The sequence below is a fragment of the Amylibacter sp. SFDW26 genome, from assembly GCF_009184395.1.
Taxonomy (GTDB): Bacteria; Pseudomonadota; Alphaproteobacteria; order Rhodobacterales; family Rhodobacteraceae; genus Amylibacter.
On sequence record NZ_WEIC01000001.1, the window covers coordinates 328,047 to 441,874 of the forward strand.

118 protein-coding genes, 4 tRNA genes and 1 riboswitch (1 of these 123 only partly in view) are annotated in these 113,828 nt (G+C 44.9%); of the genes, 63 read left to right on the forward strand and 59 right to left on the reverse strand.

From position 1 onward, the window contains the following. The 4 genes from ftsY to F9L33_RS01730 all read left to right on the forward strand — a co-directional run. The coding region (ftsY, locus tag F9L33_RS01715; RefSeq protein ID WP_193221936.1) for a signal recognition particle-docking protein FtsY at nt 1-1,221 on the forward strand (1,221 nt) is incomplete at its 5' end. After that, a complete protein-coding gene (locus tag F9L33_RS01720) occupies nt 1,221-1,766 on the forward strand; it encodes a DUF1697 domain-containing protein (RefSeq protein ID WP_152141006.1) in 546 nt (181 codons plus the stop codon). The genes ftsY and F9L33_RS01720, both read left to right, overlap by 1 nt. After that, the gene (locus tag F9L33_RS01725; protein ID WP_152141007.1) at nt 1,763-2,665 is read left to right on the forward strand and encodes an EamA family transporter; all 903 of its coding nucleotides are present in this window, start codon (nt 1,763-1,765) and stop codon (nt 2,663-2,665) included. Before F9L33_RS01720 ends, F9L33_RS01725 begins: the two co-directional genes overlap by 4 nt. A 20-nt stretch (nt 2,666-2,685) precedes the next feature. Next, nucleotides 2,686-3,288 (forward strand): inner membrane-spanning protein YciB, encoded by a 603-nt coding sequence (locus tag F9L33_RS01730; RefSeq protein WP_152141008.1) that lies wholly within the window; start codon nt 2,686-2,688, stop codon nt 3,286-3,288. A 9-nt stretch (nt 3,289-3,297) separates the two neighbouring features. Here F9L33_RS01730 and F9L33_RS01735 read toward each other — a convergent pair whose 3' ends face one another. Then, nucleotides 3,298-3,996, reverse strand: a complete 699-nt coding sequence (locus F9L33_RS01735; protein WP_152141009.1) for a glutathione S-transferase N-terminal domain-containing protein — start codon at nt 3,994-3,996, stop codon at nt 3,298-3,300. A 66-nt stretch (nt 3,997-4,062) separates the two neighbouring features. Next, a complete protein-coding gene (locus F9L33_RS01740) occupies nt 4,063-4,797 on the reverse strand; it encodes a hypothetical protein (RefSeq protein ID WP_152141010.1) in 735 nt (244 codons plus the stop codon). A gap of 101 nt (nt 4,798-4,898) precedes the next feature. After that, nucleotides 4,899-4,976: riboswitch (SAM riboswitch) on the forward strand. 58 nt (nt 4,977-5,034) lie between these two features. On the opposite strand from F9L33_RS01740, the gene metZ reads away from it, so the two are divergent. The 4 genes from metZ to F9L33_RS01760 all read left to right on the forward strand — a co-directional run bounded on the left by metZ (nt 5,035) and on the right by F9L33_RS01760 (nt 10,013). Then, the gene (metZ, locus tag F9L33_RS01745; RefSeq protein ID WP_152141011.1) at nt 5,035-6,213 is read left to right on the forward strand and encodes an O-succinylhomoserine sulfhydrylase; all 1,179 of its coding nucleotides are present in this window, start codon (nt 5,035-5,037) and stop codon (nt 6,211-6,213) included. 130 nt (nt 6,214-6,343) lie between these two features. Next, nucleotides 6,344-6,967, forward strand: a complete 624-nt coding sequence (gene folE, locus F9L33_RS01750; RefSeq protein WP_152141012.1) for a GTP cyclohydrolase I FolE — start codon at nt 6,344-6,346, stop codon at nt 6,965-6,967. Nucleotides 6,968-7,026: 59 nt separating this feature from the next. Next, on the forward strand, nt 7,027-8,475 hold the full coding sequence (locus F9L33_RS01755; RefSeq protein ID WP_152141013.1) for a TrkH family potassium uptake protein: 1,449 nt from the start codon (nt 7,027-7,029) through the stop codon (nt 8,473-8,475). Between the two features lie 128 nt (nt 8,476-8,603). Further along, complete coding sequence (locus F9L33_RS01760; RefSeq protein WP_152141014.1) at nt 8,604-10,013, forward strand: pyridoxal-dependent decarboxylase; 1,410 nt, start codon at nt 8,604-8,606, stop codon at nt 10,011-10,013. A 68-nt stretch (nt 10,014-10,081) separates the two neighbouring features. Here the strand turns inward: F9L33_RS01760 and F9L33_RS01765 are convergent, their stop codons facing one another. Further along, complete coding sequence (locus F9L33_RS01765) at nt 10,082-10,663, reverse strand: TetR/AcrR family transcriptional regulator (protein WP_193221938.1); 582 nt, start codon at nt 10,661-10,663, stop codon at nt 10,082-10,084. Between the two features lie 137 nt (nt 10,664-10,800). Between F9L33_RS01765 and F9L33_RS01770 the strand changes: the two genes are divergently transcribed. After that, a complete protein-coding gene (locus tag F9L33_RS01770; RefSeq protein ID WP_152141016.1) occupies nt 10,801-11,658 on the forward strand; it encodes an SDR family oxidoreductase in 858 nt (285 codons plus the stop codon). A 382-nt stretch (nt 11,659-12,040) separates the two neighbouring features. Here F9L33_RS01770 and F9L33_RS01775 read toward each other — a convergent pair whose 3' ends face one another. Together F9L33_RS01775 and F9L33_RS01780 are read right to left on the reverse strand one after the other, a co-directional pair. Then, a complete protein-coding gene (locus F9L33_RS01775; protein ID WP_152141017.1) occupies nt 12,041-13,075 on the reverse strand; it encodes a Hint domain-containing protein in 1,035 nt (344 codons plus the stop codon). A gap of 234 nt (nt 13,076-13,309) precedes the next feature. Then, the gene (locus F9L33_RS01780) at nt 13,310-14,398 is read right to left on the reverse strand and encodes a calcium-binding protein (protein WP_152141018.1); all 1,089 of its coding nucleotides are present in this window, start codon (nt 14,396-14,398) and stop codon (nt 13,310-13,312) included. A gap of 177 nt (nt 14,399-14,575) precedes the next feature. Here F9L33_RS01780 and F9L33_RS01785 point away from each other — a divergent pair, with 177 nt between their 5' ends. The 9 genes from F9L33_RS01785 (at nt 14,576) to glmM (ending at nt 26,023) form a co-directional block, all read left to right on the forward strand. Continuing rightward, on the forward strand, nt 14,576-15,499 hold the full coding sequence (locus F9L33_RS01785) for a glycine--tRNA ligase subunit alpha (protein WP_152141019.1): 924 nt from the start codon (nt 14,576-14,578) through the stop codon (nt 15,497-15,499). After that, nucleotides 15,496-16,401: a DUF6446 family protein gene (locus F9L33_RS01790; RefSeq protein ID WP_152141020.1), complete on the forward strand. Its 906-nt coding sequence runs from the start codon at nt 15,496-15,498 to the stop codon at nt 16,399-16,401. The genes F9L33_RS01785 and F9L33_RS01790 overlap by 4 nt, the downstream gene beginning before the upstream one ends. Before the next feature lie 2 nt (nt 16,402-16,403). Beyond that, entirely contained in the window at nt 16,404-18,647 is a 2,244-nt protein-coding gene (gene glyS / locus F9L33_RS01795; protein ID WP_152141021.1) for a glycine--tRNA ligase subunit beta, read from the forward strand. Between the two features lie 99 nt (nt 18,648-18,746). Then, complete coding sequence (locus F9L33_RS01800; protein WP_152141022.1) at nt 18,747-21,311, forward strand: putative PEP-binding protein; 2,565 nt, start codon at nt 18,747-18,749, stop codon at nt 21,309-21,311. Nucleotides 21,312-21,476: 165 nt separating this feature from the next. Continuing rightward, nucleotides 21,477-22,151 carry a cell wall hydrolase gene (locus tag F9L33_RS01805; RefSeq protein WP_226803893.1) on the forward strand — a complete coding sequence of 225 codons (675 nt, stop codon included), beginning with the start codon at nt 21,477-21,479 and terminating at the stop codon, nt 22,149-22,151. A gap of 135 nt (nt 22,152-22,286) precedes the next feature. Further along, on the forward strand, nt 22,287-23,207 hold the full coding sequence (locus F9L33_RS01810) for a dihydroneopterin aldolase (protein ID WP_152141023.1): 921 nt from the start codon (nt 22,287-22,289) through the stop codon (nt 23,205-23,207). Nucleotides 23,208-23,236: 29 nt separating this feature from the next. After that, nucleotides 23,237-23,680 (forward strand): GNAT family N-acetyltransferase, encoded by a 444-nt coding sequence (locus F9L33_RS01815; RefSeq protein ID WP_152141024.1) that lies wholly within the window; start codon nt 23,237-23,239, stop codon nt 23,678-23,680. Then, complete coding sequence (gene folP / locus F9L33_RS01820; RefSeq protein ID WP_152141025.1) at nt 23,681-24,679, forward strand: dihydropteroate synthase; 999 nt, start codon at nt 23,681-23,683, stop codon at nt 24,677-24,679. It abuts the gene before it with no gap. A gap of 6 nt (nt 24,680-24,685) precedes the next feature. Further along, the gene (gene glmM / locus F9L33_RS01825) at nt 24,686-26,023 is read left to right on the forward strand and encodes a phosphoglucosamine mutase (RefSeq protein WP_152141026.1); all 1,338 of its coding nucleotides are present in this window, start codon (nt 24,686-24,688) and stop codon (nt 26,021-26,023) included. Here the strand turns inward: glmM and F9L33_RS01830 are convergent. The 3 genes from F9L33_RS01830 to ilvC all read right to left on the reverse strand — a co-directional run bounded on the left by F9L33_RS01830 (nt 26,020) and on the right by ilvC (nt 28,813). Next, the gene (locus tag F9L33_RS01830) at nt 26,020-26,757 is read right to left on the reverse strand and encodes a class I SAM-dependent methyltransferase (RefSeq protein ID WP_152141027.1); all 738 of its coding nucleotides are present in this window, start codon (nt 26,755-26,757) and stop codon (nt 26,020-26,022) included. The genes glmM and F9L33_RS01830 overlap by 4 nt on opposite strands. After that, nucleotides 26,754-27,665: a DMT family transporter gene (locus tag F9L33_RS01835; RefSeq protein WP_152141028.1), complete on the reverse strand. Its 912-nt coding sequence runs from the start codon at nt 27,663-27,665 to the stop codon at nt 26,754-26,756. The genes F9L33_RS01830 and F9L33_RS01835 overlap by 4 nt, the downstream gene beginning before the upstream one ends. 125 nt (nt 27,666-27,790) lie before the next feature. After that, the gene (gene ilvC / locus F9L33_RS01840; RefSeq protein WP_152141029.1) at nt 27,791-28,813 is read right to left on the reverse strand and encodes a ketol-acid reductoisomerase; all 1,023 of its coding nucleotides are present in this window, start codon (nt 28,811-28,813) and stop codon (nt 27,791-27,793) included. A 133-nt stretch (nt 28,814-28,946) separates the two neighbouring features. Here ilvC and F9L33_RS01845 point away from each other — a divergent pair, with 133 nt between their 5' ends. The 4 genes from F9L33_RS01845 to F9L33_RS01855 all read left to right on the forward strand — a co-directional run bounded on the left by F9L33_RS01845 (nt 28,947) and on the right by F9L33_RS01855 (nt 31,452). After that, nucleotides 28,947-29,408, forward strand: coding sequence for an Lrp/AsnC family transcriptional regulator (locus F9L33_RS01845; RefSeq protein ID WP_152141030.1), 462 nt, complete (start codon nt 28,947-28,949; stop codon nt 29,406-29,408). Next, nucleotides 29,405-29,863, forward strand: a complete 459-nt coding sequence (locus F9L33_RS01850; protein ID WP_152141031.1) for an Lrp/AsnC family transcriptional regulator — start codon at nt 29,405-29,407, stop codon at nt 29,861-29,863. The genes F9L33_RS01845 and F9L33_RS01850 overlap by 4 nt, the downstream gene beginning before the upstream one ends. A 138-nt stretch (nt 29,864-30,001) precedes the next feature. After that, nucleotides 30,002-30,154 carry a hypothetical protein gene (locus F9L33_RS15680; protein ID WP_193221939.1) on the forward strand — a complete coding sequence of 51 codons (153 nt, stop codon included), beginning with the start codon at nt 30,002-30,004 and terminating at the stop codon, nt 30,152-30,154. Nucleotides 30,155-30,321: 167 nt separating this feature from the next. Continuing rightward, complete coding sequence (locus F9L33_RS01855) at nt 30,322-31,452, forward strand: aminotransferase class V-fold PLP-dependent enzyme (RefSeq protein ID WP_152141032.1); 1,131 nt, start codon at nt 30,322-30,324, stop codon at nt 31,450-31,452. Here the strand turns inward: F9L33_RS01855 and F9L33_RS01860 are convergent. Both F9L33_RS01860 and F9L33_RS01865 read right to left on the reverse strand, forming a co-directional pair. Beyond that, entirely contained in the window at nt 31,449-32,648 is a 1,200-nt protein-coding gene (locus F9L33_RS01860) for a UbiH/UbiF family hydroxylase (protein WP_152141033.1), read from the reverse strand. The two genes, F9L33_RS01855 and F9L33_RS01860, sit on opposite strands and share 4 nt — an antisense overlap. A gap of 38 nt (nt 32,649-32,686) precedes the next feature. Continuing rightward, complete coding sequence (locus F9L33_RS01865) at nt 32,687-33,328, reverse strand: pyrimidine 5'-nucleotidase (RefSeq protein WP_152141034.1); 642 nt, start codon at nt 33,326-33,328, stop codon at nt 32,687-32,689. 44 nt (nt 33,329-33,372) lie between these two features. On the opposite strand from F9L33_RS01865, the gene F9L33_RS01870 reads away from it, so the two are divergent. Genes F9L33_RS01870 through F9L33_RS01880 form a run of 3 tightly spaced genes read left to right on the forward strand, consistent with a single transcriptional unit; the run spans nt 33,373 to nt 35,618 of the window. Further along, complete coding sequence (locus tag F9L33_RS01870) at nt 33,373-34,191, forward strand: class I SAM-dependent methyltransferase (protein WP_152141035.1); 819 nt, start codon at nt 33,373-33,375, stop codon at nt 34,189-34,191. Nucleotides 34,192-34,199: 8 nt separating this feature from the next. Next, entirely contained in the window at nt 34,200-34,967 is a 768-nt protein-coding gene (locus tag F9L33_RS01875; RefSeq protein ID WP_152141036.1) for an FkbM family methyltransferase, read from the forward strand. Between the two features lie 21 nt (nt 34,968-34,988). After that, a complete protein-coding gene (locus tag F9L33_RS01880) occupies nt 34,989-35,618 on the forward strand; it encodes a GntR family transcriptional regulator (protein WP_226803895.1) in 630 nt (209 codons plus the stop codon). Here F9L33_RS01880 and F9L33_RS01885 read toward each other — a convergent pair. Beyond that, complete coding sequence (locus F9L33_RS01885) at nt 35,615-37,546, reverse strand: glycosyltransferase family 2 protein (protein ID WP_152141038.1); 1,932 nt, start codon at nt 37,544-37,546, stop codon at nt 35,615-35,617. The genes F9L33_RS01880 and F9L33_RS01885 overlap by 4 nt on opposite strands. A gap of 59 nt (nt 37,547-37,605) precedes the next feature. Beyond that, a complete protein-coding gene (gene carA, locus F9L33_RS01890; protein ID WP_152141039.1) occupies nt 37,606-38,769 on the reverse strand; it encodes a glutamine-hydrolyzing carbamoyl-phosphate synthase small subunit in 1,164 nt (387 codons plus the stop codon). 187 nt (nt 38,770-38,956) lie between these two features. On the opposite strand from carA, the gene F9L33_RS01895 reads away from it, so the two are divergent. The 3 genes from F9L33_RS01895 to F9L33_RS01905 all read left to right on the forward strand — a co-directional run bounded on the left by F9L33_RS01895 (nt 38,957) and on the right by F9L33_RS01905 (nt 41,719). Further along, on the forward strand, nt 38,957-39,409 hold the full coding sequence (locus tag F9L33_RS01895) for a GatB/YqeY domain-containing protein (RefSeq protein WP_152141040.1): 453 nt from the start codon (nt 38,957-38,959) through the stop codon (nt 39,407-39,409). A gap of 151 nt (nt 39,410-39,560) precedes the next feature. Continuing rightward, nucleotides 39,561-41,153, forward strand: a complete 1,593-nt coding sequence (locus F9L33_RS01900) for an FMN-binding glutamate synthase family protein (protein WP_152141041.1) — start codon at nt 39,561-39,563, stop codon at nt 41,151-41,153. Nucleotides 41,154-41,326: 173 nt separating this feature from the next. Next, entirely contained in the window at nt 41,327-41,719 is a 393-nt protein-coding gene (locus F9L33_RS01905) for an SMI1/KNR4 family protein (RefSeq protein ID WP_152141042.1), read from the forward strand. A 104-nt stretch (nt 41,720-41,823) separates the two neighbouring features. Here the strand turns inward: F9L33_RS01905 and F9L33_RS01910 are convergent, their stop codons facing one another. From F9L33_RS01910 to F9L33_RS01920, 3 genes are all read right to left on the reverse strand, one after another. After that, nucleotides 41,824-42,351, reverse strand: coding sequence for a DUF2244 domain-containing protein (locus F9L33_RS01910; RefSeq protein WP_193221940.1), 528 nt, complete (start codon nt 42,349-42,351; stop codon nt 41,824-41,826). A gap of 8 nt (nt 42,352-42,359) precedes the next feature. Then, on the reverse strand, nt 42,360-44,024 hold the full coding sequence (locus F9L33_RS01915) for a cytochrome c oxidase subunit 1 (protein ID WP_152141044.1): 1,665 nt from the start codon (nt 44,022-44,024) through the stop codon (nt 42,360-42,362). A 187-nt stretch (nt 44,025-44,211) separates the two neighbouring features. Then, nucleotides 44,212-44,736, reverse strand: a complete 525-nt coding sequence (locus F9L33_RS01920; RefSeq protein ID WP_152141045.1) for a hypothetical protein — start codon at nt 44,734-44,736, stop codon at nt 44,212-44,214. A 118-nt stretch (nt 44,737-44,854) separates the two neighbouring features. On the opposite strand from F9L33_RS01920, the gene F9L33_RS01925 reads away from it, so the two are divergent. From F9L33_RS01925 to F9L33_RS01935, 3 genes are all read left to right on the forward strand, one after another. Beyond that, complete coding sequence (locus tag F9L33_RS01925; RefSeq protein WP_152141046.1) at nt 44,855-45,229, forward strand: hypothetical protein; 375 nt, start codon at nt 44,855-44,857, stop codon at nt 45,227-45,229. A gap of 115 nt (nt 45,230-45,344) precedes the next feature. Then, complete coding sequence (locus F9L33_RS01930; RefSeq protein WP_152141047.1) at nt 45,345-46,061, forward strand: ankyrin repeat domain-containing protein; 717 nt, start codon at nt 45,345-45,347, stop codon at nt 46,059-46,061. A gap of 101 nt (nt 46,062-46,162) precedes the next feature. Continuing rightward, nucleotides 46,163-46,570, forward strand: a complete 408-nt coding sequence (locus tag F9L33_RS01935) for a WYL domain-containing protein (RefSeq protein WP_152141048.1) — start codon at nt 46,163-46,165, stop codon at nt 46,568-46,570. 158 nt (nt 46,571-46,728) lie between these two features. Here F9L33_RS01935 and F9L33_RS01940 read toward each other — a convergent pair whose 3' ends face one another. Together F9L33_RS01940 and lipB are read right to left on the reverse strand one after the other, a co-directional pair. After that, complete coding sequence (locus tag F9L33_RS01940) at nt 46,729-48,357, reverse strand: sulfatase-like hydrolase/transferase (RefSeq protein ID WP_152141049.1); 1,629 nt, start codon at nt 48,355-48,357, stop codon at nt 46,729-46,731. Nucleotides 48,358-48,436: 79 nt separating this feature from the next. After that, nucleotides 48,437-49,090, reverse strand: a complete 654-nt coding sequence (lipB, locus tag F9L33_RS01945; protein WP_152141050.1) for a lipoyl(octanoyl) transferase LipB — start codon at nt 49,088-49,090, stop codon at nt 48,437-48,439. Nucleotides 49,091-49,267: 177 nt separating this feature from the next. Here lipB and F9L33_RS01950 point away from each other — a divergent pair, with 177 nt between their 5' ends. The 3 genes from F9L33_RS01950 (at nt 49,268) to F9L33_RS01955 (ending at nt 50,783) form a co-directional block, all read left to right on the forward strand. After that, nucleotides 49,268-50,575 (forward strand): peptidoglycan-binding domain-containing protein, encoded by a 1,308-nt coding sequence (locus F9L33_RS01950; protein WP_193221941.1) that lies wholly within the window; start codon nt 49,268-49,270, stop codon nt 50,573-50,575. A gap of 10 nt (nt 50,576-50,585) precedes the next feature. After that, entirely contained in the window at nt 50,586-50,732 is a 147-nt protein-coding gene (locus tag F9L33_RS15685) for a hypothetical protein (protein WP_193221942.1), read from the forward strand. After that, nucleotides 50,697-50,783: transfer RNA gene (locus F9L33_RS01955), tRNA-Leu, on the forward strand. Before F9L33_RS15685 ends, F9L33_RS01955 begins: the two co-directional genes overlap by 36 nt. A 7-nt stretch (nt 50,784-50,790) precedes the next feature. Here the strand turns inward: F9L33_RS01955 and F9L33_RS01960 are convergent. Continuing rightward, nucleotides 50,791-51,750 carry a catalase gene (locus F9L33_RS01960; protein ID WP_152141052.1) on the reverse strand — a complete coding sequence of 320 codons (960 nt, stop codon included), beginning with the start codon at nt 51,748-51,750 and terminating at the stop codon, nt 50,791-50,793. A 121-nt stretch (nt 51,751-51,871) separates the two neighbouring features. Here F9L33_RS01960 and F9L33_RS01965 point away from each other — a divergent pair, with 121 nt between their 5' ends. Together F9L33_RS01965 and F9L33_RS01970 are read left to right on the forward strand one after the other, a co-directional pair. Continuing rightward, the gene (locus F9L33_RS01965; protein ID WP_226803897.1) at nt 51,872-52,315 is read left to right on the forward strand and encodes a MarR family winged helix-turn-helix transcriptional regulator; all 444 of its coding nucleotides are present in this window, start codon (nt 51,872-51,874) and stop codon (nt 52,313-52,315) included. 106 nt (nt 52,316-52,421) lie between these two features. Beyond that, entirely contained in the window at nt 52,422-53,366 is a 945-nt protein-coding gene (locus tag F9L33_RS01970) for a pyridoxamine 5'-phosphate oxidase family protein (RefSeq protein ID WP_152141053.1), read from the forward strand. A 456-nt stretch (nt 53,367-53,822) separates the two neighbouring features. Here the strand turns inward: F9L33_RS01970 and F9L33_RS01975 are convergent, their stop codons facing one another. After that, on the reverse strand, nt 53,823-54,485 hold the full coding sequence (locus F9L33_RS01975) for a Hint domain-containing protein (protein WP_152141054.1): 663 nt from the start codon (nt 54,483-54,485) through the stop codon (nt 53,823-53,825). A gap of 459 nt (nt 54,486-54,944) precedes the next feature. Here F9L33_RS01975 and F9L33_RS01980 point away from each other — a divergent pair, with 459 nt between their 5' ends. Continuing rightward, nucleotides 54,945-55,538, forward strand: a complete 594-nt coding sequence (locus F9L33_RS01980) for a hypothetical protein (protein WP_152141055.1) — start codon at nt 54,945-54,947, stop codon at nt 55,536-55,538. Here the strand turns inward: F9L33_RS01980 and F9L33_RS01985 are convergent. The 7 genes from F9L33_RS01985 to F9L33_RS02015 are packed head-to-tail and all read right to left on the reverse strand — an operon-like array spanning nt 55,535 to nt 62,025. Continuing rightward, entirely contained in the window at nt 55,535-56,470 is a 936-nt protein-coding gene (locus tag F9L33_RS01985; RefSeq protein ID WP_152141056.1) for an AEC family transporter, read from the reverse strand. The two genes, F9L33_RS01980 and F9L33_RS01985, sit on opposite strands and share 4 nt — an antisense overlap. After that, the gene (locus F9L33_RS01990) at nt 56,470-57,267 is read right to left on the reverse strand and encodes an MBL fold metallo-hydrolase (RefSeq protein ID WP_152141057.1); all 798 of its coding nucleotides are present in this window, start codon (nt 57,265-57,267) and stop codon (nt 56,470-56,472) included. The genes F9L33_RS01985 and F9L33_RS01990 overlap by 1 nt, the downstream gene beginning before the upstream one ends. Next, nucleotides 57,264-58,067 (reverse strand): TatD family hydrolase, encoded by an 804-nt coding sequence (locus F9L33_RS01995; protein WP_152141058.1) that lies wholly within the window; start codon nt 58,065-58,067, stop codon nt 57,264-57,266. Before F9L33_RS01995 ends, F9L33_RS01990 begins: the two co-directional genes overlap by 4 nt. 21 nt (nt 58,068-58,088) lie before the next feature. Then, the gene (locus F9L33_RS02000) at nt 58,089-59,210 is read right to left on the reverse strand and encodes a DNA polymerase III subunit delta' (RefSeq protein ID WP_152141059.1); all 1,122 of its coding nucleotides are present in this window, start codon (nt 59,208-59,210) and stop codon (nt 58,089-58,091) included. After that, nucleotides 59,207-59,818 (reverse strand): dTMP kinase, encoded by a 612-nt coding sequence (gene tmk / locus F9L33_RS02005; RefSeq protein WP_255478293.1) that lies wholly within the window; start codon nt 59,816-59,818, stop codon nt 59,207-59,209. The genes F9L33_RS02000 and tmk overlap by 4 nt, the downstream gene beginning before the upstream one ends. Before the next feature lie 14 nt (nt 59,819-59,832). Continuing rightward, on the reverse strand, nt 59,833-60,981 hold the full coding sequence (locus F9L33_RS02010; RefSeq protein ID WP_152141061.1) for a D-alanyl-D-alanine carboxypeptidase family protein: 1,149 nt from the start codon (nt 60,979-60,981) through the stop codon (nt 59,833-59,835). A gap of 9 nt (nt 60,982-60,990) precedes the next feature. Beyond that, entirely contained in the window at nt 60,991-62,025 is a 1,035-nt protein-coding gene (locus tag F9L33_RS02015) for an SPOR domain-containing protein (protein WP_152141062.1), read from the reverse strand. A 220-nt stretch (nt 62,026-62,245) separates the two neighbouring features. Here F9L33_RS02015 and F9L33_RS02020 point away from each other — a divergent pair. After that, nucleotides 62,246-62,333: transfer RNA gene (locus F9L33_RS02020), tRNA-Ser, on the forward strand. A gap of 42 nt (nt 62,334-62,375) precedes the next feature. Here the strand turns inward: F9L33_RS02020 and F9L33_RS02025 are convergent. After that, nucleotides 62,376-62,594, reverse strand: coding sequence for a tautomerase family protein (locus tag F9L33_RS02025; RefSeq protein WP_152141063.1), 219 nt, complete (start codon nt 62,592-62,594; stop codon nt 62,376-62,378). Between the two features lie 187 nt (nt 62,595-62,781). Between F9L33_RS02025 and F9L33_RS02030 the strand changes: the two genes are divergently transcribed. After that, on the forward strand, nt 62,782-64,131 hold the full coding sequence (locus tag F9L33_RS02030) for an alpha/beta hydrolase (RefSeq protein ID WP_152141064.1): 1,350 nt from the start codon (nt 62,782-62,784) through the stop codon (nt 64,129-64,131). Nucleotides 64,132-64,186: 55 nt separating this feature from the next. On the opposite strand, the gene hemC is transcribed toward F9L33_RS02030, so the two are convergent. Beyond that, on the reverse strand, nt 64,187-65,104 hold the full coding sequence (gene hemC, locus F9L33_RS02035; protein WP_152141065.1) for a hydroxymethylbilane synthase: 918 nt from the start codon (nt 65,102-65,104) through the stop codon (nt 64,187-64,189). 83 nt (nt 65,105-65,187) lie between these two features. Here hemC and hemE point away from each other — a divergent pair, with 83 nt between their 5' ends. Continuing rightward, a complete protein-coding gene (gene hemE / locus F9L33_RS02040) occupies nt 65,188-66,228 on the forward strand; it encodes a uroporphyrinogen decarboxylase (RefSeq protein WP_152141066.1) in 1,041 nt (346 codons plus the stop codon). Here the strand turns inward: hemE and F9L33_RS02045 are convergent. From F9L33_RS02045 to F9L33_RS02080, 8 genes are all read right to left on the reverse strand, one after another. Further along, the gene (locus tag F9L33_RS02045) at nt 66,225-66,854 is read right to left on the reverse strand and encodes a glutathione S-transferase family protein (RefSeq protein WP_152141067.1); all 630 of its coding nucleotides are present in this window, start codon (nt 66,852-66,854) and stop codon (nt 66,225-66,227) included. The two genes, hemE and F9L33_RS02045, sit on opposite strands and share 4 nt — an antisense overlap. A 90-nt stretch (nt 66,855-66,944) precedes the next feature. After that, complete coding sequence (locus F9L33_RS02050; RefSeq protein WP_152141068.1) at nt 66,945-67,343, reverse strand: carboxymuconolactone decarboxylase family protein; 399 nt, start codon at nt 67,341-67,343, stop codon at nt 66,945-66,947. Continuing rightward, nucleotides 67,318-67,707, reverse strand: coding sequence for a MerR family transcriptional regulator (locus F9L33_RS02055; protein ID WP_152141069.1), 390 nt, complete (start codon nt 67,705-67,707; stop codon nt 67,318-67,320). Before F9L33_RS02055 ends, F9L33_RS02050 begins: the two co-directional genes overlap by 26 nt. Nucleotides 67,708-67,842: 135 nt before the next feature. Then, nucleotides 67,843-68,403, reverse strand: coding sequence for an acetolactate synthase small subunit (gene ilvN, locus F9L33_RS02060; protein ID WP_152141070.1), 561 nt, complete (start codon nt 68,401-68,403; stop codon nt 67,843-67,845). A 32-nt stretch (nt 68,404-68,435) separates the two neighbouring features. Next, entirely contained in the window at nt 68,436-69,266 is an 831-nt protein-coding gene (locus tag F9L33_RS02065) for a hypothetical protein (protein ID WP_152141071.1), read from the reverse strand. Between the two features lie 97 nt (nt 69,267-69,363). Beyond that, nucleotides 69,364-71,118, reverse strand: coding sequence for an acetolactate synthase 3 large subunit (locus tag F9L33_RS02070; RefSeq protein ID WP_152141072.1), 1,755 nt, complete (start codon nt 71,116-71,118; stop codon nt 69,364-69,366). 278 nt (nt 71,119-71,396) lie between these two features. Continuing rightward, nucleotides 71,397-72,236, reverse strand: a complete 840-nt coding sequence (locus tag F9L33_RS02075) for an arginyltransferase (RefSeq protein WP_152141073.1) — start codon at nt 72,234-72,236, stop codon at nt 71,397-71,399. A 67-nt stretch (nt 72,237-72,303) separates the two neighbouring features. Next, nucleotides 72,304-72,762, reverse strand: a complete 459-nt coding sequence (locus F9L33_RS02080) for an RDD family protein (protein WP_152141074.1) — start codon at nt 72,760-72,762, stop codon at nt 72,304-72,306. A gap of 61 nt (nt 72,763-72,823) precedes the next feature. Here F9L33_RS02080 and F9L33_RS15870 point away from each other — a divergent pair, with 61 nt between their 5' ends. Next, the gene (locus F9L33_RS15870) at nt 72,824-73,132 is read left to right on the forward strand and encodes a Flp family type IVb pilin (protein WP_226803901.1); all 309 of its coding nucleotides are present in this window, start codon (nt 72,824-72,826) and stop codon (nt 73,130-73,132) included. 25 nt (nt 73,133-73,157) lie between these two features. On the opposite strand, the gene ppk2 is transcribed toward F9L33_RS15870, so the two are convergent. From ppk2 to F9L33_RS02115, 6 genes are all read right to left on the reverse strand, one after another. Beyond that, on the reverse strand, nt 73,158-74,042 hold the full coding sequence (gene ppk2 / locus F9L33_RS02090; protein WP_152141075.1) for a polyphosphate kinase 2: 885 nt from the start codon (nt 74,040-74,042) through the stop codon (nt 73,158-73,160). A 57-nt stretch (nt 74,043-74,099) separates the two neighbouring features. After that, on the reverse strand, nt 74,100-75,035 hold the full coding sequence (locus F9L33_RS02095) for an alpha/beta fold hydrolase (protein ID WP_152141076.1): 936 nt from the start codon (nt 75,033-75,035) through the stop codon (nt 74,100-74,102). Between the two features lie 18 nt (nt 75,036-75,053). Next, nucleotides 75,054-75,974, reverse strand: coding sequence for a homoserine O-succinyltransferase (gene metA, locus F9L33_RS02100; RefSeq protein ID WP_152141077.1), 921 nt, complete (start codon nt 75,972-75,974; stop codon nt 75,054-75,056). Nucleotides 75,975-76,018: 44 nt separating this feature from the next. Then, nucleotides 76,019-76,876 (reverse strand): ATPase, encoded by an 858-nt coding sequence (locus F9L33_RS02105; RefSeq protein WP_152141078.1) that lies wholly within the window; start codon nt 76,874-76,876, stop codon nt 76,019-76,021. Between the two features lie 61 nt (nt 76,877-76,937). Further along, nucleotides 76,938-77,834, reverse strand: coding sequence for a DMT family transporter (locus F9L33_RS02110; RefSeq protein WP_152141079.1), 897 nt, complete (start codon nt 77,832-77,834; stop codon nt 76,938-76,940). Nucleotides 77,835-77,920: 86 nt separating this feature from the next. Further along, nucleotides 77,921-78,799 (reverse strand): DMT family transporter, encoded by an 879-nt coding sequence (locus F9L33_RS02115; protein ID WP_226803903.1) that lies wholly within the window; start codon nt 78,797-78,799, stop codon nt 77,921-77,923. 75 nt (nt 78,800-78,874) lie between these two features. Between F9L33_RS02115 and F9L33_RS02120 the strand changes: the two genes are divergently transcribed. Further along, nucleotides 78,875-79,486, forward strand: coding sequence for a hypothetical protein (locus tag F9L33_RS02120; RefSeq protein ID WP_152141080.1), 612 nt, complete (start codon nt 78,875-78,877; stop codon nt 79,484-79,486). A gap of 1 nt (nt 79,487) precedes the next feature. Here the strand turns inward: F9L33_RS02120 and F9L33_RS02125 are convergent, their stop codons facing one another. From F9L33_RS02125 to guaA, 5 genes are all read right to left on the reverse strand, one after another. After that, nucleotides 79,488-79,775, reverse strand: coding sequence for a putative quinol monooxygenase (locus F9L33_RS02125; protein WP_152141081.1), 288 nt, complete (start codon nt 79,773-79,775; stop codon nt 79,488-79,490). Beyond that, complete coding sequence (locus tag F9L33_RS02130) at nt 79,768-80,124, reverse strand: GFA family protein (RefSeq protein WP_152141082.1); 357 nt, start codon at nt 80,122-80,124, stop codon at nt 79,768-79,770. The genes F9L33_RS02125 and F9L33_RS02130 overlap by 8 nt, the downstream gene beginning before the upstream one ends. A 21-nt stretch (nt 80,125-80,145) precedes the next feature. Continuing rightward, on the reverse strand, nt 80,146-80,598 hold the full coding sequence (locus tag F9L33_RS02135) for an isoprenylcysteine carboxylmethyltransferase family protein (protein WP_152141083.1): 453 nt from the start codon (nt 80,596-80,598) through the stop codon (nt 80,146-80,148). Between the two features lie 91 nt (nt 80,599-80,689). Further along, entirely contained in the window at nt 80,690-81,373 is a 684-nt protein-coding gene (locus F9L33_RS02140) for a class I SAM-dependent methyltransferase (protein WP_152141084.1), read from the reverse strand. Between the two features lie 34 nt (nt 81,374-81,407). After that, the gene (gene guaA, locus F9L33_RS02145) at nt 81,408-82,970 is read right to left on the reverse strand and encodes a glutamine-hydrolyzing GMP synthase (RefSeq protein ID WP_152141085.1); all 1,563 of its coding nucleotides are present in this window, start codon (nt 82,968-82,970) and stop codon (nt 81,408-81,410) included. A gap of 169 nt (nt 82,971-83,139) precedes the next feature. Here guaA and F9L33_RS02150 point away from each other — a divergent pair, with 169 nt between their 5' ends. Beyond that, nucleotides 83,140-84,696, forward strand: a complete 1,557-nt coding sequence (locus F9L33_RS02150; RefSeq protein WP_152141086.1) for a trimethylamine methyltransferase family protein — start codon at nt 83,140-83,142, stop codon at nt 84,694-84,696. Here F9L33_RS02150 and F9L33_RS02155 read toward each other — a convergent pair. Continuing rightward, a complete protein-coding gene (locus tag F9L33_RS02155) occupies nt 84,693-84,980 on the reverse strand; it encodes a DUF6477 family protein (RefSeq protein WP_152141087.1) in 288 nt (95 codons plus the stop codon). The two genes, F9L33_RS02150 and F9L33_RS02155, sit on opposite strands and share 4 nt — an antisense overlap. A 186-nt stretch (nt 84,981-85,166) precedes the next feature. Between F9L33_RS02155 and F9L33_RS02160 the strand changes: the two genes are divergently transcribed. Next, nucleotides 85,167-86,231, forward strand: a complete 1,065-nt coding sequence (locus tag F9L33_RS02160) for a DUF6456 domain-containing protein (protein ID WP_152141088.1) — start codon at nt 85,167-85,169, stop codon at nt 86,229-86,231. On the opposite strand, the gene tpiA is transcribed toward F9L33_RS02160, so the two are convergent. Both tpiA and F9L33_RS02170 read right to left on the reverse strand, forming a co-directional pair. Beyond that, nucleotides 86,228-86,965: a triose-phosphate isomerase gene (gene tpiA, locus F9L33_RS02165; protein WP_152141089.1), complete on the reverse strand. Its 738-nt coding sequence runs from the start codon at nt 86,963-86,965 to the stop codon at nt 86,228-86,230. The two genes, F9L33_RS02160 and tpiA, sit on opposite strands and share 4 nt — an antisense overlap. A 5-nt stretch (nt 86,966-86,970) precedes the next feature. Next, nucleotides 86,971-87,321, reverse strand: a complete 351-nt coding sequence (locus F9L33_RS02170; RefSeq protein WP_152141090.1) for an iron-sulfur cluster assembly accessory protein — start codon at nt 87,319-87,321, stop codon at nt 86,971-86,973. Nucleotides 87,322-87,398: 77 nt separating this feature from the next. On the opposite strand from F9L33_RS02170, the gene F9L33_RS02175 reads away from it, so the two are divergent. After that, nucleotides 87,399-88,424, forward strand: a complete 1,026-nt coding sequence (locus F9L33_RS02175) for a DUF418 domain-containing protein (RefSeq protein WP_152141091.1) — start codon at nt 87,399-87,401, stop codon at nt 88,422-88,424. Nucleotides 88,425-88,461: 37 nt separating this feature from the next. Here the strand turns inward: F9L33_RS02175 and F9L33_RS02180 are convergent, their stop codons facing one another. Further along, the gene (locus tag F9L33_RS02180) at nt 88,462-89,670 is read right to left on the reverse strand and encodes a glycerophosphodiester phosphodiesterase family protein (RefSeq protein ID WP_152141092.1); all 1,209 of its coding nucleotides are present in this window, start codon (nt 89,668-89,670) and stop codon (nt 88,462-88,464) included. 89 nt (nt 89,671-89,759) lie between these two features. Beyond that, nucleotides 89,760-90,122: a DUF59 domain-containing protein gene (locus F9L33_RS02185; RefSeq protein WP_152141093.1), complete on the reverse strand. Its 363-nt coding sequence runs from the start codon at nt 90,120-90,122 to the stop codon at nt 89,760-89,762. 73 nt (nt 90,123-90,195) lie between these two features. Here F9L33_RS02185 and tgt point away from each other — a divergent pair, with 73 nt between their 5' ends. The 5 genes from tgt (at nt 90,196) to F9L33_RS02210 (ending at nt 95,183) form a co-directional block, all read left to right on the forward strand. Continuing rightward, nucleotides 90,196-91,326, forward strand: a complete 1,131-nt coding sequence (tgt, locus tag F9L33_RS02190) for a tRNA guanosine(34) transglycosylase Tgt (RefSeq protein WP_152141094.1) — start codon at nt 90,196-90,198, stop codon at nt 91,324-91,326. Between the two features lie 201 nt (nt 91,327-91,527). Then, complete coding sequence (gene lon / locus F9L33_RS02195) at nt 91,528-93,939, forward strand: endopeptidase La (protein WP_152141095.1); 2,412 nt, start codon at nt 91,528-91,530, stop codon at nt 93,937-93,939. A 108-nt stretch (nt 93,940-94,047) separates the two neighbouring features. Further along, the gene (locus F9L33_RS02200; protein ID WP_152141096.1) at nt 94,048-94,428 is read left to right on the forward strand and encodes an HU family DNA-binding protein; all 381 of its coding nucleotides are present in this window, start codon (nt 94,048-94,050) and stop codon (nt 94,426-94,428) included. A 52-nt stretch (nt 94,429-94,480) separates the two neighbouring features. Beyond that, nucleotides 94,481-94,556: transfer RNA gene (locus tag F9L33_RS02205), tRNA-Val, on the forward strand. A 120-nt stretch (nt 94,557-94,676) separates the two neighbouring features. After that, a complete protein-coding gene (locus tag F9L33_RS02210) occupies nt 94,677-95,183 on the forward strand; it encodes a DUF882 domain-containing protein (protein WP_152141097.1) in 507 nt (168 codons plus the stop codon). Nucleotides 95,184-95,225: 42 nt separating this feature from the next. On the opposite strand, the gene F9L33_RS02215 is transcribed toward F9L33_RS02210, so the two are convergent. Both F9L33_RS02215 and upp read right to left on the reverse strand, forming a co-directional pair. Continuing rightward, a complete protein-coding gene (locus F9L33_RS02215; RefSeq protein WP_152141098.1) occupies nt 95,226-96,485 on the reverse strand; it encodes a uracil-xanthine permease family protein in 1,260 nt (419 codons plus the stop codon). Between the two features lie 174 nt (nt 96,486-96,659). Continuing rightward, nucleotides 96,660-97,292, reverse strand: coding sequence for a uracil phosphoribosyltransferase (upp, locus tag F9L33_RS02220; protein ID WP_152141099.1), 633 nt, complete (start codon nt 97,290-97,292; stop codon nt 96,660-96,662). Nucleotides 97,293-97,510: 218 nt separating this feature from the next. Here upp and F9L33_RS02225 point away from each other — a divergent pair. Beyond that, nucleotides 97,511-97,587, forward strand: a tRNA-Asp gene (locus F9L33_RS02225). A gap of 51 nt (nt 97,588-97,638) precedes the next feature. Here the strand turns inward: F9L33_RS02225 and F9L33_RS02230 are convergent. Further along, complete coding sequence (locus F9L33_RS02230) at nt 97,639-98,163, reverse strand: MaoC family dehydratase (RefSeq protein WP_226803905.1); 525 nt, start codon at nt 98,161-98,163, stop codon at nt 97,639-97,641. Nucleotides 98,164-98,378: 215 nt separating this feature from the next. Between F9L33_RS02230 and rplU the strand changes: the two genes are divergently transcribed. The 6 genes from rplU (at nt 98,379) to F9L33_RS02260 (ending at nt 103,696) form a co-directional block, all read left to right on the forward strand. Beyond that, nucleotides 98,379-98,906 (forward strand): 50S ribosomal protein L21, encoded by a 528-nt coding sequence (rplU, locus tag F9L33_RS02235; RefSeq protein ID WP_152141100.1) that lies wholly within the window; start codon nt 98,379-98,381, stop codon nt 98,904-98,906. An 11-nt stretch (nt 98,907-98,917) separates the two neighbouring features. Next, the gene (gene rpmA, locus F9L33_RS02240; protein WP_152141101.1) at nt 98,918-99,187 is read left to right on the forward strand and encodes a 50S ribosomal protein L27; all 270 of its coding nucleotides are present in this window, start codon (nt 98,918-98,920) and stop codon (nt 99,185-99,187) included. 77 nt (nt 99,188-99,264) lie between these two features. Continuing rightward, entirely contained in the window at nt 99,265-100,290 is a 1,026-nt protein-coding gene (locus tag F9L33_RS02245; RefSeq protein WP_152141102.1) for a GNAT family N-acetyltransferase, read from the forward strand. After that, nucleotides 100,287-101,342, forward strand: a complete 1,056-nt coding sequence (gene obgE, locus F9L33_RS02250; RefSeq protein ID WP_152141103.1) for a GTPase ObgE — start codon at nt 100,287-100,289, stop codon at nt 101,340-101,342. The genes F9L33_RS02245 and obgE overlap by 4 nt, the downstream gene beginning before the upstream one ends. Beyond that, nucleotides 101,330-102,436 (forward strand): glutamate 5-kinase, encoded by a 1,107-nt coding sequence (proB, locus tag F9L33_RS02255; protein ID WP_152141104.1) that lies wholly within the window; start codon nt 101,330-101,332, stop codon nt 102,434-102,436. Before obgE ends, proB begins: the two co-directional genes overlap by 13 nt. A gap of 6 nt (nt 102,437-102,442) precedes the next feature. Next, nucleotides 102,443-103,696, forward strand: a complete 1,254-nt coding sequence (locus tag F9L33_RS02260) for a glutamate-5-semialdehyde dehydrogenase (protein ID WP_226803907.1) — start codon at nt 102,443-102,445, stop codon at nt 103,694-103,696. Between the two features lie 73 nt (nt 103,697-103,769). Here the strand turns inward: F9L33_RS02260 and F9L33_RS02265 are convergent, their stop codons facing one another. Further along, a complete protein-coding gene (locus F9L33_RS02265; protein WP_152141105.1) occupies nt 103,770-104,342 on the reverse strand; it encodes a DUF882 domain-containing protein in 573 nt (190 codons plus the stop codon). Between the two features lie 327 nt (nt 104,343-104,669). On the opposite strand from F9L33_RS02265, the gene F9L33_RS16020 reads away from it, so the two are divergent. The 4 genes from F9L33_RS16020 to F9L33_RS02285 all read left to right on the forward strand — a co-directional run bounded on the left by F9L33_RS16020 (nt 104,670) and on the right by F9L33_RS02285 (nt 108,960). Next, nucleotides 104,670-106,280: a murein L,D-transpeptidase gene (locus F9L33_RS16020; protein ID WP_152141106.1), complete on the forward strand. Its 1,611-nt coding sequence runs from the start codon at nt 104,670-104,672 to the stop codon at nt 106,278-106,280. Nucleotides 106,281-106,352: 72 nt separating this feature from the next. Further along, nucleotides 106,353-107,438, forward strand: coding sequence for a UDP-3-O-(3-hydroxymyristoyl)glucosamine N-acyltransferase (gene lpxD / locus F9L33_RS02275; RefSeq protein ID WP_152141107.1), 1,086 nt, complete (start codon nt 106,353-106,355; stop codon nt 107,436-107,438). Nucleotides 107,439-107,483: 45 nt separating this feature from the next. Next, nucleotides 107,484-107,744, forward strand: a complete 261-nt coding sequence (locus F9L33_RS02280) for an acyl carrier protein (RefSeq protein WP_152141108.1) — start codon at nt 107,484-107,486, stop codon at nt 107,742-107,744. Between the two features lie 7 nt (nt 107,745-107,751). Beyond that, nucleotides 107,752-108,960: a beta-ketoacyl synthase gene (locus F9L33_RS02285; protein WP_152141109.1), complete on the forward strand. Its 1,209-nt coding sequence runs from the start codon at nt 107,752-107,754 to the stop codon at nt 108,958-108,960. Nucleotides 108,961-109,007: 47 nt separating this feature from the next. On the opposite strand, the gene F9L33_RS02290 is transcribed toward F9L33_RS02285, so the two are convergent. Further along, entirely contained in the window at nt 109,008-109,682 is a 675-nt protein-coding gene (locus F9L33_RS02290; protein WP_152141110.1) for an invasion associated locus B family protein, read from the reverse strand. Nucleotides 109,683-110,055: 373 nt separating this feature from the next. Here F9L33_RS02290 and F9L33_RS02295 point away from each other — a divergent pair, with 373 nt between their 5' ends. Continuing rightward, nucleotides 110,056-111,603, forward strand: a complete 1,548-nt coding sequence (locus F9L33_RS02295) for a helicase HerA-like domain-containing protein (protein ID WP_152141111.1) — start codon at nt 110,056-110,058, stop codon at nt 111,601-111,603. Here the strand turns inward: F9L33_RS02295 and F9L33_RS02300 are convergent. Beyond that, nucleotides 111,600-112,904: an HlyC/CorC family transporter gene (locus F9L33_RS02300; protein ID WP_370452070.1), complete on the reverse strand. Its 1,305-nt coding sequence runs from the start codon at nt 112,902-112,904 to the stop codon at nt 111,600-111,602. The two genes, F9L33_RS02295 and F9L33_RS02300, sit on opposite strands and share 4 nt — an antisense overlap. Nucleotides 112,905-112,995: 91 nt before the next feature. Between F9L33_RS02300 and F9L33_RS02305 the strand changes: the two genes are divergently transcribed. After that, complete coding sequence (locus F9L33_RS02305) at nt 112,996-113,796, forward strand: metallophosphoesterase (RefSeq protein WP_152141113.1); 801 nt, start codon at nt 112,996-112,998, stop codon at nt 113,794-113,796. Here the strand turns inward: F9L33_RS02305 and F9L33_RS02310 are convergent. Then, nucleotides 113,793-113,828, reverse strand: partial view of a site-specific tyrosine recombinase XerD gene (locus F9L33_RS02310; RefSeq protein ID WP_152141114.1) — the end only. The gene runs 888 nt beyond the window's last position; only the last 36 of its 924 coding nucleotides appear in the window; its start codon lies off the right edge, out of view; its stop codon occupies nt 113,793-113,795. The genes F9L33_RS02305 and F9L33_RS02310 overlap by 4 nt on opposite strands.

The following is a 113,828-nucleotide window of genomic DNA, read 5'->3' on the forward strand; positions in this document are numbered from 1 at the left end:
CCAGAGCCAGAGCCAGAGCCAGAGCCAGAGCCAGAGCCAGAGCCAGAGCCAGAGCCAGAGCCAGAGCCAGAGCCAGAGCCAGAGCCAGAGCCAGAGCCAGAGCCAGAGCCAGAGCCAGAGCCAGAGCCAGAAATTATTGCTGAACCTGAAGTGGTCGAACCAAAACCTTTTGTGGAACCTGAAAAGGTTGTGCCAAAACCTGCGCCGAAAAAGCCTGGGCTTATTGGGCGTATGTTGGGTCGCAAAGCAGAGCCAGAGGTGCCAGCGGCACCTGCGGTTGATGATGCCCCACAAAGTGGGGTTGAAGAAGCCGCTGCCCCTGAACCTGAAAAGGAAACGGGTCTAGTTGGTCGTGTTCTTGGACGCAGCCCAAAGAAAAAAGTTGTTAAACGTGTGCTTGATGATGCCATGCTCGAAAGCTTAGAAGAGCTTCTGATCACGGCTGACATGGGCGTTGAAACCTCATTACGAGTATCTGCCGCAATGGCAGAAGGACGTTTTGGTAAAAAACTCGGCACGGATGAAATCAAAGGTCTTTTAGCCGCCGAAGTGACGCGGATTATGGAACCTGTTGCCAAACCAATGCCGCTTTATCCCAAAAAACCACAGGTTGTTCTTGTTGTGGGCGTGAATGGATCCGGTAAAACGACTACAATCGGGAAACTTGCCAGCCAATTCAAAGCTGCGGGGAAATCTGTGGTGATTGCCGCTGGTGATACATTCCGTGCTGCGGCCGTGGAACAGCTTCAAGTTTGGGGGGATCGCGCTGGTGTACCCGTATTAACAGCACCAGAAGGATCAGACCCAGCATCGCTTGCCTATGAAGCCATGGAAAAAGCGGAAACTGATGGTGCTGATCTATTGATGATCGATACCGCAGGACGTTTGCAAAATCGCCAAGATTTGATGGAAGAGCTTGCCAAAATTGTGCGTGTTATTCGCAAGAAAGACCCCGAAGCGCCGCATAATACGCTGCTGGTCTTAGATGCAACAACAGGGCAGAATGCTGTCAGCCAAGTTGAGGTATTCCAAAAAATTTCAGATGTGAGCGGTTTAGTGATGACCAAATTAGACGGTACAGCCAAAGGCGGCGTATTGGTTTCATTAGCGGATAAATTCGGTCTTCCAATCCATGCAATTGGTGTGGGTGAACAAATTGATGATCTGGCCCCGTTCGATCCTGAAGAATTCGCACAAGCTTTAACTGGACATACTTTGTAATGAGTATCCAACATCATAACACATGGGCGTTTTTATTGCGTGGTGTGAATGTTGGTGGACACAATATATTGAAAATGGCGGAATTACGTACAGCACTGTTTGATGCGGGTTTTTTGAGTGCGCAAACCTATATTCAAAGCGGTAATATTGTTGTGCAATCTGATATGGATTTCAACGCAGCTTATGATTTGTTTAAAAGGGTTTTAAACACCAAATTTGATATCGATGTGCCTATGATTGCCCTATCGCATTCTGATATCGAAGAGGTGCTAGCGCAAATCCCATTCCAAGGGGACCCCTCGCGTATTCTAATCTATTTCTTTATTTCAAAGCCTGAGGAAAAGCTTGATATGCAGCCGCTTATGGCATTTGCAACTGAAACAGAACAGCTGTTTCAAAATAATAATGGGATCATTTTATCTGCCCCCGATGGCATCGGCCGCTCAAAACTTGCGGCTAAACTGGAAAGCTTATTACCAGTCGCGGTCACGGCCAGAAACTTGCGCAGTGTTTCAAAAATAGCGGCTTTGATGGTTGCAGAATGAGCGATTGGTTAGTGTCCATTGCAGGCACTCCCGCAGGCAGTCAATTAGCGTTAGGATTGGCGCTTTTCGCCGCCTTAATGCATGCGATTTTTGGTGCTTTGCAAAAGGGTCGCCATGATCCGTGGCTTACACGGGGCGCTATTGATTTTTCATATGGTTTGATGGCGATGCCAATTGCATTGTTTGTTGTTCCATGGCCTGAACCGCATATGTGGTTGATCTTTGCAGGCATGTTTGTAATCCACGTGATTTATAAAATCACCCAAGGTATGGCCTATTCGCATGGTGCTTATACTGTGGTTTATCCTGTCGTGCGTGGACTTGGCCCGCTTGTTACTGTTATCGCTGCTGGTGCGATCTTTGGTGAACATTTTGAAGTGTTGCAATGGAGTGGCTTAGGGCTGTTGACTTTAGCTATTTTTGCATTGGCGGCTGTAAATCTAAGGCGTGAAACCGTTGATCGTGGTGAATTAAAACTTGCGCTTATATGGGCAGTCGCTGGTGGTTTTATGGTGGCGGCATACACTACATATGATGCCTACGGTATCCGTGCCACACTTGACCCATTCACATTCCTTGCATGGTTTTTCTTTATCGATGGATTGCTTTTCCCATTTGTCGCTTTTGTGATGTGGTGCCGTATGGACACCCCACCAGAAGTGCGTCCATTAATGGTGCGTGGGTTTATTGGAGGCATCGTCGCTTATTTGAGTTTTGGTTCCATTATGATGGCAACACGGTTGGATAAAGTCGGTGAAGCAGCGGTTTTACGCGAAACATCCCCTGTCTTCGCAGCATTGATCGGGTGGTTTTTTCTGAAAGAGAAAGTAGGCCCATTGCAGGCATTCCTAATGTGTGCGATTGCTGGTGGCGCAGTATTGGTGGAATTCGGCGGATAAGCCGTACATAAGAGGCAAGAATGGAAGAAAAGAAGATAAGTTCAGGCTTAAAGATGGTCTTGGAGCTAGGACCAGTTGTCCTATTTTTTATCGCTTATACAAAGATGAAAGACAATGTTTATACAGTCTTTGGTCAAGAGTATGAAGGTTTCATTATTGCGACTGCAGGGTTCATTCCAGTTTTATTGGTTTGTACTGGTATCGTTTGGGCTTTGACAGGCAAGCTTTCTAAAATGCAGCTCATGACGGCCGTTTTGGTTGTTGTGTTTGGCGGCATGTCTGTTTGGTTCAATGACGAACGTTTTTTCAAAATGAAACCAACGATCATTTACATTTTATTCGGCGGCATTCTGGCTTTTGGCTTAATGCGTGGGCAATCTTATTTAAAAGCCGTGATGGAAGAAGCAATGCCATTGCAGGATGAGGGTTGGATGATCCTAACCAAACGCATCTGCATGTTTTTCTTTGTTCTTGCAGTGATGAATGAATTTGTGTGGCGTACGATGTCTACAGACGCATGGGTGAATTTCAAAACATTTGGCCTGACTGCCGCGATTTTCTTATTCTTCATGACCCAGGGCGGCGTTTTGGCAAAATATGGGTTAGATAAAGATAAGAATTAACCGCGTTTTTTACTTTGTTTTAAACAAATTACTTTGCGCATCTTTACCACGTAAATTATTACGCTTTTCTGCAGCAACAGCACGCCCAGCCATAAGTTTTGGGCGCTTTTCACAGCGCTCTAACCATTTTCCCATATTCGGAAAATTTGATAAATCCTGCTCTTGTTTTTCCCAAAGACTGGCCCAACCCCAACAGGCCATATCGGCAATGGAATAATCGCCGCAGATATAGTCTTTACCTTCAAGTTGGCGATCTAAAACACCATAAAGCCGCTTGGTTTCCGCTCTGTACCGATCTTTTGCATATGGAATATCATTTGGCGGTTCCATGTTCGGTGCATAAGCAAGGAAATGATGCGCTTGTCCTGCCATTGGACCAAGGCCGCCCATTTGCCACATCACCCATTGATCAATCTCAATACGATCACGTTCAGTTTCCCCATAAAACTGCCCTGTTTTGCGCCCAAGGTATTGTAAAATTGCGCCAGATTCGAAAATCGAAATGGGTTCACCATCTGGCCCTTCAGGATCAATAATAGCTGGCATACGGTTATTAGGGGCAATCTTTAAGAAATCAGGTTTGAATTGATCTCCTGCGCCTATATCAATCAGATTCAGATTATAGGGCATCCCCATTTCTTCTAATGCAATTGAAACTTTCCATCCGTTTGGTGTTGGCCAAAAAAACAGTTCAATTGGGTCTGCCATATGATTGCTCCTGAATATCTTTTGGCTACCATGGCACAAATATAGAAGTGGTCAATTCATGGCGTGTTATTTTGTTGCCAACAAGTTTGTGAAAAGGGCTATACGTCTTTGCCGGGATGCAATGATATTTGCACCCATTCTTAACATCAAATCCTCAGCCATTTCAGAAGCCTCAGGCACTTCAACCCAATTTGAATGCGGAAATTTGTAACCAAAGCAAATAGCTTGATCCGCAGGTCCAGGTTTTGGTCCCAACTTATCAAACAGATATGGCAGCATACGGCGTTTTTGCGCGATAAGATTGTGTATTCTTAAATGTGCACCCATAGGGCAATCTAATGCATATAATGCTTGCGCTGAAAATTCAAAAGCATTGGATAACAGCAAATTACGCCACATCTTCGATTTAGTTTTACGTATAGCAGCAAGTGCTACACGTGCACCAAAGCGGTGTGCCACTACATCGACAGCACAATCAGGTGCATATTCGCGCAAGCTGTTAATTAAAAAAGATAAACCATCCGCTTCTTGTCCTGCTTTATGATATGGAACTGATAAATCAGGCAGTGCTTTCAATCCAGCAGCATAGCCTAGCCACCTGAAATCAATCACCAACGTATTATGATCAGGGGGGTGTAACGCAAAAGGAGAAGATTGGTGATGGGCTGGCAACTGTATTGAAACCCTTGGAGGTGAAGAAAATTGCTCAATCTTCTTTGCCAATAAACCCATCACATCACGTCGTGGATAACGGGGATTATAAATCTCCCCCGCCTGCGACTGCACTCGAAACACTGTCATTCAATACTCTTTTTACTGCTCTTATGATTGTGTTGTATCGTGATTGGATTTCTAAACAGTAAAGTGGTTAGGGGCATTGACGACATAATATAGATTAAGTAATTACAATTTGAGGCGATTTGTAACCGGATTGTGGGCCTCGTTAAATATGCCGCTAAAGAGGTCAGGGCGATTTGCGACCCCGACTGTTAAATCGGTTGGGGTTTTTTATTGGGCGGAGCCCGGAAAGTTATGACTATGGATAATTGGAACGCAAAGACAAAACTTGTGCATTCAGGTACAAAACGCAGCCAGTTTGGCGAATTGTCAGAAGCGATGTTTTTAACACAAGGATTTGCTTATGATACCGCTGAACAGGCCGAAGCACGGTTTATCGAATCTGGCGAGGATGAGTATATCTATGCACGTTACGGTAATCCAACAGTGCGCATGTTCGAGGAACGTATAGCTGCACTAGAAGGTGCCGAAGATGCGTTCGCGACTGCAAGTGGTATGGCTGCTGTGTCTGGCACATTGTTTTCGATGCTACGTGCTGGCGATCATATCGTGTCAGCCAAAGCCCTGTTTGGGTCTTGTTTGTTCGTTGTCGAAGACATTTTGCAGCGTTGGGGCATTGAGGTAACATTCGTTGATGGCACAAACCTTGATGAATGGCGTGCTGCCTTTAAGCCGAATACAAAAGTTGCCTTCCTAGAGGCATTATCTAATCCGACGCTTGAAGTGATTGATATTGCAGGCGTATCTGAGATTGCGCATGCCGCAGGTGCAACAGTGGTAGTAGATAACGTGTTTGCCACACCAGTGTTTCAACGTTCATTGGAATTGGGTGCAGACGTTGTGATTTATTCTGCCACAAAACACATCGACGGGCAGGGGCGCTGTTTGGGTGGTGTTGTTTTAGGCACGAAAGAGTTTATCCGCAAAACGTTTGAACCCTTCAACAAACACACAGGTCCTGCGTTGAGTCCATTTAATGCTTGGGTGATGTTGAAAGGCTTAGAAACGCTAGCTTTGCGGTGCGAAGCTCAGGCTGCAACATGCAACCTGTTGGTGGATGGTTTGGCTGGTCATAATAAACTGAAACGTTTGATCTACCCATTCGCGGACGGTCATCCTCAGCAAGCTTTAGCCAAACAACAAATGACAGCAGGTGGTACAGTGCTATCGTTGGATTTGCATGGCGGTAAAGATGCTGCATTTAAATTCATCAATGCACTGAATATCATCACAATCTCGAATAACCTTGGTGATGCTAAGTCATTGATTACACATCCGACAACGACAACTCATCAACGTTTAAGTGATGAGCAGCGTGCCGATTTGGGGATTACAGACGGTTTTGTGCGTATTTCCATAGGTCTGGAAGATGGCCAAGATTTGCTGGACGATTTGAAGCAGGCTTTGGAAAAAGCCTAAAAAACTGATGTTTATATGGTAAATCGTCGTGTTTTCTGTGAACGAGGGCGGAAATCCATAAGGTTTCTATGGAAACTTGTGATTTAAAACGCCATATTCGCCTGAAATTGGTATGACTAAGGACTATGTTATGACTGACCATAAAACAGCAAAAGATAAACTTGCTGAGACACGTCCATCTCGGGAAGAAGCAGAAGATGCTGTGCGTACATTATTGCGTTGGGCCGGAGATGACCCTGATCGTGAAGGTCTTTTAGATACACCAGCACGCGTGACCAAAGCTTATGGCGAATGGTTTCGTGGCTATGACCAAAATCCAATGGACATCTTGAAACGCACATTTGAAGAGGTCGAAGGCTATGACGAAATGGTTGTGCTTAAAGACATCCGTTTTGAAAGTTATTGCGAACACCATATGGCGCCAATTATTGGTAAAGCCCATGTTGGTTATCTGCCAACAGACCGCGTAGTTGGTATTTCTAAACTGGCCCGTTTGGTGGAAGCTTATGGTAAACGGTTGCAAGTGCAGGAAAAAATGACGGCACAAATTGCAAATGCATTGCAAGAGGGTTTAAAACCGCGCGGTGTAGCTGTTGTATTGGAAGGTGAACATCACTGTATGTCGACGCGGGGCATTCATAAGCATGGTGTCACAATGGTCACATCCCGTATGATGGGTACATTTCGCACCAACGATATTACACGCCAAGAATTCTTAAAACTCGTTGGTAACCCAGTGAGCCGCAGTTCTTAAACTGTTCTATTCATTGAAAATGCTTGACGGATGCGTGGCAAAACGCCAAGCCTAAACTCATGTTTGACTTTCGACCCGCAGGATACGTGATTGGTCTATTGGTTGTTGTACTTGGATGTACGATGTTTCTGCCAATGTTGATGGACCTTTACGACAATGACCCTCATTGGAAAATATGGGCTTTGTGTGCTTTTATGACTGCGGTTTTTGGCGGTACAGTATCGCTTGCATGTGCTACAGAAGGGCAAGACAGTTTAAATATTCAACAGACGTTTTTTTTGACTACAGGTGTGTGGTTGGTTCTGCCAATCTTTGCCGCAATACCGTTTTGGTTGGGTGCTACACAAGCCAGCTATACAGATGCGTTTTTTGAAGCAACGTCCGGGCTAACCACAACTGGATCAACCGTATTTTCAGGGCTAAGCGATCTTCCCCGTGGCTTATTGCTTTGGCGCGGTTTGATGCAATGGTTTGGCGGTATTGGTATCATTGTTGTTGCTATGGTTTTTTTACCATTGTTACGCGTTGGTGGTATGCAGATTTTCCGCACCGAAGGTTTTGATACATTTGGTAAAGTTCTGCCGCGTGCCGCTGAAATTGCACGTACAATATCCTCAATTTATATAGGTCTGACAATCATGTGCGCTATGGCATACCGCATTGCAGGGCAAGGTGTGTTTGACAGTATTGTTCATGCCATGACCACGATTGCGACAGGTGGTTTTGCCAATTATGATAGCAGCTTCAGCGGTCTTGGTATTGGCTCTGAATATGTCGCTGTTGTCTTCATGATTTTGGCTTGTTTACCCTTTGTGCGTTATGTGCAGATGGTTGGCGGTTCTATACAGCCAATTCTGAGGGATACTCAGATAAGAACGTTCTTAATCACAGCAATAACGGTTGTTATATTGCTGACACTCTGGCGGTTTGCCTTTGTAACAAATTCATCTGAATTTGCCTTACGCAAAGCGGCTTTCAATGGTTTGTCTATTCTAACAGGCACAGGATACGCCAGCGATGACTATATGCGCTGGGGCAGTTTTCCGATTACTTTGCTCTTCATGGTGGGTTTAGTCGGGGGGTGCGCTGGTAGCACGACATGCTCGATCAAGATATTCAGGTTTCAATTGCTTTACGCTTCAATCCGCGCCCAACTTCAACGTATTCACAGCCCCAATGGTGTTTTTATGCCAAAATACGAAGGGCGAACGGTTGCAGAGGATGTAATCTCATCTGTTATGGGCTTTTTTATGCTGTTCATCCTTTCCTTGGCAGTTCTAGCGGTTGGGTTAGGTATGACTGGTTTAGACATGATTACGTCAATTTCGGGGGCTGCCTCGGCTTTAGCTAACATTGGGCCAGGTTTAGGCCCGGAAATTGGCCCATCAGGTAACTTTGCGAATGTTAATGATACAGCCAAATGGCTGCTTGTTGCCGGCATGCTAGTCGGGCGCCTAGAATTGATGGCCGTTTATGTTTTGTTTACTGGGGCTTTTTGGCGAGGTTAGTGCCGTTGTGCATATAACCGAAATCTGGTTTTTAAATATCCGAAATACCCAAAATGAACGGTGCATTTCCAATATGCTCCGTATATGAGTGTATTGAAATATAAGACTTTTGATAGAGAGTAACTGCTATGACATTAGACCCGAAGGATTGGGACGCATTTCGCGCCTCTGCACATGCAATGTTGGATGCTTCTATTGATAAATTAACCAATGCCCGCGAAGGTCGTGTTTGGACGCCTTTGCCCGATGAACAGCGCTCTGCAATTGAAACAGATTTGCCAATGAATGGGTCTACAACCGCAGATGTCCAACAGGATTTAGAAAGCTTCTTACAGTATGGCGTTGGAAACACTCATCCACGTTTCTTTGGATGGGTTCATGGGGCAGGGGCACCCTCAGGTTTGATGGCTGAAATTGCTGCGGGAGCAATGAATGTGAATGCAGGCGGCCGTGATCATGTTGCCCCGATCGTTGAACGTCAGGTTTTGTCTTGGGCAGCAGAAATGGTTGGTATGCCAAAAGAAACATCAGGTTTGATCGTTTCAGGTACATCAATGGCTACGGTTATTGCATTGAAAACTGCGCGTGATCAACGGATTGATACTGCAAAAACAAGTGGCGCGCCACAAGGTCAACTCGTTGGTTACACCAGCACGCAAACGCACAGCTGTGTTGCACAGGCCTTTGATATCTTGGGGCTCGGCAAAGACGCATTGCGTAAAGTGTCTTGTAACGATGCTTTCGAAATGGATGCAAACGCACTTATAGACATGATTGCAAAGGACAAGGCTGCGGGCCTGACGCCATTTTTGATTGTTGGTACAGCAGGTGCTGTGAATATGGGCGCAATCGATGACTTAGAACAATTCGCTGATATTGCTGCGCAAAATGATATGTGGTTCCATGTTGATGGCGCTTTTGGGGCGACGGCGAATATTGGGCAATATGCGAAATCACGGTTAACAGGATTATCACGTGCGGATAGTTTAGCCTTTGATTTTCATAAGTGGTTGCAGGTCAATTACGATGCGGGGTGTGTGCTGATCCGTAATGAAGCGGCACACCGCGCTTCGTTTTCGGATCGCCCTGAGTATCTGCGTGGATCAGAACGTGGTCTTGCGGGTGGGGCGTTTTGGGCTGTGGATTACGGGCCCGAATTATCACGTGGTTTTCGTGCGTTGAAAGTTTGGGCGCATTTGAAAGAGCATGGTATAAAAGCTTTGGCAGATGTGATTGATCGCAACATTGAACAGGCACAGTATCTGGAAGGTCTTGTAAACGCTTCAAATAAATTGGAAATGCTTGCACCTGTGCCGCTGAATATCTGCGCATTCCGGTATGTGTTTGAGGACAATAATGATGCCTTGAACGAAGAGATTGTTGTGCGTCTTCAAGAAAGCGGTATCGCTGTGCCATCAACGACTGTGATCAATGGGCAGATGGCTATACGGGTGAATTTGACCAACCATCGTACACAAAATTCGGATCTAAATATGTTGGTAGAAGCCATTACAAAAATTGGAGGCGAGTTGTCTTAATTTCCTCAAGAGGGAGGTATGATCCGCGTGCACAGAACGTGCATTGAGCGTATGACAATTATATGATGTTAATGATCTTGTGCTATACCACGCCAGATTAAGTTATATATTCTGTCGAGCTCTTCTTTTTCTATTTGTATACCACTTAGGGATGCACGACGTGCAAGTGTGATTGCTGGAGATGCCAGAATGGTTTCAATCGTTGCTGTTGGGACGTTAACCAATACCCTTTGATCAATCCCAGCCTGAATTTCGCCAAGAACTTCATTCTGGATTGCTTGTAATTCGCTGTTCTCAAGAAATGATGGACGTGTTTCTGCGCTCATCATTTCTACGAGTAAAAAATCCTGCGGTGCATTGAAGCCATATTCAATTAGTGCGAACCACATTGCACGCAAACGCAGCGATGCGCCTTGTAAATCACCAGCTGCATCCATCATGGTTTTGTGAATGTCTCGTTTGAGTTGAAGAAATACCCAGAATAGTAAATCGTCTTTGGTCTTGTGATAGCGATATATTGTTCCAACGGACAGGCCTGCGCGCTTAGCAATTTTGTTGACGGATACAGCTGTAGAACCAATAGCCGCGACTTCTCTAACAGTGGCGTTGCGTATGTCGTTTGGTTTATCGCCAGTTTTGGGGCGTGCCATAAATGTACTCCTGTCTGTACTAAGTCTTATCAATTCAAATCTATAGGTGCCAACAAAATTCTCTTGTAAAGTATTTGATATGAGCATATGCTCATTAATTGTGGGTGTTAATTTATTTTCAGACCAAGGAAGCGCACATGTCTAAAACTATACTTATTACTGGTACGTCATCTGGGCTTGGAATTAGTATTGCTGTTCAAGCAGCCAAAGCAGGTCATAACGTTTATGCAACCATGCGTAATTTATCAAAACGCGGTGCGCTTGATACTGCTGCCGCAGAAGCAGAGATAAAGCTGAATGTTTTAGAGTTAGATGTTCAAGATACTGCATCTGTGAACGCTGCGGTAAATACTATTCTTGAAAAAGAGGGTAAGATCGACACCTTAATCAACAATGCTGGTGCAGGGTTTGTCCGCACGACTGAACAGGCTACAGAAGATGAAATAAATTGGGTTATGGATGTGAATTTCATGGGAGTGGTGCGTTGTACAAAGGCGGTCATTCCACATATGCGCAAAGCCAGATCGGGGCACGTATTAACTGTATCATCTGTAGGTGGTTTAGTTGGCCAACCTTTTAACGAAATTTACTGTGCTGCCAAATTTGCAGTTGAAGGGTTTACCGAAGCTTTAGCATGCTACGTGACGCCGAACTTTGGCATAAATTTTACGACGGTTGAACCAGGTGGGATCGAGTCAGAATTCGCAGCTAACATTATGAAACAAATGGAAACAACTGGCGGCATGTTGGATGATGAATACCTACCGATCTTGCAGAGGTATGTTGGTGGTTCCCAAAATCGTCAAAGCGGATCAGATATTTATCAGACTGCAGATGAAGTGGCTGCCGTTGTTATGGAGTGTGTAGATTCGCCTGAACCACCAATACGGAAACGAACCTCAAAATGGGGTGAAAATTTTACGCACTTCAAGACGGAGTTAGATCCAACTGGTGCTAAACAACAGGCATACGTATTTGACGCACTCTTGAAATAAAGGGGGGTTGTGTCTCGAATATATGGGGCATCGATCATATCTGTGAAAAGAGTGCCAGATATTGGAAAGGTATATTTATTTTGGCAGTACTGGTTGCGGGTATAGTAAATGACCCTTTTGGAAAGCATTTATATTCAGCTGCCGATCCATAGTAGTCTTGAACCACGAATTCAGATACATTTAAAAACGATCACTCATAGATTATGAATTATGACGTTCGCAAAATTGCAAGCGACTGCTTGTATCATGAACGCTTGCATGCCCTTTGCTTGTAATTCTGCGCTAATATCACGTCTTACCTTAAGGCACTGACTATAGTGTATGTGAAATATACACATGACTTATATCATTTAGGCATAATAAAACTCTAGCGCGCTATGAATTATATTCTGGGCGCAACAAAACGTGTTTCACTGACCTTCAATGATCTACGTGCGCTTGGGCCAAAACACTCTGGATTGTGTTGTAGCTCAGGGAAGATTTGGAACAGTTCAGCACGCGCACCATCTTCAACTGTCTCCAAGCCAACGGCACCTGGATGGAAGCTTTCTGTACGCAATCCATTTGAATAGACAACTTCATGGCGATCAAACAAGATGTGGATATATTCCGTAGACTTGACGTTATAATCCGTAAAGACGCTGTGATCATTACACAGCCCTTTTACTGGTGCTAATACTTGTTGAGTGCCATAATTTAGCGATAGATTATAGCCACTTACTAAAACGCGGTGATGTGGTGATAACCACATATCCGCAGATGGGAGACCTTTGCCAAAGGCATCTTTTTTAACTTTAACAGGGCGTAAGTTATTATGGGCATATAAGCGTGCCCCGGTAATTCTCTTACGACCAACCCAGCGAATTGCTTGAACACCGTTGTCTTCTGTAATCACCAAGTCACCAACACTAAGGTCTTCGATAAACCTGTCCCCTGAAGGGGTCGTAATTTTTGTTCCAGGCGTGAAGCAAACAGCGCCAACGATATCATCAAATTCAAGATCATTGTTAGGAACCGTATTTGAAGTTGTGAATGTATAAGTCACACCTGGTTCTAAAGGTGCGGTTGGTAAAAGGCCTACGAAAATACCGTTGCCAAAATTACTGTTTGGGTTGCTGTCAACTTCCACGCGAAATAACGTTATTGTGGACCCATCTGGTGCAACCAAATTGAATTGTGATTCAGCATAAATAGTTGTGGTTGGTCCACCTGCTATAAAGTTGCCATTTAGGTCTGTAACAGTCCCAAACTGATTTGAATCATTCCCGTCTTCATTATTGTTTAGATCGCCTTCAAAAACACCATCATCGTCATCGATATCAAGCAATACATCTGTATTCTCGTCGTAGTCAGCAGGAAGGGATACGGTGTTACCCGAAAAGTTCAATGCAGTGGTGCTGTACGCTTCTAAGATCATTAGGTTGCTTCTTAAGACTGTTCATTGTCAATTTTTGTAACTTTTTAATTAAGCGGAATTATGTCAAAAAGAAGCAATGTGACGTCACGTAAACCTAAAGCGTTGTAAACAAAATGTTACTTTGAAGCGTTTTAAGTAATGAAGAATAGATATTTTGTGTCGTGAATTTGCACGTATGCAGATGCCTAAGTGTTTATGGGGATAATGCTTCGGAAATAAGGTATTAATAATGCCCTATACTATTAATTCTGCACCGATAAAAATTATGTCGTCAGTCCCATATATGACTTCGTAGCCATCAGCAGTCACGTTGACCGTGATTTCTGTACCGTCTGACAAGGTTTCATTGTCGATAACACCGTTGGTAAATGCCTCGATACCATTAATAATGAGTGTCTCTGTTCCGATCTCAAAATCGGTGATTGTGTCACTCCCGTCACCCGAGATAAATTCAAACGTATCTCTACCTTTGCCGCCTGTTAAAATATCGTTGCCTGTGCCGCCATTTAAAATATCGCGGCCGCCACCGCCATTTAAATTATCGTCGTCTGCATTGCCGTATAGAACATCGCGGCCACCGTTTCCAAAAATACGGTCATTGCCGTCGTCACCCTGCAATGTGTCATTGCCTCGTTGGCCACGCAAAACATCATTGTCTGCTCCCCCGTTTAGAAGGTCATCACCTATGCCGCCTTTTAGATTGTCATCACCTGTTCCGCCATATAGTGCGTCATTGCCCTCGTCACCGCGAAGCCTGTCTCTGTCGGCTCCTCCGATGAGTGTGTCGTTACCTTCGCCGCCAAAAATTCTGTCGCTGCCCGAACCTAGATTTATAAAGTCATCTCCATCACCCAGAAAGGCGCGATCGTTACCAGTGAAACCAAAAGCTTGCCCATCTTCACTGTCTTGGTCGGCACTAAAAATATTATCAATGCCATCAGCACCGTTTATGATCCAATTTTGATTGAAAAATAAGTTTTCTAAGGCAAATACATCTATGCCAGTTGCTTCTGCAATCAAAGCGTCTGTTACGTCTTGTGCGGGTAGATTTAGGTTCGATAGGGAACCTATAAGATTACCATCGGCATCTTCTAAGCGGGTTTCTTGGATTGTACCGCCTGTGATAAAAGTGTTGCCATTAATCACGGTGTACACAAGATCTGTACCGATGAATTTGTTCACAAAGCCATTTTTTTCGATGGTGTATACTGTAGAAGAGGGCGGTTCTATATCTGAAACTTGGGACCCTGTGATCATATCTTCGAATGTGAACATGACTTCTTGGAAGGATAAAGTTGTTCCAGATGTATATGTTACAGACATAATCAAAAATCCTTTTTTTATAATTGTTCTTATTTTGGGATGTTTTATGTAAGCAAGTCAACAGTTTTGGTGAAAACAATGACTTATGGAGTTGTAAATAGTGATGCGCAATTGACCCTTTGGCTTGGTTTGCCTAAGTAAGAACTGACTTTAGCATATCTAAACAAAGTGTAGACAATGGCGACTGATAAACCCCGTTCCTTTCAAGAAATTATCTTGCGGCTTCAAACTTATTGGACATCCCATGGATGTGCGATGATGCAGCCTTATGATATGGAAGTTGGGGCAGGGACATTTCACCCTGCAACGACGTTGCGTGCACTGGGTTCAAACACTTGGGCGGCTTGTTATGTGCAACCGTCACGTCGCCCGACAGATGGGCGTTACGGTGAAAACCCAAACCGTATGCAGCATTACTATCAATATCAGGTTTTGATTAAGCCAAGCCCGCCTGATTTGCAGGATTTATATCTGGGATCGTTAGAGGCGATCGGCATTGAAATGGATATGCATGATATTCGTTTTGTCGAAGATGACTGGGAAAGCCCAACCTTGGGTGCTTGGGGTCTTGGTTGGGAAGTTTGGTGTGATGGGATGGAAGTGTCTCAGTTTACCTATTTCCAACAGGTGGGCGGCCATGATTGTAAGCCTGTATCGGGTGAATTGACTTATGGTTTGGAACGTCTAGCGATGTATGTTTTGGGTGTGGATCATGTGATGGACATGCCATTCAACGATCCTGATGCGCCTATTCATTTGAAATACGGGGATGTGTTCAAACAGACCGAGCAGGAATATTCGCGTTGGAATTTCGATGTGGCGGATACGGATATACTGTTACAGCATTTCAAAGATGCCGAAGCGGAATGTAAGCGTATTTTGGATCAGGAGCATGTTGACCCAAAGACAGGTGCCAAGATCATCATGGCACATCCTGCCTATGACCAATGTATTAAGGCGTCGCATTTGTTTAACCTGTTGGATGCACGCGGTGTGATTTCTGTGACAGAACGCCAAGCTTATATCGGCCGTGTCCGTGCATTGGCGAAAGCCTGTGCTGATGCGTTCGTTCAAACCGAAGCTGGTGGTGCTGCGGCATGAACGGCAAGTCGATTGTCATAAGTTTATTGTTATGCGCTGCCATTGCGGGTGGCGGGCTGTGGTATTCTATTGAGCGGGCGTATTACGAACGGATCACGGATGTGACCGAAGTGGTTGCCTATGGCGATATGTTCCCTGTAAGCAATTACGATGGCATTGATGCGGATACATCGCCCCTGAAAATGCGCGCTTGTTTTAACGTTGATTGGGATTACTTTCCGACGGATGAATATAAAGATGTGGCGACACCTTTGAATGCACCGCAGTTTTTCAAATGTTTTGATGCGGGGCAAATGACGGATGATTTGCAGTCGGGTGATGCGACGGCGATTTTGGCGAATGAAAACGAACCCTATGGGTTTGATACGTTTATTGTTCAATATCCTGATGGGCGTGCGTTTATGTGGCGTCAGATCAATATTTGTGGCGAAAGCCAGTTTAGCGGTAATGATTTACCAGAAGGCTGTCCTGATCCTGATGGAGAGCAGCAATCACGTGTGGTTGAACCTGCGGCTGATGTTAAGGTTGCTAAGGCTGAATACCAAACTGTTTCACCGCAAATCCGCTTGTTGCCTTATATCGGCAGTACGTCTGAGGTGATTAACGCGAATAATTTGGATGCTGTTGCGAATGCGGCTGATCCATTAAGTTTTCATGGCTGTTTTAAAACACCGCTTACCTACGGTCTGTTAACGGAAACATACCAAACACATGACACACCAACACCGAAGTCTGAAAAACTAAACTGCTTTGATGCGGCACAGGTTCAGGCTGATTTAAACACTGGCACTGCTTTGGCATTTGTCGGGGAAAAGAATATCCACCCAGGTATTGATCGTGTGGTTGCCGTTTATGAAGACGGCCGCGCGTTTGCTTGGCATCAAAAAGCGCAAAGTGAATAATTATGGCTGACTTGCTATTAGAACTGTTTTCCGAAGAAATCCCTGCTCGTATGCAAGTGCGTGCGGCTGAGGATTTGAAAAAGCTTGTAACAGATGCGTTGGTGGCTGCGGGTTTGACTTATGCGTCTGCTGCTGGATTTTCGACACCACGCCGTTTGTGTTTAACGGTAGAAGGTTTGTTGGCTGAAAGCCCAAACCTGCGTGAAGAACGCAAAGGCCCACGTGTAGATGCACCTGAAAAAGCGTTAGAAGGCTTCTTGCGCGGCGTTGGTTTGACCAAAGACCAGCTGGAAGTGCGCGACGATAAAAAAGGTCAGGCTTATTACGCGATTATCGAAAAAGCAGGGCGCCCTGCGGCAGATATTATTGCGGAAGTTGTTCCAAACGTTGTGCGGAATTTTCCATGGCCGAAATCCATGCGCTGGGGTGCTGGAACTTTGCGCTGGGTGCGCCCGTTGCATTCTATTTTGTGTATTCTGTCTGCCGAGGACGGCGCCGAAGTGGTTAATTTCGATGTGGATGGCATTGAAGCGGCAAACCTGACAGCAGGGCACCGTTTTCATGCGCCTGAATCGTTCAATGTAAATTCATTCGATCAGTACCGTGCAGAATTGAAGAAATCCTATGTGATGTTGGACGCGTCGGAGCGTGCGGATCACATATGGGAAGATGCAAAGAACATGGCGTTTGCCCAAGGGCTTGAGGTGGTCGAAGATCGCGGGTTGTTGGCAGAGGTCAGCGGTTTGGTTGAATGGCCTGTGGTTTTGATGGGTGATATTGCAGAGGATTTTGTGGGTTTGCCTGTGGAAGTTTTGCAGACGTCTATGAAAGAACATCAGAAGTTCTTCTCTGTGCGTAATCCTAAAACTGGTCGTATTGAGAAGTTTATCACGGTTGCGAACCGTGAAACCAAGGATGATGGCGCCACTATTCTGGCAGGGAACCAAAAGGTTCTGTTTGCGCGTTTGTCTGATGCGAAATTCTTCTGGGAAAACGATTTACGCGTATCTTTGGATGACATGGCGGCGAAGTTGTCGAATGTGACGTTCCATAATAAACTGGGCACACAGGCAGAGCGGATTGAACGGATTGCTGAATTAAGCGGTACGATTGCGCCGGTTGTCGGTGCTGACGTTGAATTGGCTGTGAAAGCTGCGCAGGTTGCAAAGGGTGATCTCTCATCTGAAATGGTTTATGAATTTCCTGAGTTGCAGGGGATTATGGGCAAGTATTATGCAGAAAAAGCGGAGCTGGATCAAAGCATAGCAAACGCGTGTGAAATGCATTATTCCCCGCTTGGGCCGTCTGATGATGTGCCAAGTGAAGCGGTTTCTGTGTCTGTGGCTTTGGCTGATAAGATTGATACGCTGGCTGGTTTCTGGGCGATTGATGAAAAGCCAACGGGATCTAAGGATCCATTCGCATTGCGCCGGGCTGCATTGGGTGTGATCCGATTGATTTTGGAAAACTCTGTGCGTGTGAACGTGTCTAAGTGGATTGATGCAGAGTTGGTGCGCCAAAAAGTTTTCAGTGATTTGAATACGGATGCTGAGAAGCATAATTTCCTAGAAACTGAATTGCTGGGTGAAATTGCGAAACGCGGCATTTTCGGAGCTGCATTACATGCATTGCTGGATGCTGTGCGCAATAAAGGCCAAGAAAAATTCTCTGGTGAACAAGCATGGTTGGATCATTTGGTTGAAGAGTTGCCTGCGAATTGTAAGAACTTGTTAGGTTTCTTCCATGACCGTTTGAAAGTGTATTTGCGCGATAAGGGCATTAGCCATGACATTATAGATGCGTGTTTGGCGATGCCGAACAATGATGATTTCGTGTTGTTGGTGAAGCGTGCAGAGGCATTGCAAGCTTTTGTGAAAACAGATGACGGTACGAACCTTTTGCAGGGCTTTAAGCGTGCGAATAACATTCTGACGGCAGAAGAGAAAAAAGACGGTGTGTCTTATGAACTCGACCCTGAGGTTAAGTTTGCTGAAGATGACGCGGAAAAAGCGTTGTTTGCTGCTTTGGATGTTGCGCAAGGTGCAACCGCTTCTGCGGTCAAAACAGAAGATTTTGCGGCCGCGATGGCCGCGATGGCGTCTTTACGGGCACCAATTGACGCTTTCTTTGAGGCAGTCCAAGTCAACAGTGATAATCAAATGGTACGTCGCAATCGTTTATGCCTGTTAAACCGCATTCGTGTGGTGATGGGACAGGTTGCAGATTTTGGTAGCATTGAAGGCTAAGTTTACGTGAATGCAACAGTTGAAAGCTGCGTCAGATCAACGGCTTGTCAGATGTTTCTATATAACGCTAGACTTCTTTCCTAATGGATAGGATTTAGAATGACAGATTTCCCACGCATTATGGCCCTAACGGCTGGTACCACTGCACCCAAAGATGTGTATGGTGCGCGTGCTGCTGCCCAAGTGACGCTGATGGATGCGGGCTTGCCTGTGCCAAAAGCTTGGGGCTTGTCGCTGGATGCTGTCAAAGCTATCTCGAATGAAGATTTTCCCGCAGAGTGGCCTTTCCTAGAAGAACTTTCAACAGGATGTTTGGTTTCTGTACGTGCAAGCCCTGTGGCGCGTGAATGGGGTGGCCCTGATGCATTGCTGAATTTGGGGATGAACCAAGCGACTTGTGATATTTTGAAAGCACCTTTGGGTGAAGAGGCCGCTGTTGCGTTGTATGCACGATTTGTTCAAGATTATTCTGTTAAAGTGGCTAGATTGGACCCAGAATGGTTCGATGAGTTATATATTTTGCACACAAAAAATGACAAAGTTGACTATGAAGCAGTGCTTGGATCGTCTTTAGCGCTTTATGATCAAAACGTTGGCGAGTTATTTCCACAAGAACCTGTGCGCCAATTGCGCAAAGCATTACGGTCCTTTGTAAAAGCATGGGATGGGACAACAGCGCGTATTTTGCGTATGGCGCAAGGTGCGCCTGAGGATGCAGGGCTGGGTTTAATCATTCAAGAGATGGCTTTGGGATTGGGGCGTGGTGAAAGTGGTGCTGGGATTGCACAGTTCGTATCGTCGCGTACTGGCGAGAAAAAAGCACATGGGCGTTACTTGTCTCAATCGCAAGGGCGTGAAGCAACAGATGATCAGGCCAAGGCACATTTCCTAAGTAAGGATAAGCGTGGACCTTCACTGGAAGATGTATGTCCAGAAGCGTTTGAAACTTTGAGAAGCTATTCTGCGGAGGCGCGCAAAGCTTGTGGTGATGCAATGCAGTTGGAATTTACTGTGCATGATGGTGCCGTTGCGATTTTGGATGCTGTTCCTGCGGAACGTTCAGGACGTGCTGCGATGGCGATATCTGTGCGTTTGGTAGAGGATGGTATCAAATCCAAAGAAGATGTGCTGATGGGGATTGATCCTCGCAGCATGAATGAGGTTTTGCATCCACTTGTTGACCCACGCGCGGATCGTCAGGTGATTACGACTGGTATTTCATCCAGCCCAGGGGCTGCGACAGGTAAAATTGTGTTTACGGCAAATGCTGCCCAAGCCAGTGCTGCGCGTGAAGAACCGTGTATTTTGGTGCGTATTGAAACAACGCCAGAAGATGTGCGTGGGATGCATTCAGCCCAAGCTGTTTTAACAGCCAAAGGTGGGCGCGACAGTCATGCGGCTGTTGTGGCGCGGACAATAGGTGTGCCTTGCATCGTTGGTGTCAGCGATATGAAGGTTGATGTGCGCGGCAAGGTTTTGACTTTGCCTAATGGTGTGGTTTTGCGTGCAGGCGATGTAATCACTGTGGATGCGAGTGAAGGCGAAGTTCTGTTGGGTGCACCTAAATTGGTACAACCGAATTTAGGCGGTGCATTTAATACATTTATGACTTGGGCGGATGAGACGCGCAAATTAGGTGTGCGTGCGAATGCAGATACGCCCCAAGATGCACGTATGGCGCGGGATTTCAATGTGGATGGCATTGGTTTGGTACGTACGGAGCATATGTTCTTTGAAGCGGGTCGTTTGAATGTGATGCGCGAGTTGATTTTTGCGGATACGGACGAAGATCGCCAAGCAGCGTTGAACTTGCTGTTGCCTATGCAACGGTCAGATTTCATTGAGCTGTTCGAGATTATGCAGGGGTTGCCCGTTTGTATCCGCCTGCTTGATCCCCCGTTACACGAGTTTTTGCCGCATTCACGTGATGAAATGCAGTCTTTGGCAGATGCTATGGGATTACCATTGTCGAAAATCACTGCGCGCGTGGAAGATCTACGCGAGTTTAACCCGATGCTGGGAACACGTGGTGTGCGTTTGGGTATTATGGTGCCTGAAATTTACAACATGCAGGCGCGTGCGATTTTTGAAGCAGCTGTTCATGTGCATAAGAATGGTTCGGATCTCATTTCCCCAGAGATCATGGTGCCACTTGTATCGGCAAATCGTGAAGTGGAACTTGTTCGTGCCAGTGTGGATTCTGTATTTTCTGCTGTAAAGAATGAAACGGGTGTGCAGCTTTCCTATACATTAGGCTCTATGGTGGAAACGCCCCGGGCAGCTTTACGGGCAGGGGAGATTGCACGCAGTTCCGAGTTCTTTAGTTTTGGCACAAACGATTTAACACAGATGACTTATGGTTTAAGTCGCGATGACTCGGGTCGTTTCATGCGTGATTATGTCAGTCATGGTGTTTTCGAAGAAGACCCATTCCATTCATTGGATGTTGATGGCGTTGGCGAGTTGCTTTTGATGGCTTGCGAGCGTGGGCGCGCGGAGAGAAAAGACTTGTTATTGGGCTTGTGTGGAGAACACGGTGGCGACCCGCAATCTGTATGGTTTTGCCATAAAGTGGGTCTAAATTACGTGTCTTGCTCTCCATTTCGAACACCCATTGCAAAATTGGCTGCAGCACAAGCAGCAATTTTGGACGTAAAAAAGTAATAAAATTACAAAAAACGCAACTAAACGAAATAAAGTTTGTTTTTTAACATAAATGTTACAGTCACAGGGGTGTGACATCTGAAATTCTGGACATACTGCCTGTGGTATCTGTAAAAGTCGCCAACTTTGCAGGGATTCTTTCCCCGCGTAAAAAGGGCTGCTGTAATGAATATTTCGATTAAACGTATCACTGAAGGTTTTGCTACTTTATTGGTTAGCACTGTTATGGGAACTTCTGCAATTGCACAAGGACCGTCAGAATTATTGTCACAAATGTCATTGATTCTTGCGGATGAACACGCAACACTTTCCACAGTCGGAACTGAACGATTGGCACTTTTGAGCCGCGCATCTACGAAATTACCAGATGCAGCGCGTGGTGAGCGTTCAATTGGTTCTAACATTACCACAAAAGCACAATTGAAATCATTACCACGTGCGAATGGCAACTCAGAATGGCGTTGCTTGGCCGAAGCTTTGTATTTCGAAGCGCGCGGTGAGACACTGCAAGGTCAATTTGCAGTAGCAGAAGTTATTTTGAACCGCCGAGATAGCAAACGTTTCCCAAGTTCTGTTTGTGGTGTGATTGGGCAAGGCTCAACAACGGGTAAAAAATATGCTTGTCAGTTTTCATATAAATGTGACGGGCGTGCAGAAGTGTTTTCCGAAGGTGGTGCTTATATCCAAGTGGGTAAAGTTGCGCGTTTGATGTTGGATGGCAAAGCACGCAACCTGACAAAGGGCGCTATGTTCTATCACACGGGTGCTGTAAGCCCGAGGTGGTCACGTAAGTTTACACGCACTGCAAAAGTAGGCAGCCACTATTTTTACCGTTCATAATCTGAACTAATATTCAACTCGATGGAGCCGCCTTTTAGGGCGGTTTTTTCGTATTTGTTGCAGTCTTTTTGGACAAAACCCTTGTTATAGAGTTTATGCAGGGTTACGTGAAAGCCAGATATAAAGAGTATACTTATGACTGATGATATTTCTGTTGCCTTTGAAACACCTGAAATTCGCGCGAAGGCCACGCAAACGGCTGAACCATTGGATCGTATTTCTGTACGTGATTACACCAAAGAGGTGGAAATCGGCGCCTTTCAAGCGGAACGCGGTACCATGCAACGCATTCGGTTTAATGTGGTCTTGGAAGTAGGTTGCAGTGATGGGGCACAGACCGATGACGTGGATTTGATCCTGTCCTATGACACTATTACGGAAGCAATCGAAGATCACTTGGCAAATGAACGTTTGAATTTACTGGAAACTTTGGCCGAACGAATTGCCGAAAGTATTTTAGAACATCCATTGGCACAAAAGATTTTCGTGCGAATTGAAAAGTTGGACCGTATTCCAGGCACCTTAGGTGTGGAAATTGTCCGATCTAAATCAGGTGACGCTGCTCAGATAGATGGTGCTGGTGTTCAGGTGAACCCATTGGTCGTTTTCTTGCCGAATGAAATTTTGCATGGGGGACAGCTGACAGAATGGTTGGATGCGGTTGCTGCTCATGATTTGCCAGCGATTATCTGTATGGAACCTGCGTTAGAACAGTCTCCTATTACCGATGTAAGTCTTGTGAACCGCCGTTTGGGATTGTTGTCTATTGAACAGAATGCTTGGGTCTTAGCTGCCAAAGATGACCGGTGTTTTGTTGTTGGGACACGTACCGAGTTGGATTGGGCCATGAAAAATGGCCAATTATCTGTCTGGGCACCTTCCAAGATTGTATTGGATGCAGTGGACAAACCGAAAGCTGCGGCCTCGCAACCTTTAGCCTTGGCACAGTGGTTTGCGAAGGCTTTCTCCGCAGACCATATTTCGGTTCTACAAGGGTTTGATAATGTTCAAACGTCTAAACGACTGCAGGTTGTCAAAACACCGTCAGAACTTTAAGCTTTTTCAAAACTAGGGGGAGACGCGGAATGGATGTTGTCATCCGCGAAATACGCAAAAGCGACCGTGATATCTGGTTAGGAATGTATCGCGCGCTATTTTCAGAGTATTCTGATGCCGCATTAATGGCAGAAATGGACCGCATTTATAAATCTGGAAAGAGATCTGCCTATATGGCAGAGGTAGATGGCGCCGCTATTGGCTTTGCCGAATATGCGCTGCGTGATTATGCAAACGGATGCCATTCACAACCTGTGCCATTTCTTGAAGGTATTTGGATACATGATGATTATCGATCACAAGGTATAGCACGAGCTTTGGTGGAGTTTTTAGAAGGCAAAGCAAGACGTGCTGGGTTTAAAGAGTTCGGTTCGGATGTAGAACTTAGTAATTACCCATCGCAATTGATGCATGAACGTTTGGGGTTTGAACAAACAGAAAAGGTAATATTTTACCGTAAGGTTTTGGAATAAATGATTTATTACCGTCCTATCGCCCAGATTGACCGGTGCCGCCCGAAAGGTGCACGTGCGATTGCTGGCGGCTGGTCTTGGTTTACGCACGCTGAGTGTTTGGAACGAGGTGGTATATCAACAGTTGTGCCAATTACTGAAATACCAGTGGATATTGTCGAAAACATTGCACGTAAACGCGATGATATTTGCGGGCTTTCAATGTCTGAGCCACATATCATGGGCGTTTTAAACGTCACACCAGATAGTTTTTCAGATGGCGGGCAACATAATACTTTTGAAAATGCTGTCGCGCGCGCGAAAGCGATGATTAAAGAGGGTACATCTCTTTTGGATATTGGTGGGGAATCCACACGACCAGGCGCAGATTATGTTGATAATTCAGAAGAAATTGCGCGCACTGCCCCTGTGATCGAAATGTTGAAAATAGCTGGCATTGAAACGCCAATGTCAATTGATACACGTAAGGCGGATGTGGCTGCGGCAGCATTACAAGCAGGCGCTGTGATGTTCAATGATGTTACGGCTTTAACATATGATACTGACAGTTTGCCGTTGGTAGGTCGCGAAAAACCTTTTGTCTGTTTGATGCACAGCTTAAGTGACCCGAAAACGATGCAAAACAACCCAGAATATGACGATGTTTTGTTGGATATTTATGATCATCTTGCGGATCAAATCGCACTTTGTGTAAAAAATGGACTGCCACAAGAGCGTATTGTGATTGACCCTGGCATAGGTTTTGGCAAGACGATGGATCACAATTTACAACTTATTCGCGGGCTTTCGCTTTTCCATGGGCTTGGATGCCCTGTTTTATTGGGAGTTTCGCGTAAAAGATTCATCGGAGAGATCGGTCATGCGCAAAATGCTGCTGATAGGGCACCTGGTTCTATTGCAATTGCATTAGAAGGTTTGCGACAAGGGGCTCAGTTTTTGCGTGTGCATGATATTTGGCAGACGAAGCAAGCTATTAGATTATGGAAGAAAACATTGTGAGGTATTATGGGTCGTAAGTATTTTGGAACAGACGGCGTTCGCGGGTTAGCGAATACGCATCCAATGACCGCTGAAATGGCATTGAAATTGGGCGCTGCTGCTGGCCGCTATTTTCGTAAAGACCAAAAAAGCCACCGTGTGGTTATTGGCAAAGACACCCGTCGCTCAAGTTATATGATTGAGAGCGCTTTGACGGCCGGATTTGCCTCTACTGGTATGGAAGTATTTTTGCTTGGACCAGTACCGACCCCCGCTGTTGGGATGTTGTCGCGGTCTATGCGCGCGGATGTTGGTGTTATGATTTCAGCTTCGCATAATCCGTATCATGATAATGGAATTAAGTTTTTTGGACCAGACGGGTTTAAGTTGTCTGACCAGGCGGAAATCAAGATCGAAAAACTGGTTGATGGTGAAATTAATTTAGCTCAACCTGAAAATATTGGCCGTGTTCAACGGATTGATGACGGTTTGGGGCGATATATGGAGTTTGCGAAAACCGCATTTCCACGTAAGCGTGTATTGGATGGTTTAAAAGTTGTTATCGATTGCGCAAATGGTGCTGCTTATAAAGCGGCTCCTACAGTGTTATGGGAGTTGGGTGCAGAGGTTATTCCTGTGGGCGTTTCTCCAAATGGCTTTAATATCAATGATGGATGTGGATCAACGTGTCCACAAACAGCTGCCGATGCAGTTCTAGCGCATGGTGCTGATGTGGGTATTTGCCTAGACGGTGATGCAGACCGTGTCATGATGATCGACGAAAAAGGCAAAGTTGCTGATGGGGATCAAGTGATGGGGCTGATTGCTAAGCGTTGGAAAGCGAATGATACTTTGGCAAAAAACACACTTGTTGCAACTGTAATGTCTAATATGGGCTTGGAAAAGCATCTTGAAGATCAAGGTATGACGTTATTGCGCACAGGTGTGGGGGACCGTTACGTGGTTCAAGCGATGCGCGAAGGTGGTTATAACTTGGGTGGTGAGCAATCTGGCCATATTGTTATGAGCGATTATGTAACCACGGGTGATGGTTTGATCGCTGGTTTGCAATTTTTGAATGCGATGATGAAAAGTGGAAAACCTGCCAGTGAGTTGGCAAATGTGTTCGAACCTTATCCTCAGCTTCTGCAAAACGTGCGCTACAAAGACAAAGATCCAATGGATGCAAGCAGTGTGAAAGCGGCTATTGCTGCGGGCGAAGAAGCGCTTAAAGCCAATGGTCGCCTGTTAATTCGTAAATCTGGCACGGAACCGTTGGTGCGTGTGATGGGCGAATGCGAAGATGCTGGTTTGTTAAAGCAGGTCGTTGGTGATATTGCAGCCGCAGTTGAAGCCGCCGCTTAGGCTGGCTTACGGCCAATAACTCCAGTGGCGCAGCCAAAGAAGTATCGTTTATATGTTACTTCTAAACCTTGCTCCTTCAACATTTCGCTGAAAGCTTCCGTATTTTGGAAGTTTTCAGTGTATTGGCCGATATTTGAGAAATCTTGAGCCCCTTGCAGTAGGAATTTTTCTACAAGGGGTAATATGCGTTTTAAGTGAAAGTTGTACATTGGGCGAAATATCCAACCTTTTGGATCTGACGCTTCTACAAAAGAAAAAACACCCCCAGGTTTTAAAACACGTGCTATGAGGTTTGAAAACTTTTGATGCTGTTCTGGGTTAAACGTTTTTAAGCCGAAACTGCAGATAATAAAATCTGCACTGTGATCTTTTAAACCACTTTGGAAAACATCATCTTCTATAAAGTCTATTTTATGGGCGCGCATTTTATGTAAGCGGTCCAGTGCAAGTTTATGCATGCCAGAAGAAATATCGATGGAGGTTACTGTTTTTATATCTGGGAAACGATTGAATAAATGTGGCCACACTTCTCCTGTTCCAGCCATCAAATCATAACCTGATGGTGTAACTGTGGCAGGTACTGGCATGTTTTCTATACATTGTTTGCGCCATCGCTCGGTAAAACCAAATGAACACCAATAACTGAACTTGATGTAACGACTGGAGCATTTATCAAAGACGTCTTTTACATATTCTGGCGCGTAGATATCCGCTTGAGAGGTGTTATTCTTCATGCGCGATGTTTCCATTGACTGACTAATAAGCCCATTAAAATTAATCCCAAAGCCCAGATAAAGCTGGCCGGAAGTGTTTCGTTCAGGAATACGACACCGAATATAATTGCCCAAATTGGCACTTGGTAATTCACTTGGCTCATAAAGCTTGGACCAGCATTATTGATCACATAAACAAGCATCAATGTGGCAAGGGCGGTTGGGAATACGCCAAGATAGATAACACCTGCAATTGCTGTTGTGCTGGCCATTTCAGGTATGCCTTCGAAATATAGCGCAACTGGAACCATGCCAATTGTGCCGATAAGTAACCCAGCCGCAGAATAAGATATCAAACCTACAGGCGGACAAAGGCGCGTTATGATCGAGCCTATAGCGTAGCAACACGCGGCAACGATGCAGGCAAGACGTGCGATAGGTTCTAGAGGGTCACCTGATCTGTCGATGAATTTCTCAGGGCCGATCAAAATGATCACACCTATAAAGCCGATGATGAAACCAATAACTTTTTTACGGGTCATCTGATCGCCTTTGACCAAGAAATGGGCCAATGGCAGGACGAGCAGGGGCACAACCGCCATGCTGATGCCCGCAAAACCAGATTGAACACGTAATTGCCCCCAATTCAGCAATGTGAATGGGATTGCATTGGTAAACAGCCCCATACCAAGGATATGCAGCCATATACGTTTGTCTGTAGGCGTTTCCCATTTAGGCAACCCATTGCGGAACAAACAGGCATACCCAACAAGTATGGTGGATGCGATCAGCAACCTAAGAGCCGCAATCGTCATTGGGCCAAAGCCATCCAATGCCAGTTTTGCACCCATAAATGAACCGCCCCAAATGATCGCTAAGATGATCAGAAAGGTCCAATTTATCAATGAATGCGGCGTTTGTTCAGACATGAAATATCCATGAAGTATATGTTACGCTAACTGTCTTTAGACGCTTGTGCATCAGCTAAATGACATTAAGACGAAAAAAGGCATGCCCTAAGACATGCCTTTAAATTTTTAAAGAAAGAAGAACCTTAGTTCTTTTCTTTATCAACCATTTTACCAGCTGAAATCCAAGGCATCATAGCGCGTAGTTTCGTGCCAACTTGCTCGATTTGGTGTTCGTCATTTGCACGACGTGATGCTTTGATTGTTGGCTGACCAACAGCGTTTTCAAGCATGAAGTCACGCACGAACTTACCAGTTTGGATGTCTGTAAGCGCTTCTTTCATCGCTTTCTTTGTTTGCTCGTATGGCAAAATGCGTGGGCCAGTCACGTATTGACCGTATTCCGCAGTGTTAGAGATTGAGTAATCCATATTTGCGATACCACCTTCGTAGATCAAGTCCACGATAAGTTTTGTTTCGTGTAGACACTCAAAGTAAGCCATTTCTGGTTCGTAACCAGCTTCAACCAATGTTTCAAAGCCCAAACGGATCAATTCAACGATACCGCCACAAAGAACAGCTTGTTCACCAAATAGATCTGTTTCACACTCTTCGCGGAAATCAGTTTCGATGATGCCAGAACGACCGCCACCGATTGCTGAACAGTATGATTTACCGATTTCAAGCGCTTTGCCTGATGCATCTTGGTGTACAGCTACCAAACAAGGAACACCGCCACCTTTTGAATACTCGCCGCGCACTGTGTGACCTGGGCCTTTTGGTGCCATCATGATCACGTCAACGCCAGCTTTTGGTTCGATCAAACCGAAGTGTACGTTCAAACCGTGTGCGAATGCGATTGCTGCACCGTCTTTTAGGTTGTCGTGTACGTATTTTTTGTATGTTTCTGCCTGAAGCTCATCTGGCATTGTGAACATGATCACGTCACACCAAGCTGCTGCTTCAGCGATTTCCATAACTTTCAGGCCTTCACCTTCAGCTTTTTTCGCTGATGGAGAGCCTTCGCGCAATGCAACAACAACGTTCTTTGCACCACTGTCGCGCAAGTTCAACGCGTGGGCGTGGCCCTGTGAGCCGTAGCCAAGAATAGCAACTTTAAGGTCTTTGATTAGGTTAACATCGCAATCGCGATCGTAGTAAACACGCATGTAAGCCTCCATAAGAATGAGCGAATTTGGGACTGTTTATACGGTATTCTGACTGGGGTCGATTTCATAATTTGTATTAATTTATATATTGGCGTAAAAAGTATTCGTATAAAATTATATTGGTGTAAAATTAATGCAAGTATTGGATGATTTAGACAGACGTATCCTGCGCGCGTTGCAAGAGGATGCCTCTTTGACGGCAGCAGAACTGGGAAAACGGGTGAATTATGCAGCCGCTTCTTGTTGGCGCAGGGTCGAACGGTTGGAACGTGATGGGGTGATCCAATCGCGCCAGATTGTGATTGATCCCAAAGCTTTGGGGTATGAAGTGGAAGTGTCTTTGCGCATCACTCTGGATAAGACAGTTAAAAACGCCTTTGATGAATTCATTGCAGAGGCGCGTGATGTGGCGGAAATCAATGAAATCCAAACCTTCCTTGGCCGTGTGGATGTGCGCCTGAATGTTCTGGCGCGCGATATGGAACATTATCAACAGATTTACCGCACGCGCATTCTGGGATTGCCCCATATCGCAGATATTGAAGCGTTAATGTTGATCTCGAATGTTATGGAGCGCGAGGTGCTGCCAGTATGATTGATTTAGATGATATTGACCGCGCATTGCTGCGGGCATTACAAAAAGACGGCAGCTTAACAGCGGCGGCTTTGGCAAAACGGGTGGATATGTCCCAACCCGCCGCTTGGCGGCGGATTAAGCGCATGGAAGAGGCTGGTGTAATTTCTGGGCGCCGTGTGGTTTTGGATAAAGAAAAGCTTGGCTTTGGCGTGACTGTGTTTCTAGGCGTGAAGCTTGCAACCAAAGGTCGGGTGTCCTTAGAAGATTTCGAACGTGCAGTGAGTGCCATTCCCGAAGTGCAGGTCGTACAGCACGTTTTGGGGCTGTATGATTACCGTTTAAAAGTGGTTGCACGCGATATTTCAGACTTTGAAAGGGTGTTAAGGCGCCGTGTTATGGCGTTACCAGGTGTTGGGGACGTAGAAGCGAATGTTTTGCTGTCAGAAGAGAAAAGAGACATCGCATTGGGGTGAATGTTTATTTATTAATGTTTACAGATGATTTTATAGGTGTTGGCGATGACTAATTTGGAACGTTTCATTCAAGTACTAAAGGATGATGGCTGGGAAGGCGCCGGAGGTTTCTTGTTTAAAAAAGGAACAAGGAGAATAATGTTTGATACTAGTTCGTGCATGGAAGTGGGCACAATAAACACACCAAGAGTTTTCGATGTACTTGTTCCAAATAATGATCGTTATGATCGTTGGACGCTGAATTTAATAGAACATCTATGTAAAACGGATGACTTGATTAATGGGACGTAAGAATAACAAGCTCTCTGTGAAATACGTTGCATTGAGGTAAATGTTTCCGAAGCGAAATTTTAATCATTCAAAACCCCCGCGTTTCTTGGCGTTTTTGTCGTTTTCCATCTGGCAGGAATCAGTTGAGTGTCTAGGTATCGTTACAGATATTTTTATGGAGACTCCCTATGTCAGCTCTTTTGCCAAATGTAGATCCCGATGGTTTGCTAGAATTCTCTGTTGTTTTTACAGACCGTTCATTGAACCACATGAGTAAACAATTCCAAGGTGTCATGAACGACATCTCTGAAATCCTAACAGGCGTTTATAACACGGATGCCTGCGCTCTTGTACCAGGTGGCGGTACTTACGCGATGGAAGCGGTTGCACGTCAATTTGCAACAGACCAAAAAGTTATGGTTCTGCGTAATGGTTGGTTCTCTTTCCGTTGGACGCAAATTTTTGAAGCGGGCAACATCCCGTCAGAGACAACTGTGATGATGGCGCGCCGCACAGGCAATGCACACCAAACACCGTTTGCACCTGCACCGATTGATGAGGTTGTGGCTAAAATCAAAGAAGAACAACCAGCTGTTGTTTTCGCACCGCACGTTGAAACATCAAGCGGCATGATCCTTCCTGATGATTATATAAAAGCTGTGGCTGATGCTGTGCATTCTGTGGGCGGTTTGTTCGTTCTGGATTGTATCGCATCTGGCTGTATCTGGGTTGATATGAAAGCAACTGGCGTAGATGTTTTGATTTCTGCACCACAAAAAGGGTGGTCAGCGTCCCCATCTGCGGGCATCGTAATGATGAATGCAGACGCAAAAGCCAAAGTTGCTGAAACAACGGGCACAAGCTTTGCTGTGAACTTGCAAACATGGTCAAACATCATGGACGCATACACAAACGGCGGCCACGCATATCACGCGACAATGCCAACAGACGCATTGAAAGACTTCCGCGACACAATGATTGAAACACGTGAATATGGTTTCGATAAATTGAAAGATGCACAACAAGAACAGGGCGATCGTATCCGCGCAGTTCTTAAAGACCGCGGTTACGTTTCTGTTGCAGCTGACGGTTTCGGTGCACCAGGTGTGGTTGTAAGCTATACTGATGAGGCTGGCCTACAAAACGGCAGCAAGTTTGTTGCAGAAGGCGTTCAAATCGCAGCGGGTGTTCCATTGCGTTGTGATGAGCCGGCTGATTACTCTACATTCCGTTTGGGTCTGTTTGGTTTGGACAAGCTTTATGATGTGGACGCAACGGTTGCACGTTTAGAGTCTGTTTTGGACAAAGTGGCAGCTTAAACGCTGCCCAAGCCCTTACGCATAAGGGTCTTACGAATTGGAGCAAGTCCGTGCAGGGCTTGCAATCCCTTCAGGCGCAACGCCTTTAGATTATCAGTTTCCGTCATCGCTGCACGATTTAACAGGTTCACACCTGTCACACGTGTTTTGATGTCTTTATGACGGGCTTTGTTATAGGCCGTTAGCATTTCTTGGCTGCCCAATGTGTCTGGGCTTTCAAGTGCCAGATCAAGTAAACATTGAATATCCGTTAAGCTCATATTCAGACCCTGTGCGCCGATAGGCGGGATCACATGGGCCGCTTCTGCGATCAATGCGATACGCGGGCCATCCAAACGTTCCGCAAGACGGCTGATCATAGGCCACGTCACGCGGCGGGTTTCCAATGTGAGGGTTCCAAGTATACCGCATGAGCGTTCGTTAATTGCAGTGTTAAAGGCCGTATCATCAAGCTTCATCAAATCAGAGGCTTTTGGCCCTGTTTCCATCCAAATCACAGCCGAATAATGTTTGCCGTTCTGATCGGGCAAAGGCACCAATGTGAAAGGGCCGCCTGTGCGGTGGATTTCAGTAGATATGTTTTGATGCGGTTCTGTATGAGATACAGAGAACACGATAGCTTTTTGCCCAAAACGCCAAGTCTTTGCATCTATTCCCGCCATATCTCGAGCGGGGGAATTACGGCCGTCTGCCGCAAGTACCATTTTGCAGACAACTTGTGTGCCATTCGATAGCTGAACATAGGCGGTATCTAAACGTGGTGTAATCCGTTTGGTTTCAACACCCGTTAAAAACGTCACATTATCCAACTCATCAATACGTTTCAGCATTTCGCGGCGCAGCAGCCAATTGGGCAAGTTCCACGCAAAAGGCTCGTCTGAAATTTCCGCAGCCACAAAATCCGCGACTTTGCGGATTTCATTCACCTCACCACCTGCATCTGCCAAACGCATGATTTCCAATGGTGTTGCATAAGCTTGCAGATGTTTCCAAATCCCTGCTGATATCAATGTATTACGCGCAGGTTGCAAAAATGCTGTGCTGCGCAAATCGGCCTGTGGATTAGAGGCCTCAGTCACTGGCGGCATAGGGTCTACGCAGATCACATCAAATCCAGCCGCACCAAAAGCGCAGGCCGCTGTCATGCCAGCAATGCCGCCACCAGAAATAAGGATATCTGTTGTGATACGTTCCATGATTTTAACCTAGGGCGAATAATTTGGTACGGAAAGGCTCAAGCGACTAGGCGCGACAGAAAGTCTGTAAGGTCATCCGTGTGATAATGAATGAACGGATGATCCTCTTTGGGACCAACAAGGATGGTTTTCAAGCCCATAGCATGGGGAATTTCCAGATTGCGCACGTCATCCTCGAACAACGCAGCCTTGGTCGGATCAACACCATCTAATGCGAATACACGCTCAAATGCAGCGCGACGTGGCTTTGGCTGATATCCTGCGTGTTCCACGCCATACATCCCATCAAATATATCATCAATGCCAAGGGCACGGGTCACGTTTTCTGCATGACCTTTTGACCCGTTTGTATAGATAATTTTACGGCCGTTTAATTTTGTGATGTTATCGCGTAATTCCGTGTTCTTTTTAATGTGAGAAACATCAATTTTATGAACTGCATCCAAGAATGGATCAGGGTCTAGGTCATGACGCTCCATAAGTCCCGCCAAGGTAGTTCCGTATTCTTTCCAATAGGTTGCGCGAATTTTATCGGCTGCGGGTTCATCCAAATTCAAAGCCTGCATCACATATTGGGTCATCAAAACATCGATCTGATCGAATAAAGCATCGGATGGCGGATAAAGCGTGTTGTCTAGATCAAAGACCCAAGTGGTCACATGTGAAAAATCGTGTTGCATAAACGTACAGTATTGGCGCAACGTGGGCACGTCTAGGAGTAAATATGTCAGATACAATTGATTGGCGCGGAAGTGTCGGAAAAGAATGGGCGGATAAGGTCGACGGCTTGGATTTATTACTGGGGCCAACTGGCGATGCAGGGATCGAAGCACTTGGAGATTTAAGCGGAAAATGTGTTCTGGATGTTGGTTGTGGTGCTGGTACTACCAGCCGTGCTTTGGCTGCACGTGGGGCTATTGTAACTGGTGCTGACATATCCAGTGACCTTTTGGATGTGGCGCGTGAACGTGGTCATGCGAATTATATTATGGCTGATGCATCTGCCGACCCTTTAGGCGGGCCACATGACGCCGTTTATTCGCGGTGTGGGGCGATGTTTTTTGATGATCCGGTTGCAGCGTGGTCACATATTCGCAGTGAAGTATCCAAAAATGCCGATTTATCGATCGTGTGTTGGTGTGCTGCCAAAGAGAACGGCTGGGCTAGCATCCCAATGCATGCTGCGCGCGATATTTTAGAACTGCACAACGTCAAACAAGCCCCTGTCGGCACACCTGGCCCTTTTGGATGGGCGGACCCTGCATATTTTGCACCTGTTTTGGAACAAGCAGGCTGGCGTGACTTATCATGGGAAGCAGTTGAACGCCCTGCAATGTTCACGACAGGGGATAATCCTGATCCTGTTGAACGTGCTGTTGAATTTACATTGCGCGTTGGCATTTTGGCGCGTCATTTGAAGGGCAAATCACCCGAATTACGTGCTAAGGTTGCAAACTCTCTTAGGGGAGTGTTTCATAAATATGTCGAAGATGATGCAGTATACGTGCCTACAAAGGCGTGGGTTATAACAGGCAAAGGGTAGAGTTTAATATGAAACCACATGAAAAAATCATCGAAGCGCGACGTTTATTGCAAGAAGCTCATCAAGAGTTGGCTACGTTTTTAGGAACGGAACGCAGCCGACGACGAGGCGAAGCTTTGCGGCAAAGCCATGTAATTTCCAATATGATGGCCACATCACAGTTCTTCTATTCACAAGCTGGGCAGGACCGTGTGATTGATGGTTTGTTGGATGGAAAACGTGACGGTGTTTTTGTGGATATCGGTGGATATGATGGTGTGACGGGTTCTAACACCTTGTTTTTTGAAAATTTTCGTAATTGGACTGGCGTGATTGTTGAGCCATCACCAACTCAGATTAAGCTTGCAGAAGAAGCACGTAAAAACCCATGTATAATGGCGGCAGTTGCTGGCAAAACGGGTAAAGCGAATTTTATGGAAGTAACGTCTGGATACACTCAGATGAGTGGGTTCTTAGACAGTTATGACGCAGCACTTCTAGAACGTGTGCGTGCACATGAAAAACATCAAGAGGTCGTGCATAAACTGTCGAAAAAGACGCTTCAATCGATTTTGAACAAACATAAGCTTAAGAAAATCGACCTGATATCATTGGATGTTGAAGGCGGGGAAATGGATATTTTGAATAATTTCCCGTTTGAAAAATACGATATTGAGGTGTGGAGTATCGAAAATAATGCACAAAGTTCTGATTTACCTGAATTAATGCGGTCAAAAGGCTATGATTTAGTGGAATTTGCTGGTGTAGATGATATCTACCGTAAAAAGCAAAGCTAACGACCAAAGGATAGGGTGATCGTGAAAGGCCAAACTGATGCATATAGGTTGATTGTAGATGCAATCGATGCTGGGCTTTATAAGCCTGGGGATCGTTTGGTTGAATCGGAATTGGCAGACAGATTTCAAGTATCCCGCACACCAATTCGCGAAGCTTTGCAGCGTTTAGAAACCCAATCCATGCTAACGCGTGATGGGCGGTCTTTGATTGTGGCCTCTTTGGATCATAATCAACTGGCTGAACTTTATGCTGTACGTTCTGAATTGGAAGGGTTGGCGGCTAAATTAGCGGCGCAACATTCGACACCAGAAGAGGTGCGCGTTTTATACGATATGATTGCAGCAGACCGACAGATCATAGATGATCCTGATGCGTTATCGCGTGCAAACCGCCGGTTCCATAATCAAATCCATCTAGCGAGCCGAAATCGTTATTTGATCACACAGTTGAAAATGGTTCACCGCTCAATGGCGCTATTGGCGTCTACATCGTTGGCCGTTGATGGGCGTGGTGAAATGGCATTGAACGAGCACGAAGAGATTGTAAAAGCGATCGAAGGCCGTGATGGTGAATTAGCGAGTAATTTGCTGAAACAACATATTTCCTATGCATTTGAAACCCGCCTGAAAATTGATGCTGGCGAAGTTTAATTTTTATTAATTGGAAATTGCGCTGAATTTTGTGTCAGTTTTTCGATTTCTTTTTCATAAAGCTGATCGTTCAATCCATGTTCGCTTTTATCCCAATAAGACGGGCGAATGATCATTTCGAATAGAGCTTTATAAGAGGCGAAACACGTGATTGGCCAATAAAGTATGGTCGTGAATATCCATGGGCGCAGGTGTTTGTGATTTGGGGTATTCGTTGCTGTAAACCCTAATACAAATGACAGGCACTCTGTCGCTATGAATAGGCCGACAAGACCTGTGATGAAATAGGGAGGTAAGTTGGAATAATAGGGTAAGTCATATCCAATACTCAGCACCCACATTGGCAAGATAATGGGAACTAATGGGCACAAAAGCCAAGGTATTATAGTCAAAGACACCATGGACATAAAGGCAAGCGTTCCTATTTTCTGATGAAGTTTTATTGGGTTCCTAAGATGTACTAGCCCTGTGAAAAGCAAGCCTTTTAACCAACGTGATCTTTGTTTTATCCATGGTATAAACCTGTAATTTGCCTCTTCATATGTGATCGCATTGATCCATTCACAGCGATATCCCATGCGGTATAACCTATAGCCAAGATCGGCATCTTCAGTCACGTTATAAGCATCCCAACGCCCCATCTTTTCTAATATATTGCGGCGAAAGAATACGGATGTACCGCCAAGTGGGATCGGGAGTTTATATTTGCTTAAGGCTGGTAAAATAACGCGAAACAAAATTGCATATTCGATAGTAAAACACCGCGACATCCAATTTGTTTTCGGGTTGTAGAAATCCAGTACACATTGCACACAGGCCACATCATCATCCGCAGCGTTTAGGTGTTGTATCACACATTCGACCTGATTGATCTCTGGCGCGTCTTCGGCATCATAAATGCCAATTATGCTGCCTGTGCAAAAGTCCAAAGCATAATTCATCGCACGTGGTTTTGTTTTTAAATGCCCATCAGGTACCTCTAAAAATTTGATGTGATCGGGCTGGTTCAAAATAGTGATCGCATTCTTGGTTTCATCATCATTTTGTTCATATATCAGATGAATTTCCAGAAGCTCTTTGGGATATTCTATGGAGCTTAACCTATTGATAAGGCGATTTATTATAGCGCTTTCTTTATATAGCGGGACAAGAATGGAAACTTTTGGGCGCTTCATACGCTTGTTTGGTTTTGCGTGCTTATTATTTTTGCGACTATAAAGCGTATAAAGGCAAAATAATCGAAACCACATCAATACGGTTAAGGTCGCGAAAACAATGCATAGGCATATGAAAATTGTGGTTGCAGGATTTATTACTGCGATTGTCACCAGGACTGATAACAATCCAAAACGTAAAATATTCGGCTTTGACCATGTCATCCATGATTTACAACTATACGCATCAGGACAGCATGAGAGTGCGTTGTCTTTTAATATGTCCGCCTGCGTACCTGCAATGAATTTTTGTAATTCGGGTGGTGTGATGAGAACAAAATCTAATAACTTATCCTTGTCATGAAATTCTGCGCGCAAGTTTTCAATCATATTTGGATCTGTAACGGCTATGGTCATATGGGTGTCTGTACAGCGCCAGACGATGTATCCTTTTTGTAAGGATTGTATTGGAGTGGAAAAATCGACCCAATTCAGTGATGGTGGGTGAATTGCAAAATCTACGATATCTAGATCATGAAGCTCTCCAAGTGCCCAGTATAACTGGTCTTGCGTGATCTTCCCCATGCCAATCAGAATCTCTCCAATGGCAGCCTGCTCATAAGCTTGTATAGACCACGCTTTTAAAAGGTCACTTTCTGTAACCCAGTTTTGCGCCAATAAAACCCGCCCCAAACTGCGTTTTTGGATGGGTTTATCGTTGGTTTTTTTGGAATGATCAGGAACAAGTTTTAAATGAGATGCAAGAGATGACATACTTTAGACCAAAATAATTTGATCCAAAGCTCGCGTAATTTAATTAAAACTTGTTTAATTTAAGCCATAGAAGCCGCAAAGCGCTCGAACAGATAAAAACTGTCTTGCGGGCCAGGGCTGGCCTCTGGGTGTTGCTGTACGGAAAACACTGGACGATCTGTCATTTTGATACCGCAGTTCGATCCATCGAACAAAGACACATGTGTTTCTTCGACACCCTCTGGCAATGATTGTGCATCTACAGCAAAACCGTGGTTCATTGATGTGATTTCCACTTTTCCTGTTTCATGTTCTTTCACAGGGTGGTTTGCACCGTGATGGCCGTGGCTCATCTTCATCGTTTTGCCACCCAAAGCCAACGCAAGCATCTGATGACCAAGGCAAATACCAAACATTGGCAGATCAGTTGTGTCCAAAATCTCTTTGATCATTGGCACAGCATATTCGCCAGTGGCAGCAGGGTCACCTGGTCCGTTTGATAGGAAAACACCTTGTGGTTTATGTGCCAAAACCTCTTCCGCGGTTGCGGTTGCAGGCAGGACAGTCACATCGCATCCAGCGCTGGCTAAGCAGCGAAGGATATTGCGTTTTGCACCGTAATCTATGGCGACAACTTTTTTGCCAGGTTCTGTGCGTTCGGAAAAACCATCAGGCCATGCCCAGCGTTGTTCGTTCCATTTATAGGATTGTGCACATGTCACGTCTTTTGCCAAATCCAAACCTTCTAGGCCTGTAAATTCGCGGGCATGCGCCAATAGCGCCTCTATATCAAAGTTGCCTTCTGGGTCATGTGCGATGGCAACATGAGGCGCCCCTTGGTGTGTGATGGCACGTGTCAAACGACGTGTATCCACACCGCCAACGCCAATACGGCCGCGCTTTGCAAGCCAAGCGGATAATGTGCCCTGAGAACGCCAATTTGATGGCTCTGTCGGATCCCATTTCACAACCATGGCACGCGCTACAGGATCACCTGTTTCGTCGTCTTCGGCATTTACGCCAGTATTACCAATATGTGGAAATGTGAAAGTAATGGCTTGCCCTGCATAACTTGGATCAGTCATGATTTCTTGATACCCAGTCATCGCGGTGTTGAAGCAAAGTTCGGCCTGAATCACCCCAGTGGCGCCAAAACCGTATCCGTAAAAGATTGTTCCATCGGCCAAAACAATACAAGCCGTTGGTTTTCCAGGTTTTTTCTGGGAGGCAGCAGCAGCAGACATAACATCATCCTATGGGTAAATTTGGCGCAAACTACGGTTTTGTGGACAAATGGTCAAGACATGTAAAAAATCAAAAATGCTAAAGTTTCAGCACCTTAGAACGTCGGGTTTTTATTGTCTCTTTAAATTTAAACAGATATGCTCTGAGGTCTTGAATGCACGAATTGGGACGGGAGACCCTTATAATATGCGTAGCAAAATCAATGCTTGTATGAAACAGGCGATGTTGGATAAAGAAAAGAACCGTCTAGGTACACTTCGCTTAATCAATGCAGCGATTAAAGACCGTGATATTGCAGCCCGTGCTGAGGGTAATATGGATGGTGTTTCGGATGATGATATCTTGGGTATTATGACCAAGATGGTGAAACAGCGCATTGATAGTGCAAAGACATACGAGCAAGCTGGCCGTATTGAACTGGCAGAACAAGAACTAAGCGAAATTAAAGTCATTGAAGAGTTTTTGCCTAAGCAACTTTGCGATGATGATATCCGTTCGGCCGTTCAAGAAACGATCACAGCTGTGGGTGCTGATAGCATTCGTGACATGGGTAAAGTCATGTCCGCATTGAAGGCTAAATATGCTGGGCAAATGGATTTTGGAAAAGCGGGCGGCACTGTAAAAGAGCTGCTTGGTTAAGCAAAACGGTTGTATGATCGGCGTATGATTTACGTGCACAGCGCGTATGACATTTGTACGAAAGTTTCCGAGCGATATTTGGCTGAAATCCTGCGCGACTTGACGCTTTTCCCAGACAATGCATACTTTTCCCTAATGGGAGATATAAAATATGCGTTACGTTCCACTTTTAATTATCATGTTGTTTGTGCCAGCGGGGTTGCTTTTGGCAGTACTCGCGCCCTTTTGGGGGGGCGCAATATCAGGTCTAGCCTTTGTATTGTCACTTGTTGGGCTTTACGATTTATTACAAATGAAAAGTGCAGTTCTTAAAAATTATCCGCTTGTCGCGCGATTACGGTTTTTATTTGAACACTTTCGTCCTGAGATACGTCAGTACTTTTTAGAAAGCGATCATGAAGAAACTCCCTATTCACGTGAACAACGTGCGCTGGTTTACAGACGTGCAAAAGGTATGGAAGGTTTGCGGCCGTTTGGAACTTTGCGCAATGTGAATGATATTGGGCATGAATGGATTAACCACTCGGTGGCACCGCAACATCTGCCTGATGAACCAATTACGGTCACTTTTGGTGGGTCAAAATGTAAAAAGCCTTATGAAGGTTCGGTTCTGAATATCTCTGGAATGTCCTATGGTGCACTGTCGCCAAACGCAATTGAAGCTCTGAATAAGGGCGCAAAAATGGGCGGTTTTGCACACACAACGGGCGAAGGGTCTATTTCGAAATTCCATCGCATGCATGGGGGAGATCTGATTTGGCAAATTGGCAGCGGGTATTTCGGCTGTCGTACCGCAGATGGCGAATTCGACCCAGATAAGTTTGCGGAAACATCTGTAGATGACCAGGTTAAGATGATCGAGATTAAGTTGTCACAAGGGGCAAAACCGGGTCATGGCGGTATTTTATTGGGCGCGAAAGTCACAACTGAAATAGCAGCGGCACGCGGCGTTAAGGTGGGTGTGGATTGTATCAGCCCAAGTGCGCATAGTGTTTTTTCAACACCTTTAGAGCTTTGTGAATTCATTGGTAGACTGCGCGATTTGTCTGGCGGTAAACCCGTTGGGTTCAAGTTATGCGTAGGCCATCCATGGGAATGGTTTGCGATTGCAAAAGCGATGAAAGAAAGCGGCATTTGCCCTGACTTTATCACTGTTGATGGTACTGAGGGTGGCACAGGCGCAGCACCTGTTGAGTTTGCTGATCATAAAGGCGCACCGCTGCGCGAGGGATTGATGCTTGTCCATAATACACTGGTGGGATTGGGCATACGCGATGAGATCAAGCTGATTGCATCTGGTAAACTGATCAGTGCTTTTGACATGTGCAGGATTTTTGCATTGGGTGCAGACAGTTGTAACATTGCGCGTGGCTTTATGTTTGCCATTGGTTGCATTCAAGCCCAAGCCTGTCACACAGGTAAATGTCCAACAGGTGTCACGACACAAGATCCTGGCCGCTATAAGGCATTGGTTGTCGAAGATAAAAGCACGCGAGTGGCGAACTTTCACAAGAACACTCTAACGGCACTGAAGGAAGCGGTTGAATCTTCAGGGCTTACGCACCCATCGGAATTTACACCACATCACCTTATGATCAGAATTAATAGTCGTGAGGTGCGATCTGCAGCCAGCCAATACTTGTGGTTGAAGCCGGGTGATCTTGAGAAAAGCGATGCGATGCATCCAGCCTTTGCCAAATACTGGGATCGGGCACAGACAAGCTCGTTTGTTTTTGCGGCTTAGTGTTGGGTATTAGATTGATTTTGGATATTTGAAGAAAAAAGAAAGGCGTATGGAGATCATGCGCCTTTTGTTTTGGTGATACGTTAACATGGGTGTCTGCTATGGGGGACAAAGTAGATGTTTACAAACTATCGAAATGGTGGGAGCTTTCGAAGGTATTGTGGAGTTGCACCATGCCTTTTGAAGTTTCTGAGGAATATATAATTGCTGCTGAGAGCGGTCTTGGAGTGCGGCTTCCCGATAGCTACCGTGAATTAATGCAAAAGGCAAATGGCGGCGAGTGCAATGTTGCATCGGACCTTTGGTCACTGTCACCAATTCTAGATAAATCGAACAGGAAACGGTTGGCGCGTACATGTAACGATATTGTTAGAGAAACCAAAGCGATGTCTTCGTGGGTCGGGTGGCCAAGTGGGGCAATTTGCATTGCCCAAAACGGTACAGGTGACGCTCTAATATTCTTAACTGAAGAAACGGTGTGCCCCTCAACTATTTACCTTTGGAACCATGAAACAGGTAACACAAAAATAGTTGCTCAAGACTTTTCTTTGCTCAAAAGAACCTAGCCAATTTGAACGATTGCTGTAACCCAAAGAACCCACAAGAGCACTGCCTATAGGTAGCCCGAATTGAAGGTAAGTTTGGGCTCTAAGCAGACATTCATTAATACTCACAAACCTTTAATAGCACCCTCTATCATATGCTTTAGCTCTACGCGCTCCGCTGGGCTTAGGAACGCGCCCAGCTCAATCTCACGCTCGGCACCTGTCATTGTCAGATAGCTTTCTACGGTGCGTGTATCGCGTGTCTTAAGTTTTACCCAATAGGGGTTCCCCGTCCAATACTGATCAGGCCCACGTGGGTTGTGGCGGTGAACGGCGATGGCATCTTTCCAGATCAGGATATGTTCATAAACATCACGATCTTTGTCGTTGCGGCGGATGAAATACCATAACAGACCTATGGCAAGCAGTAGGTGGGGCAGGAGCATCCACAAGGCTATTGTGCCCAGTACAGCCATCAATGGGATCGTCAGCGCAATAGCTGCGATTGTGATGACATTCACAAAGCCCTTATTCGAGAGGGATTTGATAGGCTTTACATAATGGTCAAGCGCAGGGGGATCATCGCGTTTGATGACATTAAAAAAGGCCGACGCTTCTGCATCGGCCTTTGATATATTTGAATTCGAAGTCATGGTTCCGATCAGTGATGGGGGTCTTTGTCCCACATGTCTTGTGTCGGAAGGATTTCGAATGTGTGCTCTGGTGGTGGGTTTGGAAGTGTCCATTCCAATGTATCCGCACCTTCGCCCCAATATGACTTCTCTTCTACTTTCTTACCCCAAAGGATTGTGTAGAACACGATGCCGATGAAGAAGACGAATGAAGCGAATGATAGGAAGGCACCATAAGAGCTGATTTCGTTCCAGTAAGCGAATTGCTCTGGGTAGTCGATGTAACGACGTGGCATACCTTGGCGCCCCAAGAAGTGTTGTGGGAAGAAGGTAATGTTAGCGCCAATGAACATCGCCCAGAAGTGCAATTGACCTGCCCATTCTGGGTACTGACGACCAGACATTTTGCCGATCCAGTAGTAAACACCAGCAAAGATACAGAAAACCGCACCCAGTGACATCACATAGTGGAAGTGCGCAACTACGTAGTATGTATCGTGGTATGCACGGTCAACACCAGCTTGCGATAGAACGATACCTGTTACGCCACCAACGGTGAACAAGAACAAGAAACCGAATGCGAACAGCATAGGTGTTTTAAGCGTGATAGAACCGCCCCACATCGTTGCAATCCATGAGAAGATCTTGATCCCTGTCGGAACCGCAATCACCATTGTTGCAAGCATAAAGTAAGACTGCTGTGTTAACGACATGCCAACTGTGTACATGTGGTGTGCCCAAACAACGAAGCCTAGCGCACCAATTGCAACCATCGCGTAAACCATTGGCAGGTAGCCAAAGATTGGTTTGCGTGAGAATGTTGAAATCACGTGTGATACGATACCAAAGCCAGGAACGATGATCATGTACACTTCTGGGTGTCCGAAGAACCATAGAAGGTGTTGGTACAAGATTGGATCGCCACCGCCTGATGGGTCGAAGAATGTTGTGCCGAAGTTACGGTCTGTCAAAAGCATTGTGATCGCACCAGCCAAAACTGGCAAAGAGAGAAGGATCAGGAATGCTGTTACAAAGATTGACCAAGCAAACAACGGTGTCTTGTGCAATGTCATGCCAGGGGCACGCATGTTCAAGAATGTTGTGATCATGTTGATCGCACCAAGGATTGAAGAAGCCCCTGATACGTGAACCGCAAAGATTGCGAAGTCCATTGAATAGCCGCCCTCGCTTGTTGAAAGTGGCGCATAAAGCACCCAGCCAACACCAGAACCAGCCTGATCGTTACCACCTGGCAAGATCAATGAACAAACAGCCAATGCAGAACCTGCAACGTACATCCAGTATGAAAGGTTATTCATACGTGGGAATGCCATGTCTGGTGCGCCGATCATCAATGGCATGAAATAGTTGCCAAAGCCGCCGAATAGGGCTGGAATAACCACAAAGAACATCATCAAGATGCCGTGGCCTGTGATCATAACGTTCCAAAGGTGTCCGTTTGGTGTACAGTCAGCAACTGCTGATGCCATCAGGCTTGCGCCCTCCATACACATGTGTTGCACACCTGGTTCCATAAGTTCGATGCGCATAAATACTGTGAATGCGACTGAGATAAAGCCCAACAAACCTGCTGTAAACAGATAAAGGATACCAATATCCTTGTGGTTTGTGGACATAAACCAACGTGTGAAAAAGCCCGGGCGGGCGTGATCATGAGCGGCTGCGTCTGCCATGTGTCTCTCCTAACACTTATTATTTCTGCGAATCCCTATAGCTGGGCTCACAGTTTCCCATTTGTGTGATACCCTGTTGATCCCAATGAAACAACTGTATCAAACGCCGCATTTGACAAGCGGGGCGGCTTGTCGCAGGGGAAATCGGTATTTTTTAGAGAGGTTTAGGGAAAATTTGCCTGTTGGCTTAAATCGCATCGCCTTTTTTCAGCAAATCGTCGATCAGTTGGCGTTGCAACGGAACACTGTCACCCGCGCCAAAGTTCAACGATCCTCCTGTGTATAAAGTGCCGTAAGTCTTTGCGATATTTACCGCTTGGCCGATACCAGAAATGAACTGATCTTTCTTCAACGGTGATAGCGGATGAATGTAAACGCCCCACAAACGGCCTTGGGCAATGGCATAGCGTGCATCGAGCGCCGTATCAAAATTCGCCTGCATTACACGTGTGATCTCTTCTTGGGTCATTCCTTCGGCCGACCGAATGGGGACCATTGCACGCATACGATCCGCTTGAACATCTGTTACGATCAGCACAGGGATATCTTGGACGGTCATCTGAAACATATTCTGATTGGATTGTGCCGCTTCATCCAAGCTAAAGACAATTTCGCCCATGCGTTCCAAGGTCATTGGTTTTTCGGCTTCTTGAGCATAGGATACAACTGTAGTGAATGCGACTGTTATAAAGCTAAGCATGATGCGGTACATCTTTGGTATCCTATCCGTTAAATGATGCCTTATAGTGACAAGCAACCCCATCCTATGCAAGCATGTTAGAGTAACGATTTCTTTAGGCATAATTTACTTTTTAGATTGGAGAATTGTGATGACGACTTTAAAAAACCTGCTTTGGGCAGGGATACTATGCCCTTTATCAGCCGTTTCAGTTTTGGCCGAAAAATCCCCGCAGCTTTATACATGTGGTGGGACAGAACCGTTTTGGTCTGCGGATGTTACAAAAGATACTCTGTCTTTTTCCGTGATCGGTGAAGAACCGCAAATGGAACCGATTGAATGGGCAGGACCTGCCCAAGGTCGCCCAGAGGATTTCATCAAAGGGATCACTGCTGGGCCATATACGGCTGTGATGCGTAAACAAATATGCTCGGATGGTATGTCAGATCAGGAATATCCTTGGGCTATTGTGATGATGAACCGTACTGGAGATGACGTGCAGATGGTAGAGGGGTGTTGTCGGTAATGAGATGCATTATTGTAAGCTGAACGTCTGCTATGGGGGACAAAGCAAACATTGAACAATTGTTTAAAGCTGACTAATCTTTCCAATATATTGGGTAAATAATAGGAATGCTAAAATGCGCGGCCAAATGGGACGATTAATTGAATTTATGCATGACCGTATGAAACCTCAATCATCAACTGAGGCATTACATATTGCAGCATTTGAAGGCGATTTAACAAGAATTGAATTCCTCGTAAACGTTAAGAAAAATGATGTTAATACTGAATTATCAACAATTATGGGTGCATCACACAGGCAAACACCTCTATTTTTGGCAATCCAGGAAGGAAACATTATGGCAGCCAAACTTTTGATCGAGCTTGGAGCAAAAATTGACCTAGTAAATGACATTGGTATAACACCGTTAATGTCAGCCGCGTCTCATGGGGACATACAGTCACTCAAGCTACTTCTAAGTTTGGGTGCTTCACCAAACTTCTATCGTCATAGCGATGGGGCTTCTGCTTTGAGTTTTTGCATGCATGCAGATGTTAATGATAACTCTAAAGCAGAGATTACGGATGTTTTGATAGAGGCTGGAGCGGATGTCGAGCTACCACAAGATAAATCTCAAAGTGTCCTGATGCTTGCAGCGCGAGAAGATTTACCTAAAGTTGTAAAAACATTATTAGACGCAGGCGCAAACCCAGAAAGAAAATGCACACTAAAGTGGGCAATGGATTGGACTGCCCTTGATCACGCTATCAATGAGGGTTCAAAGGGGGCAAGAGAAATCCTCGAACCAATTACTGAAGCACTGCCTATTGCTAGGACAGGTTGTGTACATTAACCTAAGTTCAATGTCGTATAAGGGCTCATAGCAGACATTCTCTTTGTACTTATTAAGTAAATCATGAGATAAACAAACAATGCATCTTGAGGATCTCTACAATGAATTTAGACCATATAGCACTGACATTGCTCATAATTATTGCGCCGTTTTCATCCGCCCAAGCGCAATCAAAGCACGAAGCCCAACTTTGTAAAGCAGCTGAAACAAACCGTATTGTCGAGCTGGTTTATGACAAAGACGCCAGCAAAGGCTGTCTTCCACGTTTGGTTGATGTGCACCAAGTTGCGATTGGTAATAATGGCAAGTTGTATATGCATGGTTGGCAAAATCGTGGTTGCACCAAGGGGCGCGATTATGCGTCTAAGCGGATTTTCAGGTTTGATAAGATTAAATCGGTGGAAATTATTGATGGCGATTTCAATGAAAAATCCCAATCCGTCAAAGCGGAAGGCTGGGATGGATGCATTGGGTCAAATTGCTTTATCAAAGAAAACATTTGCGAATAGACATATTCTTCAATGATTAATCAAACCCGCAAGTTTCTGTTTAAGGTTAAAAATGAAATCTATTGGTTTGAGAATATCCACTTGAGGTTGCCCAGATCGTTTTATCAATGATTTATGGGACCTTATGGGGTTGATATTAAGAGACTGAGTATATCGAATTAATTTCGCCATAAATATGCTGCAAGCTTTGGATTGCTTGTGAATATCCTATTTAGAGTAGGAACGCCCAATTCTTCTGTTAAGTTTTGTAAGGAGCTAGATGCAGAAAACCCCAAATTTGCACGCCCGTCCTTTAGTTTGTAGCCTAATGTTTCCAGTAATGTTGGATAAATATCAAATGGTGCCATATGTCGGTTTATGGTTTTTGCATTAGTTTGATTTAATATTACAAATAGGTTGCGTCTATCTTTTCCAATTTTTTGGAGTTTCTCTTCTACTGTATTTGTGAATGAGAGGTGGTCACTTAATACAATAACAATAGTGTTTTCACCTGAAGGACTATTCTTAATATGATTAACAAATTCACCGACTAAATTGCCAGTACATTCAATTGCTCGTGGAATTTGACTAATTGCACCTATTGTTGGCACGCAGTTTCTATCTAAAAATGCATCTGGCCCATGAGTTGAGATTGTTAACATGCTTTGAACAAATGGTTTTTGCTGCGATGCGAGTGTATCAAATTCTTTAATAGCAAGATCAAATAGCAGTGCATCATTTAATCCCCAAACGTTTGTGCGACCACTCTTTTTTGCATCTGCTACATTAGCTTTATCCAATAGGCGTGTATAACCGTGACCATTTAAAAAACTACGTTTTGAAAACTTATCAAGAGATGCCCCGTTCATGTATGATAGAATATAACCATCTTGTTGTAGTTGATCTCCAAGGCAGTGAACCTTTGGTAAAAATTGTGACATTGATGCTTCGATGTCATTTTTAAAAAAGATAGTTTTTAGACCATTAGAAAGAAGCGGAATACCACATTGAGTGGCGATTATGCCAGCAATTGTGAAGTTAGTACCAGTCGTTTGAATAATATTTGTAAAATCTATGGCTTGGTCAGACAGTGTGCTTATTGGTTCGTAAAATGGTTTAATTTCAGGTATTTCTGCATAACTACGCTCTACGCTTTCTAAGTATATGATAACGAGGTTCTTTTTAATGTCTGGTTTAGATAGAATTTGTGGAGGGTGAACGCGTTCATCAATGTTGAATGCGAGCTGATCTTGGTTTGGGAATGCACTATTTATGCTGTATTTAAGTATTGGTGAGAGTAAGAGCATTAGAACACCAATGCTAAGAAGTATTTTGTCAAAATACTTTTTGTTCATCATCAAATATATAGATGCAATTACTAATATGAGTGTTAATACGGTCCATAATATCAACGGACCTGAGAAACCATCAGCGCCAATTGAGACCATATCTTCGATTTGGTTATCGTGTAAAAACACTAATATTGGTTCAATTTCATTATTGCCAAATAGAAACCCAATTACAGCAAATGGTATCGCTGTAAATAAAGCAAATATCCAAGTGAAATATATGGTTTTATGGATTTTTTTATCGTCATCTCTATTCGGGAGTGAAATTTCCATTAAACATCCAAGGAAAATAACTATGTAGATTATGCTTTCAATACTCAAATAGCTTCTTAAGCTAAGGAGGAATAATACGCCGTCTTTATTTTTGTATGGTGTAACATATACAATGAGGAAAAACGCAGCTATATAAAATGAAATTGAGACAATGATTGAGAATAATTTGAAGAGCGTTTTTTTCATTAAAACTTTGCCTAGTTTCTTTTATTATTGATGATCTAAGTAATTGATATAGGCAAAATGTTTTATAGCAATACTTTATTTAACTACTACCAAATACTTCCGTAAACTTCCTTTTCAAAACAATATCCACATCATCCATCGTGACAGGTAAGCCGAGGTCGACCAAACTGGTCACACCGTGTTCCGCGATACCACAAGGAATGATACCGCTGTAATGGTCTAACTCAGGTTCCACATTGATACTGATCCCGTGAAAACTAACCCACTTACGCAAACGCACGCCGATGGCCGCAATCTTGTCTTCGGGATGGGCACCCAATGCGGTCAATGGTTTGTCTTTGCGGACAACCCAAACACCAACACGACCTTCGCGACGTTCGCCTTGAACGCCGAACTCTGCCAATGTTTGAATGACCCAATTCTCGAGCATACTCACGAACTTACGGACATCTTTGCCACGGTGGTTTAAGTCTAGCATTGCATATGCAATACGCTGCCCTGGGCCGTGGTATGTATATTGTCCGCCGCGTTTGGTATCATAAACAGGGAAACGGTTTGGATCGACCAAATCAGTAACATTGGCACTGGTGCCAGCCGTGTAAAGCGGTGGGTGTTCCAATAGCCAGATTTGTTCTGTACGTTCACCTTTGATCATCTGATCAACGTGATCTTCCATCTGCGCAATGGCTGATGGGTAGTCGATATATGTGGTGCTATGTGTCCAAGTAACCATAGGCGCAGCAGTGACCCATTTCAAAACCCATGTCAATTTCCGAAAATGAGAGAAAGACCGCTTATCGTGTTTCCATTATCAGTGGGGCACCGCTCATTTTCCCAATCACATATATGTTCTCTTTTCTGGTCAAGGAACGAGCAAGTAAATTGTGAGTCTATTTATGAGGAGGTTCTTATGTTCCGTAAATCTGCAATTTCTGCATGTGCAGCTGCATCATTAACAATCATTCCTGCCCAACAGGCATCCGCTGACTTAGGGGATGCACTCGTAGGGGCTGCCGTAGGCGGTGTTGTTGGTGGTGTTATCGTCGATCAAGTACACAAAAAGAAACAGGCCGAAGCACGCGCTAATACACGCCGCACGACCAAAACGTATAACTCAGGTTATAAGCGCAAAGCGTCTTATAATTCTGTACAAAGGCAAGAGAATAGGGATGTGCAAACATCGTTGAACCATTTCAACTTTCCAGCAGGTACACCCGATGGCGTATTTGGGCGTAATACACGCAGTGCTATGTCATCGTATCAAAGTTTCATGGGTTATCCACAAACGGGTCAGTTGACCGAGTTTGAAAGAACAGTTCTGGTGAACAGCTACCACCGTTCTATTGCGGGTGGTGCGGGGACGTCAGAAATTATTGCCAACTCTCAATATGGCCAACGTGGGTTGTTGAAACATACACAACAAGAGATGGCCGGTGGGACATCCGCAACGGTAGCATCTTATCAAGCGGCTAATGTGCAAGCTGGTACCAATCCAGCGTTTGCTGCGTTTTCATTGCCAAACTTTGGTAAAGCTTCTGATACAAGCTCGATTGCCAATCACTGTAATCAGGTCAATTTGGTTACAAATACCAATGGCGGTTATACAAAAGCATCAGATATCACTGACCCTGCTTTTGCATTGAGCGAACAATTTTGTTTGGCTCGTATTTATGCCATCGCAAAAAGCGAAGACTTAAGCTCAAAAGTTACAGGTATCAGTTCATCTGATATGCAAGCACAATGTGAAACGCTTAGCCCTTCTTTCAAGGATCAGATATCAGCTTTGTCCTTAATTGGTCGTGACGAAGTTATTTCACAGACAGGTGCGAAAGTATTGTCTACGGGCATGTCACCTGCACAACTTAGCAATACTGCAAATATCTGTTTAGGTGTTGGGTATCGCACGGATAATGCAGATGTGGCTTTGGCTTCGACACTTATCTTGGTGACTTTGGGTCAACCGGCATATGGTGAATTGTTGGGGCATCATTTAGTGAATGGCTTTGGCACATTGCAACGCAATGACTTGGCTTTGCAGTGGTATACATCTGCCAATGATGCAATCGCATCTGGTCAGCCTGCAGTGTTTGCACCAACCCAAGTTGAACGCCCAGATTTGATCCAAGCGGCTGCGTTAAAATTGGATGCAACACAAGCGCCTGAGGCGGTTACAAAATCAACAGCTACATTCTCATTGCCTGTATTTACAGCGCAATAAGATCGCAAATATGAATACGGCCGTTAGTATTTTTGTACTGGCGGCCGTTTATGTTTTCCAAGGTGGTAATATCCTCTTCACAAGCGTGGAACGCTTCGGTATACGCGCCTTACCTCAAAGTGCGGCCGTGGCGGAATTGGTAGACGCGCAGCGTTGAGGTCGCTGTGGGGTAAAACCCGTGGAAGTTCGAGTCTTCTCGGCCGCACCAATTTTGATTATTCTTTCTCACCCAAACGTTTGCTGACACCGATTGCGTAAATTGCAGAACGCGCTTCAAGCATTGGATCCTCTGATGGCTCAAAACCGTCAGTTAAGATAAGTGGATCATAATTCAGTGGATCACATTCTCCTTCCGCTTCGGTGCTAATGGAATTCACGATCAGCTTTGCAGCTTTGATTTGTGTGTGTTCGCCCGTCCATAAAATCGCAGGGTTCAGGATTTCATCATCTGGGTTTGCTATCGTGATAATCATATCCCATGCCACTTCGCCAGCATCCAAGTTGGCTTGCATGTTCTCAAAAAAGAAGTTCTCACTGGGATCAAGAACGACTTTCTGATCATTGGATGGTACAAATGACCAGCGAATAGCGGTGCGTTTGCCAGCGTCATCGACAAGGTAAAACGTGTTGATGCTGTTATAGGTTGCCCCTTCGTAGGGGCGTAACGTTTTATCGCGGGCTGAATGATATGCCTTATGCGCCTTCAATTCTGGACTGTTCGCGGCAAAGGCCTTTACGGCTTCTTTTCCAATCGCTTTGGCCTGCATAAGTTTACTAAAAGCTTCAGGTGTTGAGACTGGAAAGAAATGTTCGGTATTCATGCCGATTATATGCGTATCGTCATCAGGTGTGGTGATTTCAAAGGCCAAACCATAATCTGCAAATTTATTATCAGCAGCTTTATTATTCCCACCTTTATGGGACACGCGACCATTCACACTGGAGGTTTGTGTGAAGATAGGGCTGTTTGTGTATTTCAGAATGGCAGCATCTTGCGGCTCAAAAGACCCTATGATGCAAAACCCTTTTGTATGATTGCGACGTTTTCCTTTTGTCACGCCGAAGACATCTTCGAACGCTTTCATAGTGCGCTCGGCTTTATCAAATGCATCTTCTGCAAATGCTGTCACTGGCATCAATGCTATGCTCAATGCAATTGCGCTTGCTCTTAACATATTTAGTCCTTTCTATTACGATTCGTGTACGTATAGTTAATGTACTAACAATTGCATTGCGAACTATCAAATGTTAAAGTAAATCTGCGACAAGACGTCTGAAATACCGAAGGGGCTGATTTTGACGAAACAATTGACTGTATCTTTGCCTGAGACATTGAAATTAGATTCTCAGTTGTGTTTTGCCCTTCATTCTGCATCGAATAAGATCGATCAAATGTATCGACCTTTACTGGCAACGCATGGGTTAACCTATGCGCAATACATTGTGTTGATGTCCCTTTCTGAAAAGGACAATGTGCCAATTACTGTATTGGCCAAGAAGCTGGGTGTTTCAAAGGCAACTATGACACCCTTGTTGCGCCGACTTGAGGCCAAGAACCTTGTGACGCGTAAGATTGAAAGTACGAATGAGCGTCAAAAGCAGGTAAAACTTACGCAAGAGGGGTTGGCATTGTTAAGCGAAAGCTGTGATGCAACGGATAAGGTTTTTGAAGATACAGGGCTTACAAAGGCACAAGCTGATGGTCTGATTGCTTTATGTAAGGTGATTACTCAAAAGTAGCTTTGAAAGTATCGTCAAATCAAAGTGATTTACATTTACCAAACGGTCGGTAGGCTTGTTTTTTGTTTTATGGTTATGTCCAATAAACCTATAAAAGGATCAGATTATGTCTGACACATCTGTATTCCATGACGGCGAACTGTTTGTGCAAAACAAACTTGGCGTCACCAAAGATGTCGCAAAATTTGCACCTCGTGCCATTCGGGATTTTATGCCTGATCAACACCGTTTGTTTTATCAAATGCTGCCAATGATGATTATGGGTGCACTTGATGATCAGGGCAGGCCGTGGGCCACGGCTGCCTTTGGTCAACGTGGGTTTATGCATTCTCCTGATCAACACACATTGCAGATTGGTGCATTGCCTGTATTACATGATACATTGAATTTACAAATTGGCGCCAAAGATAAGCTTGGCTTTGTTGGTATCGAGTTGGAAACACGTCGCCGCAATCGGATGAATGGGGTTGTAGATCTTGTTACTGAACATGGGCTAACGGTGACAGTTGATCAGAGCTATGGGAATTGCCCGCAATATATTCAACGGCGCGATGTGAATTTACGTATGTTGGGGCCTGACGCACAAACTGTTACGCAATCTAAACAGATTGATGCGAACGCAAAGCAGATCATCGAAGCCGCCGATACATTCTTTATCGCTTCACGGACGCAAGAGATTGATGGCGATCCGCGCAGTGGAATTGATGCATCGCACCGTGGTGGGCATCCTGGTTTTGTTAAGGTGACGGAAAAGGGACATCTTATGTTTCCAGACTTTTCGGGCAACCAGTTTTACAACACATTGGGGAATATCGCAGCCGATGGGCGTGTTGGTTTGTTTATTCCTGAATTTGACACTGGACGAGCTGTATTTTTGACAGGTCGTGCTGAAATCATTTGGGATGGTCCAGAGGTGGATGCATTCATGGGGGCCGAACGGTCGGTGATGGTCAATCCAGAGGCTATTATTGTGGCTGAAAACGTACTCCCTATAAAGGGTGATTTGGTTGAGCCATGGCCGCTGTTAAAGAATACGGGGCACTGGGAGTAGCAATATTCGCCATCCATAGATTCGTTTTTACCGTATAAAACTGTGGTGTCTTGGTAACAACTTAGGGGTGATTTAAAGTAATTTTCACTATCGTTATAATCTAAGTATAGATTCCGTCACGTTAAAATGAATAAAGTACTTCACATTAGTGTCTACTTTTTATTAAAGCCTAGAAACGAACCAAATCGAAACATATTTGTGTCATAGTTTATTGGTTTTAAGGAAAGGCCAGTAACGGCGATATAGTAATGTATAACAAGTAATGTGAGTTTTGAGTAATGCTAATTGCGACAGTGTTTGCTTCAGGGATAGTTTTAGGATTAATCGTAGGCTTTGTAAGCTTTACGTTGATTTATGCTTTCTTGGGATAATTTGGTATTTGATATTAGTTTGTGCCTGTATGTAACAAGCTTATAATATCAAGGGGGCTTGCGGTATCGTAGCCCCCTTGTTTTATTAAATTTCTAAAAGACAGGCTTCTTCAGCATTCAAACAAGTACGGATTGAAGGTCCGAAGCTTTTTGGGTTGGACTGAAGGTTTGGAAAGGCTTGATACAAGCTTTCACGTGTTTCTTGATCGAAGGCAGCCATATTCACTTCATTTGGGTGATAACTCTCGGTTGATGTGCCTTCAGAATAAATAATTTCATGCCGGTCAAATAAGACATGATAATATTCAACGATACCATCAATAACTTGATAGACGCGGTCATTATTCAAAAATGCTCTCGCAGGAATTAACACCTCGGGTTGTCCAAACATCAATTCGGCTTGTTCACCTTTAAATAAGATGCGGTGTTCTGGAGATAAGATCAGATCGCGCGTGTTCTTTAAAACAGATTTTTGGATCACAATTGGTGCATTCTCTGGCCTAATACGTGCTTTATATGAGCCAATCCAACGTACACTTTGCATACCGTGATCGCGCGTGATCACGCGTGCACCAGCTTCAAGGTTTTGCACTCTTACATCACCAAAAGATGTCATGATGTTTGTATCGGCAGCAAACCCGCTGTGGTTCGTGTTCTGCACATTTTCAGAAGGATACCGCGTCGGAAATCTAGACGGTACCATCGTAGCATTTTGAAATGCTGTCTTTGATGAAAGAGGCGCTACCATGTGGCTACTCCTTCATACTGAATGTTTGTTGTTGCATATTCAGTCCACATCATAGTGCTTTGCACATGAAAGAAGATTGTTGTGCATAGAATAACCTTTAAAACGGCCATGGTTGCATTCCTCGTTAAGTGAACGTTTTTACGTTCTTATTATTATCTGTACTCACTGCTCACGGTACGTAATCAAACGATGCATAGAAATTTGGGCATAAATATGTCGATTTTATTAAGATATCGGGGGAGGCAGCCATATTTAGAGGTGTTTGAGCCACAAAATAGAAATCATTTATCTAAAAAACGATCATGCAAGCGTGGGTTATTTGAGTTTTTACGTTTAAATAATTGAAACGAACGTTAAAATTCCCTTATTGGAGCTAAGTATTGCCGCAATTGACTTCTATAACTCATATTAATCGACGGGTGTATGTCGAGGTTTTTACGAGTTCTAGGAGTACAGGTAATGTTAAGTAACATTCCAAATAATGATATCACATTAGGTAAAGCCAGCACATGGGCTGAAAGATTAAGTGCAGCAAAAGCCGCATTGTTTAATCAACCAGACATTCCAGATTACGATTTCACCCAACATATTTTACGCGATGCTCCGCGTTTGAATGAAGAAGAGGCCGTTGTCCCAATCGCGGACTCTCTTCATACAGATGAAAACCTTGATGAGCTAAATGCAGATGAACGTACAGTATTCCTTCGTAACCGCGTTCGTGATCGTATGCTGGCGAATTGGGAAATGGATATGGACAATGCGCCGCAAAGTGATTTCACAGAGCGTTTATCTGATGAGCAATTGATGGAAGCCAAATCATATGTACCACCTCTGTTGGTCGGTTTTGATTGCAGTAATGATTATATTGAATTGGAATATGTGGTTGTTGAAAACCCAACAACTGGTGAAACTGTTGACCCAGAGGTGATGATCAAACCTTCTGAGGATGGTCAATCTGGTGATATCTATTTGAATGGTAAGATTGTTGCGACAGTGGCAGGCGCCCAAGACATGGATGTGAGTTCAGTTCATTTGGTTAAGGTAAATATCTAAGTCCCCAAGACGAATAACCAAAAACTGATAGAGAGTATGGCTGTGGCTGTTCCGATAATAACGGAATTGGCAGCCGTACCCTTTGCGCGGTCATACATATTTGCGAAAATATATACATTCACACCCGGTGCCATCGCAGCCACTAGAACTGCGGCGCGAACGAACTCAATCGGCATTGCAAAGATCACATGGGATAGTGTGTAGGCAATCGCAGGATGTACAAACAGGCGTAGAATTAAAACGACTACAGTTTCACCAAAACGATCCGCCAACTTGTAACGCACCAATATACCGCCCAATGCAAACAAAGCGGCGGGTAGGGCGGCTGTGACCAACATTTGAATGGGTGACCAGACGAAATTAGGTAGCTGTAGACCAGATAGGTTCACGATAAAGCCCAGTATAATCCCGATTGTCAGCGCATTCGTCAGAACTTCATGTGCAATACGTTTTAGGGTTTTGCCCAATGGCTGGCCGCCAGCGCGCGCCAGTTCCATAGTGGTAATGCCTGTAATATAGCAAAACGGTGCATGTATCGCGATGATCGCATAAACAGGTTGCAGCGCATCAGTACCAAACGCACGTTCCATGATAGGCAAACCCAATAGAACAGTGTTTGAAAACATGCTGGTGAAGCCAATGGCAACTGCTTCGCCAGGTCTGCGTTTGAAAACCACACGGGCAATTACGATACCAAGAATAAAGACTGTGGCCGCACCTGTATAATAGCTTAGCAGCAGTTCGGGCTGAAATACGGTTGCAAGGTCAAGTTTGGCAACGGCTGTGAACAAAAGTGCAGGAATGGCAAATGTCTGTGCAAATTTCATCACCACATCGCAATTGTCCGAACTGAACAATCCGCGCAGCGCTGAAAGATATCCCAAACCGATTAACAAAAAGACGGGGAGGATGATCTCGAGATTGCTGAGCATTATAAAGGGTAACTTATTGTAAGGCCATCATAGGCAGGGATGGTATTTTCAGAAGTTTCATTCATCACATCGTCATAGTCCAGATCGACATGCATATTGGTGATCACAGCGCGGCGCGGTTTGACTTGTTCAATCCACTCCATCGTATTTGATAAATGTGTGTGCGTGGCATGCGGTGTACGGCGCAAGGCGTCGATGATCCAGCAATCCAAACCTGCAAGTTTTGGCCAAGTTTCATCAGGAATGCGCACGACATCGGGGATGTAAGCCAGATCATCAATGCGAAACCCTTTGGCAGGCGTTCCATGATCAACCTGTAAAGCCATGAATTCAATAGGCCCACCAGCACCATCAATTTTGGTAACGTCGTCCAAATCATTCATCTTTAGGATAGCAGGGTAAAAACTGCCCTCTGGTTGGACAAATGCATAGTTGAACCGATCCAGCAATGCTTCTTGTGTTTCTGCATCGGCATACACATTCATCTGGGCGCGTTGTATCAGTACAAATTGGCGCAAATCATCCAACCCAGTTGTGTGATCCGCATGGGCATGTGTGTAAATCACAGCATCCAAATGCTTGATGCCAACATCCAGCAATTGCATGCGCATATCGGGGGATGTGTCGATTAAAACATTGGTCGTACCGGCATCGGTGATGCGTTGCACCAACATCGAACAGCGACGACGAAAGTTTTTAGGATTATCGGGGTTACACTCCCCCCAATTACCGCCCAAACGAGGCACGCCGCCAGAAGATCCGCAGCCTAAAACCGTAAATCGCAATTCATTCGTCATGTGGCTGACCATGCGGCAGCTTTGGAAAAGAGTCGATCAAAATTTGCAGTGGTTTGTGCGGCAAACTCTTCATAACTTATACCAAAGACTTCAGCGCCAATTTCAGCCGTATGTGCTGTGTAAGCTGGCTCATTCCGTTTGCCCCGATAAGGGACAGGAGCCAAATACGGGCTGTCTGTTTCGACCAACACGCGGTCCAATGGGGCAGATGCGAAAATATCACGTAATTCTTGGGATTTTTTGAACGTCGCAATCCCCGACATCGACAGGTAAAATCCAAGGTCTAATGCCGTTTTGCCAAGATCTGGAGACGAGGAAAAACAATGCATGACGCAGTTGTATTCGCCCGCTTTATGTTCTTCGGTCAGAATACGCGCCATATCATCATCTGCAGCGCGTGCATGGATGATCAAAGGCAGATCAGTTTCGCGTGCAGCTGCAATATGAATGCGCAGAGATTCTTTTTGAATATCAGCACTTTCTGCGGTGTAGTGATAGTCTAAACCCGTTTCGCCTATGCCCACCATTTTTGGGTGTTTGGTCAATGTTATAAGTTCATCTAACGTTGCCAAAGGTTCCTCTGCCGCACTCATTGGATGGGTGCCAGCGGCATAGAAAATAGGGTCATGCGCTTCAGCAATTGCGCGTACAGACGGTTCATTGCGCAACCGTGTGCAGATGGTCACCATACGTGCAACACCTGCTTGCTTTGCGCGTTCGATAATTTGTGGAATTTCGCCTTCGAAATCTGGAAAATCTAGGTGACAATGGCTGTCGACAATCTGTGCTGGTATACTCATTCTGGGCGGCCTTAAGCGGTGCTAAGACCGCGCAGTTTCATTAATCTTGAGCAACATATCTAGGATCACACTGGACGGGTCAAGGTTCACGGCACGCGCATGGTTTGATCTGGCCGTTAATTCTGCAGAAAGATCGGCCCATTTACGTGCTGCTTGCACATTTGGTCCAAGTTTTGCCAACATGCTTGCCTCGCCTTGCGCCGCTTCTTGGACCGTGCTGGGTTGCAGAGCTGCAAATCGTGCAATGCGTGACAACATCTGACGGATTAAACGCAGGCTAAGGTCATAAGTTGGCTCATTGCCTTTGCCCACACATGCATTTGCAAGTCGCAGGGCCGTTTGGCGATCCATTTGCGGAGATTGTGCTGTTAGGCTGACAAGGTCTGCATAACGTTTCAAACCATCTTCTGAGGTGATCCGAATAGCTTCTCCAACAGAGCCATCAGCCAATTCTGCCAAAGCTTCTGGGTTTTGTCCCACTTCAAATTCAGCATTGTGCAAAGCCTGTGCCATATCCGCGCCCGATAACTTTTCACACCGCAATTCGCGGCACCGCGACCGAATGGTTGGTAACAGACGGGCAGGTTGGTGGCTGACCAATAAGATAATGGTTTTCTCTGGTGGCTCTTCCAGAATTTTTAGCAGAGCATTGGCCGCTGAACTGTTCATTTCATCCGCTGCATCCACAATGGCAACACGCCAACCGCCATCAGCGGCTGAGAGATTAAAGAAACCTTTCAGTGCACGTGTTTCTTCGACGGTAATATCGCGTTTATGCTTTTTTGTTTTGTCATCCCAAGGACGACGGCACAGGAATAGTCGCGGTTCACCAAGAGCCTCTAAACGGCGCAAAACAGGGTGGTTTGGATCAATGCCCAACGTATCAGCTGGTGGCGTTTCGTCTGCAAACATACCGCCGTCATCATTGGGTTGTGCCAATAAAAACTTAGCGATTTTCCACGCCAATGTAGCCTTGCCAACCCCACGTGGGCCTGTGATCAGCCATGCATGATGCATACGACCCGATTGAAAGGCTGTCAGGAAATCTGCCTGTGCTTTGTCTTGTCCCAATAACACGGCTGTTTCACGCGGATGGGGCGCATTTTCCACGCAATCAGATTGCGGCGTTGCATCTTCTGTCATGGTTGCGCACTTTCATACGCAGCTAGAACATCGCGGCCAACATCTTCCATACTTTGGCTACCATCAATGATTTTACACCGTTCTGGGTTTTGCTTTGCTAATTCCAGAAACCCTGCACGCAGGTCTTTTTGAAATTGCAGCCCCATATCTTCAAACCGATCTTCACCAGAGTTGCGTGCCAACCCACGGGTCAGGGCAACTTCGGGATCAATGTCGATGATAAAGGTCAGATCAGCCTCGCGCCCGATCATGGTTTTATGCATGATATCAACGGTTTCACGCAGATCAGCGCGTACTACGCCCTGATAGATGCGTGTACTGTCAACGAAGCGATCACAGACAATGGTTTCACCACGCTCAAGGGCAGGGGCGATTGTCTTTTCCAAATGATCGCGACGCGCTGCATTAAACAACAGGATTTCTGTTTCCGCAGACCAGCGATTTGGATCACCTTCGACTAAGAGTTTGCGAATGGCTTCTGCGCCTTCTGATCCACCTGGCTCGCGTGTCCATGTACAAGGTACGTTTTGGGATTTTAAGGCTTCCACCAAAGCTTTGGCTTGGGTCGATTTTCCAGACCCATCAATACCTTCAAATGTAATGAACATGCCGCCTGACATGATTAACGATCGCTCCCAGATCCACCTATGATCTCATCTTTAAGCTTTTCTGCTGAGACTTTCATACGGGACAATAACCCACCCTTGCGTACATCGGTTTTGGCAAACAGAGGGTATTCCGTTGGGTCGACACCATCCGCCTCTAACACCAAAGTGGCAATTTGTGCATCTTTTGCGATTGGGGCTTCAAGTGGACCTGTGTATTTGATGGATGCTTTAAAGCTATCAACCGCATCATAAGGTAAAAGGGCAGTAATATCTTTTTGTGAGTATAATTCGACTTTGTCTTTACGCCCTAACCATACATCAGCCGTGCCAATTACCGCGTCTTTTTCTGCAAATTCTTTTCTTACGAAATTGCGAAACGCCCAATTCACCATACGTTCAGCTTCATTGGCGCGTTGGGCTGAACTACCAAGACCAGAGACCACAAAAATTACACGTCGATCACCTTGAACAGCTGAACCAACTAAACCATATCCTGCTTCTTCTGTATGGCCAGTCTTTAAACCGTCTGCGCCAATGCCAAGTTTTAACAATGGGTTACGGTTGTTTTGTGCAATATTGGCCCATGTGAAAGATTCTTCCGCAAAATAGGGATAATACTCTGGAAATTCAGTGATCAAGCGATTTGCAAGTATGACCAAATCTTCAGCACTCATACGCTGTCCTGGATGTGGCCAACCAGTTGCATTTGCAAAAGATGAATTGTTCATCCCCAATTTCTTAGCGCGCTCCGTCATTTTGCGCGCAAATTCAGCTTCGGAACCATTCAAACCTTCGGCAACGACGACACAAGCATCATTGCCTGATTGGATGATTATGCCTTTGATAAGGTCATCAACACTTACACGTTCACCTTGGCGTAAGAACATTTTAGATCCGCCCATTTTATGGGCTTTTTCTGAAACAGAAAACTTTGTGTCTAATGCCACACGACCATCGCGTAAAGCTTCGAACAGCATGTTCAAAGTCATAAGCTTTGACATCGATGCAGGTGGCATCGGGCGCACAGCATCTTTGGAAAGCAGGGTCGTTCCTGTCTGCACATCGTACACCAACGCATTGCGCGCCAGCGTTTCAAAGGCCCATGAGGCGGTTGTTGTGGTTAAGAATGCTAGTACGTATAAAATGACTTTGGCAGCAGCCATTGGGACCTCTTAGTTTTTGGTTAGATAGGCGTCAGCAAAGCCCATTTTTTTAATTTCTTTCATGTAAGCTTCGCGCTCACCCTTTGTTTGGGCTGGGCCAGCAATTACGCGCCAGAATGTTTTACCTTTGGCTGTTGCTTTCACAATACGGCCTGGGATTTTGCGTGTTTCCAAAGCTTTTAATGTGTTTTTGGCGTTGCCCTCTTCGCTAAAAAAGCCAAGTTGAATGAATGGTTGCGACAATGACGATGATGGTGTCGGCGTTGCAGCAGCTGCAGCCACCGAAGGTTTTGCTACGGGTTTACGTGCAACTGGCTTAGGTTCTGTTGATTTTTTCTTCAAATCAACAGTGAGTGTATCTTTGCTTTTCGTTGTTGATTTAGCAGCGGCTTTTGTACCTTCTTTGGTGGCCTCTGCTTTGGCAACAGAATCCAAAACGGATGCTTTGATATCTTGTGTTGGTGCTGGTTCCAGCTTGGCTGTTACAACGCTTTCAGGTGTTGCAGGTTGTCCATCTTTTGTGACGTTAACCGTCTCGCGGCGCAACACAGTTACATTCAATGTTGTTGGAGCACCGGCAAGCACACCTAATGCAGAAGCTGCATCTGATGATAATTGCAACTTAGGACCAGGGTTGTTGCGTTCACGGCGGAATAGAGCGCCGATTACGAATTTCCCATTTGTTTTATTGCGAATAATCACACGTTCAGGCTGATCACTGTCCGGGTGTGCGACCCAAACACCGCCAAGGGAAGGTCGCCCATCCCATAAAGCTTTTTCGGTGACTTGGAATATCTCGGGCGATTCAACATCACGTTCCACGAGTTTGATAGAGCCATCTTTGATGGCGCGAGAGCTTGTTTCTGGTTTCTTGGAAAACAAGCCAGTGCCAGGTTCTTTTTTACGTTTTAATAAGCCAGTACCTTCACCACTGCCTTTGAATAGGCTTGGCCCTGTACCTTCTTCACAAGCTGTTAAGCTAAACGAAACGACTACAGCGAGTCCTATTTTGACGAATTTATTGGTAAATCTAAGCTTGCTCATGCCCGTGTCTCCCTGTGCCCGCCTTATTTTTATATGTGGTTTTTTTACCTTGCGGGCCTTGCTTGCAGGCACACTATCGAAGAAGCAGTATTTTTGGAAGCATATTGTTTTCACCTTTTTTTGTATTAGGCGGTGTTTTGCTTGATTTTGTGCTTGAAGTTTTCTTTCGACAGAATTAGTCAGGCCAAAGTTAAAGCATCGACTTTACACTTTTTAAAGCGGAGAGGTGGCAGAGTGGTCGAATGCGGCGGTCTTGAAAACCGTTGAAGTGAGAGCTTCCCAGGGTTCGAATCCCTGTCTCTCCGCCATTTCACACATATTGTTAAATCTGAATGATTTTTTTCATAAAATTATTGCTCAGTGATCATCGCCTTTACATCGTCGAGCTCTAATGCATTCCCACCGACGCCCCATTGGCCATCCTTAATTTCTTCGATGATGACAGAAGTAACATCGCGAAGTTTTTCGCTCGTGACTTCTGTGACACTACTTGTGATTTTTTCGATCAGTTCCCTTGATTGATTTTTATTCAGTTCATCTTTGAAAACTTTTACTGTGATTAGGGGCATTGGTTTTTCCTTTGTAACTATCTATTTTATATTTTGAAGGTTACTTTATCTGTGTAACTTGTCAATTGACTTTTATGAAGGTTGCGAATTTGGTGTTATGGTCCCCAACAATTTAACTCTCATGTATTAAAGCTAGACTTCTGTCTTCAAAGAATGTCACCTTTGTAAGACGAATTTGGGGTGTAGAATGATGTTCTCAACGTTTTTACAGGCAACGAGTTCTGTATCGTGTTTAAAAAGCACAATAGGGTTTGCCATATCAATGTTGGCTGTGTCCTGTGCGCCCGCGCCAAATCTGACGCAAACACCAACCGTGTATTTGCAACAAGATTACCCAGCAAATATGATCCCAAAAGATTTGCAAACCACGCAACCAAAGCTGTATTTTATGACGGATCGATTTTTATCGGATGAATGGACCGATCAAGAGCCATATTCATCAAACAGATCACCGTCTATGGCTTTTGGCGAAGTTACTGTTTCTTTTGGCAAAGATAAAAGCTGGGGCAATTTGGTCCAATCTAGTGAATCTAAGGAACGGGCAAAAGATATTAGTTTGAAAATTACGGATGCTGATGAGCTTATTCGCTTTCCTTCAACACCATTATTGTTTGATTTATCAAATACTTCTGCTGATGCGAAAAATGATCCGGCATTTAGGACATACAAAAAACGCGAGATGGAGTTTAAGAACGCTTTGTCTAATTTGTTAAAGCAATCGAATAAACGAGATGTGGTTTTATTTGTGCATGGGTTCAATAATGAATTTGATGATGCAGCCTATGCAATGGCGGATTTATGGCATTTTTCTGGCCGCATTGGCGTGCCGCTCTTTTTTACATGGCCTTCTGGTGCAGGCGGGTTGTTTGGATACTTCAAAGACCGTGAAAGCGGTGAATATTCCGTGTTCCACCTTAAGGAAACATTGCGTTTGATCTCACAAACTTCTGGGTTGGATAATGTTCATATTATTGCACATAGCCGTGGTGCCGATGTTGTAACAACGGCCTTGAGAGAACTGCTTATTGAGGCACGCGGGGCGGGTAAATCCCCTTATGAGACCTATAAGATTGAGAACTTAATTTTAGCAGCCCCAGATTTAGATTTCGGTATTGTCCGTCAACGTTTGATCGCAGAAAGATTTGCTACGGCATTTGGCCAGGTCAATATCTATGTGAACAAAAATGATGGTGCTTTAGGGATAGCCCAAAAGCTTGCAACAGGGCAACGGTTGGGGCGTTTAAGAAGCAGTAATTTAGAGCATATTGATAAGGCAATATTAGAGCGCGCAGGCAATGTGCATTTTATTGATGTGGAAAATTCAGGATCATCTGTTGGGCATAGCTATTTTAGGCAGAATCCAAATGTTCTATCGGATATCGCTTTGACATTGCAAAGTAGTGCCAAACCTGGTGCAAAAGAGCGGCCATTGCTTCCTCTTGCAGGGAATTTTTGGCGCCTAACTGAGTTCTATCCATTTGATATTCGCCCAGAAGGTTTTGGACAGCCAGAAGTTGCTGAACGTGTTGGAAACTGATTACAATAATCTTAATGGAACTTATGAATGTAAGTACTCAGCTTATTAAGACAGTTTAAAAGAAGTTACCGCCAGATTTTACCAACAGATCTGCGGCAAGTTTTTGACCCAATGCAAGGCCTTCTTTTGCTGGACCTGTTATAGTGCCGCTCACCTCATCCGAGCCATCTATGCGCAAAATTTGCCCCTGAAGGGTTAAACTATCGCCATTCAATGTTGCCAATCCCGCAATGGGTGTTTGGCAAGAGCCGTCTAGGGCTTTCAGGAATGATCGTTCTGCGGCAAGGCGGGTTTTGGTGTCTGTATCTGCAATGGCTTGCAGCATATCGTGTATGGCTTGATTGTCTTTGTGACGTTCAATACCAATCGCCCCTTGCGCCACAGCTGGCAACAGATCATCGGTTTCAATTGCGGATTGCGCCACGGCGCTGTTGTCCAAACGGTTTAACCCAGCCATCGCAAGGAAGGTTGCGTCTGCGATACCTTCTTCCAATTTACGCAAACGTGTTTGGACATTGCCGCGAAATTCAACGACCTCGATATCAGGACGACGGTTTAAGATTTGTGCACGACGGCGCAAACTGCTGGAGCCGAGTTTCGCGCCCTTTGGCAGGTCTGCGATGGATTTGTATTTTAGTGACACGAAAGCATCGCGTACATCTTCGCGTGGCAGGTAACAATCAAGGGTTAAACCCGCTGGTTGTTCAACTGGCATATCCTTCATTGAATGGACGGCCATATCGATGCTGCCATCCAGCAAAGCGTCTTCTATTTCTTTTGTAAATAGACCTTTACCACCGATTTCGCCCAAAGGGCGGTCTTGGATTTTATCGCCTGTTGTTTTGATCACAACGATTTCAAAACGATCTTCTGGCATATCATGGGCTGCCATCAGACGGGCACGGGTTTCATAGGCTTGGGCCAAGGCCAAAGGGGAACCGCGTGTGCCGATTTTGAGGGTTGGTTGCGTCATAAGTTCTCTTTTACGTGAATAATCCGATTTCAAACTCCACATATCATTCAGAACTTGGTAAGGCGAGTGGGAATAACGGGATTATGATTGTGACAAAAAGCTCCAAAACCATTCTGCGCGCCCTTGCTGGCGAAACATTGGAAACGCCACCTGTGTGGATGATGCGCCAAGCGGGTCGGTATTTGCCAGAATATATGGCAACGCGTGGGCAGGCAGGGGATTTCCTTTCGCTTTGTTACAATCCTGATTTGGCAACAGAGGTGACTTTGCAACCTATTCGCCGCTATGGGTTTGATGCAGCTATTCTGTTCGCGGATATCCTGTTGGTGCCACAAGCATTGGGTGCCGATTTATGGTTTGTTACGGGTGAGGGGCCACGGTTATCAACCATCACAACCATGGATGAGTTTAACAAGCTTAGCCCTGCGGATGATATTCACGAGACTTTGTCGCCGATTTACCAAACAGTTCACAATTTATCATCAGCTTTGCCATCTGAAACCACGTTGATTGGCTTTGCAGGTGCACCTTGGACGGTTGCGACCTATATGATTGCAGGGCGCGGCACGCCTGATCAGGGGCCAGCGCATAAGTTGATGCAAGAAAATACCGAAGTGTTTGATGCGCTGATTGATCGGATTACCAAGGCAACGATCCTGTATTTGGCAGAACAGATCAAAGCGGGTGCCGAAGTGGTTAAGATTTTCGACAGTTGGGCAGGATCATTGAGTGCAGAAGCATTCGATCGATATTGTATCGCGCCGCATATTGAGATTGTGACAGCGTTAAAAGCTCAATTCCCAGATGTACAAATTATTGGCTTTCCGCGTGGTGCTGATCAGAAATATATAGATTATGTGGATCAGGTTGATGTGGCCTGTGTAGCTGTGGATACGGCTGTATCTTCGGATTGGGCGGCTGAAAAATTGCAACCTAAGGTGTGTGTTCAAGGGAATTTGGATCAGACATTATTAGTGCCTGGTGGCGAAAAATTAATTTCAGAAACCAAACGTGTTGTTGAAGCGTTTAAAAACGGCCCACACATTTTCAATCTGGGGCATGGCATCACACCAGACGCATCCCCAGATCATGTAAGCCAAATGTTAGAGGCTATTCGCGGTTAAACCAGCGCGCGCTGCATCAAGTCATAAGGATGCTTCCAACCATCTAATTTCGAAATGCGCGTCAACCATGCGTCGATGTGGGGCCAATCAGCACGATCAAAGCCATATGGTTCTGGGTAATACAGATATCCGCAGCATGAGATATCGGCCATTGTAACGTGGTCTGCTGCAACCCAATCACGATCTGCTAGGTGATCGTTCAACACTGTATATGCGGCTTTAAGGCGGCCTTCGATGAAAGGGAACACTGCTGTCGGGCGTTTGTCTTCTGGTAGAAAATTCATCAAAAAACGTAACATGCCAGCTTGGGACGAAAGCTTGTGATTGTCCCATAAAATCCAACGCAAGACTTCGCGGCGCTCCTCTGGTGTGTTGCCGCCCAGTTTGCCAGTCTGTTCCGTGATGTAATCTTGGATAACACCTGATTGGCTGATCTTTACGTCACCATGTACCATGACGGGCACTTCGCCCATTTCATTGACTTTTTTAAATTCATCACTGCGGGCTTCGCCTTTGAAAAAATCCACAAAGATTGGTTCCCAATCACAGCCCGCCAGTTCAAGGGCGAGAGCGGCTTTGTAAGCATTTCCAGATTCAGCGAAGCAATAAAGTTTATAATCTGACATAAGTGATACCTTTGTATTTGATTGCGCTCAGTTAAGGCGGGAATAAATACAAAAGCAACTGTGATTTATTGTAATTGAGAGTTTGGGAAATCAGGTGTTTTCCTGGGCTGCAAAGATCTCTTTGGCGGCGAATAAACCGTTTAGAGCGGCTGGAAATCCTGCGTAAACAGACATATGCATCATCACTTCGGTGATTTCGGCCTGCGTTAATCCGACGTTCAGGCTGGCTTGTATGTGGATTTTCAATTGCGGTGTTGCTGTTCCCATAGCTGCCAGAGCTGCGATGGTGGCGATTTGGCGGTCGCGTCTGCACAAACCTTTGCGGTTGTAGATGTCGCCAAAGCCATATTCTATGATGTAATTGGCAAAGTCAGGGGCAATATCTGCGAGCGCATCAATAACGTTTTGCCCTGCTTGCCCATCAATTTCAGCCAAGGCGCGCGCGCCGCGTTCATAGCGGCTTTCAGGTGCAGGTTGGTCTAATGTCATCTTTTTCAATCCTTTTCATGGTTTTGGTGTAACCGTCTATTTTATGATCAAGGACAAGAAGGTTTTGCTGCATTTGAGAGACACGTTCGCGCAATTCTGCACGGTGTTCCATCAGGATCGCACGTCTTTTGACGCCGTTTTCATCACCTGATTGGCGATAGGCGGCATAGGTCAACATTGTTTGGATCGACATGCCTGTTGATTTCATTTTACCAATAAAATCAATCCAAGCGAGTATTGTGTCATCATAATCGCGTTGACCAGATGCATCGCGATTTGCATAGGGCAAAAGTCTGATACGTTCATAATACCGGATCGTATGAGCGGATAGTCCTGTACGTTTTGCGAGCTCACCTATTTTCATCGACTGTCCAATCTTGTCTTGATGACAGTTTTTATAGTGGTTTGAGCGCGCTCTAAGTCAATATGGTAATTTCGGAAACGAAAATAAAAAATGCACGCAGAATGTGCGTGCATTCAAAGTTGTTTTTAGATGTGCTTAAAGTCCGCGTGCGATTGCTGCCACACCTGTACGTGCCACTTCATCAAGACCCAATGGGCGCATTAAATCAGCGAATGCATCGATTTTTTCAGGTGTGCCTGTCAATTCGAACACGAAGCTTTCCAATGTGGTATCAACCACATTTGCGCGGAAAATATCGGCCGTTCTGATGGCTTCTAAACGTTTGTCGCCTTTACCTACGACTTTGAATAAAGCCAATTCGCGCTCAACGGATGGTCCTTCGACCGTCAGGTCGTGCACTTCGTAGACTGGAACCATACGGTCCAATTGTGCTTTGATTTGCTCAATCACAGACGGTGTCCCTGTTGTTACAACAGTGATGCGTGAACGGCTGCCTTCGTGATCGACTTCGGCGACGGTCAGGCTTTCGATGTTATAACCACGACCAGAGAATAAACCGATGACGCGCGCCAAAACACCTGCTTCGTTATCGACTAAAACCGCAAGCGTGTGCGTTTCAATCGTATCGCCAGAGAAGTTTTTCAGGTCATAGGCGCTTTTACGGGAAGCCCCTTTTTTCAGTTTAACCGCGTTCATAATACGCTCCTTCGTGAATCGTTTGATTGATTCTAAGGCAAAGCGCACCCCGTGTCACCGCGCGTTTTGGCCAAAAGCGTACCTTCTGGTAAAATAGGGCGCCCATCTTGAGGTAAAAACATGCGATCGCGGATCAAAAGCTTGAATAAATTAGGGAATTCATCGCGAATACGTTTTTGATCCATAGGATCCATTTCATTCTGATACCTATTTTTAACGCCCTTATTGAACTGAATGAACCGTCTGTTCAAGACATGATTTTTTACTTTATTCATAGGCAGATCGATCATTATGTTTTCCAATATGCGTTGCGTCATGAGTGGCATTCTGAATGCGAGGTCATGATAATAGATTGGTAGGCAATTGGGGCGGTAAAGCCATTGTGTGAAACTATCGACCTGGCCGTGCAGATTGAAAATCGCGTCATCTATGCTGGCGATTTCAGAAAATGCATTGTGCCGGGCCAATCTGGATTTACGACCATGATCCAGCATAGATAGGATCATTTCACGCGGGTCGCGGTAACTGGCGTGGATTATCGCTTTGCCGCGATTGATTAGGTCAATCACTGGGGGATCTGGGCGTGTATGGGTTTTGATCACGATAGGATGACCCAAATCATATGCGCAATCCTCTAGGCATGTGACTTGTTTCTCGGTCAAATGCCGCGCGAAATTGATGTGTTTGTTCACGCCAATAGCTTCTTTTGGCATGATGGGTTGTGGAAAGCCCGCGAGTTCAAGGGCGGTGCGTGCCAATTCAAAGGCAAGGGTCGAACCGCATTTAGTCATCCCGTAAGAAAAGATGATCTTTGGGCCCATGGGGTGTAGGCGTGGTTTAAAGTTATGTGCAAGTTGTGTCATGCTGCCAGATTGACGTGACTTTTTTAAAATTTATTTAAAAGAAAACAAAAAACCCGCCTAAAAAAGCGGGTTTTTAAAATTACTGCTTATATGTAGCTTAAACCATTACTGCGCCACCGCTATCAATGGCACCTTGTGTTTCGGCTTCGCCCATCAACATTTCATTATGCGCTTTGCCCGATGGGATCATTGGGAAGCAATTTTCGTGCTTTTCAACCAGGCAATCAAAGATCACTGGGCCTTCATGGTTTAGCATTTCCATAATGGCATCATCCAGATCAGCAGGATCAGAACATAGAATGCCTTTGGCACCAAATGCTTCGGCTAATTTAACGAAATCAGGTAAGGCTTCTGACCAAGAGTTGGAATAGCGTTCACCGTGCAGCAATTCTTGCCACTGGCGGACCATCCCCAAACGTTCATTGTTTAAGATAAACTGTTTGATTGGCAGGCGATATTGTGATGCTGTTCCCATTTCTTGGATATTCATCAAAATACTGGCTTCACCTGCGACGTTCACAACTAAGCTGTCAGGATGCGCTACTTGAACTCCTACGGATGCAGGCAAACCATAGCCCATTGTACCCAAACCACCTGAAGTCATCCAACGGTTTGGATCTTCAAAGCCCAGATATTGCGCTGCCCACATTTGATGTTGGCCTACTTCGGTTGTGATATAACGATCCATGCCTTTCGACAGTGCTTCTAGACGTTCCAAAGCATACTGGGGTTTAATGATTTTATCTGAGTTTTTGTAACTCAGGCATTTCTTACCACGCCATTCGTCGATTTGCGCATGCCACTTCTTCACTTCTGCAGCCTTTGTTTTGCGGCCGCGTGATTTCCAGATTTTCAACAAATCTTCCAAAACATGGCCAACGTCTCCGATGATAGGCACATCCACATGGATCACTTTGTTGATCGAGGATGGATCAATATCGATATGTGCTTTCTTAGACTTAGGGCTGAATGCGTCGATACGACCAGTGATACGGTCATCAAAACGGGCACCGATGTTGATCATCAGATCACAGCCATGCATTGCCAAGTTTGCTTCGTAAGTGCCGTGCATACCTAACATGCCCAACCAGTTGTCGCCAGAGGCAGGGTAGGAGCCTAGCCCCATCAATGTAGATGTGATCGGAAAATTGGTTTCTTTAACCAATTCGCGCAATAGTTGGCTGGCGCCTTTGCCAGAGTTGATCACGCCGCCACCAGTATAAAATACTGGGCGTTCTGCGTTTTCAATCAACTCAGCCAAAGCCGTGATGGCATCTTTGTCCCCTTTTACTTTCGGTTGGTAATGGCCAACATCTGCTTTTGCTGGGGCAACATAGTTACCGTTTGCAAATTGTATATCTTTTGGAATATCGATTAAGACGGGACCTGGACGACCACTTGTCGCAACATGGAACGCTTCATGGATAGTTTCAGCAAGTTTATCTGTGTCTTTCACCAACCAGTTGTGTTTTGTACAGGGGCGTGTGATGCCAACAGTATCCGCTTCTTGGAACGCGTCAGAACCGATCATAAAGCTTGGAACTTGACCAGTAAGAACGATTAGTGGGATGCTGTCCATTAATGCATCTGTCAATCCCGTTACAGCGTTTGTGGCACCTGGTCCTGATGTCACCAGAACAACGCCTGGTTTACCTGTTGAACGCGCATAACCTTCGGCAGCGTGTGTGGCACCTTGTTCGTGGCGTACAAGAATGTGTTTAATATCGTTCTGCTGAAAAATCTCGTCATAAATAGGAAGCACAGCACCGCCTGGATATCCAAAGACAGTGTCGACGCCTTGATCTTTCAAAGCTTTAAGTACGATTTGCGCCCCATTCATTTGACGGCTCATGATCTTTCTCCTTTGTTACAGCCATAAAAAAACCCCCAAAACTGTGGGGGCGGCATGCATCAAAAACGGGTATTTACCGTTTTCGCGCCGCGCGCAGCCCGATAAGGACGACAATATGTGCTGTTTTAATCATGCTGGTACACTATCGTGAACAACGAGGAGGTCAAGATACAATTTGGTACTTTTCTTATGAAAAATGCGTAATTGCGCTAATTAAAGTACAAAAGTAGAGTTTTAAAGTAACAAAATTACCAAGACTTGTATTTTTATATTAATAGTTAAGTCAAGTTTCCGTTTGAGCTAAGAGTATCTGGTAAACGAATTGCTGCAACTTGTTCTGGAATAGGGGCGGTACCGTCTTTTGACGCAATTGCGAACTTGTCTGTGTTTGCCGCATCTACCCATTCGCCTTTATAAAAGGCTTCTAAGGCATTGAAGTTAGACTTATATCCCATTTTTGAACTGCCTGGAACCCAGTAGCCAAGGTAGACATAAGGCAAGCCAGCTTCTTGAGCGATCTTGATGTGATCTAAGATCATATAGATACCAAGGCTGTTGCGCTGCTGGTCGGGCTCAAAGAAAGAATAAACCAATGAGAGACCATCATCCAATACATCTGTTAAGCAAACGGCAGTGAGTTCACTGCGTTCATAAAGCTCGTGCTGTGTGGAATATTCTACGATGCGACTGCGTACTGGGGTTTCTTCGACCATTGATGAAAATTCAAACATATCCATATCGGCCATACCACCATCAGCATGGCGTTTGTTTAGATACCGTGAAAACAATTCGTATTGGTGTTCTGTTGCCCATGGAGCGGATGCATCGCGGATCAGGTGTTTGTTACGATTTAAAACACGTTTTTGCGATCTGCTTAATTTAAAGTCTGCTACACGAATACGGGCGGATAAACAGGCACTGCAATCTGCGCAGGTTGGACGATAAAGTACATTTTGTGAACGGCGAAAGCCTTGTTTAGATAAAGCGTTGTTTAATGCGTCTGCATGCTCACCTTGTAATCCAGCAAATAGTTTACGCTCTACTTTCCCATCTAAATAGGGGCAAGGTTGTGATGCTGTTACATAAAATTGGGTTGCCAGAGGCAATGAATGTCGCATGAAACTACCATAAAACTCGTTACTTAAAACCGTATCAATAGATTCTTACATGATCAAGTCGGCTAAATTATGGCAGGTTCGGTCTATTGATTGCCGTTGTTCCCAATACATAGTCATGCAGGGCTTGCCCACGCTCATTTATGAACATCATAACGATCGAGATTGCTAGTAAAATGGGAATAATAGTTAGGGCCGTATAAATACCTGTGTGCCATGCCGCTTCTTCAAGCGATAACTTATTCCCGTTTTTGTTTCTGATTTCTATACCAGCTAACTTCATACCAAATGTTGCAGATGAACGAGATAATGTAAAAATGCGGTATGCTACATTTACAAAAAACAGAATGACAGGAAAGAAAAAAGCTCCAATGAAAAAAGTTGCCATAACAGTAGCCGCTGCTAAGGCAATAATAATTATGGTGTCGATGATCCAAGCGAGAAGTCGTTTGAAAGGAACAGCAGCATAAAACTGTGCATCTGCTATTGGATCAGGTAATTGGCTTAGGTCATGGTTGGTGCTGAACATTTAGTCCTCAATTTTGTATTCTTACATATATGGTGAGGTCCGTATATGATCTCAAGATATCATGCTGAAAAATTTAAATATATCATTTTATACAAGAAATTGTTTTGTAAGCCCTTATTTAAATATAAACTTGTCAAATTTTAGCCATTTTTTATTGCAATACGTCATTTGGAATGGAGAAATTAAAATGGTAAATTATTTGTTTAGTAAGCTCAAATCTAGCTACTTAGAGCGTTTTATACGTTCTGAAGATGGCGCAGTGACTGTTGAATTTGTTGCTTTAACAGCAGCGGTTGTTCTAATTGGTGCTGCAGCGGCAAGTAGTCTTACAGGAAGAGTTAATGCTGCAATTACGGGCATTGGTATTTGAATATCTAATGCCGAAAGCCGTTTTATCAGGCTTTTATCATTTTAGGATCTCCGCAGATTTTACCGTCTGCAGGACATGCTATGTCTGTGTCTTTAAGATCGTAAGAAACTTTTGACAATACTGTACGAATTGCAGCAATCCGCGCGCGCCGTTTGTCGTCGGTTCGGATAACATGCCATGGCGCATGTGATGAATGAGACTTCACCATCGTTTCAGCAATAGCAGTCGTATATTCATCCCACTTATAAAGACCTTTTACATCGATCCCTGACAGTTTCCATTGTTTTAATCTGTCGCCTTCGCGGCTTAAAAAGCGGCGTAATTGCTCGGCACGTCCTACATTTAGCCATAGCTTTACAAGAATAATGCCGTCGTCTGTCAGCATCTTTTCGAAATCATTTACCTGATTGAAAAAACGCTTGCGCTGATCTGTATCACAAAACCCAAATACGTGTTCTACTACACCGCGATTGTACCATGAGCGGTCAAAAAACACGATTTCACCTTCTGTAGGCATGTGTTGCACATAACGTTGAAAGTACCATTGACCGCGTTCCGTGTCTGAAGGCTTGGATAGAGCAACAACACGTGCTGACCTTGGGTTCATATTTTCACGGAAACGTTTGATTGTGCCGCCTTTACCAGCTGCATCACGCCCCTCAAAAACAACTGCGATACGTGCACCCGTTTCTTTGGCCCATGTTTGCATTTTGACCAATTCGATTTGTAAGTCTTCTAAAATTTCTTCGTATTCTTTACGATCTTTACGCGCGGAATAAGGGAATGAAATATCCAAAATATCGTTTTTATGCGCATCTTCGATGGATTTACGAATTGTTGTAGGGGCGTCTTCGTTAAAGAATTTTGAAATCGCGCCATCGAAAGGTTTTGGATAGTTTGTTTTGCCCATTGAAATAAGCCCCCGTCAAGTTTTGAACAATATGCAGGGCAGATTGAGGTTTGGCAACTATTCTGCTGCTATCATTATGTCGATCGCTTGGATCACATCCTTGGGCGCGAGTTGTAGAGCTGCATGTCCCATTCCTGCTATTGTTTGCAACATCGCTTGTGGGACGATTTTGACAAACTCTTGCGAGTGGATTTGTAAAGGAACGGAGGTGTCATCAATGCCATGAATAAGAGTGATTGGCATTTTCAATGAGGGATACCTTTTGGATTGTTCAACAATTTGTGGGCGCATATCCGTAAGCTGACGTGAATTTTCGACAAAGGACTTGTAGCGGACGGACATATTTACACCGATATGATCCATAAAAGCATCTGGGGCAGGGTGCGGAGCAAAGATCGAAGCATAGCTGGATCTAAAGTAGTCATCAGACAAATATGCGGTTGCTGCGGCCATTACGGCGGGACCTATGACGGGCTTAGACATAATACGGTAGTTCAGATGAACTTCCCCTGGCCATGGCATGGATACAGACGAGACCAATACCAATCCTTTGATGAAATCGGGTTTTTCCAATGCCCAATTCAAAGCTAAGGCGCCGCCAAAAGAATACCCTATGATATGCGCTTCTTTAATGCCAAGCCTCTGGGTTGCTTTATGTAATAGATCAGATTGCTGCTGCAATGTAGCGCCATCGGATGGTAGTTTATCTGTATACCCGTGCCCCGGACGATCGAATGCATAAACGGTATAGCGTTTTGAAAGTTCGGGGATCAGATCGTAATCATAATCTTTCAGATTACCACCAGCGCCATGTAATAAAATCAGTGCGGGGCCAGTGCCTTTTTTAACATAGTGGACCTGAGTGCCATCAACATCAATAAATTCACCGATTGGTGGCGTATTGGCTTCTGCGCGGTTGGTGAATTTTTGAGCTTTAAACCCAGTCAGCAGTATAAAGCATAGGCATATAACGCCGGTTATTCCTGATATCATAGACGCCTTGCTCACTACTTACTCTTGGCCAATCAAAGATAGTTCGAATGGCGTTGTTTGGTAGATTTCGTTGATCCAGTTCCCATACAATAGATGGGCATGGCTGCGCCAACGATTCAGTGGTGTTTGTGATGGGTCATCATTTGGATAGTAGTTACAAGGCACATTAATGGGCGTGCCGTTGGCAACATCACGGTCGTATTCTTGTTTAAGGGTGCCACTGTCATATTCAAAATGGTTAAATATATAGAGTGCGCGATGTTTTGGATCTTCGACCAAGCACGGACCAGATTCATCACTTGAAATCAATATGTTCAAGTCGTTTTCTGCGTTAATCTCGGCCTCCTTGATTTCTGTCCAACGGCTGACAGGCATAACCAAACCATCAGAGAAACCACGCAAATACGGGGAAGATGCATCACATACGGAATGGTCAAAACAACCGAATGCTTTTGCATCCAGATCGTATTTATCAACATCATGGAAATGATAGATCATGGCCATGCCGCCCCAGCATACGCCGAATGTGGAATGAACATTTGTCTGTGTCCAATCCATCACTTCTTTGAGCTCATCCCAATAGGTCACATCCGTATAGGGCAGATGCTCAATAGGGGCGCCTGTGATGATCAGGCCATCAAATTTCTCATTCTTGACCTCTTGGAATGATTTATAAAACGCTTCCATGTGATCGGCGGACGTGGTTTTCGAAGTATGTTCCGTCATGCGGATCAAAGTCAGATCAATTTGCAGCGGTGTTGCACCGATCAATCGGGCAAACTGTGTTTCAGTCTGAATTTTCTGTGGCATTAGATTAAGCAAGCCGATTTTCAGCGGGCGAATATCTTGCTTTTTTGCATCGCCTTTTGACATGACCATAACACCTTCGGATTTAAGGACATCATGGGCTGGCAGTTTGCTTGGTATTCTAATTGGCATTGGTCTTCTTTCACCTTGGAAGGTTAGAGCTAGGTCGAAATGGTTTAAGCCTCAAGAGCGGATATGATCACATTATCGAAATCTTGTGACGTTTTTACGTTATAAATATCGTCAGCCTGAACTGTAATGCCCCATTTATCTGCAATGGCTTTGTATCGCGGCAAACGATCAGAGAGTAATTTGTTATATCCCCAACGAATGAAATCATCTGGATCAACCTTGTCAGCTGTTACGGATTTTTCATCCATATAGGTGTTCCAACACTCTACCAGGAAGTCTTCTGGGTAATATATTGGTTTTGGAGCTTTGTTAAAACGCTCTGTCAGGATGTCGATATGATTGTCGTTGCCCTCGATCCATACAGGAAGCACGTGATCGCAAATGGATGACATAACGGGATCATTATCATCTAAAGGATCGACGACTTCTACCACAGAGCCAGACGTGTCACAGATAAAGTTATCATATCCATAAAGTGCTTTGGCGCGTTGGATGAAATGAACAGTGTCTTTCATTGAGTTGATTTCGGCATCGCGGTGTAGACGTTGACGGCGTAGATATTCTTCAAACGGGATGCCACCTTTGTCTGGGTTGCCGGGCTTACCAATGTATGTGGATAAAGGGGATAGATCAGAGAAACGCAGGTTTGATGCGATGTATATTGCATCAGAGCGCAGAAGTTCCGCCAAAAATGGGTTCCGCATTGCTTCAATTTTAAAGTTATCGGCAATGTGTTCGCCCATATAACGCGATCCGATACGGTAATCGACGCTATAATGAAACCAATCACCATTGCCGCGCAAAAGCTCACTGATGTGGGTTTTGCCCAAGCCAGACATGCCAAAAAGCATAACCTTTTTGCTTTTGGCATCACGCCAATCTTTTGCAGAATTGTATAACATGGTATCCCCGTTCGTGCTTTCTGGTTATCGTAAAGCAAAAAAGGACGCGGAGTACAATTCTTTAACGCTTAAATACGCGCCCATCGATGATCAACATGCCCAATGCGATGACTGCAAAGCCAATATAGGCAGAGGATGGCAAGCTCTCGTTGAGCACGACTGCACCCCAGAAGACTGCGAAGGGAGGAACCAATAGGGTTACAAGGCTGAGGTTGCCGCTGCCTGCAAGGTTTAGGGCGTGGTAGTATAGGAGATATGCAAGTGATGTCGCTGCGATTGCTAAGAATGCCATAGCTGCAAATGTTATGGGCATCAGATCAAAGCTTGGGGTGCCATCAATATAATAGGCAAGGGGCACCATGACCAAAGAAGCACCTGTAAGCATTCCTGTTGCTGACATAATAGGGTGTAATTCTTTGAGGGTGATGCGTGCCCATGCCGATGCGCAGCCATAAAAGAAACCTGCACCTAGCAATGCGATTTGTGCAAGGGAGCGGATGTCAAAGTTCAGTAATGCTTGCCATCCAATAGTGATACAGACACCAACACAGGCAACGATCAGGCCTGTGAGTTTATTGGGTGTTAGACGTTCATCTTTGAAAAGCAAGGCGGCTATTAGGATCGCAAACAAAGCTGTGCTGCCATTGATAATAGAGGCAAGACCACTTTCCACATGTATCTGTCCCCATGCGATCAATGAGAAAGGTAGGGCATTGTTCAGTATGCCCATCACCAATAGTGCCCCCCATGTTTTTAGATTTTTGGGTCTTGGAACGCCCAAAGCAAAAACAAAACCCCATAAAATCAGACCGCCCCAAAAAACGCGGTGGGCGACCAGCGTGTAGACATTCAATTCACGCAGCCCCAAGGCAAAGCATAAAAAGCTGACCCCCCAAATCATGGCTAATGATAAAAGGGTGATCCATGCCGCGAATGAAAGTGACTGTTGTGGTGCCATAATGGAGCCTTGGTGTAGCAAACTTGGAATTAACACAAATGGTTATTTGTGCGCCTTGTCATAACGTGGTGTGATGGTTTGCCGTTTTAAGCAATCTGTTTCTTGCGGGTTTCGGACCATATGTTCAAATAATTGGCGCTAAAGATAATAAGAGCGCCTAAAATGACCAACAGATCAAGTGGCTCATTGTAAAAGAGCATGCCTATGATTGCGATGATGGGTAGCCTAGTGAAATCTATTGGCATGACAAATGTAGCTGGTGCCAATTTAAGGGCTGTGGTCAGGCAAAGATGTGCGACAAGACCAGCAATGCCTATAACAGTTATCCATGGAATGTTTTCGGGCGTGGGTAGCGCAATATCGCCATCATATCCTGCGCATATGATACCGAAGACCAATTGAATAGCTGTCATCCAAAACAGAATATTGGTGATCGTCTGGGTTTGCGTCAGCTTCTTTGTATAGATAATTGCCACAGCAAAGCCGATTGCGCATAGGGCAGCTGCAATGATCCCTGTTGATATGCCTGCTGACCAAGGCCGTGTCACGATGAGAATGCCCACAAAGCCAATGAATATTGAGAGCATGCGAACCCGCGATAGACGTTCTGCTAATAAAAAAGGAGCTGCCAATGTGACCCAGATTGGTACAGAAAACTCAAAGGCAAATAGATGTGCCAAAGGAATTAGAGTTAAAGCATAGAACCAAAGGTTTTGCCCTACGAAATGACCGATATTACGTATAACGTGCAATCCCATTTGGCTGCGTTTGATTTCATCTGTCTTACCCATCCACGAAACAATGCAGACGAGAACAACCAAGCCTATCAATGAGCGGTACATCATGATCTCAAAGGTATCGAGTTGCAGGTTGATCTCACGTCCAGCGATGGCCATAGATGAAAATGAAACAATGGCACCGATCATCCAAAATGCGGCGCGAATAGGGTGGGTTTGACTGGTCATAGGTAAGTGGTGGCTGTTGAACACAATACTGTCAAGCGGCTTCCAATAATGCGCTGGATACCGTAAGTTTTTTACATGAAGAAATACCTGTTCCTTTTTATTATGTCACCTGTGGCAGCGCTTGCAGACGCTGTCCAAGATATTAATCGTGTCGTACATCAGATTTTCCCCAAAACCCCACCTGTGCAGTTTGTGGATGATCTGACAGGGCTGTGCGGCTTTGGGAGTGGTGTGAATAAAGACATTGCGTATTGTACCAGTCAGAATGTTGTTTTTATACGTAAAGAACCTAAATCGGATATGCGCGAAGCTTATGAGTTAGCGCATGTGATGGGGCATGCTGTTCAAGTGAAATACGGTGTTGCAGATATCGCTTTGCGTAAAATTACGGATCAACGTGATCGAGAAACGGAACTGCGTGGGATGGTGACGCGGCAAGTGGAATGCATTGCAGGTGTATTATTCACACGCGCTGGGTTGCCGCGCGCGGATTTAAAGCGGCTCTATAAAAGCGAACCTTTTACAGACAGCCATTGGGGACGTGAACCTCTGCGCATTGGCCCAAAGGTTTCTATTGGATTGGGCGCGCGCGCTGAATGGTTTTCCAAAGGGCAGCAAACAGCACAGTTTGAAAGCTGTACGGTGGGTGAGATATCGGCAAATTTAATTGTGCAAGCAGCGCGATAAATTATGCTTCTTCTGTGATCTCATAAGTTCGCGGCATGCCTTTTGTAATCTTTGCCCATTCTGATTGACCCGTACGTATTTGGTGTTGATCAAATGCAGCGCGGTTTTGGAATATTTCAGCAACCAGAAAACGCCCTTTAACATTTGGACAAGGGGTGACTTCGAATGAAATACAACCCTCTTCAGCGCGGGTTAAGGCTATGTGTTCTTGAACGGCGATGTTGACCTCTTCAAATTTATCAGGTGGGGCGTCCATATAGCCGTTTAGGTGAATTTTTTTGTCAGTCATGTTCTTGTCCGTTAGCAAGTTTTATATCTGCATCAGCTGGCATATCGATATCGTCTAAACAGGCTATATTAACGCTGATCTCGTTGGGGTCGCGACGGCGTTTGTGATGGGTGTAAACTCCACAATTTTTGCAAAAATAATGCTTTGCGATCTTCTTATTCCATTGATAGCATAGCAAGCTCTCCGCCCCAGCGGTCAGTCTGAAGTGAAACTTATGTTCCGCTTTCATCACGATGCCTTTTTTCTGGCAAAGGCTGCAATTACAACGGTAGATGTCTTTTAGGATATCATCAGACTGCACTTCGAAACGTACGGCGCCACAGTGGCATGATCCTCGGTGTAATTGCATGATTTAATCCTTTTCTTTGGATTAAATCCAACGACGGACTGTATTGCAATAGTTTGTGTAACTTTGCCCAAAGATAACTTGAAGAGCTTCTTCTTCGGGGATGATCTGATAACGGTTCATATATTGAATGAAAGCTGGGATCGCGAGCAACCCAAACAAGCTGCCAAAATATATACAAAACCCAGTTAAAATCATGGCCATGCCAACATACATAGGATTGCGTGATTGCGCGAAGAGCCCAGTGTCAACTAATGAACTGGCGGTTTCTGGTTGCATCGGATTGATTGTCGTAGAGGCTTTTCTGAACTGAACATTTGCAATGATAATTGCAATCAAACCTGTAAGGATGCACCCGAATGCAATGGACAGAAATCTACCAAAATATTCATTTGGGGCTGATATCGATGATAAATAGGCCAACCCGATAAAGATGAGTGTCACAATGGGTGGTGGTATCTTTTTTTCTAGGTTCATTCGTTCTAATTCTTTTCGTACGGTGATTTTCACAATACCGTAGATTACGTGGTAAATACGTTCAAGCTACATTGGAATAATATCAATTACTTCATTTTGTGAATTGCTGCATGAAACGTTCTTTATCTATGCGTGTGCGTTCTTTTCGGGCAGCATTTATCAATTTTTCTGGCATATTTATATGTGATATACCCTTGAGTGGCTTTGTCATAAACCAAGATGGATATTTTGAATAACCACTGTGTTCCGTTTTTCCTGTGACATTTACTGTTTTATCAAGTTGACTTGCGAAATGATTGACAGCCCATTTAACCAAAGGCCAATCATCGTGGTAATCATCGCCTGCCATTATGCCGCCCGGCTTTAATTTCTGGTACCACTTTATCAAAGTTGTGCCGCCTTCTTCGCCAGTATGAGCATAGCCATCAACATAAATGAAATCAAAAAAGTCATCTTTAAATAAATCGATAGCATCATCAAAAGTCATACGAAGAAGTTTGTAATTTCGTCTTATACCAATGTGCTTTAAGGCTTTTTTATATTCTTCTGTGTCATGAGTGTCGGCATATACATCAACGCCATAGAATTGACGGAACTTTCCAGAGTCCATCATGCGTTTGGAAAAAACTCCAGAAGCAACACCAAGTTCTATGCCGAAGTTTGTTCCATCTGTAAGTTCATCAACAACATTATGGCGGAATAAATTTGGGTGCTTTTGAATGCGAACTATTGGAGTATTTTGCTTTGCAAGCGATTTTACTTCGTCCGTATTCATAATCCCTCCTACAGTTAAACTGTTTTTAACTTACTTATTCCCACTCAATGGTTCCAGGTGGTTTTGATGTGATATCGTAAGTCACGCGGTTGATACCTTCGACCTCGTTGATGATGCGTGTTGCTGTTTCACCAAGAAACTCGTGGCTGTATGGATAGTAATCGGCTGTCATACCGTCCACAGATGTAACAGCACGTAGTGCGCATGCATAATCATATGTACGACCATCGCCCATTACACCAACGGTGCGAACTGGCAGGATCGCAACAAAGGCTTGCCAGATATCGTCATACAGCCCGTGTTTGCGGATTTGATCGATATATACTGCATCGGCTTTGCGTAGAATTTCCAATTTCGGGCGTGTGATTTCACCTGGGCAACGGATTGCAAGACCTGGACCTGGGAAGGGATGACGTCCTACAAAACTTTCAGGGAGGCCAAGTTCACGGCCCAATGCACGCACTTCGTCTTTGAAGAGTTCACGTAGAGGCTCAACCAGCTTCATTCCCATCTTTTCAGGAAGTCCGCCCACGTTATGGTGTGATTTGATCGTGACCGATGGTCCGCCAGAAAAGCTAACACTTTCAATAACATCTGGGTACAGTGTACCTTGAGCAAGGAACTTTGCGCCGCCTACGGATTTTGCGTGTTTTTCGAATACATCAATAAACAACTTGCCAATAATCTTACGCTTGGTTTCTGGGTCGGATTGCCCGTCCAATTCGCCAAGGAACAATTCTTGTTCTTCGGCGTGGATCAATTTCATCTTGTAATGGTCACGGAACATTTTGACGACTTCTTCGCCTTCGCCCATACGCAGCAGGCCATGATCCACAAACACACATGTCAATTGGTCCCCAATTGCTTCGTGTATCAAAACGGCTGCAACCGAACTGTCTACACCGCCTGATAAGCCACAAATAACTTGTTCGTCGCCCACTTGTTCACGAATAGCAGCAATCGCTTGTTCGCGGTAGGCGCCCATTGTCCAGTCACCTGTGAAGCCAGCGAGTTTCACAAAGTTTTCGTATAGCTTTGCACCATTTGGTGTGTGATGCACTTCTGGATGGAATTGCACAGCAAAGAAATTACGATCAAGATCAGCGGTTACAGCGTAAGGGGCGTTTGGCGATGTGCCGTAAACCTTAAAGCCGTCAGCGATTTTGGATACGTGGTCGCCGTGGCTCATCCAGACTTGTTCTTTATCGTCTGCGAACCAACCCTCAAGAATAGAAAGTTTATCGTCGGTTGGTGTTACATAAGCACGACCGAATTCTGCGGTGCCGTGACCACGATCCACTTGGCCGCCTAATTGGCTCATCATTACTTGTTGGCCATAACAGATGCCAAGCACTGGCAAACCCATATCAAACAGGGCCTGTGGTGCGCGCGGGCTGTCTTCGTCAATCACGCTGCATGGGCCACCTGATAGGATTACGGCCTTTGGTGCGAAGTCTTTGATAAAGGCTTCATCAACATTTTGATAAGGGTGGATTTCGCAATAAACGCTCAACTCGCGTAAGCGACGCGCGATAAGCTGCGTAACTTGGCTGCCGAAGTCTATGATTAAAAGGCGGTCATGTGATTGTGTGCTCATGAGCGGGGTTTATTAACCTACGCGGATTCGCGCAAGAGCTGTTTGCGCAAGGCCGTTATGATGAAACCGACAGATATGTCGCTCATGTCACAAATTGTGCGAATTTGCGGGATGGGAAATGTGCTAATAGATTAGGGTGAACTGGAAACATTACATCTGGGGATTCTAAATGTCAGAAGCAGCCACATCCGAACGTTCAGGTCGTCGTCGTGTACGCGGAGGTGGCGGTGCCGCACGCCGCGCAGAGCGTACAGCCGTTAAAATAGAAGCGGCAAAGTATATCGAGCGTAACATTCCGAACTTTGAAGTTCTGAATGAAGAGGCACTGCAAATCATTGAAACCAATGCGGAAACGATTTTGGAAGAAGTTGGTGTTAACTTTCTAGATAACCCAGCAGCATTGGATCTTTGGCGCGAAGCGGGGGCAGATGTTGATGGTGAACGTGTCCGCATTCCACGTGGTTTGGCACGCAAATTGATTGCAACTGCGCCGTCTGAATATGTACAATATGCGCGCAATCCTGATCGCAATGTGCGTGTCGGTGGCAATTCTATGGTGTTGGCACCTGTCTACGGGCCTCCGTTCGTGCGCGATATAGATGGTGGCCGTCGGTATGCAACGATGGATGATTTCCAAAAGTTTGTGAAACTGACATATATGTCCAAATGGCTGCATCATTCGGGTGGGACTGTGTGTGAGCCAACGGATGTTGCGGTTAATAAACGTCACTTGGATATGCTTTACGCACATATGACGCTAAGTGATAAGCCATATATGGGGTCTGTTACGGCACCTGAACGGGCAGAAGATTCTGTAAAGATGTCTGAAATCCTGTTTGGTGAAAGCGTTGCCAACAAAACGGTTATGACATCGCTTATCAACATCAACTCTCCGATGACGTTTGACGATATCATGATGGGTGCGATGGAGATTTATGCAAAGAACAACCAAGCTTGTATTGTATCCCCCTTCATTGTGGGTGGTGCTATGGCGCCTGTTTCTGTTGCAGGAACACTTACGCAAGTATTGGCAGAAGGCTTAGCAGGGGTTGCGTATAATCAGTTGTGTAACCCAGGTGCGCCTGTGATTTTTGGTGCTTTTGTGACATCCATCGATATGAACTCTGGTGCGCCGACATTTGGTACGCCCGAAGCCAGCAAAATCCTATATGGTGCTGGTCAATTGGCGCGGCGTCTTGGCTTACCATTTCGTTCGGGGGGATCCCTTTGTGGGTCGAAGCTGCCTGATGCACAGGCCGCTTATGAAACAGCGAATACATTGAATGCTGCGTTATTGGGCGGTGTAAACTTCTGTCTGCATGCCGCTGGTTGGTTAGAGGGCGGTTTGGTTGCCTCTTTTGAGAAATTCGTGATGGATGCAGATCAGTTGGGTGTTTTACACTCTGTAGCTGAAGGCGTTGATATGTCTGAGAATGGCCAAGGTATGGGTGCTATTCGTGAAGTGGGGCCAGGTGGTCACTATCTGGGATGTGAACATACGCAAGCCAATTTCAAAAGCGCTTTCTGGCGGTCTGAGGTTTTGGATTACAAACCGTATGAAACTTGGGAAGAAGATGGCGCAAAAGATACAATGACACTTGCCAATGAACGGGTGAAAAAGTTGCTGAATGATTATCAGCAACCTACCATTGATCCAGCCGTTGATGAAGCGTTGAAAGCTTACATTACAAAACGCAAAGAAAGCGAACCAGACGCTTTTGGTTAAGTAACCCGCGCTTTCGGCAACAGATATAATTCTTGCAGCAATGCGGTCATGATTTGAATGTGTTTGTTCATATCATAGGCCGCATTTCCGCTTTTACGGGCCTCTTCCAATTCAATTTCACGATCGCTGAGGTGCGTGATATTCTGATTGTGATCGGATAAGGCACGTGCCCCCAATATCTTTTTAAGATCAGTTTCTCTGCGATAGCTTTGCAGGCCAATTTTTGCGGCTTGCATCAAAATTTTCGGGCGTAAAATTTTTTGAAAAATCTCAGTTGGGTACATTCTCATCTCCTTTTTGGATGAGTATCGGACAGAATTTCAAGTGTTGCGTATTTTGTAACAGTGCGAACGTATCGTTTTCTATTGATTACGATTTGGAAACAATGATTGGCTCACCGTGTTAATTTTAAAGAGTTTTTCAGGAGTTCAATCTTAATTTGTATTAACCAAAAATGAACGGAGGGAGATTTGCAGACCGTTTCGCTGCCAGAATTACAAGAATACATTGATCACGTTGAAAAAGGTATTTCATTACGCCGTATTGCCCAAAGGGATGGGGTGCATCCCTCTACAGTTTTGCGCAGGGTCCGCAAAATTGAAGCAAAGCGCGATGACCCGCTTTTAGATGATATTTTGACGCGTATTGGTCAAAAAAAACCTATTTTAAAGACACAGAAAGAACCAAAAATGATTGCAGAAGCCTTAAATAATTCAGCGCAAACCGATAAAGATATAATGCGTATTTTGCGTCGATTATCGGAACAGAACTCATTTTTAGTAATGTCGCTAGATTTACCAAAAGCTGTCGTGATGCGAGGAGCAGGTAAAAATCAGGTGCGATCGGCTGTTTTATCACGAGACCTTGGTCAGGATTTATTGGTTAAGGATTTTATAGAATTGATTGGTGGGGGGAAGTTTAACCGTTATGAGATCACCCATGCAGGGCGATTGGCTTTGAAACGTATGGCATCTGAAGTGCAATCGCAAAAGCAACCACAAGGATTTGCCGAAGCAGTCACACCGTTTCAAGGTCAGCATATTGAATGGGGGGAGCGTACGGTTTCAAGCGATGATGGTAAATCGCGTGAACAAATACGGGTGAACTTGCGTGAAAGTCCAATCAATTCTTTAGGTCGTAAAAAAGGTAAGAATGGAGAACCGTTCTTGGGGCAAGATTTATTACAAGCAGGCGAACGATTGCGCGAAGATTTTGAATTGGCGCAAATGGGACCACGTGTTGCGCAAAACTGGGATCGGTTTTTGGTTGGTTCTGATCGAGGCAACTTTGGATCTAGCGAAGGTGGTGGATCATCACAGGCGCAAAGCCGCTTTCATAAAGCGTTAACGGCTTTAGGGCCTGGATTGGGGGATATTGCATTGCGCTGTTGTTGTTTTCTGGAAGGTTTGGAAGCCGCAGAAAAGCGTATGGGTTGGTCGGCACGTTCGGGCAAAGTGGTATTGCGCATTGCACTGCAACGTTTGCGTTCGCATTATAATGAAGCTTACGGCGGTGTGTCTGACCGTATTGGTTAACTTAATGCTGCTATAACTTGAGAGAAGTCAGCCGCTTTCAGGCTGGCTCCGCCCACCAAACCGCCATCCACATTGGATACGGCCGCAATATCAGCAGCATTCTTAGGGTTCATGGAACCGCCGTATAGCAAACGAACAGAGCGCCCAACACCTTCTCCAAAGCGGCGTTCAAGACGCATACGAATAAAATCGTGAACTTCGCCTATTTGATCCAATGTTGGTGTCAAACCTGTGCCAATCGCCCAAACGGGCTCGTAAGCGACCACAAGATTTTCACCAGTGGCATTATCAGGAATAGAAGCTGCCAATTGCCCGCCAATGATATCAATGGTGTTTGACGCTTCACGTTGGGCAAGGCTTTCACCGACGCAGACAATTGCAGTTAAGCCATTGCTCCAAGCCGTTCTAGTTTTCTCGCGCACAAGTTCATCCGTTTCTCCGTGATCTTCGCGACGTTCTGAATGACCAAGGATAACGTATTGTGCGCCGCAATCCGCCAACATAGCGGCAGAGATATCGCCAGTATGGGCCCCAGAGGCATCTGCATGGCAATCTTGGCCGCCAACGATGATGTCGTTTGAGATAGAGGTCATAGACTGCACCAATGTGGCAGGGGGACAAATAAGCACTTCACAAGATGCTTTTACAGCTACTTCTGATAATGTTTTGATTTCCTGCAAGCTTTCCCGCAGGCCATTCATCTTCCAATTGCCCGCCGCCAATTTTTTGCGCATTTTAATTACATACCTTCAAATTTAATAGATTCACCACATCCACATGCCTCAGAGACATTTGGGTTGTTGAATTTAAAGCCCGCTTCCAAAAGCGAGACCTCATAGTCAATTTCAGTGCCAAACAAAAACATTTGAGCCATAGGTGCAATCATCACCACGGCGCCGTTTTGTTCTACAACCTCATCATTTGGATCAATCTCATCGACATAATCCATTGTGTATTCCATACCTGCGCAGCCGCCTTTTTTGACGCCTACACGCAGGCCTTTTTTGCCACCATCAGACATAAGCTTTGCGATTTGAACCGCAGCTTTTTCAGTGATTGTGACCGCTTGTTTTCCAGGGATCCCGAACATTTTATCCGTTCCATCTCATATGTTTAATTTGTATGTAGTACGAGAAACCGCATTGCTCAAGAGATAGGACATCATTCATGTCATCAAATAAGCGTTTAGTAGGGTTAGACTTCGCGCGATTTTGCGCATTTGTTGGTATGGTGTTGGTCAATTTTCGTATTGTATTAACTCCCGAAGCCAATCAAAGCGCATTTGTGAATTTTTTTGAGGGTAAGGCGGCTGCTTTATTTGTGGTGCTTGCAGGTGTTGGATTGGGTCTGGCTTTTGCTAAAAATAAGCTTTCCTATACCGTAATATTAAAGCGTGCCGCATTCCTGATGATTTTAGGATTGTTGAACTCTTTGATCTTTCCCGCTGATATTATTCATTATTATGCAGTTTACTTTGCATTCGGATGCTGGTTCTTGCCCTTACCCAAACGTGGTTTAATATTGGCGATCATTGTTGTTGTTATGGTTTCCTTCACAGGATTACTTGCCTTGAATTACGATGTTGGATGGGACTGGAAAACATTAGAATACGAAGGGTTTTGGACGCCAGACGGCTTTATAAGAAACCTATTTTATAATGGTTGGCATCCTGTTTTCCCTTGGATCGCGTTTTTGCTTTACGGAATGTGGTTGTCGAAAATTGATATAGTGACGCATGCGCAAAATCTGGCTGTTTATGGTTTCGTTATATGTGCAGTCTTAATCGTGATTTCTGGGTTCATTTCACCTATTTTAAACGAAATTGAGACTGATCTAGGTCTTTTAACAGGTGTTGTCCCAGTTCCGCCTACACCCTTTTATGTTGGTGTTGGCATAAGTGGAGCAACGGTTGCGATCGGTATTTGTGAACTTTTATTTAAACTTGATTGGATGAAACCACTGTTGCGTTTGATGAGCAAAGCGGGGCGGATCAGCCTAACGCTTTATATTGCGCATATCGTGATTGGTATGGGGATGTTTGAAGAGTTGGGATGGATTGGTGCTTTGACTGAAAATCAATCTATCATTGCAAGTTTGGTTTTTTGTGTCCTATCAATGCTTTTCGCCACTTTATGGATGCGGATGCATAAGGCGGGACCGCTAGAGTTATTGATGCGAAAAATCGCAGGGTAGAAGCCCCCCATTCATATGGAGGCTTCTGCTTTACATTTTAGCTTTGCGAGCCAATGCCCATGCAATTTGCATAGTATGTTGTTGTTGCTGGCCAATCAGAGAACATGCCTTTGATGCCAACCTCTTGTGCAAGCACATCCAACAACTCGAAATACATCGCATCGTTATTTGTGGCTTCTTTGATCGTTTGGAAATACCAACCGCCGCCGTCTGCCAATGGGCCAGAGCGTTCCAATGTCCATGTAATCAGGTTCAGACCAGCAGCATTTGCTTCTTTTGCATATGTGCTTGGAACTATTTTATCATTTTCCAATGCAACCAAAGCCCACATTGGTGGTGCGATATAATTCACACCCATTGCTTTTAGATCAGACATCTTATGTACCCAAGTTTCAGGTTTCTGTGGCGACCAACCTTCGATGTCATAACTGTCGTCCAAGTAAACCGCCTGTTTGCCGAATTCTGGTTCGTTTTCAATCCAGTATAGAACGTCTTCAAGGTTAAACGACTGTGCCCAAACATCTGATGCAGGCACGCCAGCGGCTTTGTATTCATCGATCATTTTTTGCGCGTAATCATCTTGTGAAAACCCATCGAATGGCATTTCAACAGACGGTGTTTTCAATTCTGGTGTGAACTTAACGCCAAGCTTTTTGAAGTGTTCGATTGTTTCGGCATGTGTCATCACAGTGCCTTTGGTTGCATAAAGGTCTGTGCGCCAGTTAGCGGTTGCATTCAGAAATGCATCCAATGTCTTTGCATCACTGTCAGAAGCGTCCATTTTACCGTTTAGTGTTTTAAACTCTGCCAATGTGATGTCAGATGCACGACATTCTGCAGATGCAGGTGTGTCACCATTTGCTGGGCTAAAGCCAGCCGTACACTTAGGAGCCAGATCTGTTGCAAGGATATTCGTTGTTGTGTGCAAGTCGTTTTGTGCATGACGACACACCAGCTCTTTGTCAGCAGTGAAGGTTACATCACACTCCACAATACCAGCGCCCATTGTTGCAGCAGCATTATAAGATTCTTTTGTATGCTCTGGGAACATCATTGCTGCACCACGGTGGCCGATTGAAAAATCATTCTTTTGGAATGTCATGTCAGCACATGAAGCCAGTTTCTGTTTTAATGGGCCGTCCTGCATTTGATCGATCAAATAAGCGGGGCGTGGGCCAAGCTGAACTGTACCTGCAACCGCAGCGGCTGGGATCAGTGTTGTCAGTAATAGAGATAAACGCAGCATAATTTTCTCCTAGATTTGCTTTGCTCCAGCAACCCTAGGATTAGTTTATGACAATTGTGATTATGTTATGTGACGCTTTAATAAAATCTTTACATAAAGCCCAATTCAAGGCGGGCTTCGTCAGACATCATATCCATGCCCCACTGTGGTTCCCAGATCAGGTGAACTGAAACAGATTGTACACCTGGCAATGGTTCAACAGCTTCTTCGACCCAACCTGGCATTTCACCAGCCACTGGGCAGCCAGGTGCTGTAAGGCTCATCAGGATATTCACAACACCTTCATCGCTGATTTCGATTGTATAAATCAGACCCAAATCAAAGATGTTTACAGGGATCTCGGGATCATGCACCGTGCGACATGCTTCGCAGATGGTATCGTATAAAGGGTGTTCCGTTGTCGAAGGTTTGATCAACGGTGTACCTTCCATGGGTGCGTCTTCAGCGGACATAATTTGTAATCTCTCTTGGAATTCCTGACTAAACATATAAGAAAAGATTTCAGAAACGTCCAGTGAGATTAATATGACAAAACGCTTTGATTTTGAACTGCTTAACACAGATGGCATGGCGAGACGGGGAATCGTTAAGACGCCAAAGGGTGATATTCAGACACCTGCGTTCATGCCTGTGGGCACAGCAGCGACGGTAAAAGCGATGATGCCTGAAAGCGTTGCAGCGACAGGTGCAGAGATATTACTGGGCAATACCTATCATCTGATGCTGCGTCCAGGGGCGGAACGTGTTCATAATTTGGGTGGTCTGCATAAGTTCATGAATTGGGATAAACCAATTTTGACAGATTCGGGTGGATTTCAAGTGATGAGCTTGGCGGATTTGCGCAAATTAACCGAAGAGGGCGTAAAGTTTCGCAGCCATGTAGATGGATCGGAACATAACTTGACGCCAGAACGGTCTATGGAGATACAAAGATTGCTGGGCTCTGATATCGTTATGGCGTTTGATGAGTGTACACCGTACCCAGCGACAGAAAAACAAGCGCGTGAGAGCATGGAATTGTCTATGCGTTGGGCACAACGATCCCGCGATGCGTTTGGTGATCGCCCAGGATATGCGCTGTTTGGCATCCAACAAGGTAGCACATTCCAAGATATGCGAGCCGAAAGTGCGGAAGCTTTGCAAAAAGTTGATTTCGATGGGTATGCCATTGGTGGTTTGGCTGTGGGTGAGGGGCAGGAAATGATGTTTGATGTCCTAAATTACGCCCCACAACAGTTACCAACGGATAAACCACGGTATTTGATGGGCGTGGGCAAACCAGACGACTTGGTGGGGGCTGTTCAACGTGGTGTAGACATGTTTGATTGCGTGTTACCTTCGCGTTCTGGCCGCACAGGGCAGGGGTTAACGCGTATGGGTGCCATTAACCTAAAGAATGCGCGACACAAAGATGATCCGCGTCCATTGGATGAAAAATGCACATGTCCGTGCTGTACAAAATATTCACGTGCGTATTTGCATCATACGATCAAATGCCATGAGATTATCGGCTCAATGTTGCTGACGTGGCATAACTTACATTATTATCAAGAGCTTATGGCGGGGATGCGTGAAGCCATTTCTAATAATGCATTGGAAAAATTTGTGAAAACCTTCCATGCAATGCGTGAACAAGGCGATATTGAGCCAATTTAATGCAGATTGGGTTGTGTAACCCCTTATCTACTCTTGCGACTCTTACTGGAAACGTTCACAATCGATGCCATAAAGATGAGCGGTGTAAGGATTGACTTACCCATAAAAAACACCAAATAAAGCTCACACCAATTGGAGAAACACGGGCGTTGCTGGGAAAACTGGGGCGCAAAGGTTTCTTGCTAAAACAAAGGAAACAGTATGTCAGACGCGAGCAGCGTATCTTATCCAGTCCTTCCACTGCGTGATATTGTGGTTTTTCCACATATGATCGTACCGCTTTTTGTAGGCCGCGAAAAATCAGTGCGCGCCCTAGAAGCCGTTATGGACGACAATAAAGAAATTCTATTGTCCAGCCAGATTGACCCATCAGAAGATGAGCCAACAGAAGAAACAATCTACCCATCAGGTGTTTTGGCCAGCGTTCTACAGCTGCTGAAATTGCCAGACGGCACTGTAAAAGTGTTGGTAGAGGGTTTGCGCCGTGTTCAAATCACTGAATACATGGACAATCCTGATTATTTCGAAGCTTCTGCAGATTTCTTAGAAGAAACAGCAAATGATCCAGCCGCGATTGAAGCGCTAAGCCGTTCTGTATCTAAAGAATTCGAGCGTTATGCGAAGCTAAATAAATCGATCCCAGAAGAAGCGCTAACCGCTGTTGCCAAAACAGATGGTGCTGACAAACTTGCCGATACAGTTGCAGGTCACTTGTCTATTCGTGTGGATCAAAAACAAGAATTGCTTGAAACACTTGATCTGTCAGAACGTTTGGAAAAAATCTTTGGCTTGATGCAGGGCGAAATGTCTGTGCTGAAGGTCGAGAAAAAGATTAAGTCACGCGTGAAGAACCAGATGGAACGCACGCAGCGCGAATATTATCTGAACGAACAAATGAAAGCGATCCAACAAGAGTTGGGTGATGGTGAGCAAGGTGGTGGTGATGAACTTGCTGAACTAGAGCAACAGATCAACAACACGAAGTTTTCCAAAGAGGCTAAGGAAAAAGCATTGGGTGAGTTGAAAAAACTGCGCCAAATGTCCCCTATGTCTGCGGAAGCAACAGTTGTGCGCAACTATCTGGACTGGATGTTGTCTATTCCTTGGGGCGTTAAATCCCGTGTGAAAAAAGACCTTGGTCGTGCTGAACAAATTCTTGACGCAGATCATTATGGTTTGGAAAAAGTCAAAGAACGCATTGTTGAATATCTAGCGGTACAAAAACGATCTGCGAAATTGAAAGGCCCAATCCTATGCCTTGTTGGTCCTCCAGGCGTTGGTAAAACCTCGCTTGGTAAGTCTGTTGCGAAAGCAACTGGTCGTGAATTTATTCGCGTGTCCCTTGGTGGTGTACGTGATGAAAGCGAAATTCGCGGTCACCGTCGAACTTATATCGGTTCTATGCCAGGTAAAATCATCCAAGCGATGAAAAAAGCGAAAACGACAAACCCGCTGATTTTGTTGGATGAAATCGACAAAATGGGCCAAGATTTCCGTGGTGACCCTGCCAGTGCTATGCTTGAGGTTCTGGACCCAGAGCAAAACGGCACGTTCTCGGATCACTATATGGAAGTTGAATACGACCTGTCTAATGTGATGTTCCTAACAACGGCGAACTCTTACAACATGCCGGGCCCATTGCTGGATCGCATGGAAATTATCAGCTTGTCTGGATATACAGAACAAGAGAAGTTAGAGATTGCCAAACGTCACTTGTTATCTAAGCAATTGAAAAATCACGGCCTCCGTGATGGCGAACTGGTCCTTGATGACGATGCATTACTTGAAATGGTACGTGTTTATACGCGTGAAGCGGGTGTTCGTAATTTGGAACGTGAGCTTGCTAAGCTTTGCAGGAAAGCAATTACTGAGATTGTTAAAGGCAAGGCAAAAACAGTTCATGTTACGGCGGATAATGTCGACGATTATTTGGGTGTGAAACGTTTTAAATATGGCCTTGCCGAAGAAACAGACCAAGTTGGTGTTGTAACGGGCCTTGCCTATACATCTGTTGGCGGTGAATTGCTGTCTATTGAGGCACTGAAATTGCCAGGTAAAGGTCGCATGAAAACGACCGGTAAGTTGGGCGATGTAATGAAGGAAAGCATCGATGCTGCATCTTCATTTGTACGTTCGATTAGCCCTGAGATTGGTGTGAAACCTCCGCAGTTTGAAAAGATCGACATTCACGTACACGTTCCAGAAGGAGCGACCCCAAAAGATGGTCCGTCTGCGGGTGTTGGTATGGTGACATCAATCGTATCTGTTTTAACGGGTATCGCTGTGCGTAAAGATATTGCAATGACAGGTGAAGTTACCTTGCGTGGTCATGTGCTACCTATTGGCGGCTTGAAAGAGAAGCTTTTGGCGGCATTGCGTGGCGGTATCAAAACTGTATTGATCCCACGTGACAATGAAAAAGATCTGCAAGATATTCCGGATATTGTTAAAGATGGTATGGAAATTATCCCTGTAGATGTTGTTGCGGATGTATTGAAGCATGCATTGGTTGCAACACCAGAGTCGATTGAATGGGATGAAGCGGCAGAAGAAGCCGCCGCAACTGCACTTGCAGCTGAAAAAAATGCGACAAATCCAACAATCGCACACTAAATATAGATTAAAATCTTAAAAATAACGCTACCAGTTGATAAAATTGGTGGCGTTTTTTTATGTTTGCGATTAGCATAAAGCCATAAAATAATAAAAGTGGGGCAAACAATGGCTACGGCAACAAAGAAATCTAAGACAACAAAAGCTGCAGAAAAAGCGAAAGCTGAAGTTGTTGAAGTAGAAGAAACAGCGACAGATACAGAAGAAGTATCTGATGAACCTGTAAAAGTAATTGATCCAAATATGATCAAGAAAAAAGACATCTATGATCATGTAACAGTATCGACTGGCCTACGTAAACGCGATGTTCGCGAAGCAGTAGACAGTCTTTTGGAATATCTAAACAAATGTTTGGCTGAAGGTAAAACTGTTCAGATTCCACCATTGGGTAAAATCCGTTCAATAGAACGTGGATCTGGTGAAAATACAAAGCTGCATTATAAGCTGAATCTAAAAAATAATGATGATGCTGAAAAAAAAGCAAGTTAAGTGAAAATGGCTCTTGAAGCCTCTGCAAACTCTCTCTAAAAGCCCACTCAGCGGGTGATTAGCTCAGTTGGTAGAGCGCTTCGTTTACACCGAAGATGTCAGGAGTTCGAGTCTCTTATCACCCACCATAAAATGCCGCCTAATGGGCGGCTTTTTGCTTTCGGCGTAAATTCTCTTATATATCCTAACGTTTCGTTTTCCATTCTGTACGACTTTCTCTATGTGGCGTGAAAAATGGAAATCGAGCAATGTATCAGCGACGTACTTTTATAACTGCCTTGGCAGCTCAGTCTCTTGTCTTGGCAACACCAGCAGTTGCGCGCGAGAAGCCGACATTGGCGTTAGAGCGTCAAAGAACTGGTGAAAAATTTCAATGTGAATTTGGGCGCCGTGGTATCAAAGATAAGGATTTGAAATCTTTAAACTGGATATTGCGCGATGTAAGTGCAGGTGAGGTTAAATTTATGGACCTTGAGCTTTATGAAGTTCTAGCACGTATTCAGGCGCAATTTTCTGGCGCGCCATTAATGATAAAGTCTGGTTATAGAACCCGTAAAACCAATTCAGCCATCCGTGGGGCTGCGCGCAAAAGTAAACACGTTGAAGGCCGCGCTGTTGATTTCACAATTAGAGGCGTGAAAACCTTTGATTTAGTAAAAGTCGCTCAAGCAAATGGAGCAGGTGGTGTGGGGTATTACCCACGACGTGGCTTTATTCATGTTGATACAGGTCAAGAAAGGTACTGGCGCCGTTAAAAAGGCCTAAGAATAGTCTCTTAGGCCTTTTGTCATGTGATATTACTCAGCTGATTTAGGCAAGAATAGGTTTAGTAAAACACCCAATACGCCTGCAAGGCCAATGCCGCCCAGTGCAAAGCCGCCGCCGAATTGAATGGCAAGTCCACCGACACCAACAACCAAGATGATAGAGATGATGGACATATTGCGTGCATCAGACAGGTCATCTTTTGCTTTCATCAAAACTGACAAGCCGACTGTTGTGATAAGACCAAACATAAGGATCATAATCCCGCCCATCACAGGCATAGGGATTGTGCCCAGCAATGCACCCAACTTACCAACAAAGGCCAAGATGATTGCGAATATGGCCGCCCATGTCATCACACCTGGGTTAAAGGCTTTGGTCAGCGTAACTGCACCAGTTACTTCTGAATATGTCGTGTTTGGTGGGCCACCCAATAGGCCAGCAGCAGTAGTAGCAAGACCATCCCCCAGCATTGTATTTTGAATGCCAGGCTTTTCCAGATAATCCTTTTTTGTCACACCGCCGATGGCAACGATATCACCAAAGTGTTCGATTGCAGGCGCAATGGCAACTGGTAGGATGTATAGAATGGCCGCAAGTTGGAATTCTGGTGCTACGAATGCCGGAACCGCGAACCAAGGCGCGCTGCCAACATTACCGAAGTTCACCAGACCTGTTCCCATAAGCGGGCCAATGATGAGTGATGCAATGTATCCCACAACAATACCAACGATAATTGGCACGATTTTCATCATACCTTTACCAAGGATAGCGGTTAATACAGTGGCTGCTAATGTAATAGCGGCAATGACCAGTGATGTTGATTTTGGAAAGATTTGATCTGTTCCTGCAACACCAGACGCCATGTTAATTGCAATAGGGGCCAAAGATAGACCAATTACCATGATCACAGGTCCAACAACCACGGGCGGCAATAGACGATGTATGAAACCACTGCCAAAAGCACGTACAGCAAAGCTGATGGCGACGTAAAAAAGTCCAGCAAAGGCTAAGCCTCCTGTTGTGGCTGCCATACCCCATGTTTGCACGCCGTATATTATGGGTGCGATAAAAGCAAAGGATGATGCCAGAAATACGGGTACTTGGCCTTTGGTGACAAGTTGAAACACTAGCGTGCCCAAACCCGCTGTGAATAGGGCCACATTCGGATCAAGCCCTGTAAGAATTGGCACCAACACCAAAGCACCAAAGGCCACAAAGAGCATTTGTGCACCTACGACGGCATTTTCTGGACCAAATGAATAGTCTGTATTTTGAGCTGAATGACTCATTTTCCCTCCTTCTTGGCTTTGCGCCAATGGATTATAGTTGTGCGTTTTTATCGTTGGATTTTATTACCGACCTCAAATCGCACTCTCGTTTAGTGGAGGCGATCAATCGAGGAAAGCATTGCCTCAAACGATGCGAAAATCAAGAAATATATACTATATTTATGCGCCCGTTACTTACTGCGTACCAAATATACGATCGCCAGCATCCCCAAGGCCTGGCATAATGTACCCATTCTCGTTCAAACAATCATCAAGTGATGCTGTTACAATAGGCACATCTGGATGTGCGGCTTTCATACGTGCCACGCCTTCTGGGGCTGCTAATAAGCATAAGAAGACGATGTTTTTTGCGCCTGCTTCTTTCAACATATCAATTGCAGCCGCCGAAGAGTTACCCGTAGCCAACATTGGATCCACAGCAATCACCAAACGTTTGTCGATTTCTGAAGGCACTTTGAAATAGTATTTTACGGGTTTTAACGTTTCCTCGTCACGGTACAACCCAACAAAACCAACACGTGCTGATGGAATCAAATCCAACATTCCGTCCAACAGACCATTCCCGGCGCGCAGGATGGAAACCAGTGCCAATTTTTTACCTTCAACAGTTGGTGCATCTATCGTCAGCATTGGTGTATCGATAGATTTCGTCGTAAGCGGCAAATCACGTGTTACTTCATAGGCTAGCAGATGGCTGATTTCGCGCAGCAATTGGCGAAACTGATTTGATGGCGTAGTTTTGTCCCGCATGATCGTTAACTTATGTTGGATAAGAGGGTGATCAACGACGGTAAGATGCTTAGTCATAAGGGGCACTTTCGGTTTTGTGGCATGACGTAGCCTAACCAAGTAAAATACAGGCTGTCCAGTACGAACCAAAACTGTTTTCGAGGGGAATTCAATCTGTGAAAATATTTTTTACAGAAATGTCATTTTGTCGTGCGAACGTGCTTGACGCACCAGATGTTAAACCCTAAAAGCCACCTCACAGCAAACAGCTCGTCTGGATGTTGTAACGGAAAAGCGCGGTTGTAGCTCAGCTGGTTAGAGTGCCGGCCTGTCACGCCGGAGGTCGCGGGTTCGAGCCCCGTCAACCGCGCCATTCCATTAAAAAAAGCCCCAAGTTCACCAGAACTCGGGGCTTTTTTAATACTTAAAGTTCCCCAGACACCAATAACGTTAACCAAGTTCCGATCATCGCAGGCTTTTCATTGTCTTTGATATGCACACGCACTTCATTTTCTGACAGATACTGACCTTCGCGCCTTTTACTGATTTTCTTTAACGTGAATTCGCCACGAATTTCAGCACCACTTGGAACAGGTTCCAGAAAGCGAACGCGGTTTAATCCATAATTAATCACCAACTCATGATCCTTTAACTGTGGAACGCGGTCTTTGTACATCTGAGTGATTAAAGACAACGTAAGAAAACCATGTGCAATCGCACCGCCAAATGGCGTGTCTTCTTTGGCGCGTTCTGGATCATTATGGATGAATTGATAATCGCCTGTTACATCGCAAAACCCATCAATCATATCTTGACCAATACGCATCCAATCGGAATGTCCAAGAGTTTCGCCCTGTAAGGCTTCGTAAGCCGCTAAATCAATCTTTTCTGGCATTGTGATCACCTCTATAATTTGGGATAATGTGTCATATGGATCAGGTGCTGCCAACAACCTAAATTCCCTTTGTTTATTGGGCAAAAGCGCTTGACTTTAAACAGTAATCCGACGATAAGCCGCCCACCAAGCGACTCTTCGCTTGGGTATATTTTCATATCGCATCGAAAGATGCGCGCTGTTTGAAGGCGCGATTTAATCGCTAAACAATTGTAATTACTTGAGTAATTCAACGGGCCACAAGACGCGGAAGTTAAAGGATAGCGCAGATGTTTGCGGTACTAAAAACTGGTGGTAAGCAGTATAAAGTTGCCAGCGGAGATATTCTTCGTGTTGAAAAAGTGACTGGCAATGCTGGTGACACAGTTCAATTCAATGAGATTCTAATGGTTGGTGGCGATAAGCCAACAATTGGTGTTCCGACTGTTGCGGGCGCTGCGGTTCAAGCTGAAATTCTTGAGCAAGGCAAAGGCCCAAAGGTTATCAACTATGTTAAACGTCGTCGTAAGCACAGCTCGCAACGTAAAAAAGGTCACCGTCAACAGATCACTGTTCTTCGTGTAACAGACATCTTGGCTAAAGGTGGAGATAAGTCTGGTGTAGCAGCTGCAGATAACGGTACAGGTTTTGTACCAGGTGCTGTAGAAGCAAAACCAGTGGCTAAAAAGCCAGCGGCAAAGAAACCAGCAGCGAAAAAAGCGGCTCCTAAAAAAGCAGCTAAAGCTGAAGCGAAACCAGCAGCAAAAAAAGCAGCGCCTAAGAAAAAAGCGCCAGCTAAAAAAGCTGCAGATAAGTAAGGACTAGCGATATGGCACATAAAAAAGCAGGCGGTTCATCCCGTAACGGTCGCGACTCCGCGGGTCGTCGTTTAGGCGTTAAAAAATTCGGTGGCGAATTGGTTATCCCTGGCAACATCATTGCACGTCAGCGTGGCAACAAGTGGTGGCCAGGTGAAAATGTTGGTCAAGGTAAAGATCACACATTGTTCGCAACTGTTGAAGGTCACGTATCTTTCAAAAAAGGCTTCAAAGGCCGTACATTCGTTTCTGTTCTTCCGGCGGCCGAGGCTGCGGAATAAGCTGATTTGAAGCGAAACATAATGTTTTGAAAGGGTCGGCTGAAAAGCCGGCCCTTTTTTTGTTTAAGGGTTTGATTATGAGAGAGGTAAAAACAGAAAGGTTATTATTGCGTCAACTACGCGATGAGGATGCGTATGCTTTAGCTGAGGCTGCTAATAATTTTGAAATTGCAAAATGGTTAAATTTATTGCCGCATCCATATAGTCTGGGTGATGCAAAAGAATTTATAAACAGAATTAGAGATACAAAAACAGAACCATTTGGTGTTTTCAATGATGGTATATTTATTGGTGTAATTGGAACAGAAGGCCCATTAGGGCTTGGATATTGGTTTGCCCAAGAAGCTTGGGGAAAAGGCTTTGGTACTGAGGCTGCAAAAGCTTCTGTCGATTTATACTTTAGCAATCCAGATGCAAAAGAGCTGCTGTCAAGTTATGTTGTCGCCAATTTGGGATCAGCTCGTATTCAAGAGAAGCTCGGCTTTAAAATTGTCGACCGCAAGATTGTCGAACGTAAACATTTAAATGATGTTGAGCATGTTACGACAGTTCTTACACGTCAGGCATGGTTAGAGGCAAAGGAACGCGTAATGAAAACTAAAAGATTAACTTTACGCCCATTAAGACGAAGTGATTGGAAAGCTATACAAAAAATAGGCGGTAATTCTAATGTTGCCTCAATGACTGGTAGCCTAAAAAGCCCATGGTTAGATAATGATGTTCAAGACTGGGTGCAGTTGCGTGTTTCTGATCGCGATATACCCAAGACATTTATTATAGAGATGGGAAATAAAATAATTGGATTTACTGGTATAGGTGGAAACCCAATCTCGCTTATGTATGTGGTCGACCAAGCATATTGGGGACAGGGATTTGCATCTGAAGCTGTATATAAAACGCTAGAGTATACCTTTAAGAGCTCTAGCGCAGATGACATTGTTGCCGATGTTTTCCACGATAACCTTGCTTCAGTACGTATATTAGAAAAGTTTGGCTTCAAATGTATTGGGGAAGATGTCGATACATCGCTGGCACGGGTTGAGCCTGCGCCCGTCTTTCTGTATCGCTTGTCGCGAACCGATTTTGAAAGTCTGAGCTTATGAAATTTCTTGATATAGCAAAAGTATACATACGCTCTGGGGCAGGGGGGAATGGTTGTGTGTCGTTCCGTCGCGAAGCACATGTTGAATATGGTGGTCCCGATGGTGGCAATGGCGGTTCAGGCGGCAGCGTCTTTGCCGAAGCTGTCGAAGGTTTGAATACGCTGATTGATTTTCGCTATCAGCAGCACTTCTTTGCCCAAAACGGCAAGCCTGGTATGGGCAAGCAACGCTCTGGTAAAGATGGCGAAGATATTGTTTTGAAGGTTCCTGTGGGAACAGAAATTCTGGACGAAGACGAAGTGACTGTAATCGCTGATTTGACCGAAGTGGGCCAACGGTTTTTATTGGCCGAAGGTGGCAATGGTGGTTTCGGTAACCTTCATTTCAAGTCATCGCGTAACCAAGCACCACGCAAAGCCAACCCAGGTCAGCCAGAAATTAATCGTGAAATTTGGTTGAACCTAAAATTGATTGCGGACGCTGGTTTGTTGGGTTTGCCGAACGCTGGTAAATCGACGTTTTTGGCTGCCACTTCAAATGCACGCCCAAAGATTGCGGATTATCCATTCACAACATTGCATCCTAATTTGGGCGTTGTGGGCATTGATAATACTGAATTCGTTATGGCGGATATTCCTGGCTTGATTGCCGGTGCACACGAAGGCAAAGGTATCGGCGATCGTTTCCTTGGTCACGTAGAGCGCTGTGCTGTTTTGCTACATCTTGTAGATGGAACATCTGAGACGGCTATTGAAGATTATCATACAATTATCAACGAGTTGAAAATGTATGGTGGTGATCTTGCCAATCGTCCACGTGTCACAGCATTGAACAAATGTGATGCGATCGATGATACGGAACAAGCGCAGATACATAATGAACTAGAGCAAGTTGTAGGGGGCACTGTGCACCAAATCTCTGGTGTGGCACATCAAGGTTTGCAAGATGTTTTGCGTGAATTACGATCAACGATCGATATGCGAAACGCAGACGAGAAAAAGGCCGAGATGGATGATAGCGAGGTTGAGGAGACGACTGGATGGCGCCCTTAAACACAGCAAAACGCATCGTTGTCAAAATTGGATCAGCGCTTCTTGTTGATGCTGAGACTGGTGAATTGCGTCTGAAATGGTTGAAAGGCTTGGCCAAAGATATTGCCGCGCAAAAGCAAGCGGGTAGGGATATATTGGTTGTTTCGTCTGGTTCGATTGCTTTGGGGCGTAAAGTACTTGGTATGCCAGATGGCATATTAACGTTGGAACAAAGCCAAGCTGCTGCTGCGGTTGGTCAAATCCGATTGGCACGTGCTTACGAAGAAATCCTTGAACCCTATAATATTAAGACAGCACAAATTTTGCTGACTTTGGATGACAGTACGGATCGCCGACGTTATCTGAACTCACGCGCCACGTTCACAGCTCTTTTGGCTTGCGATGTGGTTCCTATTGTGAACGAAAATGACACTGTTGCCACCGATGAAATCCGTTTTGGGGACAATGATCGATTAGCTGCACAAGTTGCGTCTATGGCTGGCGCGGATGTGTTGGTTTTGCTGTCTGATGTGGATGGCTTTTACACAGGAAATCCGAAAACAGATGCGGAAGCAAAACGCATTGATGTTATCGAAAATATCACACCAGAACTTGAGGCGATGGCAGGTGATGCAGGTACGGCAAATGCCAAAGGTGGTATGAAAACAAAAGTGATGGCTGCAAAAACTGCAATGCAATCGGGTTGTTCTATGGCGATCATGTTGGGTGATGTAGATCAACCTTTGTTAGCTTTGGAAAACGGCGGAATATGCAGTTGGTTCATGGCGCATGGTGACCCGCAAGCTGCGCGTAAGCAATGGATCGCAACAATGAAGCCTAAGGGGACATTGATCGTGGATGCGGGCGCTGCCAAGGCGCTTAAGGCGGGTAAATCTTTGTTGCCAGCAGGCGTTGTTGGCGGGCAGGGTGGTTTCTTGCGTGGTGATATGGTTTCTATCATTGATGAGAATAATGCTGAGCTGGCCAAAGGTTTGGTCAATTACGATGCTGCCGAGGTGAATAAGATTTCAGGGCGACAAACCACTGAAATAAAAGAAATATTGGGATATCCAGGCCGTGCAAGCTTGGTTCATCGCGATGACATGGTGATGTGAGGAATTATGGATATTAAAGCAACCATGGCTACGATTGGCCAAAACGCAAAAGCTGCTAGCGCAGAGCTGGCGTTTGCTTCTGCAGATGTCAAACAAAAAGCACTCGAAGCTGCTGCCGATGCCGTTTGGACGCGCCGTGCAGATATCATTGATGCGAATGAAAAGGATATGGAGTTCGGCCGTAACAAAGGCCTGACAGATGCCATGATGGACCGTTTGAAATTAGACGAGGATCGCATTCAAAGCATCGTTGATGGTTTGCGTGCCGTTGCTGCGCAGGATGACCCTGTGGGTGCTGTGTTGGCGGAATGGGATCGTCCAACAGGTTTACATATCAAACGCGTCAGCACGCCATTGGGCGTGATTGGTGTGATTTATGAAAGCCGCCCGAATGTGACTGCGGATGCGGGTGCTTTATGCCTTAAAGCTGGCAATGCTGTGATCTTGCGTGGTGGTTCCGAAAGTTTTCATTCATCTGGTGCTATTCATGAATGTCTTGTGGATGGTCTGAAAGCTGTTGGTTTGCCAGAAGCATCTATCCAACTGGTACCAACACGAGATCGCGATGCTGTTGGTGAAATGCTGACAATGACCGATTATATTGACGTAATTGTGCCACGCGGTGGTAAAGGTCTTGTTGGCCGTGTTCAGGCCGATGCCCGCGTTCCTGTATTCGCACATCTTGAAGGTATTTGTCATATCTATGTGGATGCTAGTGCAGATGTATCAAAAGCGCGTGATGTTATCATGAATGCGAAAACGCGCCGTACAGGCATTTGTGGTTCATTGGAATGTTTGCTTGTTGATCGCGGATTTTATGATGCCCACGGCATTCCATTCATCCAAGATTTGTTGGATGCAAATGTAGAAGTGCGTGGTGATGAATACATCCAAAAAATGCGCGGTGTTGTAGCGGCTAAAACTGACGACTGGGGGCATGAATACCTTGATATGATCATGGCTGCCAAAGTTGTGGATGGTGTGGATGGTGCTATTGCGCATATCCACGAATACAGCTCAAATCACACGGACTGTATTTTGACCGAAGATGATGCAGTCGCTGATCGCTTCTTTGAGCGTGTTGATAGTGCGATTGTCATGCGTAATGCATCTACACAATTCGCAGATGGTGGTGAATTTGGTATGGGCGCTGAAATCGGCATTGCGACTGGTAAAATGCACGCGCGTGGTCCAGTAGGGGCTGCTCAACTGACAAGTTTCAAGTATATTGTGATAGGCGACGGTACGACGCGCGCTTAATTTTTAACAGCAATACAAAATAAAACCCGCTTCAAATTGGAGCGGGTTATTTCGTTCTGAGTGTTAAGCTTTCTTAACCGCCCCATGTACGGATTGGACCGCAATCCATGTGTACAAAGTTAGACCGTGAGTAACGCCCAACACCACCACCGTTGCACGATACTGCTGCACGCGCCATTTGGCCGACCGAACGAGAGCTGAGACGAACGTCTGTTGCCATGCCCTTAACGTGATAGCTGTCCTTTGCAACACCGCGGCTGCGGCTGCGCAGCATCGAATTTGTGCGCGAAGAGCGGTAACCAGATAAAAGTTGGAAGGGTTCGTTTGTGTTTAGCAAGTTGTGTGTGGCGGCAAGAACATCCACTTGGCGACGATCAATGTTTTTAACTGAATCTTCGCGCCAATCACGCATGAAATAATTGAATTCTTCAAGGGCGGGTTTTATGTACTGGCCTTCAATCCAATAGATTGTGTCGATGCTTTCGCCTGTACGACCAGAACGCATTGCAATGCGCCGAATATTGCCAGCACCTTTAAGGTAACCAGCGGCACCTGCATATACAGGAGCTGCAGAAATCATAGATACGCCAGCAAATGCACCAAGTAGCTTGCGGCGTGAAATCACGCTATTCGTCTTTCCAGTCATTAAATTGCCTGTCCATTATCCCGTTTACAGCCCTTTTCGCAGAGCCTTTCCTAACTTTCCCTCAAAATTAGGTGAAGACTATATGCCACAAAGTGATTCGTTTTCCAAGTGTTAACTTTGCAGCACTGAAGAAATATACTGCAATCTCCGTGGTTTACGCGATTTTCCGCTTATATGCGCCATGATCCCTTTTTGTTCTTAAGAATTGGTGCATATATGAACCATATAAGCGAATACTTGCCGAAAAGTTGATTGGACAGTTCGAGCAATGATGTAAGAATGCTAATATAGAATCTGTGTAACTGACCGTGTTTTTTGGGGGACACTATGTATTTTTTAAGTAACAACGCCAGAAAGGCGTTTATTCTACTCACAATTTCGTTTCTTTTTCCAGCTATTGCAGCAACAGCGCAAACCGTCGTTAACAATAAAGAGGTTTACACGTCGGTTGCAAAAGTAGGGAAGAATGCAAAAGGTATTAAAGCATTTTACGCTTCCACAAATTACAAACCGATTTGGGTTGGGAGTAAAAATAAAGCACGTCGTAAAGCATTATTGGCATCGCTTAAATCATCGGGCAATCATGGTTTACCAACTGCTCGATATAAGATCGACAAATTGGAAAGCGCATTAAAGTCTGCACGTGGGAAACAAAATGTTGGCTCCGCAGAACTTTTAGCGACTAAGACTTACCTGCAATATGCTCATGATTTGACATCTGGTGCAGTAAACCCAAAAAAAATCGACCCAGAACTTGCTGTTAACCGTCCTCGACGTAGTGATGAGAAACTTTTAGCAGCATTTGCAAAAAGTTCCCCAGCTGGTTTTTTGAAGTCATTACAGCCAAAAACAAAAGAATATCAGAAACTGTTGGTTGAAAAAAAGAAACTAGAACGTGCTCTTGGTGCATCTGCGGGTATTCAATCTATCCCAAGCCGCACTTTGAAAAAAGGATCATCAAGTAACTCTGTTATCTTGCTGCGCCAACGTTTGACTAAATTGGGTTATGGTAAGCTTGGCAATGCACCACTGTTTGATGATGGTCTTAAAACAGCTGTTCAGAAGTTCCAAACAGCGAATGGCCTTAATCCAGATGGTGTTGCTGGTCCTGGTACGATTGGCCGTTTGAACCAAGGTCCAAAGGATAAATTGGTTAAGGTTTTAGTGAACTTAGAACGCGAACGTTGGATGAATTTCCCACGTGGAGATCGCAATGTATTTGTGAATTTAGCCTCTTACACAGTTTACCTAATGGACAATGGCCGTTCGTCATTTGAAACGCGTGCCGTGATTGGTAAGCGCGCCAAAGACAGAACGCCTGAGTTCTATGATGAAATGACACATATGGTGATAAATCCAACATGGCACGTACCACGTTCCATTGCGGGTAAGGAATATTTGCCAATCATCCGCAAAGATCCAAGTTTTTTAAAGCGCCGTAATATGGTGATGATTTCGCAAAGCGGAAAATCTGTAAGCCCTGCAAGTGTTGATTTGTCAGGATATAACGAAAAGAACTTCCCTTATTATATTAAGCAGCGCCCCGATCCCCAAAACGCTTTGGGTCTAGTGAAGTTTATGTTCCCGAATAAATACAACATCTATTTGCATGACACACCAAGCAAAAGCTTGTTTAACCGTGAAGTACGTGCATTCAGCCATGGTTGTGTGCGTTTACAAAAACCGTTCGATTTTGCCTATAAGCTTTTGGAAAAACAAACATCGAACCCAAAAGGGGCCTTCCACACATTCCTAGATACTAAGAAAGAGCAATATGTAAACTTGGCAAAACCTGTGCCTGTATATTTGACATATCGCACAGCATATTTCGGTGATGCCTCTGCAGTATCGTTCTATCCAGATATCTATGGGCGCGATAAAAAAGTGTTTAACGCTTTAAGCAAAGCTGGGGTTTCATTGAGGGCAGTTCAAAGCTAAAATAGTTTTAACTGGTTCATTTTTTTACGGGCGGCTGGTGCAAATCAGGCGCCCGTTTTCATAAGGCTTCACATGACACACTATACTATCAAAGACATTGCCACAGCACTTGGTGCAGAGGCAGCAGGCAACCTTGATCTTGTCGTAACAACTGTAAATCAACCCCAACACGCGACTGCAGATCATTTGGCTTTGGCAATGGAGGAAACCTACAGTGATGCACTGCAAGAAGGGAATGCCAAAGCAGCTGTAGTCTGGGACGGCGCAGATTGGCAGTCATTAGGATTAGAGGCTGCAATTTTTGCACCTAGATCACGGTATGTCTTGTCGGGTGTAACACATGTTTTCGAAAAGAAACCTCAAATTGGATCGGGTATACATGCATCCGCTGTTATTGATCCTTCTGCAAAGATTGGTGCGAACCCATCTATTGATCCATTCGTTACCATAGGTGCAAATGTCACAATAGGGGATAATGTTCGCGTAGCATCACATGCATCAATCGCCGAAGATGCTGTGATTGGGAACGATGCTCTTATTTTGCAAGGTGCTCGCATTGGTGCGCGTGTTCGTATTGGTAATGGTTTTATTGCTCAACCGAATTGTGTGGTTGGCGCAGATGGATTTTCCTTCGTAACTCCACAACCTGGTGCCATCGAAGAGGCACGCAAAACAGGTACGATCTCTGCTGCAAGTGAGACGGCTGGTTTTGCGCGTATTAACTCGCTTGGTGCCGTGTCTATCGGGGACAATGTTGAAATCGGGGCGTGTTCGACGATTGATAGAGGAACCATAGCTGACACTGTAATTGGTAACGGAACAAAGGTCGATAATGTCGTGCAAATTGGCCATAATGTTGTGATTGGTGACAACTGTTTGCTTTGTGGCAATGTTGGCATTGGTGGCAGTACAGTCGTTGGTGATCGTGTTATTTTAGGCGGCAAATGTGGTGTTGCCGATCACGTCACAATCGGGTCTGATGTGATTGCTGCTGGCAAAACTGGGATATCATCGAACGTACCGCCAAAACGTGTTATCATGGGTAATCCAGCTGTGAAAATGGAAACAAATGTTGAAATTTACAAAGCAACGCGACGTTTGCCAAGGCTTGTCGCAAAGGTCGCGGCACTCGAAAAAATTGTTTTCAAGAAAGACTAAAACCGCTATGGGAAGCTGTAACTGAAATATGAGGATATATCAGTCATGTCTGTTGAAGATAAAATCATTGCGATCGTGGCTGAACAAGCCTTTTTAGAGCCCAGTGATGTATCACCATCATCTACATTAGAAGAGTTGGGCGTCGACTCCATGGCGCTGGTAGAGTGCATTTTTTCAATAGAAGAAGAATTTGATATACAAGTTCCCTTCAATGCAAATGATCCAAAAGCATCGAGCTTTGACATTTCATCCATTAAATCCATTGTGACGGCAGTCGAAGATCTTATTGCCGCCCAGAAAGCATAACAGACTCATGCGCCGTGTTGTTATAACAGGACAGGGTACAATCAATGCTTTGGGCAAAGACGTTAAATCCACATTGGGTGCTATGTCTAATGGGGCGTGCGGGATTGATACATTGGAATTTGCCAATGTGGACCGTCTGAACGTTTCAATTGGTGGTCAAATCAAAGATTACAGAGCAGAAGATCATTTTAGTCGTCAAGAAATCGGTTTGTATGATCCGTTTACTCAATTTGCCTTGATTGCCGCTAAAGAAGCGATTGCTCAAAGTGGACTGGAATTCCCAGAGGAATTGGCAACACACACAGGTGTTATCTTGGGCACTGCTGGTGGCGGCTTAACCACACAGGATGAAAATTACCGTTCCGTTTATGAGGACGGTAAAAATCGTGTACATCCCTTTGTTGTGCCGCGTTTAATGAACAATGCTGCTGCAAGCCACATCTCTATGATTTACGGTTTGAATGGGCCAAGCTTTACTGTTGCAAGTGCATGCGCGTCCTCTAACCATGCAATGGGGCAAGCTTATCATATGATCCGCTCAGGCATGTCCGAGGTGATGATCACAGGTGGTAGTGAAAGTATGTTGTGCTTTGGAGGGATCAAAGCATGGGAAGGCCTGCGTGTGATGTCAAAGGACGGCTGCCGTCCGTTCTGTGCTACACGCAATGGTATGGTACAAGGTGAAGGTGCTGCTGTTTTTGTGTTTGAAGATTACGAACATGCTAAAGCACGTGGCGCAGATATTTTGGCCGAACTTATTGGTTTTGCAATGACTTCAGATGCTTCTGATATTGTGATGCCTAGCCAAAAAGGTGCTGCCAGTGCGATCCGTCGTGCGTTGCGTGATGCTAATGTATCACCAGAAGATGTTGGATATATCAATGCACATGGTACTGCGACTGCGGCTAACGATAGAACTGAATGCGCTGCAATCCGTGAAGCTTTGGGCGCTGCGGCTGATACTGTCATGGTATCTTCAACCAAAGCAATGCATGGTCATCTTATTGGAGGCACAGGTGGTGTGGAATTACTCGCGACGATTGCAGCCGTTAAAGATGGAATGATAGCTCCAACAATCAACCATTCCATAGCTGACCCTGAGTGTAATTTAGATGTCGTTCCAAATACTGCGCGCCAACAGAAAATCAATGTGGCCATTACGAATGCATTTGCTTTTGGTGGGCTAAATGCCGTTTTGGCACTGCGTAAAGTATAAAAAGCCCTGCTAAAACACAGGGCTTTTCCTACGAATGAGGTGTGGAGTTATTTACCCTTCAAGGCATTCCATGCTGCTGTGAAACCTGTCAAAGACAAATTAAGTTCGATAGGGTTCTTTGGATCTGCTGCAGCAACGATCGTCATTACCGCCTTACTACCTTTTTTCATGTTATCGACTTCTGTTTTTGTTAAGCCATAACGTGCAATACACCCTAGTGCGTCACACCAACCAAATGGATATTGCTGGGCTTTACCCGCATCCACGCGCATTGTTGCTTTTGATGTTAACAAAGTTCCAAGTGGTGATATGAAATCTACACCAGCTTCTGCTTTCGCAGCTTCGGCCAAAGCAGATACATAGTATTGTGCAACAGGGTTGTCGTCTTTATCAACAAGAAGTTGGTATAAACGGCATCGCTCTGGTTCACCTTCTGGCAAAACAAAACAAGCTACTTTCCAATCTCCATGTTCAGATTTAACAATTTCAGTTCCAATTGGAACTTTCTTTGTCTTCCCATCTTCTGAAATAGGAAACTTTTCATCATCCTTATTCACTACTTCTGGTTGCGCTTCTTCAACTTTTGGTGCTTCAGTTTTTGCTTCTTCGGCAGCTTCAGTTGTTGTTTCTTCTGCAGCTGGCGTTGTTGTGTCTTGTGCAAAGCTTGCTGCGCCAAAACTTAGGCCAAGAGCAACCATAGATGTTAGGAATACATTATTCATTTAAAATCTCACTCATTCGATTCATTCAAACAGAGTAATACAAAGCAAATAGAAGTTTGTCAGGTCAAATTTTGTGACGGCAATTTGAGGCAGTTTGCTAAGCGAGTTTATGCCAATAAAAAAAGACACATCTGATGATGCGTCTTTTTTGTGCCTTTTTGGCATTCTCCCTATCGGACTGGCCGAATTGTGAAAAGAATTTAGAACGTAAGAGTTTATCCGTCAACAGCCTAAGTATGTATTTTTTAAAGAAAATGTGTTTGTTTTGTGAAATATTTTGCAAAAATATAATGAATTTTTAAGAAGATTGTTTTTTGTCAAGTTTCAAGCCATATAGTTATGCAAAACTATTATGGAATAAAGGGCGGGTTTCATGTCTGAAAATGATCGTATTTTTATTGGCGGCGGTGGCGAAGATTACACCACTCACCAAAATTTGATCTTAAAATATGCTAACAGGCATGGTTTGATTGCAGGCGCAACTGGCACTGGTAAGACAGTCACGCTGCAAATTTTGGCGGAAAGTTTTTCGAAAGCAGGTGTTCCTGTTTTTATGTCAGATGTTAAAGGTGACCTGTCTGGCATCGTGAATGCCGGTTCCCCAGATTTTAAACTGCATGATGCTTTCACAAGCCGCGCAGAGAAAATCGGCTTTGAAGATTATGGATACGAAAGTTTTCCAGTTACATTTTGGGACTTGTTTGGTGAGCAGGGGCATCCTGTACGCACTACAATTACAGAAATGGGCCCGCTTTTACTGTCACGCCTTTTAGGGTTACGAGAGGTACAAGAAGGTATTTTAAATATTGCATTTCGCATTGCTGATGAACAAGGCCTTGCTTTAATGGACCTTAAAGACTTACGCGCAATATTGGTATGGCTCGGTGAAAACGCCAAAGAAGTTTCTTTGAAATATGGTAATATTTCAGTATCTTCAATTGGAGCAATTCAGCGCAAATTATTGGTATTGGAAAATCAAGGTGCATCTAATTTTTTTGGTGAACCTGCATTGAATCTAACTGATATGATTACGACAACGCCAAACGGGCGTGGACGCATCAATATTCTGGCTTCTGACAAACTTATGCAGTCGCCTGGTTTATATGCGACTTTCTTACTGTGGATGTTATCTGAACTCTTTGAAGAGCTTCCTGAAATAGGTGATCCAGATAAGCCAAAGTTTGTGTTCTTTTTTGATGAGGCACATCTATTGTTCGATGAAGCCCCAAGTGTTTTGATCAAAAAAGTAGAGCAAGTCGTTAGGCTTATCCGTTCAAAAGGGGTTGGTATCTATTTCGTAACTCAAAGTCCGACAGATATCCCTAATGATATTTTGGGGCAGCTTGGCAACCGAATACAACACGCACTGCGTGCGTTTACGCCAAGAGATCAGGTTGCCCTGAAGAGAGCTGCAGCAACATTCCGAACAAATGAAAGATTTGATACGGCCAAAACACTAATCGAGTTAAGCATCGGCGAAGCTTTGGTTTCGACATTAGAAAAAAAAGGTATGCCCACGATTGTTGAACAAACGCTTATTCGTCCACCATCGTCACAACTTGGCCCAATAACAGCTGCTGAACGAGATGCTGTTATTAAACAATCCCATGTTGCGGGTCTTTATGAGACTGAAATGGATCGTGAATCTGCGTTTGAAATTTTAGGCGAACGTTCAAGAGCTGCTGCTGAAGAAGCGCGTTTAGCAGAAGAAGCTGAAGAAAAATTAGAAGCCGAAGAAAAGTCTCGCAAATTAGCACGTCGTTATGATGCAGAAGAGGCCAAGAGAACAACTCGACGTCGATCTTCTCGGGGGGACAGCGTTGGTACTACATTTGCCAAATCTTTGGCACGCCAGTTGGGTAGCAAAGCAGGGCAAACTTTGATCCGCGGTGTCTTAGGCAGCCTATTCAAAGGCCGTTAAGACAAGGGACGTACTTTTAACTTTGTAATGCGGTTCTGTTCCCGTCCCACAATTTGGAAGCGGTATCCATGAAAGCTAAAAACTTGACCAATGTTAGGGATCATCTGAGCGTCATAAATGACAAGGCCAGCCACTGTGTTTGCTTCTTCATCGGGTAGGTTCCAATCGTATGAACGGTTCACATCGCGGATCGTTGCTGCACCATCGATTTCATAGTTACCTTTGGCATCTTTGCTCTTTTCCAACTCGTCATCAGTGTCGTGTTCATCGGTAATTTCGCCCACGATTTCCTCTAGAATATCTTCTAATGTGATCAAGCCTTGTAAGGCACCATATTCGTCTACAACCAACGCGAAATGTGTGTGGCGCACAAGAAATTGACGCATCTGATCGTCTAACGTAGTCGTTTCAGGTACGAAATATGGTTTCATCGCAATGTCGAGTATCTTTAACTTCGACATGGCTTTTTCACGATCCGCCCCGTTGCGAAGCAACTTTTCTACAACGCGCAATAGATCTTTGGCATGTATGACGCCAACGATGTTTTCTGGATCGTCTTTAAACAGCGGTAAGCGCGTGTGCGAAGAGTCTAAACACTGGCGCACAATGGATTGTGGCTCATCATCGACATCAATCATTTCAATATCAGAACGGTGTAGCATGATCTCTTCAACTTCGCGGTCTTTTAAATCAAGCGCGCCTAGCAGACGGTCACGGTCGTCTTTTTGAAAATTACCTTCCACGTGGCCAAGTGCAATCGCACCTGCAATCTCCTCTTGGGCTGCATCGGTATCATTTCCAGTCATCTTTACGCCGAACAGACGTAAGACATTGCGCACAAATAATTGAACAGCAGCTACAATTGGGGATAAGAAAATAACCAATATACGAATAGGGGCAGACACACCTGTAGCCGCTGCCTCTGCATTGGTGATCGCATAGGTCTTTGGAAGAACCTCTGCAAAAATCAAAACTAAAATAGTCATCACAAGCGTTGCAAGCGCCACACCACTTTCGCCGAACAATCGTGTAAACAGGCTGGTGGCAAGGGCTGTGGCCAAAATATTCACTAAGTTATTGCCCAGTAAAACTGAACCAATCAAACGTTCGTTATCATCTGTCAACAATAGGGCGCGTTTTGCGCCACGCGACCCTTGCTCGGCAAGGCCGTGTAATTTACCGCGGCTTGCAGCCGTCAAAGCCGTTTCAGAGCCTGAAAAAAATGCTGAAATGATCAATAGCGCAAGAATTGCGACGATTGTGATCCAAAAAGCTGCATCTAAATCAGCTGAAATTAACATTATGGTTTCCATCCGCGTGGATATCCTTACATCTAAACCTGTCCCATATGTTATGGGGCTTCACAGATGCCACATCAAGGGATGTAACGATATGAAAATTCAGGATTTGGGCGAAATTCACGGCGATATGTTGCTGTTTGGTGGCGTCTATTCAAATCTTCATGCCTTAGATGCGTTTTTAGACGTAGCAAATATGAATAATATCGCGCCACAAAATATTATCTGTTCTGGAGATGTCGTTGCGTATTGTGCAGATGCACGGGCTTGTTGTGACAAAATGCGTAGCCTAAAATCACCTGTCTTAGCTGGGAATTGTGAAATTCAATTAGCTGCAAATGCTTTGGACTGTGGATGTGGTTATGACGAAGGATCAGAATGTTCATTGCTTTCGCGGGGGTGGTACGCTCATGCAACGGATCAAGTCAGCACAGAAAACAAATCATGGATGGGGGGATTGCCAGACCGCATTCTCTTCATTCACAACACTAAAAAATATGTTGTAATTCATGGGGGAGCATTAGATGTCTCTCGATTTATTTGGCCTGTGACCTCAGATGATGTCATTATACGGGAAATCGAACTTCTGGCCGAACAAGTGGGCCCAATTGATCATGTGATAGCAGGCCATTCTGGCATCCCAATGCAACGTATTGTCAAAGGTGTTCAATGGACCAACTCAGGTGCGATAGGCATGCCATCCCATAATGGTAAGCCGCAAACACACTATGCCCTTTTGGGTAAAAATGGCATTGAAATCAAAGAATTAGAGTATAATTTTACTGCCGCATCGATTGCAATGGAACAAGTTGGCCTAGTACAGGGGTATCATGAAACCTTAAAGACAGGCTATTGGCCTAGCGAAGACACTTTGCCATCAGAGATGCATCTTTAATCTTTTGCCATTGGATGATGATCCAAAACTAA

Coding starts and splice junctions, on each gene's coding strand:
- F9L33_RS01720 (WP_152141006.1), top strand. CDS start 1,221: ATGAGTATCCAACATCATAACACATGGGCGTTTTTATTGCGTGGTGTG.
- F9L33_RS01725 (WP_152141007.1), top strand. CDS start 1,763: ATGAGCGATTGGTTAGTGTCCATTGCAGGCACTCCCGCAGGCAGTCAA.
- F9L33_RS01730 (WP_152141008.1), top strand. CDS start 2,686: ATGGAAGAAAAGAAGATAAGTTCAGGCTTAAAGATGGTCTTGGAGCTA.
- F9L33_RS01735 (WP_152141009.1), bottom strand. CDS start 3,996: ATGGCAGACCCAATTGAACTGTTTTTTTGGCCAACACCAAACGGATGG.
- F9L33_RS01740 (WP_152141010.1), bottom strand. CDS start 4,797: ATGACAGTGTTTCGAGTGCAGTCGCAGGCGGGGGAGATTTATAATCCC.
- metZ (WP_152141011.1), top strand. CDS start 5,035: ATGGATAATTGGAACGCAAAGACAAAACTTGTGCATTCAGGTACAAAA.
- folE (WP_152141012.1), top strand. CDS start 6,344: ATGACTGACCATAAAACAGCAAAAGATAAACTTGCTGAGACACGTCCA.
- F9L33_RS01755 (WP_152141013.1), top strand. CDS start 7,027: ATGTTTGACTTTCGACCCGCAGGATACGTGATTGGTCTATTGGTTGTT.
- F9L33_RS01760 (WP_152141014.1), top strand. CDS start 8,604: ATGACATTAGACCCGAAGGATTGGGACGCATTTCGCGCCTCTGCACAT.
- F9L33_RS01765 (WP_193221938.1), bottom strand. CDS start 10,663: ATGGCACGCCCCAAAACTGGCGATAAACCAAACGACATACGCAACGCC.
- F9L33_RS01770 (WP_152141016.1), top strand. CDS start 10,801: ATGTCTAAAACTATACTTATTACTGGTACGTCATCTGGGCTTGGAATT.
- F9L33_RS01775 (WP_152141017.1), bottom strand. CDS start 13,075: ATGATCTTAGAAGCGTACAGCACCACTGCATTGAACTTTTCGGGTAAC.
- F9L33_RS01780 (WP_152141018.1), bottom strand. CDS start 14,398: ATGTCTGTAACATATACATCTGGAACAACTTTATCCTTCCAAGAAGTC.
- F9L33_RS01785 (WP_152141019.1), top strand. CDS start 14,576: ATGGCGACTGATAAACCCCGTTCCTTTCAAGAAATTATCTTGCGGCTT.
- F9L33_RS01790 (WP_152141020.1), top strand. CDS start 15,496: ATGAACGGCAAGTCGATTGTCATAAGTTTATTGTTATGCGCTGCCATT.
- glyS (WP_152141021.1), top strand. CDS start 16,404: ATGGCTGACTTGCTATTAGAACTGTTTTCCGAAGAAATCCCTGCTCGT.
- F9L33_RS01800 (WP_152141022.1), top strand. CDS start 18,747: ATGACAGATTTCCCACGCATTATGGCCCTAACGGCTGGTACCACTGCA.
- F9L33_RS01805 (WP_226803893.1), top strand. CDS start 21,477: ATGAATATTTCGATTAAACGTATCACTGAAGGTTTTGCTACTTTATTG.
- F9L33_RS01810 (WP_152141023.1), top strand. CDS start 22,287: ATGACTGATGATATTTCTGTTGCCTTTGAAACACCTGAAATTCGCGCG.
- F9L33_RS01815 (WP_152141024.1), top strand. CDS start 23,237: ATGGATGTTGTCATCCGCGAAATACGCAAAAGCGACCGTGATATCTGG.
- folP (WP_152141025.1), top strand. CDS start 23,681: ATGATTTATTACCGTCCTATCGCCCAGATTGACCGGTGCCGCCCGAAA.
- glmM (WP_152141026.1), top strand. CDS start 24,686: ATGGGTCGTAAGTATTTTGGAACAGACGGCGTTCGCGGGTTAGCGAAT.
- F9L33_RS01830 (WP_152141027.1), bottom strand. CDS start 26,757: ATGAAGAATAACACCTCTCAAGCGGATATCTACGCGCCAGAATATGTA.
- F9L33_RS01835 (WP_152141028.1), bottom strand. CDS start 27,665: ATGTCTGAACAAACGCCGCATTCATTGATAAATTGGACCTTTCTGATC.
- ilvC (WP_152141029.1), bottom strand. CDS start 28,813: ATGCGTGTTTACTACGATCGCGATTGCGATGTTAACCTAATCAAAGAC.
- F9L33_RS01845 (WP_152141030.1), top strand. CDS start 28,947: ATGCAAGTATTGGATGATTTAGACAGACGTATCCTGCGCGCGTTGCAA.
- F9L33_RS01850 (WP_152141031.1), top strand. CDS start 29,405: ATGATTGATTTAGATGATATTGACCGCGCATTGCTGCGGGCATTACAA.
- F9L33_RS15680 (WP_193221939.1), top strand. CDS start 30,002: ATGTTTGATACTAGTTCGTGCATGGAAGTGGGCACAATAAACACACCA.
- F9L33_RS01855 (WP_152141032.1), top strand. CDS start 30,322: ATGTCAGCTCTTTTGCCAAATGTAGATCCCGATGGTTTGCTAGAATTC.
- F9L33_RS01860 (WP_152141033.1), bottom strand. CDS start 32,648: ATGGAACGTATCACAACAGATATCCTTATTTCTGGTGGCGGCATTGCT.
- F9L33_RS01865 (WP_152141034.1), bottom strand. CDS start 33,328: ATGCAACACGATTTTTCACATGTGACCACTTGGGTCTTTGATCTAGAC.
- F9L33_RS01870 (WP_152141035.1), top strand. CDS start 33,373: ATGTCAGATACAATTGATTGGCGCGGAAGTGTCGGAAAAGAATGGGCG.
- F9L33_RS01875 (WP_152141036.1), top strand. CDS start 34,200: ATGAAACCACATGAAAAAATCATCGAAGCGCGACGTTTATTGCAAGAA.
- F9L33_RS01885 (WP_152141038.1), bottom strand. CDS start 37,546: ATGTCATCTCTTGCATCTCATTTAAAACTTGTTCCTGATCATTCCAAA.
- carA (WP_152141039.1), bottom strand. CDS start 38,769: ATGTCTGCTGCTGCTGCCTCCCAGAAAAAACCTGGAAAACCAACGGCT.
- F9L33_RS01895 (WP_152141040.1), top strand. CDS start 38,957: ATGCGTAGCAAAATCAATGCTTGTATGAAACAGGCGATGTTGGATAAA.
- F9L33_RS01900 (WP_152141041.1), top strand. CDS start 39,561: ATGCGTTACGTTCCACTTTTAATTATCATGTTGTTTGTGCCAGCGGGG.
- F9L33_RS01905 (WP_152141042.1), top strand. CDS start 41,327: ATGCCTTTTGAAGTTTCTGAGGAATATATAATTGCTGCTGAGAGCGGT.
- F9L33_RS01910 (WP_193221940.1), bottom strand. CDS start 42,351: ATGACTTCGAATTCAAATATATCAAAGGCCGATGCAGAAGCGTCGGCC.
- F9L33_RS01915 (WP_152141044.1), bottom strand. CDS start 44,024: ATGGCAGACGCAGCCGCTCATGATCACGCCCGCCCGGGCTTTTTCACA.
- F9L33_RS01920 (WP_152141045.1), bottom strand. CDS start 44,736: ATGTACCGCATCATGCTTAGCTTTATAACAGTCGCATTCACTACAGTT.
- F9L33_RS01925 (WP_152141046.1), top strand. CDS start 44,855: ATGACGACTTTAAAAAACCTGCTTTGGGCAGGGATACTATGCCCTTTA.
- F9L33_RS01930 (WP_152141047.1), top strand. CDS start 45,345: ATGCGCGGCCAAATGGGACGATTAATTGAATTTATGCATGACCGTATG.
- F9L33_RS01935 (WP_152141048.1), top strand. CDS start 46,163: ATGAATTTAGACCATATAGCACTGACATTGCTCATAATTATTGCGCCG.
- F9L33_RS01940 (WP_152141049.1), bottom strand. CDS start 48,357: ATGAAAAAAACGCTCTTCAAATTATTCTCAATCATTGTCTCAATTTCA.
- lipB (WP_152141050.1), bottom strand. CDS start 49,090: ATGGTTACTTGGACACATAGCACCACATATATCGACTACCCATCAGCC.
- F9L33_RS01950 (WP_193221941.1), top strand. CDS start 49,268: ATGTTCCGTAAATCTGCAATTTCTGCATGTGCAGCTGCATCATTAACA.
- F9L33_RS15685 (WP_193221942.1), top strand. CDS start 50,586: ATGAATACGGCCGTTAGTATTTTTGTACTGGCGGCCGTTTATGTTTTC.
- F9L33_RS01960 (WP_152141052.1), bottom strand. CDS start 51,750: ATGTTAAGAGCAAGCGCAATTGCATTGAGCATAGCATTGATGCCAGTG.
- F9L33_RS01970 (WP_152141053.1), top strand. CDS start 52,422: ATGTCTGACACATCTGTATTCCATGACGGCGAACTGTTTGTGCAAAAC.
- F9L33_RS01975 (WP_152141054.1), bottom strand. CDS start 54,485: ATGGTAGCGCCTCTTTCATCAAAGACAGCATTTCAAAATGCTACGATG.
- F9L33_RS01980 (WP_152141055.1), top strand. CDS start 54,945: ATGTTAAGTAACATTCCAAATAATGATATCACATTAGGTAAAGCCAGC.
- F9L33_RS01985 (WP_152141056.1), bottom strand. CDS start 56,470: ATGCTCAGCAATCTCGAGATCATCCTCCCCGTCTTTTTGTTAATCGGT.
- F9L33_RS01990 (WP_152141057.1), bottom strand. CDS start 57,267: ATGACGAATGAATTGCGATTTACGGTTTTAGGCTGCGGATCTTCTGGC.
- F9L33_RS01995 (WP_152141058.1), bottom strand. CDS start 58,067: ATGAGTATACCAGCACAGATTGTCGACAGCCATTGTCACCTAGATTTT.
- F9L33_RS02000 (WP_152141059.1), bottom strand. CDS start 59,210: ATGACAGAAGATGCAACGCCGCAATCTGATTGCGTGGAAAATGCGCCC.
- tmk (WP_255478293.1), bottom strand. CDS start 59,818: ATGTTCATTACATTTGAAGGTATTGATGGGTCTGGAAAATCGACCCAA.
- F9L33_RS02010 (WP_152141061.1), bottom strand. CDS start 60,981: ATGGCTGCTGCCAAAGTCATTTTATACGTACTAGCATTCTTAACCACA.
- F9L33_RS02015 (WP_152141062.1), bottom strand. CDS start 62,025: ATGAGCAAGCTTAGATTTACCAATAAATTCGTCAAAATAGGACTCGCT.
- F9L33_RS02025 (WP_152141063.1), bottom strand. CDS start 62,594: ATGCCCCTAATCACAGTAAAAGTTTTCAAAGATGAACTGAATAAAAAT.
- F9L33_RS02030 (WP_152141064.1), top strand. CDS start 62,782: ATGATGTTCTCAACGTTTTTACAGGCAACGAGTTCTGTATCGTGTTTA.
- hemC (WP_152141065.1), bottom strand. CDS start 65,104: ATGACGCAACCAACCCTCAAAATCGGCACACGCGGTTCCCCTTTGGCC.
- hemE (WP_152141066.1), top strand. CDS start 65,188: ATGATTGTGACAAAAAGCTCCAAAACCATTCTGCGCGCCCTTGCTGGC.
- F9L33_RS02045 (WP_152141067.1), bottom strand. CDS start 66,854: ATGTCAGATTATAAACTTTATTGCTTCGCTGAATCTGGAAATGCTTAC.
- F9L33_RS02050 (WP_152141068.1), bottom strand. CDS start 67,343: ATGACATTAGACCAACCTGCACCTGAAAGCCGCTATGAACGCGGCGCG.
- F9L33_RS02055 (WP_152141069.1), bottom strand. CDS start 67,707: ATGAAAATAGGTGAGCTCGCAAAACGTACAGGACTATCCGCTCATACG.
- ilvN (WP_152141070.1), bottom strand. CDS start 68,403: ATGAACGCGGTTAAACTGAAAAAAGGGGCTTCCCGTAAAAGCGCCTAT.
- F9L33_RS02065 (WP_152141071.1), bottom strand. CDS start 69,266: ATGACACAACTTGCACATAACTTTAAACCACGCCTACACCCCATGGGC.
- F9L33_RS02070 (WP_152141072.1), bottom strand. CDS start 71,118: ATGAGCCGTCAAATGAATGGGGCGCAAATCGTACTTAAAGCTTTGAAA.
- F9L33_RS02075 (WP_152141073.1), bottom strand. CDS start 72,236: ATGCGACATTCATTGCCTCTGGCAACCCAATTTTATGTAACAGCATCA.
- F9L33_RS02080 (WP_152141074.1), bottom strand. CDS start 72,762: ATGTTCAGCACCAACCATGACCTAAGCCAATTACCTGATCCAATAGCA.
- F9L33_RS15870 (WP_226803901.1), top strand. CDS start 72,824: ATGCTGAAAAATTTAAATATATCATTTTATACAAGAAATTGTTTTGTA.
- ppk2 (WP_152141075.1), bottom strand. CDS start 74,042: ATGGGCAAAACAAACTATCCAAAACCTTTCGATGGCGCGATTTCAAAA.
- F9L33_RS02095 (WP_152141076.1), bottom strand. CDS start 75,035: ATGATATCAGGAATAACCGGCGTTATATGCCTATGCTTTATACTGCTG.
- metA (WP_152141077.1), bottom strand. CDS start 75,974: ATGCCAATTAGAATACCAAGCAAACTGCCAGCCCATGATGTCCTTAAA.
- F9L33_RS02105 (WP_152141078.1), bottom strand. CDS start 76,876: ATGTTATACAATTCTGCAAAAGATTGGCGTGATGCCAAAAGCAAAAAG.
- F9L33_RS02110 (WP_152141079.1), bottom strand. CDS start 77,834: ATGGCACCACAACAGTCACTTTCATTCGCGGCATGGATCACCCTTTTA.
- F9L33_RS02115 (WP_226803903.1), bottom strand. CDS start 78,799: ATGACCAGTCAAACCCACCCTATTCGCGCCGCATTTTGGATGATCGGT.
- F9L33_RS02120 (WP_152141080.1), top strand. CDS start 78,875: ATGAAGAAATACCTGTTCCTTTTTATTATGTCACCTGTGGCAGCGCTT.
- F9L33_RS02125 (WP_152141081.1), bottom strand. CDS start 79,775: ATGACTGACAAAAAAATTCACCTAAACGGCTATATGGACGCCCCACCT.
- F9L33_RS02130 (WP_152141082.1), bottom strand. CDS start 80,124: ATGCAATTACACCGAGGATCATGCCACTGTGGCGCCGTACGTTTCGAA.
- F9L33_RS02135 (WP_152141083.1), bottom strand. CDS start 80,598: ATGAACCTAGAAAAAAAGATACCACCACCCATTGTGACACTCATCTTT.
- F9L33_RS02140 (WP_152141084.1), bottom strand. CDS start 81,373: ATGAATACGGACGAAGTAAAATCGCTTGCAAAGCAAAATACTCCAATA.
- guaA (WP_152141085.1), bottom strand. CDS start 82,970: ATGAGCACACAATCACATGACCGCCTTTTAATCATAGACTTCGGCAGC.
- F9L33_RS02150 (WP_152141086.1), top strand. CDS start 83,140: ATGTCAGAAGCAGCCACATCCGAACGTTCAGGTCGTCGTCGTGTACGC.
- F9L33_RS02155 (WP_152141087.1), bottom strand. CDS start 84,980: ATGTACCCAACTGAGATTTTTCAAAAAATTTTACGCCCGAAAATTTTG.
- tpiA (WP_152141089.1), bottom strand. CDS start 86,965: ATGCGCAAAAAATTGGCGGCGGGCAATTGGAAGATGAATGGCCTGCGG.
- F9L33_RS02170 (WP_152141090.1), bottom strand. CDS start 87,321: ATGTTCGGGATCCCTGGAAAACAAGCGGTCACAATCACTGAAAAAGCT.
- F9L33_RS02175 (WP_152141091.1), top strand. CDS start 87,399: ATGTCATCAAATAAGCGTTTAGTAGGGTTAGACTTCGCGCGATTTTGC.
- F9L33_RS02180 (WP_152141092.1), bottom strand. CDS start 89,670: ATGCTGCGTTTATCTCTATTACTGACAACACTGATCCCAGCCGCTGCG.
- F9L33_RS02185 (WP_152141093.1), bottom strand. CDS start 90,122: ATGTCCGCTGAAGACGCACCCATGGAAGGTACACCGTTGATCAAACCT.
- tgt (WP_152141094.1), top strand. CDS start 90,196: ATGACAAAACGCTTTGATTTTGAACTGCTTAACACAGATGGCATGGCG.
- lon (WP_152141095.1), top strand. CDS start 91,528: ATGTCAGACGCGAGCAGCGTATCTTATCCAGTCCTTCCACTGCGTGAT.
- F9L33_RS02200 (WP_152141096.1), top strand. CDS start 94,048: ATGGCTACGGCAACAAAGAAATCTAAGACAACAAAAGCTGCAGAAAAA.
- F9L33_RS02210 (WP_152141097.1), top strand. CDS start 94,677: ATGTATCAGCGACGTACTTTTATAACTGCCTTGGCAGCTCAGTCTCTT.
- F9L33_RS02215 (WP_152141098.1), bottom strand. CDS start 96,485: ATGAGTCATTCAGCTCAAAATACAGACTATTCATTTGGTCCAGAAAAT.
- upp (WP_152141099.1), bottom strand. CDS start 97,292: ATGACTAAGCATCTTACCGTCGTTGATCACCCTCTTATCCAACATAAG.
- rplU (WP_152141100.1), top strand. CDS start 98,379: ATGTTTGCGGTACTAAAAACTGGTGGTAAGCAGTATAAAGTTGCCAGC.
- rpmA (WP_152141101.1), top strand. CDS start 98,918: ATGGCACATAAAAAAGCAGGCGGTTCATCCCGTAACGGTCGCGACTCC.
- F9L33_RS02245 (WP_152141102.1), top strand. CDS start 99,265: ATGAGAGAGGTAAAAACAGAAAGGTTATTATTGCGTCAACTACGCGAT.
- obgE (WP_152141103.1), top strand. CDS start 100,287: ATGAAATTTCTTGATATAGCAAAAGTATACATACGCTCTGGGGCAGGG.
- proB (WP_152141104.1), top strand. CDS start 101,330: ATGGCGCCCTTAAACACAGCAAAACGCATCGTTGTCAAAATTGGATCA.
- F9L33_RS02260 (WP_226803907.1), top strand. CDS start 102,443: ATGGATATTAAAGCAACCATGGCTACGATTGGCCAAAACGCAAAAGCT.
- F9L33_RS02265 (WP_152141105.1), bottom strand. CDS start 104,342: ATGACTGGAAAGACGAATAGCGTGATTTCACGCCGCAAGCTACTTGGT.
- F9L33_RS16020 (WP_152141106.1), top strand. CDS start 104,670: ATGTATTTTTTAAGTAACAACGCCAGAAAGGCGTTTATTCTACTCACA.
- lpxD (WP_152141107.1), top strand. CDS start 106,353: ATGACACACTATACTATCAAAGACATTGCCACAGCACTTGGTGCAGAG.
- F9L33_RS02280 (WP_152141108.1), top strand. CDS start 107,484: ATGTCTGTTGAAGATAAAATCATTGCGATCGTGGCTGAACAAGCCTTT.
- F9L33_RS02285 (WP_152141109.1), top strand. CDS start 107,752: ATGCGCCGTGTTGTTATAACAGGACAGGGTACAATCAATGCTTTGGGC.
- F9L33_RS02290 (WP_152141110.1), bottom strand. CDS start 109,682: ATGAATAATGTATTCCTAACATCTATGGTTGCTCTTGGCCTAAGTTTT.
- F9L33_RS02295 (WP_152141111.1), top strand. CDS start 110,056: ATGTCTGAAAATGATCGTATTTTTATTGGCGGCGGTGGCGAAGATTAC.
- F9L33_RS02300 (WP_370452070.1), bottom strand. CDS start 112,904: ATGTTAATTTCAGCTGATTTAGATGCAGCTTTTTGGATCACAATCGTC.
- F9L33_RS02305 (WP_152141113.1), top strand. CDS start 112,996: ATGAAAATTCAGGATTTGGGCGAAATTCACGGCGATATGTTGCTGTTT.